At 35.8% G+C, this 115,343-nt stretch carries 100 protein-coding genes, 4 tRNA genes and 1 pseudogene (2 of these 105 only partly in view); 25 read left to right on the top strand and 80 right to left on the bottom strand.

Going from position 1 to position 115,343, the window contains the following annotated elements; genetic code table 11:
* Positions 1–982, top strand: the 3' portion of a protein-coding gene (hutU, locus tag F9B76_RS06770) for a urocanate hydratase (protein ID WP_159991428.1). It extends 677 nt beyond the left edge of the window; only the last 982 of its 1,659 coding nucleotides appear in the window; its start codon lies beyond the left edge, outside the window; the stop codon is at positions 980–982.
* Between the two features lie 74 nt (positions 983–1,056).
* Positions 1,057–2,361: a YjiH family protein gene (locus F9B76_RS06775; protein WP_159991429.1), complete on the top strand. Its 1,305-nt coding sequence runs from the start codon at positions 1,057–1,059 to the stop codon at positions 2,359–2,361.
* Between the two features lie 180 nt (positions 2,362–2,541).
* On the opposite strand, the gene F9B76_RS06780 is transcribed toward F9B76_RS06775, so the two are convergent.
* Both F9B76_RS06780 and gltS read right to left on the bottom strand, forming a co-directional pair.
* Positions 2,542–3,096 carry a DUF924 family protein gene (locus F9B76_RS06780; protein ID WP_159991430.1) on the bottom strand — a complete coding sequence of 185 codons (555 nt, stop codon included), beginning with the start codon at positions 3,094–3,096 and terminating at the stop codon, positions 2,542–2,544.
* Positions 3,097–3,312: 216 nt separating this feature from the next.
* Positions 3,313–4,548, bottom strand: a complete 1,236-nt coding sequence (gene gltS / locus F9B76_RS06785) for a sodium/glutamate symporter (protein WP_159991431.1) — start codon at positions 4,546–4,548, stop codon at positions 3,313–3,315.
* A gap of 363 nt (positions 4,549–4,911) precedes the next feature.
* Between gltS and fic the strand changes: the two genes are divergently transcribed.
* Complete coding sequence (gene fic / locus F9B76_RS06790) at positions 4,912–5,469, top strand: protein adenylyltransferase Fic (protein WP_159991432.1); 558 nt, start codon at positions 4,912–4,914, stop codon at positions 5,467–5,469.
* A 305-nt stretch (positions 5,470–5,774) separates the two neighbouring features.
* On the opposite strand, the gene F9B76_RS06795 is transcribed toward fic, so the two are convergent.
* Together F9B76_RS06795 and F9B76_RS06800 are read right to left on the bottom strand one after the other, a co-directional pair.
* Complete coding sequence (locus F9B76_RS06795; RefSeq protein ID WP_159991433.1) at positions 5,775–9,128, bottom strand: helicase-related protein; 3,354 nt, start codon at positions 9,126–9,128, stop codon at positions 5,775–5,777.
* Between the two features lie 19 nt (positions 9,129–9,147).
* Positions 9,148–9,747 (bottom strand): master DNA invertase Mpi family serine-type recombinase, encoded by a 600-nt coding sequence (locus F9B76_RS06800; protein ID WP_159991434.1) that lies wholly within the window; start codon positions 9,745–9,747, stop codon positions 9,148–9,150.
* A gap of 336 nt (positions 9,748–10,083) precedes the next feature.
* Between F9B76_RS06800 and F9B76_RS10365 the strand changes: the two genes are divergently transcribed.
* Entirely contained in the window at positions 10,084–10,659 is a 576-nt protein-coding gene (locus F9B76_RS10365; RefSeq protein ID WP_279268057.1) for a TaqI-like C-terminal specificity domain-containing protein, read from the top strand.
* Between the two features lie 20 nt (positions 10,660–10,679).
* On the opposite strand, the gene F9B76_RS06810 is transcribed toward F9B76_RS10365, so the two are convergent.
* A complete protein-coding gene (locus F9B76_RS06810) occupies positions 10,680–14,048 on the bottom strand; it encodes an Eco57I restriction-modification methylase domain-containing protein (protein WP_159991435.1) in 3,369 nt (1,122 codons plus the stop codon).
* A gap of 265 nt (positions 14,049–14,313) precedes the next feature.
* Between F9B76_RS06810 and F9B76_RS10275 the strand changes: the two genes are divergently transcribed.
* Positions 14,314–14,499, top strand: a complete 186-nt coding sequence (locus F9B76_RS10275) for a hypothetical protein (RefSeq protein ID WP_201289290.1) — start codon at positions 14,314–14,316, stop codon at positions 14,497–14,499.
* A 6-nt stretch (positions 14,500–14,505) separates the two neighbouring features.
* Complete coding sequence (locus F9B76_RS06815) at positions 14,506–15,045, top strand: Fic family protein (RefSeq protein WP_279268059.1); 540 nt, start codon at positions 14,506–14,508, stop codon at positions 15,043–15,045.
* A gap of 51 nt (positions 15,046–15,096) precedes the next feature.
* On the opposite strand, the gene F9B76_RS06820 is transcribed toward F9B76_RS06815, so the two are convergent.
* The 25 genes from F9B76_RS06820 to F9B76_RS06940 form a co-directional block, all read right to left on the bottom strand.
* The gene (locus F9B76_RS06820) at positions 15,097–15,747 is read right to left on the bottom strand and encodes an IS1595 family transposase (RefSeq protein WP_159991436.1); all 651 of its coding nucleotides are present in this window, start codon (positions 15,745–15,747) and stop codon (positions 15,097–15,099) included.
* Between the two features lie 159 nt (positions 15,748–15,906).
* Entirely contained in the window at positions 15,907–17,118 is a 1,212-nt protein-coding gene (locus F9B76_RS06825; protein WP_159991437.1) for a hypothetical protein, read from the bottom strand.
* A 237-nt stretch (positions 17,119–17,355) separates the two neighbouring features.
* Positions 17,356–17,628, bottom strand: a complete 273-nt coding sequence (rpsQ, locus tag F9B76_RS06830) for a 30S ribosomal protein S17 (RefSeq protein ID WP_159991438.1) — start codon at positions 17,626–17,628, stop codon at positions 17,356–17,358.
* A 1-nt stretch (position 17,629) separates the two neighbouring features.
* Positions 17,630–17,821, bottom strand: a complete 192-nt coding sequence (gene rpmC / locus F9B76_RS06835; protein ID WP_159991439.1) for a 50S ribosomal protein L29 — start codon at positions 17,819–17,821, stop codon at positions 17,630–17,632.
* Positions 17,822–17,831: 10 nt separating this feature from the next.
* Positions 17,832–18,248 (bottom strand): 50S ribosomal protein L16, encoded by a 417-nt coding sequence (rplP, locus tag F9B76_RS06840; protein WP_159991440.1) that lies wholly within the window; start codon positions 18,246–18,248, stop codon positions 17,832–17,834.
* Between the two features lie 2 nt (positions 18,249–18,250).
* Positions 18,251–19,024: a 30S ribosomal protein S3 gene (gene rpsC, locus F9B76_RS06845; RefSeq protein WP_159991441.1), complete on the bottom strand. Its 774-nt coding sequence runs from the start codon at positions 19,022–19,024 to the stop codon at positions 18,251–18,253.
* A gap of 9 nt (positions 19,025–19,033) precedes the next feature.
* Complete coding sequence (gene rplV / locus F9B76_RS06850; protein WP_159991442.1) at positions 19,034–19,363, bottom strand: 50S ribosomal protein L22; 330 nt, start codon at positions 19,361–19,363, stop codon at positions 19,034–19,036.
* A 3-nt stretch (positions 19,364–19,366) separates the two neighbouring features.
* Positions 19,367–19,642, bottom strand: coding sequence for a 30S ribosomal protein S19 (gene rpsS / locus F9B76_RS06855; RefSeq protein ID WP_159991443.1), 276 nt, complete (start codon positions 19,640–19,642; stop codon positions 19,367–19,369).
* A 16-nt stretch (positions 19,643–19,658) separates the two neighbouring features.
* Entirely contained in the window at positions 19,659–20,486 is an 828-nt protein-coding gene (gene rplB, locus F9B76_RS06860) for a 50S ribosomal protein L2 (protein ID WP_159991444.1), read from the bottom strand.
* A 1-nt stretch (position 20,487) separates the two neighbouring features.
* On the bottom strand, positions 20,488–20,790 hold the full coding sequence (gene rplW / locus F9B76_RS06865; RefSeq protein WP_159991445.1) for a 50S ribosomal protein L23: 303 nt from the start codon (positions 20,788–20,790) through the stop codon (positions 20,488–20,490).
* The gene (gene rplD, locus F9B76_RS06870; RefSeq protein WP_159991446.1) at positions 20,787–21,407 is read right to left on the bottom strand and encodes a 50S ribosomal protein L4; all 621 of its coding nucleotides are present in this window, start codon (positions 21,405–21,407) and stop codon (positions 20,787–20,789) included. Before rplD ends, rplW begins: the two co-directional genes overlap by 4 nt.
* Positions 21,407–22,096, bottom strand: a complete 690-nt coding sequence (gene rplC, locus F9B76_RS06875; protein ID WP_163764538.1) for a 50S ribosomal protein L3 — start codon at positions 22,094–22,096, stop codon at positions 21,407–21,409. Before rplC ends, rplD begins: the two co-directional genes overlap by 1 nt.
* 393 nt (positions 22,097–22,489) lie before the next feature.
* On the bottom strand, positions 22,490–24,019 hold the full coding sequence (locus tag F9B76_RS06880) for a DNA recombination protein RmuC (RefSeq protein ID WP_159991448.1): 1,530 nt from the start codon (positions 24,017–24,019) through the stop codon (positions 22,490–22,492).
* Positions 24,020–24,349: 330 nt separating this feature from the next.
* Positions 24,350–24,739, bottom strand: coding sequence for a VOC family protein (locus F9B76_RS06885; RefSeq protein ID WP_201289291.1), 390 nt, complete (start codon positions 24,737–24,739; stop codon positions 24,350–24,352).
* Positions 24,740–24,997: 258 nt separating this feature from the next.
* Positions 24,998–25,780, bottom strand: coding sequence for a MetQ/NlpA family ABC transporter substrate-binding protein (locus F9B76_RS06890; RefSeq protein WP_159991449.1), 783 nt, complete (start codon positions 25,778–25,780; stop codon positions 24,998–25,000).
* Positions 25,781–25,982: 202 nt separating this feature from the next.
* Positions 25,983–26,642: a methionine ABC transporter permease gene (locus tag F9B76_RS06895; RefSeq protein WP_159991450.1), complete on the bottom strand. Its 660-nt coding sequence runs from the start codon at positions 26,640–26,642 to the stop codon at positions 25,983–25,985.
* Entirely contained in the window at positions 26,639–27,664 is a 1,026-nt protein-coding gene (locus F9B76_RS06900) for a methionine ABC transporter ATP-binding protein (protein ID WP_159991451.1), read from the bottom strand. The genes F9B76_RS06895 and F9B76_RS06900 overlap by 4 nt, the downstream gene beginning before the upstream one ends.
* Before the next feature lie 212 nt (positions 27,665–27,876).
* The gene (gene rpsJ / locus F9B76_RS06905; protein WP_159991452.1) at positions 27,877–28,188 is read right to left on the bottom strand and encodes a 30S ribosomal protein S10; all 312 of its coding nucleotides are present in this window, start codon (positions 28,186–28,188) and stop codon (positions 27,877–27,879) included.
* A gap of 118 nt (positions 28,189–28,306) precedes the next feature.
* The gene (tuf, locus tag F9B76_RS06910) at positions 28,307–29,497 is read right to left on the bottom strand and encodes an elongation factor Tu (protein ID WP_159991453.1); all 1,191 of its coding nucleotides are present in this window, start codon (positions 29,495–29,497) and stop codon (positions 28,307–28,309) included.
* Between the two features lie 91 nt (positions 29,498–29,588).
* Complete coding sequence (gene fusA, locus F9B76_RS06915) at positions 29,589–31,694, bottom strand: elongation factor G (protein ID WP_159991454.1); 2,106 nt, start codon at positions 31,692–31,694, stop codon at positions 29,589–29,591.
* Between the two features lie 15 nt (positions 31,695–31,709).
* Positions 31,710–32,180, bottom strand: coding sequence for a 30S ribosomal protein S7 (rpsG, locus tag F9B76_RS06920; RefSeq protein ID WP_159991455.1), 471 nt, complete (start codon positions 32,178–32,180; stop codon positions 31,710–31,712).
* A gap of 160 nt (positions 32,181–32,340) precedes the next feature.
* Positions 32,341–32,715, bottom strand: coding sequence for a 30S ribosomal protein S12 (gene rpsL, locus F9B76_RS06925; protein WP_159991456.1), 375 nt, complete (start codon positions 32,713–32,715; stop codon positions 32,341–32,343).
* A gap of 495 nt (positions 32,716–33,210) precedes the next feature.
* The gene (locus F9B76_RS06930; RefSeq protein ID WP_159991457.1) at positions 33,211–34,032 is read right to left on the bottom strand and encodes an HpcH/HpaI aldolase/citrate lyase family protein; all 822 of its coding nucleotides are present in this window, start codon (positions 34,030–34,032) and stop codon (positions 33,211–33,213) included.
* Between the two features lie 204 nt (positions 34,033–34,236).
* The gene (locus F9B76_RS06935) at positions 34,237–35,211 is read right to left on the bottom strand and encodes an IS30 family transposase (protein WP_159991176.1); all 975 of its coding nucleotides are present in this window, start codon (positions 35,209–35,211) and stop codon (positions 34,237–34,239) included.
* A 77-nt stretch (positions 35,212–35,288) separates the two neighbouring features.
* Complete coding sequence (locus F9B76_RS06940) at positions 35,289–36,212, bottom strand: IS30 family transposase (RefSeq protein WP_159991458.1); 924 nt, start codon at positions 36,210–36,212, stop codon at positions 35,289–35,291.
* Positions 36,213–36,432: 220 nt separating this feature from the next.
* On the opposite strand from F9B76_RS06940, the gene F9B76_RS06945 reads away from it, so the two are divergent.
* Together F9B76_RS06945 and F9B76_RS06950 are read left to right on the top strand one after the other, a co-directional pair.
* On the top strand, positions 36,433–37,176 hold the full coding sequence (locus F9B76_RS06945) for an AzlC family ABC transporter permease (protein ID WP_159991459.1): 744 nt from the start codon (positions 36,433–36,435) through the stop codon (positions 37,174–37,176).
* Entirely contained in the window at positions 37,173–37,505 is a 333-nt protein-coding gene (locus F9B76_RS06950) for a branched-chain amino acid transporter permease (protein ID WP_201289292.1), read from the top strand. The genes F9B76_RS06945 and F9B76_RS06950 overlap by 4 nt, the downstream gene beginning before the upstream one ends.
* Positions 37,506–37,706: 201 nt before the next feature.
* On the opposite strand, the gene F9B76_RS06955 is transcribed toward F9B76_RS06950, so the two are convergent.
* The gene (locus F9B76_RS06955; protein ID WP_159991460.1) at positions 37,707–38,864 is read right to left on the bottom strand and encodes an NAD(P)H-dependent flavin oxidoreductase; all 1,158 of its coding nucleotides are present in this window, start codon (positions 38,862–38,864) and stop codon (positions 37,707–37,709) included.
* Between the two features lie 290 nt (positions 38,865–39,154).
* On the opposite strand from F9B76_RS06955, the gene F9B76_RS06960 reads away from it, so the two are divergent.
* Entirely contained in the window at positions 39,155–39,781 is a 627-nt protein-coding gene (locus tag F9B76_RS06960) for an FmdE family protein (RefSeq protein WP_159991461.1), read from the top strand.
* A gap of 233 nt (positions 39,782–40,014) precedes the next feature.
* Here the strand turns inward: F9B76_RS06960 and F9B76_RS06965 are convergent, their stop codons facing one another.
* From F9B76_RS06965 to F9B76_RS07000, 8 genes are all read right to left on the bottom strand, one after another.
* Positions 40,015–40,263: a DUF1289 domain-containing protein gene (locus F9B76_RS06965; protein WP_159991462.1), complete on the bottom strand. Its 249-nt coding sequence runs from the start codon at positions 40,261–40,263 to the stop codon at positions 40,015–40,017.
* An 11-nt stretch (positions 40,264–40,274) separates the two neighbouring features.
* Complete coding sequence (locus tag F9B76_RS06970) at positions 40,275–40,712, bottom strand: PACE efflux transporter (protein ID WP_159991463.1); 438 nt, start codon at positions 40,710–40,712, stop codon at positions 40,275–40,277.
* Between the two features lie 9 nt (positions 40,713–40,721).
* Positions 40,722–41,636, bottom strand: a complete 915-nt coding sequence (gene rocF / locus F9B76_RS06975; RefSeq protein ID WP_159991464.1) for an arginase — start codon at positions 41,634–41,636, stop codon at positions 40,722–40,724.
* Between the two features lie 600 nt (positions 41,637–42,236).
* Entirely contained in the window at positions 42,237–43,469 is a 1,233-nt protein-coding gene (serA, locus tag F9B76_RS06980) for a phosphoglycerate dehydrogenase (RefSeq protein ID WP_159991465.1), read from the bottom strand.
* A gap of 172 nt (positions 43,470–43,641) precedes the next feature.
* Entirely contained in the window at positions 43,642–44,403 is a 762-nt protein-coding gene (locus F9B76_RS06985; RefSeq protein ID WP_159991466.1) for an iron ABC transporter ATP-binding protein, read from the bottom strand.
* On the bottom strand, positions 44,400–45,344 hold the full coding sequence (locus F9B76_RS06990) for an iron chelate uptake ABC transporter family permease subunit (RefSeq protein ID WP_159991467.1): 945 nt from the start codon (positions 45,342–45,344) through the stop codon (positions 44,400–44,402). The genes F9B76_RS06985 and F9B76_RS06990 overlap by 4 nt, the downstream gene beginning before the upstream one ends.
* Positions 45,331–46,275 carry an ABC transporter permease gene (locus F9B76_RS06995; protein WP_235914903.1) on the bottom strand — a complete coding sequence of 315 codons (945 nt, stop codon included), beginning with the start codon at positions 46,273–46,275 and terminating at the stop codon, positions 45,331–45,333. The genes F9B76_RS06990 and F9B76_RS06995 overlap by 14 nt, the downstream gene beginning before the upstream one ends.
* Positions 46,276–46,293: 18 nt before the next feature.
* A complete protein-coding gene (locus F9B76_RS07000) occupies positions 46,294–47,187 on the bottom strand; it encodes a siderophore ABC transporter substrate-binding protein (protein WP_159991469.1) in 894 nt (297 codons plus the stop codon).
* Positions 47,188–47,732: 545 nt separating this feature from the next.
* Here F9B76_RS07000 and F9B76_RS07005 point away from each other — a divergent pair.
* Together F9B76_RS07005 and F9B76_RS07010 are read left to right on the top strand one after the other, a co-directional pair.
* A complete protein-coding gene (locus F9B76_RS07005; RefSeq protein ID WP_201289293.1) occupies positions 47,733–48,113 on the top strand; it encodes a rhodanese-like domain-containing protein in 381 nt (126 codons plus the stop codon).
* 58 nt (positions 48,114–48,171) lie between these two features.
* Positions 48,172–48,657: a DUF302 domain-containing protein gene (locus tag F9B76_RS07010; protein WP_159991470.1), complete on the top strand. Its 486-nt coding sequence runs from the start codon at positions 48,172–48,174 to the stop codon at positions 48,655–48,657.
* Positions 48,658–48,768: 111 nt separating this feature from the next.
* Here F9B76_RS07010 and rpoC read toward each other — a convergent pair whose 3' ends face one another.
* From rpoC to mnmG, 17 genes are all read right to left on the bottom strand, one after another.
* Positions 48,769–53,028 carry a DNA-directed RNA polymerase subunit beta' gene (gene rpoC, locus F9B76_RS07015; protein ID WP_159991471.1) on the bottom strand — a complete coding sequence of 1,420 codons (4,260 nt, stop codon included), beginning with the start codon at positions 53,026–53,028 and terminating at the stop codon, positions 48,769–48,771.
* Positions 53,028–57,143: a DNA-directed RNA polymerase subunit beta gene (gene rpoB, locus F9B76_RS07020; RefSeq protein ID WP_159991472.1), complete on the bottom strand. Its 4,116-nt coding sequence runs from the start codon at positions 57,141–57,143 to the stop codon at positions 53,028–53,030. Before rpoB ends, rpoC begins: the two co-directional genes overlap by 1 nt.
* A gap of 190 nt (positions 57,144–57,333) precedes the next feature.
* Positions 57,334–57,714, bottom strand: coding sequence for a 50S ribosomal protein L7/L12 (gene rplL / locus F9B76_RS07025; RefSeq protein ID WP_159991473.1), 381 nt, complete (start codon positions 57,712–57,714; stop codon positions 57,334–57,336).
* 82 nt (positions 57,715–57,796) lie between these two features.
* Entirely contained in the window at positions 57,797–58,321 is a 525-nt protein-coding gene (gene rplJ / locus F9B76_RS07030; RefSeq protein ID WP_159991474.1) for a 50S ribosomal protein L10, read from the bottom strand.
* Positions 58,322–58,547: 226 nt separating this feature from the next.
* Positions 58,548–59,243, bottom strand: coding sequence for a 50S ribosomal protein L1 (rplA, locus tag F9B76_RS07035; protein WP_159991475.1), 696 nt, complete (start codon positions 59,241–59,243; stop codon positions 58,548–58,550).
* A gap of 2 nt (positions 59,244–59,245) precedes the next feature.
* Positions 59,246–59,677: a 50S ribosomal protein L11 gene (rplK, locus tag F9B76_RS07040; protein WP_159991476.1), complete on the bottom strand. Its 432-nt coding sequence runs from the start codon at positions 59,675–59,677 to the stop codon at positions 59,246–59,248.
* Between the two features lie 65 nt (positions 59,678–59,742).
* Complete coding sequence (nusG, locus tag F9B76_RS07045; RefSeq protein WP_159991477.1) at positions 59,743–60,282, bottom strand: transcription termination/antitermination protein NusG; 540 nt, start codon at positions 60,280–60,282, stop codon at positions 59,743–59,745.
* Between the two features lie 10 nt (positions 60,283–60,292).
* Positions 60,293–60,676 carry a preprotein translocase subunit SecE gene (gene secE / locus F9B76_RS07050; protein WP_159991478.1) on the bottom strand — a complete coding sequence of 128 codons (384 nt, stop codon included), beginning with the start codon at positions 60,674–60,676 and terminating at the stop codon, positions 60,293–60,295.
* A 27-nt stretch (positions 60,677–60,703) separates the two neighbouring features.
* Positions 60,704–60,779 (bottom strand) — tRNA-Trp (locus F9B76_RS07055).
* Positions 60,780–60,853: 74 nt separating this feature from the next.
* Positions 60,854–62,044 carry an elongation factor Tu gene (gene tuf / locus F9B76_RS07060; RefSeq protein ID WP_159991453.1) on the bottom strand — a complete coding sequence of 397 codons (1,191 nt, stop codon included), beginning with the start codon at positions 62,042–62,044 and terminating at the stop codon, positions 60,854–60,856.
* A gap of 52 nt (positions 62,045–62,096) precedes the next feature.
* Positions 62,097–62,171, bottom strand: a tRNA-Thr gene (locus F9B76_RS07065).
* Positions 62,172–62,176: 5 nt separating this feature from the next.
* A tRNA-Gly gene (locus tag F9B76_RS07070) sits at positions 62,177–62,250 on the bottom strand.
* 83 nt (positions 62,251–62,333) lie between these two features.
* Positions 62,334–62,419 (bottom strand) — tRNA-Tyr (locus F9B76_RS07075).
* 239 nt (positions 62,420–62,658) lie between these two features.
* Positions 62,659–63,609 (bottom strand): ParB/RepB/Spo0J family partition protein, encoded by a 951-nt coding sequence (locus F9B76_RS07080; protein WP_159991479.1) that lies wholly within the window; start codon positions 63,607–63,609, stop codon positions 62,659–62,661.
* On the bottom strand, positions 63,609–64,388 hold the full coding sequence (locus F9B76_RS07085; RefSeq protein ID WP_159991480.1) for a ParA family protein: 780 nt from the start codon (positions 64,386–64,388) through the stop codon (positions 63,609–63,611). The genes F9B76_RS07080 and F9B76_RS07085 overlap by 1 nt, the downstream gene beginning before the upstream one ends.
* Position 64,389: 1 nt before the next feature.
* Entirely contained in the window at positions 64,390–65,049 is a 660-nt protein-coding gene (rsmG, locus tag F9B76_RS07090) for a 16S rRNA (guanine(527)-N(7))-methyltransferase RsmG (RefSeq protein WP_159991481.1), read from the bottom strand.
* Positions 65,050–65,060: 11 nt separating this feature from the next.
* Entirely contained in the window at positions 65,061–66,947 is a 1,887-nt protein-coding gene (mnmG, locus tag F9B76_RS07095) for a tRNA uridine-5-carboxymethylaminomethyl(34) synthesis enzyme MnmG (protein WP_159991482.1), read from the bottom strand.
* Positions 66,948–69,275: 2,328 nt separating this feature from the next.
* Between mnmG and F9B76_RS07100 the strand changes: the two genes are divergently transcribed.
* Positions 69,276–69,704 carry an HIT family protein gene (locus F9B76_RS07100; protein WP_159991483.1) on the top strand — a complete coding sequence of 143 codons (429 nt, stop codon included), beginning with the start codon at positions 69,276–69,278 and terminating at the stop codon, positions 69,702–69,704.
* Positions 69,705–69,823: 119 nt separating this feature from the next.
* Positions 69,824–70,822, top strand: coding sequence for a hypothetical protein (locus F9B76_RS07105; protein WP_159991484.1), 999 nt, complete (start codon positions 69,824–69,826; stop codon positions 70,820–70,822).
* Between the two features lie 423 nt (positions 70,823–71,245).
* Here the strand turns inward: F9B76_RS07105 and tehA are convergent, their stop codons facing one another.
* The 7 genes from tehA to F9B76_RS07140 form a co-directional block, all read right to left on the bottom strand.
* Positions 71,246–72,193, bottom strand: coding sequence for a dicarboxylate transporter/tellurite-resistance protein TehA (gene tehA / locus F9B76_RS07110; protein ID WP_159991485.1), 948 nt, complete (start codon positions 72,191–72,193; stop codon positions 71,246–71,248).
* Positions 72,194–72,656: 463 nt separating this feature from the next.
* Positions 72,657–73,919, bottom strand: coding sequence for a tetratricopeptide repeat protein (locus F9B76_RS07115; RefSeq protein ID WP_159991486.1), 1,263 nt, complete (start codon positions 73,917–73,919; stop codon positions 72,657–72,659).
* Positions 73,920–74,092: 173 nt separating this feature from the next.
* Complete coding sequence (locus F9B76_RS07120; RefSeq protein ID WP_159991487.1) at positions 74,093–74,965, bottom strand: GRP family sugar transporter; 873 nt, start codon at positions 74,963–74,965, stop codon at positions 74,093–74,095.
* 73 nt (positions 74,966–75,038) lie between these two features.
* Positions 75,039–75,821 carry a glucose-1-dehydrogenase gene (locus tag F9B76_RS07125; protein ID WP_159991488.1) on the bottom strand — a complete coding sequence of 261 codons (783 nt, stop codon included), beginning with the start codon at positions 75,819–75,821 and terminating at the stop codon, positions 75,039–75,041.
* 138 nt (positions 75,822–75,959) lie between these two features.
* Positions 75,960–76,634: a putative quinol monooxygenase gene (locus F9B76_RS07130; RefSeq protein WP_201289294.1), complete on the bottom strand. Its 675-nt coding sequence runs from the start codon at positions 76,632–76,634 to the stop codon at positions 75,960–75,962.
* 370 nt (positions 76,635–77,004) lie between these two features.
* Positions 77,005–77,583, bottom strand: a complete 579-nt coding sequence (locus F9B76_RS07135) for a uracil-DNA glycosylase family protein (RefSeq protein WP_159991490.1) — start codon at positions 77,581–77,583, stop codon at positions 77,005–77,007.
* Positions 77,584–77,657: 74 nt separating this feature from the next.
* Positions 77,658–78,191: a tetratricopeptide repeat protein gene (locus F9B76_RS07140; RefSeq protein ID WP_159991491.1), complete on the bottom strand. Its 534-nt coding sequence runs from the start codon at positions 78,189–78,191 to the stop codon at positions 77,658–77,660.
* A 423-nt stretch (positions 78,192–78,614) separates the two neighbouring features.
* Here F9B76_RS07140 and F9B76_RS07145 point away from each other — a divergent pair, with 423 nt between their 5' ends.
* The 4 genes from F9B76_RS07145 (at position 78,615) to F9B76_RS07160 (ending at position 87,308) form a co-directional block, all read left to right on the top strand.
* Complete coding sequence (locus F9B76_RS07145; protein ID WP_159991492.1) at positions 78,615–82,892, top strand: two-partner secretion domain-containing protein; 4,278 nt, start codon at positions 78,615–78,617, stop codon at positions 82,890–82,892.
* 163 nt (positions 82,893–83,055) lie between these two features.
* On the top strand, positions 83,056–84,708 hold the full coding sequence (locus F9B76_RS07150; RefSeq protein ID WP_159991493.1) for a ShlB/FhaC/HecB family hemolysin secretion/activation protein: 1,653 nt from the start codon (positions 83,056–83,058) through the stop codon (positions 84,706–84,708).
* Positions 84,709–84,801: 93 nt separating this feature from the next.
* Positions 84,802–85,533, top strand: a complete 732-nt coding sequence (locus F9B76_RS07155; protein WP_159991494.1) for a 1-acylglycerol-3-phosphate O-acyltransferase — start codon at positions 84,802–84,804, stop codon at positions 85,531–85,533.
* A gap of 467 nt (positions 85,534–86,000) precedes the next feature.
* The gene (locus tag F9B76_RS07160) at positions 86,001–87,308 is read left to right on the top strand and encodes a nucleobase:cation symporter-2 family protein (protein ID WP_159991495.1); all 1,308 of its coding nucleotides are present in this window, start codon (positions 86,001–86,003) and stop codon (positions 87,306–87,308) included.
* Between the two features lie 262 nt (positions 87,309–87,570).
* Here F9B76_RS07160 and F9B76_RS07165 read toward each other — a convergent pair whose 3' ends face one another.
* A complete protein-coding gene (locus F9B76_RS07165) occupies positions 87,571–88,455 on the bottom strand; it encodes a LysR family transcriptional regulator (protein WP_159991496.1) in 885 nt (294 codons plus the stop codon).
* A 132-nt stretch (positions 88,456–88,587) separates the two neighbouring features.
* Here F9B76_RS07165 and F9B76_RS07170 point away from each other — a divergent pair, with 132 nt between their 5' ends.
* From F9B76_RS07170 to F9B76_RS07185, 4 genes are all read left to right on the top strand, one after another.
* Positions 88,588–89,241, top strand: coding sequence for an NAD(P)-dependent oxidoreductase (locus F9B76_RS07170; RefSeq protein ID WP_159991497.1), 654 nt, complete (start codon positions 88,588–88,590; stop codon positions 89,239–89,241).
* 357 nt (positions 89,242–89,598) lie between these two features.
* The gene (locus F9B76_RS07175; protein ID WP_159991498.1) at positions 89,599–89,835 is read left to right on the top strand and encodes a hypothetical protein; all 237 of its coding nucleotides are present in this window, start codon (positions 89,599–89,601) and stop codon (positions 89,833–89,835) included.
* A gap of 35 nt (positions 89,836–89,870) precedes the next feature.
* Positions 89,871–90,497, top strand: coding sequence for a hypothetical protein (locus F9B76_RS07180; RefSeq protein WP_159991499.1), 627 nt, complete (start codon positions 89,871–89,873; stop codon positions 90,495–90,497).
* A gap of 668 nt (positions 90,498–91,165) precedes the next feature.
* Positions 91,166–93,061, top strand: coding sequence for a monovalent cation:proton antiporter-2 (CPA2) family protein (locus F9B76_RS07185; protein ID WP_159991500.1), 1,896 nt, complete (start codon positions 91,166–91,168; stop codon positions 93,059–93,061).
* A gap of 247 nt (positions 93,062–93,308) precedes the next feature.
* On the opposite strand, the gene F9B76_RS07190 is transcribed toward F9B76_RS07185, so the two are convergent.
* The 6 genes from F9B76_RS07190 to argS all read right to left on the bottom strand — a co-directional run bounded on the left by F9B76_RS07190 (position 93,309) and on the right by argS (position 101,778).
* Positions 93,309–95,969, bottom strand: coding sequence for a TRAP transporter permease (locus F9B76_RS07190; RefSeq protein ID WP_159991501.1), 2,661 nt, complete (start codon positions 95,967–95,969; stop codon positions 93,309–93,311).
* 109 nt (positions 95,970–96,078) lie between these two features.
* Entirely contained in the window at positions 96,079–97,041 is a 963-nt protein-coding gene (locus F9B76_RS07195) for a TAXI family TRAP transporter solute-binding subunit (protein WP_159991502.1), read from the bottom strand.
* A 284-nt stretch (positions 97,042–97,325) separates the two neighbouring features.
* A complete protein-coding gene (locus tag F9B76_RS07200) occupies positions 97,326–98,171 on the bottom strand; it encodes an OmpA family protein (protein ID WP_159991503.1) in 846 nt (281 codons plus the stop codon).
* A gap of 168 nt (positions 98,172–98,339) precedes the next feature.
* Complete coding sequence (locus F9B76_RS07205; protein WP_159991504.1) at positions 98,340–98,951, bottom strand: thiol:disulfide interchange protein DsbA/DsbL; 612 nt, start codon at positions 98,949–98,951, stop codon at positions 98,340–98,342.
* Positions 98,952–99,348: 397 nt separating this feature from the next.
* A complete protein-coding gene (locus F9B76_RS07210) occupies positions 99,349–100,089 on the bottom strand; it encodes an SPOR domain-containing protein (RefSeq protein ID WP_159991505.1) in 741 nt (246 codons plus the stop codon).
* A 6-nt stretch (positions 100,090–100,095) separates the two neighbouring features.
* On the bottom strand, positions 100,096–101,778 hold the full coding sequence (gene argS, locus F9B76_RS07215) for an arginine--tRNA ligase (protein WP_159991506.1): 1,683 nt from the start codon (positions 101,776–101,778) through the stop codon (positions 100,096–100,098).
* Between the two features lie 274 nt (positions 101,779–102,052).
* Here argS and F9B76_RS07220 point away from each other — a divergent pair, with 274 nt between their 5' ends.
* Positions 102,053–102,418: a DUF1840 domain-containing protein gene (locus F9B76_RS07220; protein ID WP_159991507.1), complete on the top strand. Its 366-nt coding sequence runs from the start codon at positions 102,053–102,055 to the stop codon at positions 102,416–102,418.
* Between the two features lie 133 nt (positions 102,419–102,551).
* Here the strand turns inward: F9B76_RS07220 and ubiT are convergent, their stop codons facing one another.
* The 7 genes and pseudogenes from ubiT to F9B76_RS07255 form a co-directional block, all read right to left on the bottom strand.
* The gene (gene ubiT / locus F9B76_RS07225; protein WP_159991508.1) at positions 102,552–102,989 is read right to left on the bottom strand and encodes a ubiquinone anaerobic biosynthesis accessory factor UbiT; all 438 of its coding nucleotides are present in this window, start codon (positions 102,987–102,989) and stop codon (positions 102,552–102,554) included.
* On the bottom strand, positions 102,976–103,896 hold the full coding sequence (locus tag F9B76_RS07230; RefSeq protein WP_159991509.1) for a U32 family peptidase: 921 nt from the start codon (positions 103,894–103,896) through the stop codon (positions 102,976–102,978). The genes ubiT and F9B76_RS07230 overlap by 14 nt, the downstream gene beginning before the upstream one ends.
* Positions 103,897–103,906: 10 nt before the next feature.
* On the bottom strand, positions 103,907–104,911 hold the full coding sequence (gene ubiU, locus F9B76_RS07235) for a ubiquinone anaerobic biosynthesis protein UbiU (RefSeq protein ID WP_159991510.1): 1,005 nt from the start codon (positions 104,909–104,911) through the stop codon (positions 103,907–103,909).
* Between the two features lie 285 nt (positions 104,912–105,196).
* A complete protein-coding gene (leuA, locus tag F9B76_RS07240; protein WP_159991511.1) occupies positions 105,197–106,876 on the bottom strand; it encodes a 2-isopropylmalate synthase in 1,680 nt (559 codons plus the stop codon).
* 483 nt (positions 106,877–107,359) lie between these two features.
* A pseudogene (locus F9B76_RS07245) lies at positions 107,360–108,013 on the bottom strand (IS1595 family transposase).
* 128 nt (positions 108,014–108,141) lie between these two features.
* The gene (locus tag F9B76_RS07250) at positions 108,142–109,116 is read right to left on the bottom strand and encodes an IS30 family transposase (RefSeq protein WP_159991512.1); all 975 of its coding nucleotides are present in this window, start codon (positions 109,114–109,116) and stop codon (positions 108,142–108,144) included.
* A gap of 188 nt (positions 109,117–109,304) precedes the next feature.
* On the bottom strand, positions 109,305–109,937 hold the full coding sequence (locus F9B76_RS07255) for a hypothetical protein (protein WP_159991513.1): 633 nt from the start codon (positions 109,935–109,937) through the stop codon (positions 109,305–109,307).
* On the opposite strand from F9B76_RS07255, the gene rpoN reads away from it, so the two are divergent.
* The 3 genes from rpoN (at position 109,936) to bfr (ending at position 112,401) form a co-directional block, all read left to right on the top strand.
* A complete protein-coding gene (gene rpoN, locus F9B76_RS07260; protein WP_159991514.1) occupies positions 109,936–111,339 on the top strand; it encodes an RNA polymerase factor sigma-54 in 1,404 nt (467 codons plus the stop codon). The genes F9B76_RS07255 and rpoN overlap by 2 nt on opposite strands.
* A gap of 214 nt (positions 111,340–111,553) precedes the next feature.
* Positions 111,554–111,769, top strand: a complete 216-nt coding sequence (locus F9B76_RS10370) for a (2Fe-2S)-binding protein (RefSeq protein ID WP_159991515.1) — start codon at positions 111,554–111,556, stop codon at positions 111,767–111,769.
* A 161-nt stretch (positions 111,770–111,930) separates the two neighbouring features.
* Positions 111,931–112,401 (top strand): bacterioferritin, encoded by a 471-nt coding sequence (gene bfr / locus F9B76_RS07270; RefSeq protein WP_159991516.1) that lies wholly within the window; start codon positions 111,931–111,933, stop codon positions 112,399–112,401.
* Between the two features lie 242 nt (positions 112,402–112,643).
* On the opposite strand, the gene F9B76_RS07275 is transcribed toward bfr, so the two are convergent.
* The 3 genes in view from F9B76_RS07275 to F9B76_RS07285 are tightly spaced (at most 12 nt apart) and all read right to left on the bottom strand, a layout consistent with a single transcriptional unit that may run on beyond the window.
* Positions 112,644–113,876, bottom strand: coding sequence for a cytochrome-c peroxidase (locus F9B76_RS07275; RefSeq protein WP_159991517.1), 1,233 nt, complete (start codon positions 113,874–113,876; stop codon positions 112,644–112,646).
* Complete coding sequence (locus tag F9B76_RS07280; RefSeq protein ID WP_159991518.1) at positions 113,876–114,808, bottom strand: sterol desaturase family protein; 933 nt, start codon at positions 114,806–114,808, stop codon at positions 113,876–113,878. The genes F9B76_RS07275 and F9B76_RS07280 overlap by 1 nt, the downstream gene beginning before the upstream one ends.
* A gap of 12 nt (positions 114,809–114,820) precedes the next feature.
* Positions 114,821–115,343, bottom strand: the 3' portion of a protein-coding gene (locus F9B76_RS07285) for an imelysin family protein (RefSeq protein WP_159991519.1). It continues 506 nt past the right edge of the window; 523 of the gene's 1,029 nt are visible here — the last part of the coding sequence; its start codon lies off the right edge, out of view; it ends in the stop codon at positions 114,821–114,823.

Genomic DNA, 115,343 nt, shown 5'->3' on the forward strand with positions numbered 1-115,343 from the left:
AAATACGGATAAACCTATCTCTGTCGGTTTACTAGGCAATGCCGCAGATATTTTTGCAGAACTTGTCGCAAGAGGAATTACACCTGATGTTGTAACAGATCAAACAAGTGCCCATGATCCTATTCACGGTTATTTACCTAGTGGATGGAGTTTAACACAATGGAAAGAAGCACAAAAAATAGCACCTGAAACAATTACATTACCAGCAAAACTCAGTATGGCAAAACAAGTCAAAGCCATGCTTACACTTCAAGAAAGAGGGGCAGCAACTCTAGATTATGGTAATAATATCCGACAAATGGCAAAAGAAATGGGGGTAGAAAATGCCTTTGATTTTCCCGGTTTTGTCCCTGCCTATATTCGTCCTCTATTCTGCGAAGGTATTGGCCCATTCCGCTGGGTAGCATTATCTGGCGATCCAGAAGATATTTATAAAACAGATCAAAAAGTAAAAGAATTAATCCCTAACGATCCTCATTTACATAACTGGCTTGATATGGCAAAAGAACGTATCGCATTCCAAGGTCTCCCTGCTCGTATTTGTTGGGTTGGATTAAAAGACCGAGCCAGATTAGGTCTAGCTTTTAATGAAATGGTTAAAAATGGCGAACTAAAAGCACCTATTGTTATCGGACGAGATCATCTTGATTCTGGTTCTGTTGCCAGCCCTAATCGAGAAACAGAAAGTATGCTAGATGGATCAGATGCGGTATCCGATTGGCCACTACTTAATGCTCTATTAAATACTGCTGGTGGGGCAACTTGGGTAAGTTTACATCACGGTGGTGGTGTTGGTATGGGATTTTCTCAACACGCAGGGGTTGTGATTGTATGCGATGGTACTGATGAGGCTTCTCAACGCATCGCCCGTGTATTACATAATGATCCTGCTACTGGTGTTATGCGTCATGCCGATGCTGGTTATGATATTGCTAAGCATTGTGCTAAAGAACAAGGATTAAACTTACCAATGGTCAAGTAATATTGTATAGGAGGTGAAAAACTCTCTTTTCACCTCTTTTTTAAAACACGGGGACAATTTATTATAAGGAGGCAATGATGAAAACATCTCGCCTAACGGTTCTGCTTCACCTGAGCCTATTAAGTAGTATCGGGATTTTCCTTTTCTTTATTCCTATTGAAATTCAAGGGAAATCAAGTATTCTGGTTGATCATATCTCACAATTCTTTATTCACGACTTACGCTCTTTTTCACTTACTTTTTTGCTATGTCTTATTATTTATAACCTTATTCATGAAGTCATCAAAGGAAGTTACAAAACCTCACTTACGCATCAAGTATTATTTTTCATTAAGATAATAGGATTCTTATTAAGTATTTTATACCTGACGAATACCGCGCCTCACTGGTTAATGGAAAAAGATATGTTACCTTTCTTATTTGAAAAACTAGCTTTTTCTGTTGGTATCTTAATTCCTATTGGCGCACTAGCACTCACTTTTCTTATTGGTTTCGGGCTAATGGAATTTGTAGGCGTTTTTTTAGAACCCTTTATGCGGCCACTTTTCCGTACACCTGGAGCCTCAGCAATTGATGCCGTTGCTTCCTTTGTAGGTAGTTACTCTATTGGTTTACTCATTACGGATCGTGTTTACCAAAAAGGACAATATTCTTTACGTGAAGCTACTATTATTGCAACAGGGTTTTCTACTGTCTCAGCAACCTTTATGATTATTGTCGCTAAGACATTAGATTTAATGAATCACTGGAACTTCTTTTTCTGGTCTTGCTTAGTGATTACATTTATCGTAACCTCTATTACAGCCTATCTCCCTCCTATTACGCAATTAGATAATCAGTCTAATAGAGAAGAAGATTTACTCTCTCAGCAAGGTAATTATTGGCAACGTGCTATTACTACCGCTAAAAATCACTATCAACAATCTCCTCGGTGGTATCAGATGGTTTATATCAATCTAAAAGATGGACTAGCAATGAGTGCAACCGTTGCTCCTGCTATTCTTGCTATTGGATTAATTGGACTTTTAATTTCAAAACATACCCCCCTTTTTGACTGGGTAGGTATTTTATTAAAACCAGCACTTTGGATAACAGGCTTTGATATTACCCAATATGCGGGAGAATTAGCGACAGGGTTAGCAGAAATGTTTTTACCTGCCTTACTCGTTAAGGATGGCGCGATGGAAATTCGCTATATTACCTCTATTGTCTCTATTAGTAGTATATTATTCTTATCAGGCAGTATTCCTTGCATATTAGCCACTAAAATTCCTATTTCATTTCTTCATCTTATTATGATTTGGTTTTGGCGCACCTTCTTTAGTATTATTCTCGCTTCTCTATCATTTAGATTAGGGGTTTATCTGGGTTGGATATAAAGTTCACTATCCACCATACTTAAAAAGCGTACTATTCTAATAACAGTACGCTTTTTTATTGTCTCTATACTATATAATTACTATCAGCTGAAAAAGTTAAAATAAACAATAACACTTTATTATAATAATTTGAATTTAAATAATTATTCTTTTTTCTCTAACCTAAAACATAACACATTATTAAAAAGATGAATTAGGTTCTTTTAGAAATGCCTCTTCTTCTGGTGTAGAAGTTCGCCCTAATATCGCATTACGATGAGGATAACGTCCAAAACGGTCAATAATAACTTTATGCTTATACTCAAAATCTAAGACATAATCATCACCCATTTGCTGGAATAATTTTACTGCCTCTTGGTGAATAAGGGCTGATTCTGAGTGCATATAGGGTAAAAGTAAGAATTGTTTTTCATTCATCGCTAATGTAGTATAGTCAGGTAATTCCACAGCCGTTTGTGACAATACCAATGCCATACTATCTTGAGCAAATGCTTGTGCCTGACCTCGGAAAATATTTCGAGAAAACTGATCCAACACAATAATCTCAGCCAAACGCCCCTTTATTGAAGAACGCCAAGTATAAAGTTCTCCTTTCATGGCTTGTTGTAAGGTTTCCGTAAATTGGGTACGAATTGTCTCATCAAACGCATCTGACTGAGCGAACCAAAACGCTCTATTTTCTTCTTTATACCAAAAATCCAAAACGATTTGTGCTTGAGGGTGAATAGTTGTCATCAATAATCCTTTAAAAAGTAAGTATCGCAACTTATTATATCGTTAAAATTTTATTGAGGATAATTACTTTGTAAGGGAATATTATTAAATCAATTGGCTTAAATATTTAGTAAATTTAAGGTTGAAGTACAACTTTGTATATCATATATTATCTATTTATTATTTAGAATGTTGTACTTCTATTTTGAATACTAGTTTTATTAAAGAATAAACTAATTATTTAGGTATTACAAATATTTTAATAAACCAAATTGTTGAAGGTTGATAGATAATATCTACTAAAAAAGCCCCTACTATAGGAACAATAATCATCGCTTTCCTTGACATACCGTATTTTTCATTTAAAGCTGTCATATTAACAATAGCAGATGGTGTCGCCCCTAACCCATGCCCACATAAACCAGCACACATAACTGCTGCATCATAATTTGAACCTAATATTCTGAACATAATGAAGTAAGCAATAATAATCATCAATATTACTTGACACACAACAACCAATAATACGCCCCCTATTAATCCCGATAGTTCCCAAAGTTTTAAGGTCATTAAGGCAAGCGAAAGGTATAAGCTCAACATAACATTACCTATACCATCAACTAATGAGAAATTAAAATTATATATATGCCATTTTTCATTTAAATTTCTAAAAATGACAGCAACAAACATAGCACCAACATAGGAAGGAAAACTCATATTAATAAATTTTCCAATTTGTGTAGAAAGTAAACTCCCAACTGCCATACATACTAATATAGCAGCAATATTTTTGATAGTGTCTATCTCAGATAACTTTTCTCCGTTATCACTATTGATAGTATTCACTGAACTATCAAACTCTTCAGATAAATCTGGCGTGAGATTATGTTTTTGTATTAATTTTCTACCAAGTGGACCACCAATTAAGACTGCTGTTATTAAGCCAAAGGTAGCTGCAGCAGCACCAACTAAAGGAGCTATTTCATACCCCATTTTAGCAAAACTACTACCATAAGCAAGAGCTGCTCCATGTCCCCCTATCATAGAAATAGCACTTGATAAAAGAGCATACGGTGTATCTAACCCTGTTATTTTTGAAATAGCGATACCTACTCCATTTTGGAAAATAGAAATAACACCGCAAGCTAGCCAATAGATAACTAATAACTTACCTCCTTTTTTCAATAATGTAAAACTAGCCCCTAATCCTACTGTCGTAAAGAATGCTAGCATAAAGAGTGACTGAAAATTATTTTCAAAACTAAACTTGAACAGGTGATAATAATGTCCTAGCCAAGTAATAAACATAAATAAAAAACCGCCAACAACTGGAGCAGGAATACAATATCTATCTAAAAAAGTAAATTGCTTTTGTATCCTATAGCCTAGAATTAGTAAAATAGCGGCAAGTGCTAAAGTCATTATAGAATCTAATTTTATCGTTAAAATACCTTCTATTATGTCAAAATGCATCAGTCCTCTCCTTAATATAAACTTTCATGATAAGTAGTAATTTAAGTCTATTATTTAGTATTACTAAAATCAATTAGTGGTTTTGCTAATAAATTTTGCATTTATTAAAATTTATTAACGAAAAGGCAATATTTAAGTACTTATACTCTATGCTTTATGAAAATTATATTAAATAAAGCGATTTACTATTAATGTATTTTTAACCTTAATAATTTCTTATTTATTCAATATATTATCTCAAAGTATATAACAAAATATAGGATACCCCTCTCAATAATCTTTTAAAATACTACTTATATACAATGATGATTTTATACTCTCTTATATAGGTAAACTTATTTTTACCTATACGGAGTGATACTGATGAAGAAAATAGAATATACCCAAGAAATTGACCAATTAAGCAAACAAAAAGCCTATGAATTATACGATTCAGGAACAATTCATCAGCTTGAGATAGGCACAACCAAAGGTTTACAAGCTATTCATCATTATTTATTTAATGGTCTTTATGATTTTGCAGGGGAGATACGAACATTAAATATTTCTAAGGGACATTTTCGTTTTACAAATGCTCTCTACCTCAAGGAAGCATTAAATGCCATTGAAAAAATGCCTGAAACAACTTTTGAGGAAATTATTAGTAAATATATTGAAATGAATATTGCTCATCCATTCCTAGAGGGCAATGGGCGATCAACACGTATCTGGTTAGATTTAATTTTTAAGAAAAATCTACAACGTGTCGTTAATTGGCAATTAGTCGATAAACGTCTTTATTTACAAGCGATGGAGAGAAGTCCTATTAATGATTTGGAGTTACGTTTCTTACTACAAAATGCCTTAACCGATCAAATTCATGACCGTGAAATTTTTCTAAAAGGAATTGAGCAATCTTATTATTATGAGCGACCAGAGTAAAGTATTATTAAACCTTAGTGATAAAATATCTAGATATACCCTAATCTGAAATAAGCGAAAGGTAGATTCAAATTTGAAGTACAAAAAATAAGTGAATAGGTAAAGGATATTTTACACTTCAATATTGAATCTAAGGTTTATTTTAGATAAAGCTATTTAGGAAGAACAAATGTTTTAATAAACCAAATCGTAGATGGTTGATAAATAATATTCACCAGAAATGCTCCTACGACGGGTACAATAATATTATAAGGGACTGTATTAGATTAGCCCTAAATTTTACACCATTTCTAATACAGCCCCTATTATAAAATAACACCTTGCTTAACATTCTCAACAGCAATAATCACTTCCTTCGTTCGATTTCCTAATTTTTGTCTAATTTCACTTAAAAAATTAGCACCTAATAATTTTTGTAATCTTTCAAGTTCCTCTACATAGAGCATAAAATTATCATCTCTACGTGTATTACTTATTTGAGCAATTTTCTTTAAACTATATTTAGGTAAAGTTTTATATTCTCGAAGGTCTATTTTTAAAGCATCTGCAAAAGAAACTAAATCAGGGCGGACTTCAAAAAGTTGTTTTCTAAAAAAATTGATAGTATCTAATGCCTTTACTTCACTAGATATATCTGAGGCACCTCTATTATTTCGGGTTTTTACCTTACCCTCTTTAAACTCTTCATATAATTCCCAGAAATTCATTGAAAACTTTACTCTAGGCTCATCTACTTCACATTCTAAATTATATAAAAACTCTTCTATAGAGACATCCTTTACTTCTGATTTATCTTCTTTTTTTGTAATAATTTGAGCAAAAAGGCTATCCCCTTTTTTTCTCAAAATATTTAAATTATGGCTAGTATGGCTCTTTGCTGTTTTTATTCTAGTAGGATACTGTTCTATCCTTTTAATAATTTTAGGATATTTTTTACTTATATCATAGTATAAATTTCGTATTTTTGTACTAAGATTAATTTCTCCTTCTTCTTCAGGATTAGCATTAATACGTTCTACAAAATTTGAGGGCGAAGGAGTTTCGTTTTCTGCAAAAATTTTCACATCTTCTCCTAACGCATTATGAATTAAAAACATTTTCTTACCTGCAATCTCCCTAGATTTAACAACACTAGCTCCTTTAATAGAAGGGAAAAAGTTAAATAAATAAAGCTCATCAAATACTTTAGATCCTATACGATTAATACGTCCTAATCGCTGAATAACTTTAGTAGGATTCCAAGGAATATCATAATTAATAACCACACCTGCACGATTTAAATTAAAACCTTCTGCTAGCTTATCTGAAGTAATTAAAATTTGAAATTGATTAGTTTGCTCTCCCTGAAATTGTGCATTAAAATCAGTTTGTAGCCATTTAGCTAAATCTTTTGGTACAAGTCCATCACAAATCAATACTTTATCGCCAAAAACTTTTTTAAACCCAGACTCAAGATATTTCACTGTATCTACATATTCAGAGAAAAGAATTATCTTTCTATCCGGTTCTTTTAAAAATAATTCTCTAACCTTTTCTATTATAGTTTCTTGCTTAGGATCATTAGCAATTAAGTTTAAGGTTTTTAATTGCTTTTGAATATCTTCAAACATTTGAATATCTGAGTCAATATTCTTCAAAAATCTATCCTTATCATTAAGGTCTTCAATCGTATAAATTTCTCCCCTTTCATTATTAATATTCTCAGCTAGATAATTTTCAAAAAAAGTTTCTATATCATCTAAATTATCATCCTTAATTTTTTCTAAATATTTTCTATCTAAAATAAATTTTCCTGTTTTATGGATAAAATTTCTTACCATTTTATGCGTATTTAAAAAACGCTCTATTGATTTTTCAAAAGAACCAAAAGAAGATTCAAAACGTTTAACTAATAAACGTCGCATAAACTCAAATAAGTTTGTTTGATGTTGATATTTTCTATTTTCTTCTTTATCTAAGTTATCCATATCAAGCTTTGTTTGATATAAGAACGGAGTATAGATAGCACCTGTAAATAATCCATTAAGACCAAAATATTTAGATAATACGGCATCATAAAAAGCATTTTGCTCTTCTGTTAGATAATAAAATATTTCTTCAGGATCCCTTACTTTTGATAACTCATCAATTTCTTTAGAGTAAATATAATCAGCCTGAAGATCCAAACGATTACGTCGAATAACAATAGGACTAATTAAATGTTTTATTTTTTCTGATAGTTGTTTAATTTCTTCCTGTACTTCTTTAATTTTTATAGGTAAAGGTAAACCTATACGTTGCTCATAAATTTTCTCTACTTTCTCTCTTTTCTTAAAATCATCAGATTGATAATCTTTTAGAATAGTAGATAGTTGGTCATAGATATAACCAAAACTTCGGAATTGACTTTCTAGGTCATCATCTAGTGATAAACTTGACTTACCAGGAATAATAAATAATTTTAATAATGCAAAAATATCAGCTGGTGAGTTATTAAATGGAGTTGCTGTTAATAAAATAACTTTTTTCCCTCTACAAATTGAGGATAAATACTCATAATCTTGCGTACTTTCATTTCTAAAATAATGTGCCTCATCAATAATAACAACCTCAAATCCTTTTCCTTCAATTTGGTTACTTATTTGTTCTAAAGCTCCTCTACTAAATACTTGCCAATTATATAAACCAAATTTTTCTAAATACTCCCACCAACCACTATCTCGACTATAACTACTTCCCATCAATCCTGGAGGACAAATAATCAAACCTCGCTGATTAAGTTGTTTAGCAATTAATGAAGCAATAACTGATTTACCTAAACCAACTACATCAGCAATAATACATCCATTATGCTCTTCAATAATTTTTAATGATTGCTGTACAGCATCTAATTGATAAGAAAATTTTTTAAATCCTAATTTTTCTAATAAATCACCTAAATTTAAATTACTATCTTTTTGATCATATAAATCTAAATAGGTTTTTAAAACCAAGCAATACGCCTCAAATGGAGAAACATTAGCCACCAAAGTATTAGTATGAATCAATTCTATTAACAATTCTTTATATTTAGGGTTATCTGTAATAGGTAAAGCATCTTCCCATAACTCATCAAAATAAGATTCTGCTGTTTCATACCCATAATCACGGATTTCAACATTAAACTCCTGCTGTCCCGATAGACCAGCTTTTGTTAAATTACTACTACCAGTAATAAATTCCCCTGATATTCCTTGAATATGTCTCTGCTCACTATTTAAGTGAAATAAATATAATTTTGCATGATTAGGAGACTCTGTTTTTCTAATTTCTAACCGATTATCTTCAATCATAGAAATAAAAAACTGAATCTGTTCATAAAATTCTTGTGTATCTAAAATATCCTGATTTAAGGCTATTTTAGTAGAGTTCAAAAAAGTATTAAACTGCTCATTTTGTGATGCTCCATCATGGTTTAATCCATACTCTACTACAGCTCCCATATGATTAAACGTATCTAATCCTACTAATATTTTAAGAACAACCTTATTATTATTTTGTAAACTCTCTGCTATCTCAGACCAACCTGAAAAATAAAAAAAACCAACGAGAAACTTTAACTCATCACTGATAGAAATCAATGTATTTACTCTTTTGGCTACTGATACAGCATTTCCATTATTTGTAATAAATTCAGACATATTAAAATTTACCCTTTAATCATTGTAATTTATGTTTTTTTACAAAACTTGATACAGTTAATCGGTGTACTCCTAGAATTCTTCCTATTGCAGAATAAGATACTTTTTTTTCTAATAACTCTATAATCTTTTTTTCTTGCCCTGTTAATTTGGTTTTTAATGAAATACTTCCTCTTGGTCTTCCTAGAATGACACCTTCTGCTCTTTTCCTTGCTAACGCTTCTTTTGTACGTTGTGAAATTAAATTTCTTTCTATCTCTGCAGATAATCCAAAAGCAAAAGCCAATACCTTTGAGTTAATATCACTACCTAATCGATAATTATCTTTTATTGTCCAAACCTGAATATCTCTATTCATACATTCATTTAATACAGCCATAATCATCAGGATATTACGTCCTAATCTTGATAACTCAGAGCAAATTAGAATATCTCCTTTTTTCATTTTTTTTAATAATACCCCAAGCTTTCTATCTTGTACATTTTTAGATCCAGAAATAGTTTCTTCTATCCATTTATTGACACATAAAGTTTGTTTTTCACAAAAAGCATTAATTTCAAATCGTTGATTTTCAACTGTTTGTTTATCTGTACTTACTCTAATATATCCATAAATCATCTAATAATTTCCTATAAATATTCAATTTTAGATGAAATTAAAGATTAACGTAAATTATAAAATATATATAAAAGTAGAAAATAAAATATCAGCGATTATTTTCAACAAAATGCTTTAGCTATACAATTTTACAATAATGAAAATTGGGTAATCCTTAATCCTATTGAGCAACAAATTAAAGCTAAAGTTGAAAAACATGGTATTCCTTTAAAAGAATGGAATATTTCTATTTATCGAGGTATTTTAACTGGCTTTAATGAGGCTTTTATTATTGACGGGAAGACAAAAGATAGACTCATTGCTGAGGATCCTAAATCTGCCGAAATTATTCGACCGATTTTACGTGGCAGAGATATTAAAAAGTATTCTTATGAATTTGCTGACCTATGGTTAATAAATACTCATAATGGAATTCAAGAGAGAGGTATTTTTCCTATAGATGTAAATAAATATCCTGCAATTAAAAAGCATTTAAATCAATACTATGATAAGTTAGAAAGTAGACAAGATAAGGGAGTTACTCCATACAATTTAAGAAACTGTAATTATATGGAGGATTTTTTTAAACCAAAACTTATTTATAGTGAAATAGTAAGAGATTCACAATTCTATTTTGATAAATCTGAAAATTTTTTCCCTGAAGCTACAGCCTTTATTATGGTAGGGGATTATATTGAGAAATTTCAATATATTTTAAATTCAAAATTTATGACATATATTTTTAAAACTTTTTATGCTGGTGGGGGACTAGGAGATGAGGGGCTTCGTTATAAAAAAATATTTCTAGAGAAACTACCAATTCCTTTATCTATGAAAGATATTATGCTGACAGAAGAAAATGTAGATGACATCCTTTTCAAAGAATATCATCTAAATTATCAAGAAGTAGTTTTTTTTAAAAATTTATTTTAGTTAAAATATAAATTCGATATTTAAAATTCAGAATTTATTTCTATATATTGAATTTCTTCTGTTGTTAATTGATAGTATTTATATAAAGTATTATCAATTTCTTGATATTGTTGTTTACGAAGATATTCTTCGAATTTCTTTAATTCACTGTCATTTGGAAAAGGTATTTTTAAATTTTTTATATTATCTGAATTACCTGCATTCCCTCCAACGGCATCTCCTATGGATAAATATAAGAAATACTGAAATAGTTTAGAGTTTAATATAGCAATTAAATAATTTAAATACTCTCCCGTAAAAAAATGCATACTATCTTGTATTAAAATATTTTCATTAACTAATGAAAATATTTTTTTACTTGCTATTCTATTCCAAACTATTTTTTGTTTAAAAAAATCCTCCCAATAACTTATACTATCTTGTGTTTCAAACCATTGATTATGTGTTTTCTTTCTAGCTGAAGATAGCATACTATCAGATACACTAATATTGTATTGTTTTGCATGATCTAAAATTTTGTTCTTATCCTTATTGCATAACTTTTCTCCTGTTTGATTTATCTTAGGTCTGAATCCAGATAGAAACTTTTGAATTGCAGGATACTTTTCTATATTATATTTTTTACTTGGGAATGTAGCAATAAGATACTTATCAGCAAACTCATAAGAATACTTTTTAATATCTCTGCCACGTAAAATCGGTCGAATAATTTCGGCAGATTTAGGATCCTCAGCAATGAGTCTATCTTTTGTCTTCCCGTCAATAATAAAAGCTTCATTAAAACCTGTTTTAATTCCATAGTTAATAGAAATATTCCATTCTTTTAAAGGAATACCATGCTTTTCAACTTTAGCTTTAATTTGTTGCTCAATAGGATTAAGGATTACCCAATTTTCATTATTGTAAAATTGTATAGCTAAAGCATTTTGTTGAAAATAATCGCTCAAATTATTTAACACTTCATATTTCATTACGACAGCTTTTAAATTATGTCTATTTTTATCCCGTATAAGTAATAAGATATTTGTATCTACAGTAGCAGACTCAAAAACCTTTTGTCCTGCAAAATCAATAAGCTGTAAAGGATTTGTATATTCAATAAAAAATTGTCTAGTTTTTTTACCATATTCCGCTCTCATCCATTTATTAGATGTAATAAAACAAAGAATCCCTTTTTCTTTTAAAAGAGAAACTCCTTTCTCATAAAAAAGAGAATATATATCGCCAGTTTTTGAAAAAGTTTTATACCCATACTTTTCATATTTCTTTGCAAGTATTCCTTTATTTTTTTGTAATTGAATGTATGGTGGATTTCCTATTACAATATCAAAACCATCTTTAATACCAAACATCCACTCTGCATCAAAAAAGGGAGAACTAGCATTTTGGTCATACGGATTCCATTGTGCAAATTGTTTAATATCTTCAGAAGTAAAGTCACTGTTTTCTTGTATTAATAAACTTAACTGTTCGCGTTTCTCTTCATCTTGCATACGAAGACTTTTCTTCTCTTTTTCTGTTTTTGCATAAAAATGATTTCTTCTAATAGTTAATAAATTATCTTTTAACTCTTCTATTACGGGGTCTTCAAATAAAGACAAATTTTGAGGTTTAGTCTGCTTACCTATCAAAGTATCAGCAATAACAAACTTTGTTTCTAAATTAGGAAGTGGTCTAATATTATAATTTTGCTCTTGATTTGATATATCTAATTTATCTTGTTCTACAATTAAAGAAATAAAGAATCGTAATTTTGTAATTTGTATAGCAATTGTTTGTAAATCAATACCATAAATACACTTTTCAATTAAATGCAATTTTAAATCATATAAATTACTATTTGATTTATTACTATCTGATTTTAATTTTTCCATAATATGAATCATTCGCTTTAATATTCCCATAGGGAAAGCACCTGATCCACAAGCAGGGTCAATAATTTTAATTTCTTCTAATTTTCGATAAACCTTATGTCGAAGTGTAGCATCAGTTTTTAAAATATCAGGAAGGTCTTCACCTTCTACTAAACCACGAACATCTTCCTCAGATAAGCTTAGATCCGATTTATTTAAATAAGCAATAATTGATTCATCCACCATATAGTGAACAATTTCTTTAGGTGTATAAAAACTACCTGACTGTTTACGTGCAGATTCTGTCGTTTCCTTATTATATGCACCTAATAAATTTTCAAATACATTCCCTAATAACTCAGGATCAAGTGCCACCTGAGTTTCACTTGGTTCATTTTCTTCTACTGTAAAATTATATCTTTCTAAAATAGAAAAAAGACCTCTTTCTTTATCAAAGAAAACAATATTTGGAATAAATGCAATTTCCTTATAACGCCCCTTTTCATCTTTTTCATAATTTCGACTAAAGCCGTCTAAATGATATTTAATTCCATGGGTTTCTTTTTCTTTATCTAAGCATTCAAAAAGCCCCCCATTTAGAAAAGGGACAGGTGAAAATAATTGAATAATATCTTCTTCCTTTTCAGCAATAAATTTATCTTTATAGCGATATTTTGTCTTAATATCCCTACTTCCTTCTACTGAAGCAAAACACCTTTCGTTTACTGTTCGATTAAGTGTTGCAAAGAATAGATTTTGTAAAATAGCATTATAATAATTCCCTTCTTTTAAACTAGTAGGATCAAAATTTTTTAAAATTCTATATAATTCTTCTTTTTTAAATAAATGTGCAGGAACTAGATTTTTTTGCCTAATAAACCATACAAATAACACTCGAGTAATCAGACGAATAATTTTCTCATCAAGATTATCTCTGTCGTCCTCATTATTACGTACATCATTTGGAAATGTCACACCAACTTCTTCACTTTTTATCCACTCATACCAGCAATATAGTTGACTATAAAAATCTTTTGTTAATTTCTCAACAGAAAAAGCTTCCTTAATATTATCTAGGGAATTAAAAGTACAGTTTTCTATCCTATCTTTAAATGTTCTATTTGTTTCTTTTTTTGATACAAAATAGGTATATCTCTTCCAGTCCGAGTATTTATTATTTGAGTTAGAAGAAATATTTCTCATAATATATGAAAATCTAAATTTCCCCTCACAATCATAAAAAACAAATATGGCTGCATCAGCCATTTCATATCTTAAAACTTTTTTTGTAATCTCAAATTGTTGTTTCTTTGATGAGCGTTCGCTTAATTGTCCTTCATATTGACAAGTAACAATTACTAGCCTACTATTATCGTCTAAATCAGCCTCACCTAACTTTTCGAGTAGACTAAACTTCTTATCAAAAGCATCTAATAAATCAGAGTAGTCTTGCAAATTTTTTGCTAAAGATGGCATTCTTCTTTGGAGATACTTTAATAAATAATCAGTTGAAAATTTTTCAATTAATTTTTCCATCTTTTGTGACTCTCTAGATAATATTAATACTATAAAATAATATCCTATTTTATACTCGAATCTATATTCCAAGTATCTCAACAACTGTTTTTTCTTAAAATCAAAGATACCTCCAAATTATCTCTTAAACACTAATTCAATTCAATCTAACCCTACAAATACTAATCAATATTGTCACCCAAAATTACTCAAAAATGAATAACAAGCCATTTTGTATCGCATAAATAGATAACAAAATTTATTAATATTTCCTTTGAAAATGACAATGCAACATATTGATTTATCATCTGCCGTACATTACCATGATAGTAAATTTCCTCCTTCTGCAATTGATTATCAACAAATTATCCCTGCTTTAACAGGTGCTGTTGAGGCTATTTCACGTTATGATCAAATGTTGAAGAATATGCATAATAGTGAAATTTTACTCACTCCTCTACGTAAGCAATAGGCTGTTATCTCTTCAAGAATAGAGGGTACGATTAGCACCATGGATGAAATTTTACAATATGAAGCTGACTATCCTGAAACAGATACCTCTAATGGATATGGAGTTAATATTAGACTAGATATTATTGAAACCGTCCTTTATCAACGTACTTTAAGAAATACCCAAAAAGCAATGCAAGATGGTTATCCTCTATCTAAGTCACTTATTAAAACTATGCATCAACAACTCTTATCATTAGAAAGAGGGGCAGATAAATCTCCTGGGGATTTTAAAAAAGAACAAAATTATCTTGCAGATACATTAAAACGTAATGTACTATTTGTTCCTATTGCACCTGAAAAATTAGAAAATGTCTTAGATAATTTATTTAACTATATTAATACCAATAAAGATCATATTTTAATTAAAACAGGCATTAACCATCTAGAATTTGAGGCACTACATCCCTTTAAAGATGGGAATGGTCGTATTGGTCGTATGCTTATTACACTAATGTTATGGAATGCTAAAGTTATTTCTGAACCTCATCTTTATATTAGTGGTTAATTTTGAAGACAATAAAGATACCTATATTAATTTAGGGGCTGTACTAGATAACTAGATTAAACTTCCTTTAACTAGTTGTTTTAAAATGGAAATTTTAGATTTTATATTACTGTGATTAAAACGCCATTCACATTCCTTTAAATAAAGCTCAAAATGTACTTTGGGAATACCATTAAATTTGCGTAAATGGCGTTTTGCTTGATTCCAGAAATTCTCAATTCCATTAATATGGTTATGATTTTCAGCAAAATGTGTACTATGATTGATGCGAAAATGGCTAAATTCACTGACATCAAGCATATCATAACTAGGATAGGTATCTGTGTAAACGATACTATCAGGTTTTACTTGCTCACGAATAATGGGTAATAAAGTTGTTGATTTGGTATTCGGAACAGCAATGGTATAGACCTTGCTATTGCACTTGAGAAGCCCGAATACCGCCACTTTACCAGCTGCACCTCGACCTCGTTTACCTTTGCGAGCACCACCAAAATAACTTTCATCTGCCTCGATTTCTCCGTCAAACATCTCTAAATAAGGGCTTGCTTGGTAAATTAGTAAACGTAAACGACGAAAATAATAAGTGGCTGTATTCTTATTTATATTAACTAATTCACTTGCTGTTCTCGCCGTTACACCGGCAATAAAGAGCTCGATAAGTTTATATTGTTTATGTTGACTTAAACGACTTTTTCTCATTGGAGTATTCTAACCTAAATAGGACTTTATGTCGTTATCTAGTACAGCTCCTTAATTAAAATGAATGTAAGTGGATTGCGAGTGATGTGGTCAGCGTTGGGTCTCTGGAGGTATTCAGAGGTCCTTCGACTTTCATAAAGGTTACTTATCCGCCTATACCTATTTTCTTTTAATATAACCAGGAATAGGTGTAAGTACACCATCAGGTACTTCTATACAAAATTTCTCTATATAGTCCTTATCAATTTCTGTTTTCTTCTCTTTTGGATAAGCACAAAATACTTTTATATCCCCTAAATTCCATACAAAAAAACCAAATAATGTATTGGGCTTTTCAGCATATTTTGTATCAATGGCAACTCTTGTAGCCAAATCACTTTGACTATTAGTCTCTTGAGTATTTTCTTGCTGAGTGATTTTATTGTTTTCTAAAAGATCGGGTGTTATTTTAAAAGGCTTTAATTTATCTTTATCCAATTGCCAATGATATTGATTAGCTTGAGTAATTAATTTTTCATCTAGGACAAAAGAGTACCAGCGAGATTCATATTGATTCTGAGTAAATCCAGATAAAATTAATACTTTATCTTTTAATTTAATAATAGGATACAATATCTCAATATATATAATGAAAATAACTACTATACCAGTTAAAGTAAATATTATTTTATTAGAAATTTCTCTTTTAAACTTTAATTCAACAAATGCAATAACAGCACTCAAAAAACTTAAAATTATAAAAAGGAAAAAAAAAGAAAAAGTTTTACTATTAAATATAGTAAAGAAATATAACAAAATAAAACTAAAAAACAAGAAGAAAAACATTATATAGATAAAGTAAAAATCTATATTATTTTTAAATGATAATTTTTTACTTTGGAATAATCTATAATAAAAACAAATTGTAATAAAGATAAAAATACAAACTACTATTACTAAGATAACAGAATATATTTTATTATCAATACTAATAACTATCATTAACCCAATACTCAAGAGCCACATTATTGTACTATAAATTAATAAATCCCTATAAAATAAAGACTTTGACTCTATTTCTAACTTATAAACCTCTTGTCCTAACTTCAAAAAACTTATAAATACAGTACCAAATAAAAATGTACAAAAAATGGTACCACTAACAACAATTGCAAGTAATACATAAACATCTGTCAGCAATCCTGGAAATAAATGCCTTAATCCTAAATCAGTTAAATGAAACCATACTACTAAAGCCGAAATGATAATACTAATAAAAAGATTATATTTTGAAAAAATGCTAGACAATAATTTTTCAGAAGAAGTATCTTCTACTTTCCCTTTAGAAGAAACATCTTTTTGTTTTTTAAATAAACGATTAAAATCTCTCATCTTCTCCTCCATCACCTTTACTTAAAACTTAAACTTTAACAACCAATTGTATCTTTATATTAACAAATTTTCCACGTCCCCCTAAAAATACCCATCAAATACTAAAATACTATCCTCCAAAATACTCACTAAACTACTCTTTAAAACACCACCACAAAAACAAAAAGCCACCTCTTTCAAGGTGGCTCTTTTTGTACGATAATGAGTACCCTAAAGATACTCATTGCACATTCGTTATTAGATAACGCGTACAGCTTCAATCAAACGTACAACACTCCAAGATTTAGAGCGAGAGATAGGACGACCTTCTGCAATTTCTACAGTATCGCCTTCATTGTATTGATTGTTTTCATCATGTGCTTTGTACTTGTTAGTACGGATAATGATTTTGCCATAAATAGGGTGTTTAACACGGCGTTCTACTTGAACAACCACTGTTTTATCCATTTTATTGCTAACCACTTTACCGATTAAAGTACGTTGGCGTTTTTCAGTTTGCGTTTGGCTCATATTACTTTCCTGCCTTTTCGGTCAATACGGTACGTACACGAGCGATATCGCGGCGTACTTTGCCTAACTGACTTGTGTTAGAAAGTTGTTGAGTAGCACGTTGCATACGCAAATTAAATTGTGCTTTCAACAAATCCTCGAGCTCTTTATTTAGCTCAGTTGCGTCTTTTGAACGTAGTTCACTCGCTTTCATAAAGATCTCCTTACGAACCTAAGTGACGAGTTACAAACGTCGTCGCAATAGGTAATTTGGCAGCAGCCAGACGGAATGCCTCACGGGCTAGCTCTTCGCTTACACCGTCCATTTCGTATAACACTTTGCCTGGTTGAATTTCAGCGACCCAGTATTCTGGATTACCCTTACCGTTACCCATACGAACCTCAGCAGGTTTTTGTGAAATAGGTTTGTCAGGGAAAATACGAATCCAAATACGGCCACCACGTTTAATATGGCGAGTCATGGCACGACGAGCCGCCTCAATTTGACGAGCTGTTAAACGACCACGACCAGTTGCTTTTAAACCGAAATCGCCAAAGTTGACGTTGGTACCGCGAGTAGCTAGACCAGTATTACGGCCTTTCTGCTCTTTACGGTATTTTCTACGTGCTGGTGATAACATATTTATTCTCCTTCTGCCGCAGGTGTTGCCTCAGCAGCTGGAGCTGCTTTACGAGCACGACGAGGACGGCGTTGTTCTGTACGTTCGCCACGAGGACGACGAGAACGGCGTTCTTCTTCACGAGGAGCTTCAGCAGGTGCTTCACCGTTTGGTAATAAATCACCTTTGTAAACCCATACTTTGATACCAATGATACCGTAAGTAGTTTGCGCTTCAGAAGTAGCATAATCGATAATCGCACGTAATGTATGTAGAGGTACACGACCTTCACGATACCATTCAGTACGAGCAATCTCAATACCGTTCAAACGACCAGATGCAGCCACTTTGATACCTTGTGCACCTAAACGCATTGCATTTTGCATCGCACGCTTCATCGCACGACGGAACATAATACGTTTTTCAAGCTGTTGAGCGATAGAGTCAGCGATTAATTGCGCATCTAACTCTGGTTTACGGATTTCTTCGATATTCACATGAACTGGCACACCCATTAGGCGTTGCAAGTCTGATTTTAGTGAATCAATATCGTCACCGCCTTTACCAATGATAACGCCTGGACGAGCTGAGAACACAGTAATACGTGCATTTTTAGCTGGACGCTCGATTAATACACGACCCACTGAAGCGGCTTTAAGTTTGCGCTTCAAGTACTCGCGTACACGAATGTCTTCTGCTAACATTGTGCCGAAGTCTTTATCTTCAGCAAACCAGCGAGAATTCCAGTTACGGTTTACAGCGAGACGGAACCCTGTAGGGTGAACTTTTTGACCCATTATGACTCCTTAAGCACCAACTTTAACCACAATGTGGCAAGTTTGCTTCTCAATACGGTTACCACGGCCTTTGGCACGTGCAGAGAATCGCTTCATTGATTGAGCTTTATCAACATAAATTGTTGTTACTCTTAATTCATCAATGTCAGCACCATCATTATGCTCAGCGTTTGCAATAGCAGACTCAAGCGCTTTTTTGATGATACCAGCGGCTTTTTTCTGTGTGAATGTTAAGATATTTAACGCTTGAGCAACTGACTTACCACGGATTAAATCCGCAACAAGGCGAGTTTTTTGCGCTGAAATATGAACACCACGGATAATAGCTGTTGTTTCCATCGCTTACCTCTTAGACTTTTTGTCCGCAGCATGACCTTTAAAAGTACGGGTATGTGCGAATTCGCCTAGTTTATGACCAACCATGTTTTCGTTAACATAAACCGGAACGTGTTGACGGCCGTTATGTACAGCGATTGTCAATCCGATAAAATCAGGAAGGATGGTTGAACGACGCGACCAAGTTTTGATCGGCTTTTTATCTTTACCTTCGATAGCAGCCTCTACCTTTTTGATAAGGTGAGCATCTACGAAAGGACCTTTTTTAATTGAACGTGACATAGTATATTACCGTCCCTTATTTACGCTTACGACGTGAGACAATCATATTGTCTGTACGTTTATTACGGCGAGTTTTGTAACCTTTAGTTGGAGTACCCCATGGGCTCACAGGTTCACGTGCCTCACCAGTACGACCTTCACCACCACCATGTGGGTGATCTACTGGGTTCATTGCCACACCGCGTACGGTTGGACGAATACCACGCCAACGTACAGCACCTGCTTTACCGATTTGACGTAAGCTATGTTCACCATTACTTACTTCACCGATAGTCGCACGGCAGTCGATATTGACTAAACGAACTTCGCCAGAACGTAAACGTACTTGAGCATAAACACCTTCACGAGCCATTAGTACAGCAGAAGCACCTGCAGAACGTACTAATTGTGCACCTTTACCAGGTTGTAACTCGATGCAGTGAATAGTTGTACCCACTGGAATGTTACGAATAGGCATTGTGTTACCTACACGGATAGGTACTTCTTTACCAGATTCGATAACGGCACCCGCTTCTAAGTTACGAGGAGCAATAATGTAACGGCGTTCACCGTCAGCATAGCAAACTAATGCAATGTGTGCTGTACGGTTAGGATCGTATTCGATACGCTCAACTTTTGCAGGGATACCATCTTTATTGCGACGGAAATCGACAATACGGTAGTGTGATTTATGACCACCACCACGATGACGTACAGTAATATGACCGTTGTTGTTACGGCCAGAACTACGTTTTTGTGACTCTAATAGCGCAGCAAATGGTACACCTTTGTGTAGATTAGGTGTAACCACCTTAATCATGCCACGGCGACCAGCTGACGTTGGTTTCATTTTAACTAATGCCATCTTAGTTCACCTCCGAAAAGTCAAGCTCTTGACCTTTTTTGAGCGAAACGTAAGCGATACGGTTGCTACGACGACGACCAGTATAACGGCCAGCACGTTTAACTTTACCTTTACGGTTCAGAACAGAGACAGACTCAACTTCTACTTTAAAAAGCATTTCAACAGCTGCTTTAATTTCTGGTTTAGTTGCATCAGGAACCACACGTAAAGCAATTTGTGGTTTCGCGCCAGATTCAGCAATAAAGGTTGCTTTTTCTGTGATGACTGGAGCCAGAATTACTTGCAATAAACGTTCTGCTTTCATCCTAAGATCTCCTCAAATTGAGCGATTGCTGCTTTAGTAATTAACACTTTTTTGTAGTGTACTAAAGATAGCGGATCAGCGTAACGTGGCTCAACAACAGCAACGTGTGGTAAGTTACGAGTAGCAAGATAAGTATTCTCATCTACTGCATCTGTAATAACAAGTACAGAATCTAAACCCATTGCTTTAAGTTTTGTTGCAGCCAATTTTGTTTTAGGGGTATCGAATGTGAAAGAATCCACAACAGCGATACGATCTTCACGAGCTAATTGTGACAAGATTGAACGGATACCAGCACGGTACATTTTCTTGTTCACTTTTTGAGTAAAGTTCTCGTCAGGAGAGTTAGGGAACGTACGACCACCTCCACGCCATAATGGTGAAGAAGACATACCAGCGCGCGCACGACCTGTGCCTTTTTGACGCCATGGTTTTTTAGTCGTGTGTTTAACTTCTGCACGATCTTTTTGAGCACGATTACCACTACGTGCATTTGCTTGATAAGCAACCACGATTTGGTGAATCAATGCTTCATTGAACTCGCGACCAAAAATTGTATCTGGTGCACTAACTGTTGCACTAGATTGACCTTGTTCATTTAGGAGCTTAAGATCCATTATTTGGCTCCTTTAGCTGACATTTTAATTGCAGGTAAAACAACGATATTTGCGTTCTTGTGGCCAGGAACTGCACCTTTAACCAACAATAAACCACGTTCAGCATCTACACGAACGATGTCAAGATTTTGAACAGTACGTGTAACGTCACCTAAGTGACCCGCCATCGTTTTACCAGGGAAAATACGACCAGGATCTTGTGCTTGACCGATAGAACCAGGAACACGGTGTGAACGAGAGTTACCGTGAGAAGCACGTTGAGAACCGAAGTTGTGACGTTTGATAGTACCAGCAAAACCTTTACCGATTGTTGTACCTTGAACATCTACTTTTTGACCAACTGCAAATACACTATCAACAGCCACAACAGCACCTGCTGTAAATTCAGCTGCTTTTGCAGGATCTAAACGGAACTCTTTAAGAATTGAACCAGCTTCAACGCCAGCTTTAGCATAGTGACCAGCTTGAGCTTTAGTCACACGAGTTGCACGGCGAGTACCGTAAGCAACTTGTACCGCTGCATAACCATCAGTTTCGATAGACTTAACTTGAGTAACACGGTTGTTAGAAACGTCTAGTACAGTTACTGGAATAGACTCGCCATCCTCAGTAAATACACGCATCATGCCAACCTTGCGACCCACAAGCCCTAACCGATGAGCGGCAGGTGTAGGTGTCGTATTCGACATCATTTTCTCCATACCTCACTACGATTGGTGAGACGCTAAAATATTAATCAATAGGTATAATACTTTTCTAACTGCCTACAACTCAAGGCATTACCTTATTACCTTTTAGGCAAAAGTATGACACCATTAAAGTAACCATAAGTATGGTTAGCCTGTTAATTTAACATTTTTCTTATTCTCTGACAAGGAAAATGCTTAAAATGTTGTAAAAAAATCCTTTTTTTCAATGGTTTATCGCTTTTTTACAAAAAATCCCTTAAAAACACTCCTTATCCCCACCCCAATATAGATAATACACCAGGAAAATAAGGGGTAAGTTTTACGATAAAGCATAGTTAAGAAGCTATCCTATCAATTCCTTCCTATCGCTCTTCTATAAAAATTACCTTGTACTTACTCCTTTAATGCCTGCTCATTGGTATCTGCTTTCTCTGGCAATACCTTATATAATGCCGTCATATCAACACTAGCATCTGTTATATCAAGCTCTGGCATCGTTTTAGCGGCTTTAGTGGATAGTGTTTTAAATCGCTCTATCTTTCCTATTAATCCTCGATTTCCTGCAAAACTCGTAATCGTATTATTATAGTGTTTACTGACCTGTGTAAATGCGATACCAAGTCGCTGTAGGTGTTCTGCAATCGTTACCACTTGATTATAAATATCAACTGCTTTATCACCAATTTCTAAGACTTGCTGGTTACTGTTCGCTATTTTCCAAAGATTATGTATCGTTCGTAATGTTGGCATTAATGTTGTTTGAGAAACCATCACCACTCCCTTATGATAAGCATACTGGAATAAGGCAGGATCTTGCTTTAATGCCTCAATATAAGCCGCCTCAATCGGCATAAACATCAACACAAACCCTAATGATTCTCCCGCCATTAAAGCACTATAATCTTTATGTGCAAGTTCATCAATATGATTTTTAACATCTCTAAGATGTATTTTTAGATAGTGTGCCACTTTCTCTGTATTCGCTTCTACCATAGCCGCTTGATACGCATTTAAAGAAACTTTACTATCTACTATAATGTGTTTATGATCAGGTAAAATTAACACGACATCAGGAATAAATGTCTTACCAGCCTCATCTTTATAATGTTGCTGTGTCAAATAATGTAAGTCTTTTTGTAAGCCTACTTGTTCCAAGGCATTTTCTAATTGTACTTCTCCCCAATTACCTAAAATTTTCTTATTCCCTTTTAACGCAGAGGCCAGATTCTGTGCTTCTTCACTCATTTTTAAGCCTAAGTCTTTCACAAATTTAATTTGTTCTGATAAGGCAGTTTGGTCTTTACTTGCTTCTGAGTGAATATCATTTACCCGTTTTTTAAAGCTTTCTATTTGTTCTTTAAACGGTTGAAGCAATTGTTCAATACTATTTTTATTTTGAAGTTCAAATTTTTCAGATTTTTTCTCTAAGATGCTATTCGCCAAATTTTCAAATTGTGTACTCAATTCTGCCTTGCTTTTATCAAACTGCATTTGTTGCTGTACTAAATTTTTCTCTTTTTGTTCTATCTCTATATGAAGACGTGCTAAAGCTTTCTCTGATTCATTATATTGATGATAGAGTTCACGTTGTTCGGCCTCTAATCGACTAATCTGTTCTTTTCTTTCAATTAACTGCTTATCTTTTTCTTCAATAGTACTCTCTCTACGAGCTAATTCTTGCTCTCGCTCATCTAATGTTTCTTCCAAGACATAATAATCATGACGCATTTGTTGTAAAGCATTTTCAGTCTTAGATAGCGAATCTATCAAACGCATATTATGTTCATCTAATTGGCTAATCTGATGGCTAACTTTTAATCGATTAAATCGCTTATAAATCAACTGTGCCACCATCACAATGACACAAAGGGCTATAATTCCCCACAATATTTCTACTTGAAAATACCACTCTACTTGGCTCACACTAAACCTCTTTTTGTATAAAAATGATGACTAATAGACTATCCATCCCAAAATTAGCTGTTTATTATGCCATATTTCCTATTTATTCATAAAACGACAAATTGGCAAAAAATAGAGATGCTTATTCTATTTATAATAGAAAAATCTTAATAACCTTAATATAAGAGTTATCTACCTATGATTAAAAATAAAAAGAGTAAATAACAAATTGTTCATAGGTAAAGAAAACGTAGCGATGACTACATACTTTAAATTTAAAGATAAGTATAAAAAATACTTAAAGTCTATGGATAGTGTATTTCCCCCTAGGTACATTATCCAAAATATACACTATGCTGTTATATATTGGCTTACTTCTATTAAATTACCATCAGGATCACGAAAATAAATAGATTGTATTTTACCTAATGCACCTGTACGGGGAACAATGCCCTCAATAATATCTACTTTTTTAGCCTGTAATTCCTGTAAAACGATTTGTAAATCTGTTTGTGTAATAAAACATAAATCCGCACTTCCACATACAGGATATTGTGCCTTTGGTTCTATCTCATGACCTTTTAAATGTAAATTAATTTTTTGCTGGCCAAAATGTAAAGCTATTCGTCCTTGAGCAAATGTCTCTGCCCGCATACCCATCACCTGAGTATAAAACTCAACTGTTCGCTCAATATCAGCTACTGTTAGCACAAAATGATCTAATCGCTCAATTTGCATCATCTATCCTTCTTTATATACATTCCCTATTCAGAAAATACACTATAACATGGATATTTACACATCATATTTGGTAGATTTAAAACTAAATGAGACATCTATAAAATAATACATATAGCAAGAGACTTATTATTTATGCTAATACAACCCCAATATTTTTAGAATACTTTACCAAATAAAAAGACTTCCACCATTGACTAAGCAATCATAGAAGTCTATAGAAAATAAATAGTTAATATTTAAACTAATATATCTATCAAATTAAAACGCAGGAACAACAGCACCTTTGTATTTATCCTCAATAAATTTTTTCACTTCAGCTGATTGAAGTGCTTTTACTAAGGCTTTAATTTCTGGTTTATCAACATTTTCTGGTAGTGTTGCCAAGAAGTTAGCATAAGGTGAGTTTGCATCTTCGATAAATAATGCTTGCTCAACAGGGTTTAGTCCTGCCTCAAGTGCATAGTTTGCATTAATGAGTGCAAAAGTTACATCATCTAATACACGGGGTAATGTTGCTACTTCTAGCTCAACAAATTTAAGTTTTTTAGGATTCTCGGTAATATCTGCTGCGGTTGCAAAAATATTATTAGGATCTTTTAGTTTGATTAAACCTTGTTTTTCAATTAATAGTAAAGCACGTGCATTATTTGATGGGTCATTAGGAATAGCTACTTTAGCACCCTCAGGAATTTCATCACCTTTCTTTAATTTATTAGAGTACGCACCAAAAGGCTCTACATGAACATTCCCTACAGAGACAATATTCATACCACGATCTTTATTAAAAGAATCTAGGTAAGGTTTATGTTGGAAAAAGTTAGCATCAATCGCTTTTTCATGTACCTGTATATTAGGTTGTACATAATCGGTAAAGACACGAATATCTAAATCCACACCCTCTTTTGCAAGCGTTGGTTTAATAGCTTCCAAAATTTCCGCATGAGGAACAGGTGTTGCTGCTACACTGACTTTAGCGGCTTGAGCACCTGTTACTGCAATACTAGCCAGTGCAAAAGCACCCAAAATTTGTTTTAATTTCATTTTATTTCTCCTAAAAATAGAATAATCAATTATTAAACAGTTACCTTTTCTCTTATAAAGATTAAGGTCACTTATACACCCCACGATAGGGATAGTCGTACTTATATTTCACCTGCAATATACAAGAAATACACAAGCAAAATTGCCTTTTATGGTGTGGATATATCCGTCTTATAAGAGGTCTATCCACACAAAAATCTACTTATTTACGTGTAAACCTAGCGACAAAATAATCACCAATCATCTGCATCAGTTGTACCATAATCACAATAATCACCACTGTTGCATACATCATTTCATATTGGAATCGTTGATACCCATAGCGTACGGCAATATCACCTAAGCCACCAGCACCCAACACACCTGCCATCGCCGAATATCCTACTAAAGCAATTGCCGTTACTGTAATCGCACTAATAATGCCTGTTAGCGATTCTGGTAATAAAGAATACACCACTGTTTGGAAAGGGGTTGCTCCCATCGCCTTACTGGCTTCAATAATACCCGGATCAAGCTCACGCAAGACATTTTCAACAAGACGCACAAAGAATGCTACCGCACCGATCACTAAAGGTGTAATCACCCCTGCTACCCCAATAGAAGTACCGACTATTAACTTACTTAATGGCATCACCGCCATAATCAGAATAATAAAAGGAATAGAGCGAAGAACATTCACGACAAATGATAATAAACGATAGGCTGTTTTATTTTCCAATAGTTGCCCTTCACTAATCAAGAATAAATACATTCCAATAGGAATACCAATAAAGACAATAAAAGGCATTGGAATAAGTACCATCAATAAAGTATCAATTGTCCCCTGACCAATTTGATCCCAATTAATCACTGACCAGTTCATGCTTGTAATACCTCCACATCTACATTTTTTTCTTTAAAAAATGTTTGCATTTTTTGCTGTGTTTCTTCAATCGATTTTCCTTCAGGGTAATTCACAACAATCACTAACTGCCCAAAAGGCGTATCTTTAATCTTACCCACTGCACCTTGGAAAATACTCAGGCTTAATCCTAATTCTTGACTAATTTGACTTAATAACGGTTCTGCGGCTGCCTGACCATGATACGTTAGGCGAATCACATCACCTTGAATATCATGCACAAACAACTTCCAACCATCTGCATCTACACCACTTTCACTCAATAATGCTAATGTTGTATCATGTTGCGGATGAAGAAATACCTCTACTACTTCACCTTGCTCAACAATCTTACCCCCATCAATTACGGCTACTTGATCACAAATATTGCGAATAACATCCATACTATGTGTAATCAATACAATCGTAATCCCAAGCGTACGATTAATCTCATTTAATAAAGCCAAGACCGATTGTGTCGTTTCAGGATCAAGTGCACTGGTTGCCTCATCACAGAGTAAAATTTTGGGATCCATGGTTAAGGCACGAGCAATACCTACCCTTTGCTTTTGTCCACCTGATAACTGGCGAGGATACTTATGGATATGATCTTCTAAACCAACCAGTTTTAATAACTCTAATGCCCTTGTTTTACGAGTCGCTTTATCAACGCCTGCAATACGCATAGGATAGATAACATTATCAAGTACTGTACGAGAATTCAATAAATTAAAGTGCTGAAAGACCATACCAATTTGCTGGCGTAGGTGACGTAACTCACCATCAGATAACTTGGTAATATCTGTTCCATCAATAATCACTTCACCCTCATCTGGGCGTTCTAATAGATTAATCATTCGGATAAGGGTTGATTTACCGGCTCCTGAACGACCAATAATACCAAAGACTTTTCCTGCTTCAATAGTAAGGTTAATCCCTTGCAAGGCATGGAGTACTTTTTCTTTAGTCCGAAAATATTTATGTATATTTTTTATTTGAATCAAGATATATCCCTATCCAAAATATTATCACTAAATCACTTATTTTTAATATAAGCGTAATATTATCACTTTTAGTAATATAATCAAGCATTATATTATTACTAAAAGAAATAAGAAAATGCCTTATCTTTACGTTATCTCATAAATAAAAAGCCGTGCTGATGGCACGGCCTCTTAAATAACTTATAAATAATAGGAGAATATTTATATGTTAATTACTGTAAAGCAATCTCTACGTCAACACCTGCTGGTAAGTCTAAACGCATTAAAGCATCAACTGTTTTATCTGTTGGATCAACAATATCCATCAAACGCTGGTGTGTACGGATTTCAAATTGGTCACGAGAAGTTTTATTCACGTGCGGAGAACGTAATACGTCATAACGTTTGATACGTGTTGGTAGTGGTACAGGACCATGCACAACAGCACCAGTACGTTTTGCTGTTTCAACAATTTCAGCAGCTGATTGATCGATTAATTTGTAGTCAAACGCTTTTAAACGAATACGAATTTTTTGGTTTTTCATTTGAATAATCCTAAAGAACAGATTTAAAGAACAATAATAAAAGAACGAATCTTATCATGAGAACACGACTACCCTAAACTAGAGTAGTCGTGCAAGAACTTATACCTAACGATATAAATTATTTAGTGATTTTAGAAACCACACCCGCACCTACTGTACGGCCACCTTCACGAATCGCAAAGCGTAAACCTTCTTCCATCGCAATCGGTGCAATTAACTCTACGTCCATCGCTACGTTATCACCCGGTAACACCATCTCTTTATCCGCTGGTAATGTGATGGTACCTGTTACGTCTGTCGTACGGAAGTAGAACTGTGGACGATATCCTTGGAAGAATGGGGTATGACGACCACCTTCTTCTTTTGAAAGAATATACACTTCTGCCGCAAAGTTTGTGTGTGGCTTAATAGTACCTGGTTTCGCTAATACTTGACCACGCTCAACATCTTCACGTTTTGTACCACGTAGTAATAAACCTACGTTATCACCCGCTTGACCTTCGTCAAGTAATTTACGGAACATTTCAACGCCTGTGCAAGTCGTTTTCGCCGTTTCACGGATACCTACGATTTCGATCTCTTCGCCTACTTTAATGATACCACGCTCAATACGCCCTGTTACCACGGTACCACGACCTGAAATAGAGAACACGTCCTCTACTGGCATTAGGAAAGTACCATCAACCGCACGCTCTGGTGTTGGGATGTATGAGTCTAGCGCTTCAGCTAACGCTAAAATGGCTTGCTCACCTAATGGACCTGTATCACCTTCTAGCGCTAATTTAGCAGAACCTTTAACGATTGGTGTATCGTCACCTGGGAAGTCGTATTTAGATAATAACTCACGCACTTCCATTTCTACTAACTCTAATAACTCTTCGTCATCCACCATATCCGCTTTGTTTAAGAATACCACGATGTATGGTACACCTACTTGGCGAGATAATAGAATATGCTCACGTGTTTGTGGCATTGGACCGTCAGCAGCTGAACATACTAAAATCGCACCGTCCATTTGTGCCGCACCTGTAATCATGTTTTTTACATAGTCAGCGTGTCCTGGGCAGTCTACGTGTGCATAGTGACGTGTTGCTGTTTCGTACTCAACGTGTGCTGTATTAATCGTAATACCACGTGCACGCTCTTCAGGAGCGGCATCAATTGCTGAGTAATCTTTCGCTTCACCACCGAATTTTTTTGCTAATACAGTAGTAATCGCTGCCGTTAATGTGGTTTTACCGTGGTCAACGTGACCAATTGTACCTACGTTTACGTGTGGTTTGGTACGTTCAAACTTTTCTTTTGCCATGATTTATATATCCCAATAAATGATGTATATAATGAATTAATTAAATGTGTATCTTTTAGATTATACCAAAAGATACACGCATATTTATGAATTATTTGCTACGAGCGCTAATCACTTCATCTGCTACGTTCTTAGGTGCTTCAGCATAGTGCTTGAATTCCATTGTATAAGTAGCACGACCTTGTGTTAATGAACGTAAGTTAGTTGCATAACCGAACATTGAAGCTAAAGGTACTTCAGCTTTAATGATCTTACCGCCACCAACCATATCGTCCATACCTTGAAGGATACCGCGACGTGAAGATAAATCACCCATTACGGTACCTGCGTACTCTTCAGGTGTTTCTACTTCAACAGCCATCATTGGTTCTAACAAGACAGGGTTTGCACGACGCATACCTTCTTTGAAAGCCATAGACGCGGCCATACGGAAAGCATTTTCGTTAGAGTCCACATCATGGTAAGAACCGAATGTTAATGTTACTTTAACGTCAACAACTGGATAACCTGCTACAACACCCGCAGAAAGTGTCTCTTGAACACCTTTGTCAACGGCAGGGATATATTCACGAGGAACAACACCCCCTTTAATTTCGTCAACGAACTCATAACCTGCACCACCTGGTTCTAGTGGTTCTAGTTTGAGTACCACGTGACCGTATTGACCACGACCACCTGATTGCTTAACGAATTTACCTTCAACATTTTCCACCATTTTGCGGATAGTTTCACGGTAAGCCACTTGAGGTTTACCAACGTTTGCTTCAACGTTGAATTCACGTTTCATACGATCAACAATAATCTCAAGGTGTAACTCACCCATACCAGAGATAATTGTTTGACCAGATTCTTCATCAGAACGTACACGGAATGAAGGGTCTTCTTGCGCTAAACGAGAAAGGGCAAGACCCATTTTCTCTTGGTCAGCTTTTGATTTTGGCTCAACCGCTTGAGAGATTACAGGCTCTGGGAATTCCATACGCTCAAGGATAATAGGCGCATCCATATCACAAAGCGTTTCACCTGTAGTCACTTCTTTAAGACCAACTACAGCAGCAATATCACCTGCCAATACTTCTTTAATTTCTTCGCGGTTATTCGCGTGCATTTGAAGAATACGACCGATACGCTCTTTTTTACCTTTTACAGAGTTAAGAACGGTTTCACCAGAATTCAGAATACCAGAATAAACACGGATAAAGGTCAATTGACCAACGAATGGGTCAGTCATTAATTTGAATGCTAAAGCAGAGAATTTTTCTTTGTCATCTGCTTTACGCTCAATCTTGTTACCGTCTTCATCTTCACCTTGTACAGGAGGAATATCAGTTGGTGCAGGTAAGAATTCAATCACAGCGTCTAACATACGTTGAACACCTTTGTTTTTGAACGCTGTACCACAAAGCATTGGTTGCACTTCACATGCAATCGTACGTTGACGTAATGCTTTGATAATTTCCTCTTCTGTTAATGTACCTTCTTCAAGGTATTTATTCATTAACTCTTCGCTTGCTTCAGCTGCTGTTTCTAGCATTTTTTCGCGCCATTCTTCAGCAGTAGCAACTAAGTCAGCAGGAATATCTTCGTAGTTAAATTTAGTACCTTGGCTCGCTTCATCCCAAATGATAGCTTTCATTTTGATAAGATCAACAACACCTAGGAAAGAGTCTTCTTGACCAATAGGAATAACGATAGGTACAGGATTTGCACGTAAACGAGTTTTTAACTGATCGTAAACTTTGAAAAAGTTAGCACCAGTACGGTCCATTTTATTAACGAACGCAAGACGAGGCACTTGGTATTTGTTTGCTTGGCGCCATACAGTTTCTGATTGAGGTTGAACACCACCCACCGCACAATACACCATGCAGGCACCGTCAAGTACACGCATAGAACGCTCTACTTCAATAGTAAAGTCCACGTGTCCTGGGGTGTCAATTACGTTAATACGATGTTCAGGATAGTTACCAGCCATACCACGCCAGAAAGCGGTAGTCGCTGCAGACGTAATAGTAATACCACGCTCTTGCTCTTGCTCCATCCAGTCCATGGTAGCAGCACCGTCATGTACCTCACCTAATTTGTGATTTACACCAGTGTAGAACAGAATACGTTCTGATGTGGTAGTTTTACCAGCATCAATGTGCGCAGAAATACCGATGTTACGGTAGCGACTAATTGGGGTTTTACGAGCCATTGTATTATCCTTTGATTACCAACGGAAATGAGAGAAGGCTTTGTTAGCTTCAGCCATTCTATGAGTATCTTCACGTTTTTTCATTGCTGCACCACGACCTTCTGATGCATCAATTAATTCACCTGCAAGACGTAAATCCATTGATTTTTCGCCACGTTTTTTAGCAGCTTCACGTACCCAACGCATCGCTAAAGCGAGACGGCGAACAGGACGTACTTCTACAGGAACTTGATAGTTAGCACCACCTACACGGCGGCTTTTAACTTCGACAATAGGTTTTACGTTATTGATTGCTAGAGTAAAAACTTCTAAAGGTTCTTTACCTGTTTTTTGTGCTATTTGCTCTAATGCACCATATACAATGCGTTCTGCAACAGCTTTTTTACCTGATAGCATAACAACGTTCATGAATTTAGCGAGTTCTACGCTACCGAATTTTGGATCAGGTAGAATCTCACGTTTGGGAACTTCGCGACGACGAGGCATCTTTACTTCCTTTTATGTGACTATTTCAGTTGAACCACTTTCGTGGCCACGGCTGCCTAATAACGAGAACAGCCCCTTACATACCGCAGTATAAAATTTTAACGCAGCTGCGGCTGCACGCTTACCACCCACGGGCAGGAAGCTGATGAAAAAATCTAACTTATTTTTTCGGACGTTTTGCACCGTATTTAGAACGGGCTTGTTTACGATCTTTAACACCTTGAAGGTCTAAAGAACCACGTACAATATGGTAACGTACACCAGGTAAGTCTTTTACACGACCACCACGAACGAGAACAACACTGTGCTCTTGTAAGTTGTGTCCTTCACCACCGATATATGAAATGACTTCAAAACCGTTGGTTAAACGTACTTTGGCAACCTTACGCATCGCTGAGTTAGGTTTTTTAGGTGTAGTAGTGTACACACGAGTACATACTCCACGGCGTTGTGGGCAGTTTTCTAGCGCTGGGCTCTTGCTGCTCACACGACTAGTTTCGCGCGGTTTACGCACGAGTTGACTAATGGTAGGCATAACCTTACTTATCCTATTACTTTGTTTATCTAATGTCTGTTTAACGTGCTGACTTTAATGCACGGGTGGCTTATCCCACCAGATACATAAATGGGTTAGGTTTATGTATAAAAAACTGCTAATTTTCACTAGCAGTCAGCTAGCTTATCACTTTTTTGGTAGCCAGTCAATAAATTCTGTGGTTTTTATCCATAAAAACAATGATTTGGCTCATTTTATTCAATATCAACGTAAACAATAATAAATGAGAAGGTATTTCTTGCATAATGCACCTTCTCTATGATTGAAAGCGATAGGATTAGGTATGTATTCTACGGTACTAATAAGTCATTATCATGACAATCTTAAAGCACTGTTTTAGGTACAGCATAATGTTAGTTTATAAAAATAGATAAACTGCACGATATAGGTCAAAGGAAAAAATAAATATTGGGAACTAAAGCGTAATAGTAAGTACCTACTATAAAACCTCTTCTAATTCTTACACCTAGTTAATTAGGATACATCCCCATTAAGCAACGCTTTTGCCAATGTTAGAACAGGTAAATCCACCATTTGCCCTTCATAGGCAAACGCCGCTAAACCTGTTCTTTCATATTCTGCCAATACTCCTTTTGCCCATTGGATTTGCTTCTCTTTGGGTTGTAAAGCACGTTGCACTGCAAAAACTTGCTGAGGATGAATACATAATGCACCTGCCATACCCATTTGTTTACTACGCTGTATATGCTGAAAAAAAGCCTTTATATTTTTAAAATCAGGATAAACAGCCTCTAACGGTGCTTGAATACCTGCCAAACGACTTTGTAAGATAAGCTGATACCGTAGCTGATTTAGGAAAACACCCCCACCCTCACTCTGTGGCTCAAAACCAAGATCCACTGCTAAATCCAATGCACCAAAAGATACCCCTATCACCGCTGGCGTATGCACGATTGCATTAAGATTCGCTATTCCTTTGGCACTTTCAATTAAGGGGAAAATCTTTTTTTGACTAAGTTGTGCTGCTTGCTGGATAACCTCGCTGCTCTCAGCCTTGGGTAACATCACTGTTTTAATTTGAGGAAATTCTGCACAAAAGGCTAAGTCTTTTTCAAAAAATGCACTCTTCTCACCATTTACTCGTACCCATAAAGCAATATCCTGATGCGTTTGTAGAAATTGACAAAACTGTGCTTGCGCCTTCTCTTTAGTCTCTATAGCAACCGCATCTTCAAAATCTACAATCACTACATCGACACCTGTCGCCATAGCTTTTTCTATACGATCAATACGAGTAGCCGGCACAAAAAGTGCAGACTGAATAACTGACTTCATATTATCCTCCTTATCTATAATCTTCCATTTTAAACTATATCTACCTATCTTTTGATAGCGTAAATATATCATCAAATCCTTCATTCCAAATATACACACTCATATACGGTATATATAGTAGTCAAAAAATTATTATCTCTATTCCAAATACACCCTACCTCTTTTCAAAAAAATAACGTAATATTTTTCATTTGTCAAATTAAGCTAGACATTTTTAGACATTGCTTTTTTAAGAGCCTCTTTTAAATAGATCAGAAAAACATGGTAAGGGGTTTTATAACCGAGAGATTTTCTAGGTATCATGTTTATTTTATTAGCAATACTGGACAAATATGATTGAGTCATTCCTATAAAATCAGTCTGTTTTGGTAGTCCATGTCGGCGTAATAATCCATTAGAATGTTCATTAAGTCCTCTCTGACTTGGACAGCCTGGATCGGCAAAGAAAATATCAATATCATGTGCATTGGCAATCGTTTTCCAGTCAGAGAACTCTTTGCCTCTATCAAAGGTGATGGATTTAAATAAATGAGGTAGAGTTGAAAAAGAAGACATCCAGCGACTGATTGCCTTTTGTATATCCTGTGCTTTTCGTCCATCTGTTTGTAAGGTAATAATAGCTTTAGACTTTCTCTCAACCAGTGTTATCACCGCACTTTGATGATTTTTCCCTACGATAGTATCACCTTCTAAATGCCCAAATTCTTCCTTAAACGCTGGATAATATTTGGCTCGTTCATGAATATCCCTTACAAAAGCTTGTTTACCCCGTGTTTCTTTTCGTCCATTGGCTCTACGCTTACCTTTCCAAGGTAAATCCTCTTTCTTAAAAACACCTCGTTCCACTAAGCGATACAGTGTTCTCATCGAGCAAGAAATTTTCTTGTGATAGACCCCTTTAATCACATCAAAGTTCCACCCCTTATCCAAATGGGCTTGTATTAACGCTCTCTCTTTTTTGGATAATTGGGTTTTACCCCGCCCACAATAGCGCTTATTCTTTTTATACTGTTCATAATACTCATAGGCAGAGTAACCCTTTTTTAACATCGCTATTACCCTATAGATCGTTTGCCTTGATCGATTTAATGCCTTAGCTATATCTATTACTTTTTTACCAATTTGGTAATATGCCTCTATCATAACCAATTCATTTGTGCTAAGATGAGTGTAAGTCATTTATGTTAGTTCCTTTTCAGTAAATGTGGTGTTTATCTGAATCTAATGTAAATGGCTTTTTTTGTCCAGTTTTTTGTCTAGCTTAATTTTACAAATTGGGAACCGAGAGATTTTCTAGGTATCATATTTATTTTATGAGCAATACTGGACAAATATGATTGAGTCATTCCTATAAAATCAGTCTGTTTCGGTAGTCCATGTCGGCGTAATAATCCATTAGAATGTTCATTAAGTCCTCTCTGACTTGGACAGCCTGGATCGGCAAAGAAAATATCAATATCATGTGCATTGGCAATCGTTTTCCAGTCAGAGAACTCTTTGCCTCTATCAAAGGTGATGGATTTAAATAAATGAGGTAGAGTTGAAAAAGAAGACATCCAGCGACTGATTGCCTTTTGTATATCCTGTGCTTTTCGTCCATCTGTTTGTAAGGTAATAATAGCTTTAGACTTTCTCTCAACCAGTGTTATCACCGCACTTTGATGATTTTTCCCTACGATAGTATCACCTTCTAAATGTCCAAATTCTTCCTTAAACGCTGGATAATATTTGGCTCGTTCATGAATATCCCTTACAAAAGCTTGTTTACCCCGTGTTTCTTTTCGTCCATTGGCTCTACGCTTACCTTTCCAAGGTAAATCCTCTTTCTTAAAAACACCTCGTTCCACTAAGCGATACAGTGTTCTCATTGAGCAAGAAATCTTCTTGCGATAGACCCCTTTAATCACATCAAAGTTCCACCCCTTATTCAAATGGGCTTGTATCAACGCTCTCTCTTTCTTGGATAATTGGGTTTTACCTCGCCCACAATAGCACTTATTTTTTTTATACTGCTCATAATACTCATAGGCAGAGCAACCCTTTTTTAACATCGCTATTACCCTATAGATCGTTTGCCTTGACCGATTCAGTGCCTTAGCTATATCTATTACTTTTTTACCAATTTGGTAATATGCCTCTATTATGACCAATTCATTTATGCTAAGATGTCTATAAGTCATTTATGTTAGTTCCTTTTCAGTAAATGTGGTGTTTATCTGAATCTAATGTAAATGGCTTTTTTTGTCTAGTCTTTTGTCTAGCTTAATTTTACAAATTGGGTCTTAAAATAATAGAGTAGAAGTTTATGCTCTATTTGTGTATGATTTCTCTACTGCCTACTATCTAGGTTCAATCTATTTTTTGTTATACACTACAAAATTTCCATTCATTATTTTCTCTATGTCTTATACTCGAAAACCAGCACTAGACGCATTTCGTGCCGCTTTTCCTTATACCATTCCTATGATGACAGGCTTTTTATTCCTAGGGGTGGCATATGGTATTTACATGAAATCACTTGGGTTTAATGCCCTATATCCTATTTTAATGGCAGCGACTATTTATGCAGGCTCCGTTGAGTTTATTGTCGCTGGCTTACTCATTACCGATTTTGATCCATGGAACACCTTTTTAATTGCTTTGATGGTGAGTGGACGACAATTTTTCTATAGTATCTCCATGCTAACCAAATATAGCAAAACGGGAAAGAAAAAAGGCTTATTAATTGCAACCCTTGTTGATGAATCCTTTTCTCTTAACTACCTTGCCAAAATTCCTCCCCATATTGATCGTGGCTGGTATATGCTGAGTGTCAGTCTTTTACTTTATACCTATTGGGTAACAGGTGCTGCATTAGGAGCGCTATTTGGCACGATGCTACCCTTTGATTTAAAAGGCGTAGAGTTTGCCATGACAGCACTATTTATTGTTATCTTCGCAGAACAATGGATAAAAGAAAAATCCCATGCTAGCTCATTACTAGGTATTGGTGTTACCGTTACTTGTTTATTAATTTTTGGTAAAAACCATTTCTTGCTACCAACATTATTTGGTATTTGGTTGATATTAACCCTTTTCCGTTCTCAGTTTGAAGCCATTCTTTCTCGTGAGTGCCACACTGAAACCCAAGGAGATAAAGTATGATGACATTCTCCCAACAGATTATCACTATTGGGCTTGCCGTATTTGCTGTACAGTTTTGTCGCTGGTTACCCTTTATTATTTTTCCAGATAACCGCCCCACCCCACCTTATATTCGCTATTTAGGCTCTATTTTGCCCGCTGCTATGTTTGGGATGTTGGTAGTGTATTGTTATAAAGATATTAGTTTATCTACCTCTCCCTACGGACTACCTGATTTTATTGCTGGCATACTTGTATTTGCCTTGCATCTCTGGAAACGTAATATGTTTCTTTCTATTATGGTGGGAACATTATTTTATATGTTTTTAATACAGCAGGTATTTGTTTAAATTTAAAAGGAATGATTTAAGAAATACTTTTATCATTCCTTTTTCATCGTTTGGTAGGCTCTATTAATAATAGTGTATATAACGATAAGTATCAAAATATAGCAAGAAACTATCTGGGTAATGCACAACGACTATTTAATGCGCTTATATAACCATTATTTAAAACTTACATTAAAAATATTGAGCTTAATACCTAAAAACTTATGCCTTTTTAACACCCGTCAATAAATAATCAATGGTTTCTTTCACCGAGCGAATAGCTGCACCAAACGGTAGGGGGTCTTTACCACGGAAAAATAATCCCTTATCTACCTCACCACGAAAGGCTTCTGCCAAGCGTAAATCAATACAAAACTGACCAATTTTACTAAGACCATCACGCAAACCACACGTTGTCAAACAATTAATTCCTTGCGTGCAACGGCGCTGATCGGCTTTCGCATTGGCTTGTAACTTGCTTTCTCGTTTAAGATAATTCGTTAAAAATTTCGTCTTCACACCACGGGCAGGCAAACCAGCGACTGACATAAACTCTACAATATGCTCTTTTTCTGCACCAGCTAGCGTATTTTTAAAATTAATATGTGCATCACCCTCACGCGTTACCGCAAATGCTGTACCAATCTGTACCGCACTCGCCCCCCAATTTTTCAAAGCAGTTGTGATTTTTTGAAAGTTCGCCATACCACCAGCCAAAATAAGGGGAATTTTTTCACTTTCCAGACCTAGGTTTTTAAATACCTCCATCGTTTCTTCTATGACACGCTTAAAGTCAAACTTCGCATCATTCACCCCCTCTATTGTCATTGCACCTAAATGCCCTGCTGCATGAGCAGGGTGTTCAATGACAATCGCATCAGGTAGAATACCTTTTTTCATCCAACGCTTTAGCACAATCGCAATGCCACGGGACTCTGAGAGGATAGGCAGTAAAGCCACATCTTTATTGCCCCCTGTTAATTCAGGCAAATCTAAAGGTAATCCCGCTCCCATCACAATGGCATCTGCACCCGATTCGCAGGCTTGACGTACTAAATGGGGATGATCTTTTACGGCTTTCATTACATTAACCGCAATCATGCCATTACCTTCACTTTGCTGCTTGGCTTTCTGAATTTCACGGTCTAGGGCAATTAAATTAAGTCGTCTGTATTTTTCTTCACTTGGGTTTTCTTTACTTTCAGCTAATAAATCTTCATGCAAATGACGCAAATCAACACTGGCAATCGTACCAATACCATTTTCACGAGCAACGGCACTTGATAGGCTAGATGCAGATATACACACTCCCATCCCTCCTTGCACAATGGGAATAAGCTCCTTTCCACGAATGACTAATGGTTTAAATGAATGGTCCATTATTTTTTCCTTATCGTATGTATGCGAATAAAGCCCTATACTTATTTACACCATTTAGTATAAATTCCTTATCTCACAAAATTAAAACAGTGTTTGAATATTCTTATTGTATGCCTTTTAATAGCAAAAATCTATTTAAGCATACTTTTTTGACAAGTTTTTTTAAAGTTTTATTAAAAATACCGTTTATACGATAAAACAACTACTCATAGATAGGTTATACATGACAAGTCATTATGTACTTGATACTATGAAATAGTTTTACCCAAATACAATCCAAAGGAGATATTATGCAAAGCAATCAATTTCCTACTTTTTTTCAACAAGCACCCAAATTAGTCATGTATGATGGGTTAGCCCAATTTTTAGGTGCAACACCAAATGGCTTATTAGCATATAGTTATGCCGATGCGGTTCGTTTATGTGGACATTCTTGCCCAACAGTCGCTGGTGCTTATTTGATGACGATCAAAGGATTAGCTGCTCTTTATGACAATGACATACCCGAACGAGGTAAAATTGATGTGGTTATTGCTGGAGAAAGAGATAGTGGTACAGCAGGTGTTGTTGCTTCTGTTGCAACATTACTTACCGGTGCAGCCACTGAATTAGGTTTTGGCGGTATTGGTATGCAATCCCTCTTTGGTCGCCGTAACTTATTAACTTTTTCTGCAGAACTACCTGCTGCCTTAACCCTACGCCGTCAAGATACTGGAAAAACCGTTGCTGTTCACTACCAACCCCATATTGTTCCATTCCCTAACGATATGCGTGAGCTAATGCCAAAAGCGGTCAGCGGTACAGCGACTGAAGCCGAACTTAAACGTTTTGGGGAATGCTGGCAAGAGCGTGTAGAGGCAATTTTGGTAAAAGAAGTGAATAATCCAGAATTGGTTTTTGTGGAAGAATTGAATTAAAAGTATTGTATTGATTTTATAACGCCCTATTAAGTAGTGATACTTGATAGGGTTTTCTCACTATATAACTTAGAGAATTAAAACAAAATCTTATTAGCAGTACTTATAATGTAAGATATTGCACTTTATTTCTTAATCTATTTAGCTTTTAATATCTCTATCCTTTCATTACTGGCTTTTCTTTTATACTTTATATTTGAACTAAAATCTTAATTAAAAATACAAAATATAGACTAAAACAACGTCAAATTCTCATTCACCACTTCAGGTGCTTTTTGTATTTTCGCTAATTTTTCTTTCACCGCACGCACTCGGCGGATACGACAGGCTTTAAGCACATCTCTTTTCTGGGAATCACTTAATTGTTGCCAATGAAACCGCTCATCTCGTGTACGGAAACAGCCCATACAATACCCTTTCTCATTAGATTGGCATACACTGATACAGGGGCTTGGAATTTCAAAAAACTCAAGCTGTTCCATACAATTTCTCTTTATACTTTAACAATTTTGCTACGAACAATATCATAGCAAAGGTTAAATAAATAGGTATAGGGAAGATAAAACAAAATAAAGACAATATCTAAAACAATCGCCTCCCAGATACTCACACCAAGATACCAAGCAATAAACGGAATTGTCATTAAAAATAAGGTAATCTCAAAACCAATTGCATGACATACTCGGATTTTTTTTGTTTTAGTATAACCCTTACGCAATAGATAAAAATCAAATACGGTGTTATAAAACATATTTAATAATAATGCCATCAACGCAATAACAACCGTAACAACCCCCATAGAAAACAAGCTATGATTAAATACCCAAGCACCTAAGGGGGCAGAAATCGTTATCCCTAGCACTTCAAATAAAAAAGCATAGAGAAAGCGTTCAGCAACACTCTTACGATAGACAGCATTAACACTACTCATACAGCGTACTCATACACGCACTAAGGTGTTCTTACCAAATAAACTTTGTACCATCTCAACTGCAATAGTCGCCGTCAAATTGCGTACATCTAATGCTGGGTTTAGCTCCACAATATCCAGTGATGCCATCAGACCCGTATCTGCAATCATTTCCATACAAAGCTGTGCTTCTCGATAATTAGGACCTCCACGAACAGTTGTCCCTACTCCGGGTGCAATCTCTGGATCTAAAAAATCCACATCAAAGCTAATGTGTAAATGTACATCTTTATGTAAACCCTCTAGGGCTTTTTCCATCGTATGTCGCATACCCACTTCATCAATATAACGCATATCATAGACTTGAATACCTGCTTGATGGATAAAGTGTTTTTCACCCTCATCTACACTACGGATACCCACTTGACGAATCATCTCCGCTTTAAGTGTCGGCACATGACCAGACATTTCTACGAGGGCTTTGGGCCCATGTCCAAATAAACATGCCACTGGCATACCATGCATATTACCTGATGGGGTAATCTCTGCGGTATTAAAGTCTGTATGTGCATCTAACCAGATAATACGAAGTTCTTTATTTTGTTCACGGCAATAACGAGCAACCGCACTGATAGAACCTGCACCTAAACAATGATCCCCCCCAAGCATAATAGGTATATGCCCTTGCTTTAATTCGGTATAAATCGCATCATGAGCAAGTTGATTCCATTCAATCACTTCATTCAAATGGCGATAACCCTCAACCGGTTTAGTAAACGGATTAGCTGGTCCATGCAAATTACCTCTATCATAAACTTCAACCCCCATACTCTCTAGCATTTGCGTAATACCTGCTACACGCAATGCCTCAGGCCCCATACTAGCACCACGATGCCCTGCTCCCACATCCGTAGGGACACCAATTAAACTGACTTTTCTTTTCATTGTCTATGCTCCTATCATCATTATCTTAAAATAGCCTTTCGCATCATATCGCATTGCTATCAGATATGCAAATGACTTCTTTTATCTTTCTTATTTTTAGGTAAAATCAACAAGGGTAAAAGCGAATAAATTATTTTGTATAAAAAGAAATTCTATTTATTGTATCTATTTAAAGGAAAAAGAACGGAGAAATAGTGATTAACCAAGCGAGTTTTCTGGAGCAACACGAAAGAACTGCTCAAGCGACTCAACACTATTTGCAGTGATTTTTCCGATATATGATGTATATAAACAGAAAATTTAGTTTTTAAAATATCAACATCATAGAGTATCTATTAAAGGAAAAAGAACGAAGAAATCGTGATTGACAAAGCGAGTTTTCTGGAGCAACGCGAAAGAACTGCCCGAGCGACTCAACACTATTTGCAGTGATTTTTCCGATATATGATATATATAAACAAAAAATTTAACTTTATATTCTCAGGTGTCAAAAATAAAAAAGCAAGCAACAATTGCCTGCTTTTTTATCATTTTATATCATCAAGAAAGGAAAATAACAAAACCTACCCTACTCCATGATATGCCACTATTTATACTCTCTTAGTACAATACACGCGCCTTAATCGTACCATCAATCGCTTTAAGCTGCTCTAAGAAGTCCTCTGTTTTACTATTCTTATCGACATCAATAACGACATAGCCAATCTGTGCATTCGTTTGCAAATATTGACCCACAATATTCACTCCATCACCCGTAAAGACTTTATTAAGGTTACTTAATACCCCGGGTTTATTGACATGGATATGCATATAACGGCTAGCATTTTTGTTTTCAGATAAAGAAACTTCTGGGAAATTAACCGCAGAAAGCGTTGAACCATGATCAGAATAACGCACAATCTTATCCGCTACTTCTATACCAATATTCGCCTGCGCTTCAATTGTAGAGCCACCAATATGAGGTGTAAGGATAACATTATCAAATTTACGCAATGGTGATTTAAACTCTTCTTGATTAGATTTAGGCTCTACAGGGAACACATCAATTGCCGCACCACTAATACGTTTTTCCTCTAATGCCAAGGCTAAAGCATCAATATCAACCACTGTTCCTCGTGAAGCATTAATCAAAATAGCATTCTGTTTCATTTGCGCAATACGCTCTGCACTCATGAGATTCTTTGTACTTTCATTCTCTGGAACGTGTAGTGTCACAATATCGCTTTCCGCCAGTAAATCACTCAGATTAGAAACCGCACGAGCATTACCTAATGGCAATTTAGCTTCAATATCATAGAACAGCACTTCCATACCCAAGGCTTCTGCCAGTACGCTAACTTGTGTACCGATATGACCATAGCCCACAATTCCTAGTTTTTTACCACGCACTTCATGACTACCTTCCGCTGATTTAATCCATTCCCCACGGTGTACTTGTGCATTTGCTTCAGGAATTCTACGCATCAGTAGAATCATTTCACCAAGCACTAGCTCAGCAACGGAACGAGTATTTGAGAAAGGCGCATTAAATACAGGAATACCACGCTTTGCCGCACTTTCTAAATCAACTTGATTTGTACCGATACAAAAACAAGCAATACCAATCAATTTTTTGGCATGAGATAATACTTCATCTGTTAAGCGTGTACGAGAACGAATACCAATAAAGTGTGCATCACTAATGGCATCAATCAAGGCTTGTCCTTCCAGTGCTTTTTTATGAAATTCAATATTGGTATAACCATGGGAACTCAGCACATCAAGCGCATTGGGGTGTACACCTTCTAGTAATAAAATTTTGATTTTACTTTTTTCAAGAGATAATTGTTCCATGTTTAACCTATCAAAATAATGCAAAAAATAACCGAAAAATGCCATTCACTTCTATCGTGGCAACTATAAACTTTACTGACCTTTTAGGTATTTGTCAATTTACATTAAAGATAGACTAAATCTCTTTTTAAATTAAATTTATAGTTAAACTATTTTTATTTCCCTATTCTTACTACAAATAATGCATCACCATTGGATACCCATTTATCATCACAATAGGTACATTGACCCCAAATAAACGCTCTAAATTATGCTCTGTCAGTACCGCCGTTGGTTTACCCTCTAAGATCACTTCACCACTTTTCATACCAATAATATAATCCGCATAAGCTGAAGCATAATTAATATCATGAAGCACCACAACAATTGTTCGCTGATATGTATCCGCAATATGACGAAGCTGTTGCATTAGCTGGCGAGAATGATACATATCTAAATTATTTAAGGGTTCATCTAATAATAAATAATCCGTTGATTGACAAAATACCATAGCAACCATTACTCTTTGACGCTGACCACCTGATAACTCTGTCATAAATCGTTCTCGTAAATCGATTAGTTGAAATTGTTCTAATGTAGCATTAACAATCTCAACATCTTCTGTACGGGGACGACCTTTATGATAAGGATAACGCCCAAACATCAACATACGCCCCACAGTGATACGACTATTCACCGTATTGTCTTGACGAAGAATGGCTATTTTCTTTGCCATTTCATCAATAGGTGTTTTACTCACATCAAGTTGATCAATCAGAATTTTTCCTTGTTGAATAGTTTGCAACCGAGCTATATGTGCAAATAAAGTAGATTTTCCTGCTCCATTAGGACCAACTAAAGCCGTAATTCCCCCTTTGGGGATATGGGTTGTAATATCCTTGAGAATAGGTGTTCCACCTGCCAATTGGTAATGAAGATGCTCTATTGTAATCATAAAGATTTTCGTCTAAGAAGGAGAAGAATAAAGGCTACACCACCGATAAATTCAATCACAACACTCAGCACGCCTTTCATTCCTAAAAAATGTTCAAAAATAACTTGTCCTAAGACCAGCGTAATCGCTCCAATTAAAAAAGCAGCAGGAATTAAAATACTATGTCGATCTGTTTTAAAATATTCGTATGTTAATCCAGAGACTAGTAAACCTAAAAAAGTAATAGGCCCTACTAATGCCGTTGAAACAGCCACTAATACCGCTATTAAAAAGAGAAAAAAGAGAATCCTTTTCTTAAAGTTAATTCCTAAATTAATCGCTTGATCACGTCCTAATGCAATCACATCTAATTCATGCCGACTGTGCCAAATCAAAAGACTCACTACCATAATAATCACTGCACTATAAGGTAATAAATCCGTTTTAATCAGATTAAATTGTGCAAAACTCACACTTTGCACCACTGAATATTCTTCTGGATCAATCATTCGCTGCAAAAAGGTATTAATACTACGGAATAAAATACCAAGAATCACACCCGTTAAAATCATACGGTACAAATCTTCATGGGCTTTAGAAAAAAGGGACGTAAATAACACCATAGATGCACCCAACATAAGCACTACTTCAATACTGAATTTAAACCCTATATTCAATGTTGAATAGGCTATTGCTCCTAAGATAAAAATAAGTAGTGTTTGAATCAATAAATATAAGGTATCAAACCCCATAATATAAGGTGTTAAAATCCGATTGGCTGTAATTGTCTGAAAAAGTAGCGTAGAAACAGAAACCGCATAAGCAACTATTAATAAAGCAAATAATTTGCCACCCCGAAAAGGTAAAACAAATGCCCATTGCCCATTTGCACCAAGGGTCATAAATAATACAATTGCACCTAGTAATACACCACTTAATAGAAAAAGTTTATTTTTTAGCATAGCGTGGTGCTCGACCATAAAGAAGATAAAGAAAAACGATTGTTCCTAAGATGCCGATAATCGTACCCACAGGAATTTCATAAGGGTAGTTGATTACACGGCTAAGAATATCGCAAAATAACACTAAGACGGCTCCTGATAGCATAATCCACGGGAGTGTTTCTTTCACATTATCCCCCATCAGACGGCTCACAATATTTGGGACAACCAAACCAATAAAAGGAATACCGCCTACTGTTACCACGACAATGGCAGAAATAAGGGCAACAATGACCAAGCCCATTCGCGTAATTTGTTGATGATTTAACCCTAAATTTAAACTCATTTCTTTACCCAAACCAGCAATGGTAAATTGATTAGAATAAAAGAAAGAAACCACACAAAGAATACCTGTTCCCCATAGCAACTCATAACGCCCTGTTAATACACTTGAAAAGTCCCCTATAATCCATGCCACCATACTCTGTAGCATATCCGTTTCATAGGCGATAAAAAGACTAATCGCACTAATAACACCCCCATAAAGAATACCGGTTAAAGGGATAAGTAATAAAGCAGTAGGCGGTAGTCGCCGAACAATCATCATAAAACCGCTTAAACCGATAATAGCAACAATAGCAGCCACCAGCATCTTAATACCAAGACTCGCACTTGGTATGAATATAGTAACCAGTAGTAATCCCAATGCAGCCGATTCAGTTGTCCCTGTCATAGAGGGATCAACAAAGCGGTTTCTCATCAGTATTTGCATAATTAAACCTGCATTTGCCACTGACATCCCTGTTAGGATAACTGCTAGTGTTCTTGGTATTCGACTATCTAAAAAAACAGTGAGTGCATTTGCATCAGAAAAAAGACTTGTTAATGAAACATGACTTACCCCTATAAAGAGGCTTACAATAAAAAGTAGGCATAAAATGCCTACCATCATTATCCGTCCTAGCATAACTTATTGACTAACCGCATCACGAAGTAGTTTTAGTTCACGCATCATTTGTTGATATCCACCAGAAGCAAGATAAGACGAACTATCTAAATAAATAATATGGTTATTTTTGAAGGCTTTAATATCTTTAAGCAGTGCATTATCTAAGACTGCTTTAGCACTTTCTCCCTTAGCACCAATAGCAGCATTACGATCCATCACAATAATCCAATCAGGATCCATATCACGAATAAATTCAAATGACACTGGACTGCCATGGCGAGCATCACTTTGATTATTATCAGCAGGTTCCCAACCAAAATCATTAAATAAATAACCAAAACGTGATTTCACCCCAAAAGAAGCCACTTTATTACCATTCACCATAATCATAAGGGCTTTACCTTGATTTTTGATAATATCTTGTGTTTGTTGTAGTGCTAGATCTAGTTTTTTACTTAATTCAGCAGCTTGCTCTTCTTTTCCGAATAATTTGCCATATTCCTTTAATAAGGTTTGTGCACGAGCAATATCTGTACCCGTATTAGTCATATCAAAAACAGGGGCAACCTTACTGATTTCAGCATATTTAGGCGACATACGTCCACCAATAATAATACCCTCGGGTTGTAAGGCGTTTAATTTTTCAAGATCAGGCTCAAATAATGTACCTACCGTTGTACCTGCTTCAAACACAGGTTTTAAATAATCTAATTCAACTACTTCAGGTGTTCCTTTAGGATATACCCCTAAAGCACTTAATGTATCTAAGGCAGATAACTCAAAAACTGCAACATTATTACTCAACGGTTGATTAATATTGACTTCACCCTTTGCCGTTTGAATGGTCATTGCTAAACTTTGACCTGCTATAGCCATGCTAACCATTACTAATAATATATTGAACCATTTTTTCATACTAAAATCCCTTTTAATCAACTGATATCTCTTAACATATATTTGCTATTAAGCATGATTTGGCTATAAATGATGTAATTTATAACCCCAACAGAAATAGAGCATTGCATATCCCCTAAAATGGGACTACTTATGGTGATTATGTTGTCTTTTCAAACATTCTTTTATCTTTTTCAGAATGAGAATGCTTATTATTATAATATAGATAAAAAATAATACGGTGCGATTAACTGAAATATTTCTGTAAGATTTTTTTGTTAATGAGAAGTATTATTTATTTCCTTTCCTATAGGTATCGTGTAAGATGTAAAGGTATTCATTCTATTCAAACATTGTTTTAGATAACTAAGACATACTATGGATGAATACTTTTCCTATTGGAAACGCTTGATAATTTTTCAAGTTATGCAAAATACGAAAAAAGATAATACTTCAAATAAAATAGGCAATACTATTTTAGTATGCTTTCTTTTACTGAAATAACGGTAAAAATATTATTATCTGTTTTTCCGTATTTTTAATCTGTTTTTATTAATTAGGAGTATATGATGAAAAAAACCACTATTTTATTAACTGCTATACTAGCAGCAACAACAGGCCTTACTGCTCATGCCTTAGGCTCTGCACCGACAACAGATAATGCAACAACTGTTAGTGCCGAAGCAAAACAAGAAATTATTTTTATTGATGTACGTACACCTGAAGAATTTGCTGCTGGTCATATTCAAGGGGCTGTTAATATTCCTTATGAACAAATTAAAGAGCGTATTGGTGAAGTAACAACAGACAAAAATGCCAATATTCATCTCTATTGTAAAAGTGGTCGCCGTGCAGGTATCGCCTTAGAATCATTAAAAGAAGAAGGTTTTACTAATTTAACCAATCGTGGTGGTTACGAAGACTTACGTAAAGAATTGGGTCAATAAACTCTTTTCAAATAAAAATTGGGCAAGACATGGTTTTTGCCCACTTAAAGGAATTTTTATGAAAAATCTACTCGTTGCTACGCTATTATTAGCTAGTACTCCCTTTGTTTATGCAAACCCATCTCTTCACCAACAAGCACACGAACATCCTATGAATCAAACCGTCACCCTAGACAGTAAATACTCTTTTGATGAAACCGTTAATAAACTTACCCATGCCGTTGAAAGTAAAGGGATGACTGTTTTTGCTGTTATTGATCACCAAGCCGCTGCTGCTAAAGATGGGCTTACCATGCAACCAGCTAAGGTCATTATTTTTGGAACACCAAAAGCAGGTACTCCCTTTATTCCCTTTATGGTAAAAGATCCTATTTTTGCCCTTCAATTACCCCTAAAAGTGCTTGTGACAGAAGTCGATGGCAAGGTTAAAGTCGCACACACTAGCACGCAAGCATTAATTGCAAGTAGCACTATTCAATATAATGAAGTTGAAAATAATCTAGCCAATGCTGAAAAACTAATCAAAAAAATTGTTACTGAATAAGGTTTTCATCTAGACCAAACTTTTCTGTATTCATTTATAGTGATTTAATAAAAAAATCCCTTAATAAAAACTTATTAAGGGATTTATTTTTGATAGTTAAATAACTATGCTTTACGCTTCTGATGACTCATCTGTTGTCACAGGTGTTGTAAAGAAGCTTGCCATCGCACTTTCCAATGAAACAGGTTCAGCTTGCTGTGTTTCAAATGGATTATCTTGTGCGCGTTGTGCAAGACGATCTTGCTGTTCAGCCGCCTCTTTTGCTCGACGAGCATTATGATAAGAGAGACCTGTACCAGCAGGAATCAATCGACCAACAATCACGTTTTCTTTAAGACCACGTAAATCATCACGTTTACCCATAATAGCAGCTTCTGTTAAGACACGTGTTGTCTCTTGGAAAGATGCTGCTGAAATAAATGAGTCTGTTGAAAGTGATGCTTTCGTAATACCCAATAACACGTTTTCATATGTCGCTTCACGTTTGTCTTCTGCACGAACACGATCGTTTTCATTTAGCATAGCAGAGCGTTCAACTTGCTCTCCAGGGATAAATGATGTATCACCAGCATCAACAATATTTACACGGCGGAGCATTTGACGAACGATAACCTCAATATGCTTATCATTAATCTTCACCCCTTGTAAACGATAAACATCCTGTACCTCATTAACGATATATTGCGCTAAGGCTTCAATACCTTTTAAGCGAAGAATATCGTGTGGATCAGATGGACCATCTACAATTAGCTCACCTTGGTTCACTACTTGACCATCATGCACTAAGACTTGTTTCTCTTTAGGAATCAATAACTCGTGCGTTGTACCATCTACTTTGGTAATCACTAGACGTTGTTTACCCTTAGTATCTTTACCGAAGGATACTGTACCCGTTACATCAGCCAAGATACCTGCATCTTTTGGAGAACGTGCTTCAAATAGCTCAACCACACGAGGTAAACCACCCGTAATATCACGTGTTTTTTGTGATTCTTGAGGGATACGAGCTAATACTTCACCCACATCCACATCTTGACCATCACGAACAGTAATCAATGCCCCAACAGGGAATGTGATATTAACAGAATGGTCAGAACCTACAATTTTCACTTCTTCGCCTTGCTCATTTAATAGCTTAATTTGTGGGCGAAGTGCTGATTTACCAGAGCGTGCTTTTGGTGTGATCACCACAAGGGTAGAAAGACCTGTTACTTCATCTACTTGTTTAGCAACGGTTACACCCTCTTCGATATTTTCAAAGCGAACTTTACCTTTATACTCAGAAACGATAGGACGTGTTAATGGATCCCATGTTGCTAGTTGAGCACCTGCTTTAACTTGCTCACCGTCACCAACCAATACTGTGGCACCATAAGGGATTTTATGACGTTCACGTTCACGGTTTTGATCATCATAAACAACAATCTCACCTGAACGAGAAATCGCAATACGCTCACCCTTAGCATTGGTCACATAACGCATACTACCTGTGAAACCAACATGACCAGCTGATTTTGTCTCAACGGCAGATGCTAATGAAGCACGAGAAGCCGCACCACCAATGTGGAATGTACGCATGGTTAGCTGTGTACCAGGTTCACCAATAGATTGGGCAGCAATAACACCCACGGCTTCACCCGTATTAACAAGATAACCACGACCAAGGTCACGACCATAACAATGTGCACATAGACCACGACGTGTTTCGCACGTTAATGGAGTACGGATTTTAACTTCATCAATACCTAATTTATCAATTAACTCAACTTTATCTTCATCTAATAAAGTACCTGCAAAGATAACAGTTTCTTGTGTATCAGGATTGACAATATCACTGGCTGCTACACGACCGAGTACACGCTCGCGTAATGGCTCAATAACTTCACCACCTTCTACTAAGGCTTTCATGACATAACCATTTGTTGTGCCACAATCTTGTTCAGTAATCACTAAATCTTGTGTTACATCAACAAGACGACGAGTTAAGTAACCTGAGTTCGCTGTTTTTAACGCAGTATCTGCTAGACCTTTACGCGCACCGTGTGTTGAAATAAAGTACTGTAATACATTTAAACCTTCACGGAAGTTAGCCGTAATCGGTGTTTCAATAATAGAGCCGTCTGGTTTTGCCATCAGACCACGCATACCTGCCAACTGACGAATTTGGGCAACAGAACCACGAGCACCTGAGTCTGCCATCATATAGATTGAGTTGAAAGACTCTTGACGGACTTCTTCACCAAAGCGGTCAATAACAGGTTCAGTCGATAATTGTTCCATCATCACTTTACCAACTTTATCACCTGCTTTACCCCAAATATCTACCACGTTGTTATAACGTTCTTGAGAGGTTACAAGACCTGATGCATACTGGTTATCAATCTCTTTTACTTCTGCACTCGCTTGTGCCAAGATTTCATCTTTAGCCGCAGGGATAAGCATATCACCCATAGCAATTGAAATACCTGCACGTGTCGCTAAACGGAAACCCGCTTGTAAGAGTTTATCAGCAAAAATAACGGTATCACGCAATCCACAACGGCGGAAAGATTGGTTAATCAAGCGTGAAATCTCTTTTTTCTTCAATGCTTTATTTAAAACACTGAATGGCAATCCTTTTGGCAGAATTTCAGATAATAATGCACGGCCAACCGTTGTTTCAAAACGGCGAAGAACCGCATGGTACTCACCATTCTCATCTTTCGTATATTCATTCAAACGTACAGTGATTCGGCTTTGTAAACCTACTTCACCACTATTGTACGCACGGAGCATCTCTTGAAGGTCGGCAAAGAACATACCTTCACCTTTACCATTAATACGCTCACGCGTTGTATAGTAAAGACCCAATACCGTATCTTGAGAAGGTACGATAGATGGCTCACCTGATGCGGGGAATAACACATTATTAGATGCTAACATCAATGTGCGAACTTCCATTTGTGCTTCAAGTGATAATGGTACGTGTACCGCCATTTGGTCACCGTCAAAGTCCGCATTGAACGCTGCACACACAAGAGGGTGCAATTGAATCGCTTTACCTTCGATAAGTTGTGGTTCAAAGGCTTGAATACCCAAACGGTGTAGCGTTGGTGCACGGTTTAGCATCACAGGATGTTCACGAATCACTTCTTCAAGAATATCCCATACCACCGCTTCTTGTGTTTCAACCATTTTCTTAGCCGCACGGAAAGTAGAAGCTAAGCCCATTGCTTTCAAGCGGTTAAAAATAAAGGGTTTAAACAACTCCAATGCCATCAATTTTGGTAAACCGCATTGATGTAGTTTAAGTTGAGGACCTACAGTAATCACTGAACGACCAGAGTAGTCCACACGTTTACCTAAAAGGTTTTGACGGAAACGACCGCCTTTACCTTTGATCATATCAGCCAATGACTTCAATTGACGTTTATTTGGACCCGTCATGGCTTTACCACGGCGACCATTATCTAATAATGAATCCACCGCTTCTTGTAACATACGTTTTTCGTTACGAAGGATAATCTCAGGGGCTTTTAGCTCAATTAAACGTTTTAGACGATTATTACGGTTAATGACACGACGGTATAAATCGTTTAAGTCAGAGGTTGCAAAACGACCACCATCAAGTGGTACTAATGGGCGTAAATCAGGCGGAAGCACTGGTAGCACTTCCATAATCATCCATTCGGGTTTTAAACCTGATTTTTGGAAACCTTCGATAACTTTCAGACGCTTAGAAATTTTCTTAACTTTAGCATCTGATTTGGTTGTATCAAGTGAAGAACGTAGTAATTCAGCCTCTTTATCAATATTGATCGTACGCAATAATTCACGTACGGCTTCTGCACCCATTAAGGCAACAAAATCATCACCATATTCTTCAATCTTAGCATAATACTCATCATCACTCATGATTTGACCACGTTTTAACGGTGTCATACCTGGGTCAATCACGCACCATGCCTCAAAATATAACACGCGTTCAATATCACGCAATGTCATATCTAGCACCATACCTAAGCGAGATGGTAAGCTTTTTAAGAACCAAATATGTGCAACAGGACTTGCTAATTCGATATGTCCCATACGCTCACGGCGTACTTTTGTAACAGTGACTTCAACACCACATTTTTCACAAATAACACCACGATGTTTTAAGCGTTTGTATTTACCGCACAGACATTCATAGTCTTTAATTGGACCGAAAATTTTGGCACAAAATAAACCATCACGTTCTGGTTTAAATGTACGGTAATTAATCGTTTCTGGCTTACGCACTTCACCATAAGACCATGAACGAATTTTATCAGGAGAAGCGATACCAATTTTGATGGCATCAAACTGTTCATCCGTTGAAATTTGTTTGTAGAGGTTAATCAATCCATTCATTATTTTTTACCCTCCAATTCAATATCCAATGCCAATGAGCGAATCTCTTTGACTAATACATTAAACGACTCAGGCATACCTGCATCAATCATATGGTCGCCCTCAACGATATTCTCGTACACTTTAGTACGTCCTGTTATATCGTCTGATTTCACTGTTAGCATCTCTTGTAAGGTGTAAGAAGCACCATAAGCCTCAAGTGCCCATACCTCCATCTCACCAAAACGTTGTCCACCAAACTGTGCTTTACCGCCTAGTGGTTGTTGTGTAACAAGAGAGTAAGGTCCTGTTGAACGAGCATGCATCTTATCATCCACTAAGTGATGAAGTTTCAAGTAATGCATATAACCAATTGTGACGGGACGCTCAAATGGCTCACCTGTACGACCATCAATGAGATAGGCTTGCGTACGAGAATCTGTTAGATTTAAACGTTCCTTAATTTCTGTTGGATACGCAATTTCTAACATTTGTGTAATTTCTTCCTCAGTCGCACCATCAAATACAGGTGTTGCAAAAGGGACACCTTTTTTAAGATTATGCGCCATCGCTAAAAGCTCTTCATCCGATAATTGATCCAAGGCTTCTTGCTTACCTGTTGTGTTATACACTTTATTGAGGAACTCACGCACTTCTGCAATTTGAACATGACGCTCATCTGCTAGCATATCGGCAATACGCTGACCAACACCTTTTGCTGCCCAACCTAGGTGAACTTCAAGTACCTGACCAACATTCATCCGTGAAGGTACGCCTAATGGATTCAATACAATATCCGCTGGTGTACCATCCGCCATATGTGGCATATCTTCAACAGGAAGAATACGAGAAACCACACCCTTATTACCGTGACGACCTGCCATCTTATCCCCTGGCTGTAAACGACGTTTAACGGCTAAGAATACTTTAACCATCTTACGAACACCTGGAGGTAGCTCATCACCTTGTGTTAATTTCTTACGTTTTTCTTCAAAATTGAGATCAAACTCATGACGTTTTTGCTCAATAGAGTCCTTAGCTTGTTCAAGAACAACCGCCACATCCTCATCGGCTACACGGATATCAAACCAATGCCATTGGCTAACTTTATCCAAGTATGCATCTGTAATTTCAGTACCTTTAGCCAATTGGTTTGGACCACCATTTGCTTTTTTACCAACTAAGACCTTACGAAGACGATCAAACATATCTTCTTCTACAATCGCTAATTGAGAGTTAAGATCTTGACGATAACGGCGTAGTTCTTCATCAATAATAGATTGCGCACGTTTATCACGTTCTACACCTTTACCTGTCAGCACTTGAACATCAATTACTGTACCTACCATACCTGATGGTACGCGTAAAGAGGTGTCTTTCACATCAGAAGCTTTTTCACCAAAGATGGCACGTAGTAGTTTTTCTTCAGGTGTTAATTGTGTTTCACCTTTTGGAGTTACTTTACCGACTAATACGTCATCTGCTTTAACTTCTGCACCAATATAAACAATACCAGATTCATCTAAACGGTTAAGTTGAATCTCTGGTAAGTTTGAAATATCGCGTGTGATTTCTTCATTACCTAGTTTAGTTTCACGAGCAACAACCGTTAATTCTTCAATATGGATAGAAGTATAACGATCATCAGCAACTACTTTTTCAGAGATAAGAATTGAGTCCTCAAAGTTATAACCATTCCATGGCATAAAGGCAATCAACATATTTTGACCAAGGGCTAACTCACCGAGATCAGTCGAAGCACCATCAGCCAATACATCACCACGAGCAACATGATCACCAATATTAACGATTGGACGTTGGTTAATATTCGTATTTTGGTTAGAACGCGTATATTTAGTGAGGTTATAAATATCTACACCCACTCCGCCAGAAGTGTTTTCATCATCATTAACACGGATAACGATTCGTTCTGCATCGACATAATCAACTACGCCACCACGAGTAGCTTGTACTGTTGTACCTGAGTCAACAGCTACTGTACGCTCAATACCTGTACCAACAAGTGGTTTTTCAGGACGTAAGCAAGGAACAGCTTGACGTTGCATGTTTGCACCCATCAATGCACGGTTCGCGTCATCATGCTCTAAGAATGGAATTAATGAAGCAGCAACAGAAACAATTTGTGAAGGCGCTACATCCATATATTGCACACGATCAGGTGACATAAGCATAGTCTCACCTGCTTCACGGCAAGCAATTAAATCATCGATTAAACGACCATCATCATCTAACTGTGCATTTGCCTGAGCAATAACGAACTTACTTTCTTCAATAGCTGATAAATACTCAATAATATCTGTCGCTTTACCATCAATCACTTTACGATAAGGTGTTTCTAAGAAACCATAATCATTTAAGCGAGAGAAAAGCGCCATTGAGTTAATCAAACCAATGTTTGGACCCTCTGGTGTTTCAATCGGACACACACGACCATAGTGTGTAGGATGTACGTCACGCACTTCAAAACCAGCTCGTTCACGTGTCAAACCACCTTGACCTAAGGCAGATACACGACGTTTATGGGTAATTTCAGACAATGGATTTGTCTGATCCATAAATTGAGATAATTGGTTAGAGCCAAAGAATTCTTTAATCGCAGCAGAAATAGGTTTTGAATTAATCAAATCATTGGGTAATAAATTATCAGATTCTGCCTGACCTAAACGATCTTTAACCGCACGTTCAACGCGTACTAAACCAGCACGGAATTGATTTTCAACTAACTCACCAACACAACGAACACGACGATTACCTAAATGGTCAATATCATCAATCTCACCTCGACCATTACGTAACTCTACAAGAACCTTAATCGTTTCAAGAATATCTTCATTGGTTAGTGTTAATGGACCTTCTGCTCCTTCACCCAAACCAAGACGGCTATTTACTTTCATTCGACCAACCGCAGAAAGGTCATAAGTCTCTTCACTGTAGAATAAGCGTTGGAATAAAGCCTCTACCGCTTCTTCAGTTGGTGGTTCACCTGGACGCATCATACGATAAATAGCAACACGAGCTGCCATTTGATCTGGTGTATCATCTGTGCTTAATGTCGCAGAGATATACGCACCATGCTCTAATTCATTGGTATAAATCGTATCAAATGTTTGAATACCCGAAGCACGCAATGTTGCTAATAACGCTTCAGTAATCTCTGCGTTTGCTTGTGCAAGCACTTCTCCTGTATCGGGATCAGTAATCGTTTTTGCAACCACTCGACCTAATAAATAATCATCAGGAACAGAGATTTTTTCTAATTTAGCATTCGCAATATCACGAATATGCTTCGCTGTAATACGTTTATCCTTTTCAACGATGACATTACCTTTTTTATCAGTAATATCAAAACGTGCTACTTCACCCTTCCAACGAGCAGGGATAAAGCTCAATACAGCACCATCTTCACGTAAATCAAAGTGATCAAACTCAAAGAAAGTAGCTAAGATTTGATCATTATTAAGACCAATCGCTTTAAGCAATGTAGTAACAGGCATCTTACGACGACGGTCAATACGGAAATACAGTAAATCTTTCGGATCAAACTCAAAATCCAACCATGAGCCACGGTAAGGAATAACACGAGCAGAGAATAATAATTTACTTGAACTATGATTTTTACCACGATCATGTTCAAAGAAGACACCTGGTGAACGATGTAACTGAGATACGATAACGCGTTCTGTACCATTGATAATGAAAGAACCCGTATCTGTCATCAAAGGCATATCGCCCATATACACTTCTTCTTCCTTAACTTCTTTGACTGTTGGCTTACTAGCCTCACGATCAAGTAGCTCTAAACGCACTTTAGCGTAAAGAGAAGAATGATACGTTAAACCGCGTAATTGACATTCTTTCACATCAAATACGGGATCACGCAAAGTGTAGCTAACAAACTCTAAGCGAGCTAAACCATTAGCACTTTCGATAGGGAAAATAGAATTAAAAGCAGCTTGTAAACCTTCATTCTTACGTTTTTGCGCACGAGTATCTTGTTGCAAGAAAGTACGATATGAATGTAACTGCGTTTCTAACAGGTATGGAACATCCTGGACTTCTTCGCGTTTAGCAAAGCTTTTACGAATACGTTTTATTTCTGTGTACGAGTAAGGCATGAGCACTCCGACTCGAGAGGGTTGTAGAGACTATGCAAAGCATAACTCTGTAGGGATTTACGACTTCAGAAAAAATCACTTTTTCTGACCCTGTTAAGGGGATTTGAACGACAATTAAAATGTTTTTTTCGAAAGACGCAAAAACCCGAAGAGGGCAAAAGCTCTCTTCGGGGAGGTTCTAAAGAAGAAATTATTTCAATTCAACTTTAGCGCCAGCTTCTTCTAGTTTTTTCTTAGCTTCTTCAGCTTCAGCTTTAGCTAGACCTTCTTTTAATGGTTTTGGAGCACCATCAACTAAGTCTTTAGCTTCTTTTAAGCCTAAACCAGTGATCTCACGTACAACTTTGATCACATTAACTTTAGAAGAACCTGCGTCAGCTAGAACAACAGTAAATTCTGTTTGTTCAGCAGCTGCACCACCAGCGTCACCACCAGCAGCAGGAGCAGCAACTGCAACAGCAGCAGCGGCAGCAGACACACCAAATTTTTCTTCCATTTCTTTGATTAATTCAGACAATTCTAACACAGTCATGTTAGCAATTGCGTCTAGGATTTCAGCTTTTGTAGCCATTTTAAGAACTCCAAATATAAATTTTTAAATAAATTCCAGGGTTTTGTATCGCTTAGTCATTAAAAAAGAACCAACAAATCGCTTACGCAGATTCTTTTTGATCACGTACAGCAGCAAGGCCACGTACGAATTTCGTTGGTACTTCGTTAAGCGTACGCACAAATGTAGCGACAGGTGCTTGCATTGTGCCCAATAATTTCGATAACAATTCTTCACGTGAAGGCATTGTTGCTAATGCTTTAATACCATTTACATCAAGAACTGAGCCGGGCAATGCACCAGCTTTAAGAACGATTTTATCATTCTCTTTAGCAAAATTAGAGAGTACTTTCGCCGCAGCTACAGGATCTTTACTGATACCATAGATTAATGGACCAGTTAATTGATCAGAAATACCGTCAAATGCAGTACCTTGAATAGCGCGGTTAACTAATGTGTTTTTAAGAACACGTAGATATACACCAGATTCGCGTGCTTTTTTGCGCAATACGGTGACAGAAGCGACGTCAATACCACGGTACTCAGCAACGACAACCGATTGTGCTTCTGCTAGTTGAGCAGAAACCTCTTCGATGACAACTGCTTTCTCATTACGATTGAGACTCACGGTTTGAACACTCCATCAAAAAACACGTAGGAAGGATTTCCCATTGTGTTACCATATGCGGCGTACCTCTGGTAGAGCTCGATTAAGAATTCTTCCATGGGACGCCATCTACGCCGGATCCAAATTTGCATTTGGGTTTAAGCTCTCATAGTATAAACTATTTTGCTCCTGCGGTCTTTGACAGCAGTACTCAGCTTACTACCGAGTACAGCCCAAAGTTCTGTGATTAAGCTGCTAAAGAAGCAACTTCAACTTTTGCACCACCACCCATTGTTGATGATACAGCTAATTTACGTAAATAAACGCCTTTTGCGGCAGCTGGACGTGCTTTATTTAGAGCATCAACTAAAGCTAATAAATTCTCTTGTAGTTGCTCAACATTAAAAGATGCACGACCAATAGTCGCATGAATAATACCTGCTTTATCTGTACGGTATTGTACTTGACCAGCTTTTGCATTTTTAACAGCTGTTGCTACATCTGGTGTCACAGTACCTACTTTAGGGTTAGGCATTAAACCACGAGGACCTAATACAGTACCTAAAGCACCAACCACACGCATTGTGTCAGGTGAGGCGATAACAATATCAAAATTAATATTACCTGCTTTAATTTCAGCAGCTAAGTCTTCCATACCGACAATATCAGCACCTGCAGCTTTAGCTTGTTCAGCTTTTTCACCTTGAGCAAATACTGCTACACGAACTGTTTTACCAGTACCAGCAGGTAGTACAACTGAACCACGAACTAATTGGTCTGATTTTTTAGGGTCGATACCTAATTGAACAGCTACATCAATTGATTCATCAAATTTAGCCGTTGCTGTTTCTTTGACTAAGCTAAGTGCTTCTGAAACTGAATATAATTTATTGCGATCAATTTTAGCCGCAATCGCTGCAGCACGTTTAGATAATTTCGCCATGATTATACACCCTCAACAGTGATACCCATACTACGAGCACTACCAGCAATAGTACGTACTGCAGCATCTAGGTCAGCCGCTGTTAAATCAGGGGCTTTAGTTTTTGCAATTTCTTCTGCTTGAGCACGAGTTAATTTACCTACTTTATCTAAGTGAGGACGTGCAGAGCCTGATTGAATACCAGCCGCTTTCTTAATAAGAATAGTTGCTGGAGGGGTTTTCATGATAAAAGTGAATGATTTATCTGCATAAGCAGTAATCACCACTGGGATAGGAAGACCTGGTTCCATGCCTTGAGTTTTAGCATTGAACGCTTTGCAGAATTCCATGATATTCAAACCACGTTGACCCAATGCAGGACCAATTGGTGGTGATGGATTTGCTTTACCTGCTGGCACTTGCAACTTGATAAAGCCGACGATTTTCTTCGCCATATTATTACTCCTTACGGGTATTCGCTTAAAAGCTCCCCGGGGTTAAAAGAATCAGGATAGAAAAATTATACGTTTTTCTCAACCTGGCTAAAATCTAACTCGACAGGTGTACTACGTCCAAAAATCATTACATTCACACGAACTTTGTTCTTCTCGTAATTGACTTCTTCTACTACACCGTTAAAATCTGCAAATGGGCCATCTTTAATACGTAAGGATTCACCCACTTCAAATAAAATTTTAGGACGTGGCTTCTCACCACCTTCCTGAATTTGTGACAATAAGCGTTCTACCTCATGTTTAGGAATTGGAGTTGGTCTTGCATTAGAACCACTTCCCAAGAATCCTGTTACACGATTAGTACTTTTGACTAGGTGCCATGCCTCATCAGAGAATTCCATCTCAACAAGTACATAGCCAGGAAAAATACGACGTTCACTTACCGCACGTGTACCACCACGACTTTCTACGACTTCTTCTGTTGGTACAAGAATACGTCCAAAAGAATTTTGTAAGCCGTGCTGTTCGATACGTTCTAATAAAGAACTATGAACCTTTTTCTCCATACCAGAGAAAACGTGCACTACATACCAACGCATACTCATAAGTAAGTCCTTAGTTCCAACCTAGAATTTGACCATAAACAGCCCATGTAATAAGCTTATCCACGATCCACAAGAAAATAGCCATAATTGCCACAAACACAAAGACAATACCCGTCATTTGGATAGTTTCTTTGCGAGTAGGCCATACCACGCGTTTCATCTCATTGTATGAACCTTTGGTAAAATCAAGCATTCTCTTGCCTGTTTGGCTAATACCAAGCATAACAACAGAAAGAATTAAACCACCAAGGAACATTCCTAAACGAGCATACAGACCAAAATCAGTAAAAAATGAATAAGCAAAAACTCCAGCAACTATAAAAACAATTGCTAGAGAGACTTTCAGTTTTTCACCTGAATCTGAAACGGTTTCAACTTGACTATTATTTGACATATTCTTTATGCGGAAAAACCGCCTTAATGGCAGGGGCAGTAGGAATCGAACCTACAACCTTCGGTTTTGGAGACCGACGCTCTGCCAATTGAGCTATACCCCTATTTAACACGCTCTTTTTTGAAGAGTCTGGGTAGTCTACACGACTACCCGATATTTTACAACAATAATCTTAAATTATTTAGTGATTTTAGAAACCACACCCGCACCTACTGTACGGCCACCTTCACGAATCGCAAAGCGTAAACCTTCTTCCATCGCAATCGGTGCAATTAACTCTACGTCCATCGCTACGTTATCACCCGGTAACACCATCTCTTTATCCGCTGGTAATGTGATCGTACCTGTTACGTCTGTCGTACGGAAGTAGAACTGTGGACGATATCCTTGGAAGAATGGCGTATGACGACCACCTTCTTCTTTTGAAAGAATATACACTTCTGCCGCAAAGTTTGTGTGTGGCTTAATCGTACCTGGTTTCGCTAACACTTGACCACGCTCAACATCTTCACGTTTTGTACCACGTAGTAATAAACCTACGTTATCACCCGCTTGACCTTCGTCAAGTAATTTACGGAACATTTCAACGCCTGTGCAAGTCGTTTTCGCTGTTTCACGGATACCTACGATTTCGATCTCTTCGCCTACTTTAATGATACCACGCTCAATACGCCCTGTTACCACGGTACCACGACCTGAAATAGAGAACACGTCCTCTACTGGCATTAGGAAAGTACCATCAACCGCACGCTCTGGTGTTGGGATATATGAGTCTAGCGCTTCAGCTAACGCTAAAATAGCTTGCTCACCTAATGGGCCTGTATCACCTTCTAGTGCTAATTTAGCAGAACCTTTAACGATTGGTGTATCGTCACCTGGGAAGTCGTATTTAGATAATAACTCACGCACTTCCATTTCTACTAACTCTAATAACTCTTCGTCATCCACCATATCCGCTTTGTTTAAGAATACCACGATGTATGGTACACCTACTTGGCGAGATAATAGAATGTGCTCACGTGTTTGTGGCATTGGACCGTCAGCAGCTGAACATACTAAAATCGCACCGTCCATTTGTGCCGCACCTGTAATCATGTTTTTTACATAGTCAGCGTGTCCTGGGCAGTCTACGTGTGCATAGTGACGTGTTGCTGTTTCGTACTCAACGTGTGCTGTATTAATCGTAATACCGCGTGCACGCTCTTCAGGAGCGGCGTCAATTGCTGAGTAATCTTTCGCTTCACCACCGAATTTTTTTGCTAATACAGTAGTAATCGCTGCCGTTAATGTGGTTTTACCGTGGTCAACGTGACCAATTGTACCTACGTTTACGTGTGGTTTGGTACGTTCAAACTTTTCTTTTGCCATGACCAAGACTCCTGAATATGTCTTTGAGGAAAATTAATAATAATAGATTACATGGTGCTCATGGCGGGAATCGGACCCGCGACCTCTCCCTTACCAAGGGAGTGCTCTACCACTGAGCCACATGAGCAAAACTGGAGCGGGCGAAGGGAATCGAACCCTCATCATCAGCTTGGAAGGCTGTTGCACTACCATTGTGCTACGCCCGCAAAACTCAAAACCAGCCTTTTATTTATTCTCTACTCTTCTCTTTGACTGATCGATGTAAGCTCGATAAAGAACACATAAAAAGTGGTGGTAGAGGTTGGATTCGAACCAACGTAGGCGCTAGCCAACAGATTTACAGTCTGCCCCCTTTAGCCACTCGGGCACTCTACCATAAGAATCTCGTATTATGAACGGTTTATCTAAGCTTGTCAAGACATTTTCTTAGAAATTTGCAATATACTGAAATATTATGTGCGAAATGTCGTAATTTCGCTGTGAAACAAGTATTTTACCAAAAGACGATATGAAATATCAACAAAAAGGGATGACTGTAAAAATATAATCATCCCTTTACTATTTTCTTATAATAAATTACTTTTAATAATTTCTCTTTTAAAACAATATGTTAGTTATTCAAAAACACCATCAAGTTTGAGTTTTTCTAGAATAGTATTAACATGTTCCGTATTATTAAAATCAATAATTAATTGCCCACTACCCTTTTTACCCATCTTAAAACTAACCGTTGTTGCTAAATAATCCGATAAATTATCCTGTAAGCGTACTAAATCACGATCCAGATTTTTTTCTTTTTTTGTTGTTTTTTTACCACTTTCTCCTGAAAGAATACTATTGACTAATTTTTCGGTTTCTCGCACAGACATTTGCTTAGCATGAACTTGATTAGCAACAATAATTTGTTGTGCATTATCTAATGCTAATAGCGCTCTAGCATGTCCCATATCAATATCACCTGCACTTAACATCGTTTGTACAGGCTCTGCCAAATTTAATAAACGGAGAAGATTCGTTGTAAAAGAACGAGAACGACCTATTGCTTGAGCAACTTCATCATGATTAAATTTAAATTCATTAATAAGACGCTTAATCCCTTTCGCTTCTTCTAAGGCATTTAAATCCTCTCTTTGCATATTTTCAATCAATGCCATAATAGCGGCATTTTGATCGCTAACCTCTTTAATAAGTACAGGTATTTCTTCTAAACCTGCTAATTTTGCTGCACGAAAACGGCGTTCACCAGCAATAATTTCATACAACCCTTCTTTTAATGGACGGACAAGAATAGGTTGCATCAGTCCTTGTGTTTTAATAGAGTCTGCTAATTCAAGCAATGCACTTTCATCCATATGTGAGCGAGGCTGATACTTTCCTGCTTTTAAAGAAGAAAGCGTTAACATACTCACACCCTCAGTCGTTTTCTTCTGCAATGCATCAAAAACATCTTTATCATCACCTAATAAACTATTTAGTCCTTTTCCAAGACCCTTTTGTGTTTTTTTAGGTGCTATTGTTTTCTTTGCTACTGTCTTACTACTTACCTTACTTACTTTTGTTGCCATTATGCTTTATCCAATTTTTTAACACGTTTAATTAACTCAGCACCAAACTGTGCATAAGCCTTAGCACCTCGAGAACTCTGGTCATAATTAATACCAGGAATTCCATGGCTAGGTGCTTCAGCTAACCTTACATTACGTGGGATAATCGTTTTATAAACATTATCCTTAAAATGCTCTACTAATTGATCAGAAACTTGTTGCTGTAAAGTAATACGAGCATCAAACATTACTCTTAGTATACCAATCTGTGTAAGATTAGCGTTAAGATTTTTATGAACTCGTTTAATTGTATTTACTAAATCAGCTAAACCTTCTAAAGCAAAGTATTCACACTGCATTGGAATAATAACACCATGTGCAGCACTTAACCCATTTAATGTTAATAAGGACAATGTTGGAGGACAATCAATTAGAATAAAATCATATTGATCATCAACAACTTCTAATGCTTTTTTAAGTTGATGTTCCCTATCTTCTAACTGAGCCAGATCTAAATCAGCCCCAGATAATTCCCTATTAGCAGGTAAAACATCATACCCACCTATTTCTGAGCGAATACGTACATCTTCTATAGTAGATTGATTAATAAGTACTTGATAACTTGTCAATTCAACAGCATTTTTATCAATACCACTACCCATGGTTGCATTACCTTGAGGATCAATATCAATCAATAAAACTCTTTTTTTGTGTACGACTAAACTTGCTGCTAGATTAATAGCTGTTGTTGTTTTACCAACACCACCTTTTTGATTTGCAACACAAAAAATTTTAGCCACTTTAAATTCCTTTTTGCTTTAAATAAATTAAACAACGTTCTGCCTCTAATTGAGGAACCTCTATCGGGAGATAACTAGCTACTTCCCATAAAGATTTAGCATGTAGCTCTTCAATTTCTTCCTCTAAATAATGCCCTTTCATAGCTACTAAAGAACCTGTATGAGCAACATGTTTACCTGCTAAATTAGCAAAATCTGCCAACGAAGCAAAGGCACGAGAAATAACCAAATCAACAGGCTCTACACTATAATTCTCTATTCGGATATGTTTGGATTTTAAATTTTTAAGTCCTAATATTCCTGCTACCTGCAAAATAAAACTTGTTTTTTTCTCAACAGCATCAATACATTCTACCTGCCATGTAGGATTCATAATAGCAAGTACAACACCGGGTAATCCCCCGCCTGACCCCACATCTAAAACACGAACAGATTCTCTATTAGAAAAAGATTTTCTTAACGGCAAAACAACCGAAAGGCTATCTAACAGATGATGAACAAGTATTTGTTCATCTGTTTTTAATGCTGTTAAATTATACGTTTTATTCCAGCGTTTTAATAAATTCATATAACTAAATAAACGCTGTTTCTCTTCCTGACTTAATACAAGACCTAAAGACTTAGCACCTTCATCCAAGCGTTGTTGAATTATAGTATCCATTATAAATCCCTTTATTGCATTCGTTTAATTTGAATTAACAATAATGAAATTGCCGCTGGTGTTACCCCTGAAATTCGACTTGCTTGCCCAATTGTTTCAGGCATATGCTCTTTTAATTTTTGACGCACCTCAAAAGATAAATTAGTCATTGCATCATAGTCTAAAGAAGTAGGAATTTTTTGATTTTCATAATGAATATGACGATTAACTTCTTCTTGCTGACGAGCAATATAGCCTGCATATTTTAATTGAATTTCAACCTGTTCAATTTCTGCCAAACTTAATTGTTCTGCTGGATAATAATTTTTTTCAGATGGTAAATTAAGTAAAGCATCATAGCTCACATTAGGGCGTTTTAAAAGATCAGATAAAAGATAATCTCTCTCTAATGGTTTACCAAATAAAGCAACAGCGTCATTCTCTTGATAAGTACGCGGACTAACACGAATACTTTTTAAACGTACTACTTCTTTTTCAATATTATCACGTTTACGACAAAAAGCCTCCCAACGGTCATCAGGTACTAAACCCATACTCCTACCTAATTCTGTTAAACGATAATCAGCATTATCTTCCCTTAAACTCAAACGATATTCTGCTCGAGAAGTAAACATACGATAAGGTTCAGTTACGCCTCTAGTAATTAAATCATCAACTAGGACACCTAAATAAGCTTGATCACGGCGAGGAGTCCAAGCCTCTAGCTCATTAACATATCGAGAAGCGTTTAAGCCTGCTAATAGACCTTGTGCAGCGGCTTCTTCATATCCTGTTGTTCCATTGATCTGCCCAGCAAAAAATAAACCTTTTATTACTTTTGTTTCAAGACTTGCTTTTAAGCCCCTAGGATCAAAATAATCATACTCAATAGCATAACCGGGTCTTAAAATATGAGCATTTTCTAAACCAGGTAAAGAATGAATAAGTTCTAATTGAACATCAAAAGGTAAACTTGTAGAAACACCATTAGGATAAATTTCATGTGTTAATAATCCTTCAGGTTCTAAGAAAATTTGATGAGAATCTTTATCGGCAAATCGCTTAATTTTATCTTCAATAGAAGGACAATAACGAGGGCCCACTCCATCAATAATACCAGTATATAAAGGTGAGCGATCTAAACTATTTAAAATAATATCATGTGTTTTTGCATTAGTATGCGTAATCCAACAAGACACTTGCCTTGGATGCATTTCTGCATTTCCCATATAAGAAAATACTGGTATAGGATTTGTATCACCCGGTTGTTCTATTAATTTAGAATAATCTATTGTTCTGGCATCAATTCTTGGAGGCGTTCCTGTTTTTAATCTGCCCTGAGGAAGATTCATTTCCTTTAATCGATGAGCAAGGCTAATAGAGGGGGGATCGCCTGCCCTACCTGCAGAATAATTATTTAGACCAATATGGATAAGTCCATTTAAAAAAGTACCTGCTGTTAATACAACTGCTCTTGATCTAAACTTAATACCTATTTGCGTAACAGCTCCAACAACCTTATCACCTTCAAGAATTAAATCATCAACAGATTGTTGAAAAATAAAAAGATTTTCTTGATTTTCTAATCGTCCACGAATAGCTTGTTTATAAAGTAAACGATCGGCTTGCACACGAGTAGCACGCACAGCAGGGCCCTTAGAAGAATTAAGCACTCTAAATTGAATGCCTCCCTCATCCGCAGCCAACGCCATTGCCCCACCTAGAGCATCAATTTCCTTAACCAAATGTCCTTTACCAATACCTCCAATAGAAGGATTACATGACATCTGACCTAAGGTTTCTATATTATGTGTTAATAATAAAGTTTTAGCACCCGTTCTTGCTGAGGCAAGTGCTGCTTCTGTACCAGCATGACCACCACCAACAACAATAATATCAAATTCTTTAGGATAATTCATTTTTAATTAAAAATAGTAGTATATTCCACGTGGAACAATTAAAACAGATCTATTTTAACATTTCAAAACATTGCTTAAATAGGTATGAATTTATTATTTAAATTTTCTTTAATAAAATACATTAAATAAAACCTCAAAGCATATTTATATATTATTACTAATAGAATATATAAATAAAGCAATAGTTATTTTAGTAAAACCATGTTCCACGTGGAACATTACTATATCAACAAAAGAGCTATATTAAATTAGTCATTATATTAATTTATAAATAAAAAGTAGATTAAAAGCAAAGTGCAACACAGCATATCTCCCCTCATTAACTCTGTTTTCAAATATTATGTTCTATCTTAAATTTAAGAGATAATTAATTGCAAATAAATATACAACAAAGTAGATAATTGTTTTTTATACTAAAAAAGTATCCATAAATACACTGATATTTCCCTAATTTAGCTATACATCTTGTTATCATAAGATTAGAGAATAATAATTTAGAGTTAATCTACCAAAACCATAAATTATTTTATAAATTAATATAGCAATTAATCTATTGTATTTCTATTATTATTAATATTTAAGTTATTATTCTAACTCTATTTAATAAAATGTTCCACGTGGAACATTTTTATATTTTATTAATACAAATAAGAATTCTATTATCAAAACTAACATAAGCATAAAAATACTATCTATTTTAGAATTAAGTTAATTAAAAATAATAGGTTTAATCAAAACAAAGCCTTTTATATAAATGATGTATAGCATTTTAAATATTAAAATATAGTCTAAATTTATATTTTATAGATCTATTTTTAAACACTAGTAGATTTAAGGATAAAGGCATACTAAATATCTTACTTCATTAATTTATTTTTTAAAATATTACACATCTATTTTAAAGTTAAGGTATAGCTTAAACTAAATATATAGAATGATGTTCCACGTGGAACAATTGTACTAAAATAGTTGTGGATAACTTTGTTAATATCTTTTGAAATAAACTTGTATATTATGTTTATAACCTAATTATTATTTTATATACTTAAATACATTGGCAATTAAAATTAATAATTATTGATTTATAAACTACTCTCTATACAAATGCTGTTTACTAATTGGTACTAGGTAATTTTTATAAATATATTTTCTTATATAAATGATTAAACAAGCTTTATTTCTTCTTTTACCTAATCATCTAAGGTGTTAATTTATCTGTGGATAAGTATAAATAATTACTAAAATATTAGTAAGATCAACTTGATGGGTTATATAGTATTAATTTCAAAATAGATATAAATAATTAGCAGATAATATAATTCTATCGTATTATAACTTTACTACATAATAGATAATTAAAAAGTAATCATATACTATAAGTAATAATTTTAACTTTGCACATAATAATATAAAAAATAGATAAATCTTACTATATGCTGATTAAGCTATATCTGACTATATTTAAAACAAGCTTATTATTTATTTTTATCGTATTCCTCAAATAAGACAGTTATATTTACTCATTTGATAAACCCTATTTCATAGTTAATCCAATCCTAAATACTATTTATAATGATGCTTTACTAATTTATAAACATATCCTTCTTTATCTTTTTTGCATTAGTTAAAATCTTTCTATATTAAGGCTATTAATATATATAAATAAGAAGAATAATAAGGCACTGTGGATAACTAGAATAATATATTAAATAACTTTATTTTCAATAAGTTAATATATTTTATATAGAAGAATAACTTAGATAAAATATGTGTATTAAATAGGATATCTAAGATAATAATTAAAAATATATTATTTTTCCCTCTTTTATAAAAGTAAAATACACATAAAATAATGGATAACTTTACTTATCTTATTTAATTAGGTAGTTTTTAAAAATAAAGTACAATACTATAGACATTTCTCATTAACTTATCCTTTAAAACATAGTACTTCTTATTTTGAATTAATCATTAAAATATCATTAGTAAAGTATATTTTTTAAAAGTATGGGTATAAGGATACTATTTCTTTTGAATAATCTTTTTTAAACTAAATATAGTTCTTTTATCCTATTTTCATTCAATAATTTTATGCCTATTTATTAAGCCTTTCTATAAAACCTAAGATAATGAAATAAAAGATAAAAACCTATTTATTCTAGTTATCCACAGTGCCTTATTATTCTTCTTATTTATATATAAAAATAGCTTTAATACCAATAAGTTCCTTAAATCAATTAGTTTCAAAAGAAATAACATACAATATAAAATATCTTTAAGTTATTTTGATACTATATATTTATTTAATTAATTGTTTTAGGAGATTGTATGCAATACGATAATAACAATGTATTTGCCAAAATTTTAAGAGGTGAATTACCTTCTTTTAATGTTTATGAAGATGATAAAACCTATGCTATGATGGATATTATGCCTCAGTCTAAAGGACATCTTTTAATTCTTACTAAAGAACCTGCCCCTACCTTTTTTGAACTTTCAGAAGAAGGTGCAAAAGCATGTATAGCAACGGCTAAAAAAATTGCGCCTGTTTTAATGAAAATAACTCAAGCGGATGGACTAATCCTAACGCAATTTAATCATGAATGTGCAGGTCAAACAGTTTTTCATGTTCATTACCACCTGATCCCTCGTTATGCAGGTCAACAAAATGTTCAAGCACACGCAAGAGTAGAAGGTGATAAAGAAGAAATAAAAGCACTTGCAGAAGCACTACGTCATGCTTTAGCCGAATCATAAATAAAAAAACCTTATTTATAAAAAGTCATTGATAGACAATATATTTTTATATAAAAGTAGATTTTTGAAGAGATATTTTATAAATAAGGTGAGTATCAATGGATTAATCCTAAGGAATTATGATGGAAAATACACTTGCTAGAATTTATAGAGTTAAAGATACTAGTCTTATCCCTAATACATGTGAAGTACTTAAAATAGGAAAATACTTAAATAGTGATAAAGGAGAAATCCAATTTCTTCAAAAAAATTTATTAAAAAATAGTCGTTTTTTGGTAGATCCCTCTTCTGGTTGCTGGTGGTTAGAGTTTTTTACTGAAAAAGTCACACAAGTTAAAAGACGTTCAGCTAATGATATAACTGAAAATTCAAATAACTATAAGCAAGTTTTTTGTATTGATTGGAATACGCTACCTGATATAACAATTAGCCGTGAAGAATGGGTAAAACGAACAGAAAATATGCTTAAAGAGCAACAATTAGATAATAATAAATTTGATTATGATATTGCTCGTTTAGCTTATATTGAAACAGTAGAATTTACCCCTGATATAGTTGATAAAGTTTCTTTCGCTATCCGAAAAACATCTACAATTACTCTCCATGATTATCATAAAGAAACAAATCATTTAGAGCATATTGATACAAAAGGTTTATCGTATCTTACTACATTTAATACCTTTGATCACTTTCAGCGTTATGTTATTTTACTCACTTTAGCTTATGCTTATTTAAGTGTGATGGATCAAATTGGTGGACATTTATCTATGGTAGCTGAACAATCTATTCAAAAAATGGAAAATGATCAGCTTGCTTATATTCATGAAAGAATAGCACGATTTAATGCAAGGTTTTTCTTTCAATATCCTGTAGAATATAAAAATGGAGGATTATCCCAAGCATGGAAAAGTATTAATCAACTATTAGAAATTGATAAACGTCATAATGAATTGCATAAAAAAATTACGCAATTACATCATATCGTTGATCTTCGCTATGAAAAAGAGGCTCACCAATATGAAAAGGAAACTCATAAATTAAATGAAAAACGTAATTTATACATTGCTGTATTAGGTATTATTTTGGCAGCATTACAAGTTGTACAGATTTTTACTTAATAATTGGTAAATTCAAAGTGCAATATTGTATATCATTAATTTATTATTTAAAATATTGTACTTCTATTTTTTGAATTTAAGGTTTATAAAATTAATTTAGATAAAATATTTATTTTAAATTTAAAATATTATATGATAAAACAATGCTAGTAATATTAATAATTTACTAGGCTATGTCCTCAATTTACTTTAGCTTCAAATATTAAGTAAAAAATGCAAGTATTAGCTTAAATTTTGATAGTAATCTTTATAAATGGGCTAATCTAACAAGCATATTTTTGGCTTATCATAGGAGCTTTTATAAATTGTGGATACACCTTAACATTTTTAGCATTTATCTATCAAATAAAAATACCGTGTATTTACTTTATTAATACACGGTATTTCATTTTAAATATGATACTTTATTCTCAATAAAATTATCTATTTTGCTTTTAGCCAAAATTGCCCCTTTATAAGTTTCCAAAGGGTCATTAATATTAGATAGCCTATAGCAATATTAGCAAAGCTAAAAGATATTACCGCTAATTCTGGTAATACGCCTGCACGATAATAAACAATAGCTGAGTTAGCTAAAGAAGCAAGACCAAATGAAAAAGCCCAAAATCCTATATTAATACCGTTTTCACTGATCCAGTATAGTAAACGCCATAAGAAAAATAGCTGTAAAAACCCATAACCCCATAAAAACTTAGCAAAAGTATCTACCTCACCACCATTCAGTGAAAAATAAGCAGATACTCCTACAAAAGCCGGTGCTAAAATAATCCCCATAGTAGGACGAAAAGGTGCTTCTATTGAAGAAATACGTAAGTGTTGTAGTAGTACAGGCTCAAAGATAATCCATGCGAAAAAACCTGCACCTAGAAATAAATACCCTAAATCATGATATCCTAGCATGGCTAAGGAACCTGCGCTAGTAAAATTTGCAGCGACTGCTGGTAAATAAAAAGGAGGACGAGTTGATTTTTGTTGGAATGTACCTCCTTTCCATAATTCACTGATGCGAATAGAAGAAAAAAGTAACTGCCCTATTGTTCCTATCCAAATAAGGCTTTCACCTAGAGTAGGAATCCAGCGGAATAAAATAGCCCCTGACAACATAGTAGTAATAGGAATCATTGAAATAAATGAGAATCGTATAGGGCAATGATATTCTTCCAATACTTCAGAACGATAGGCAAAAATTTTATAGATATACATTGCTATAAATAATACCCAAATAAGTATAGCGATACTACCAAGAATATTACTAATAAGATGAGAATAAGCGAATAACTCATCAACATGAGCCCATGTTAAAGATAATGCAGATAAACCTAGTGGAATACCAAAATAGCTTGTTGGTAAAGGAAATGGTTTATTATTCATAAAAATTCCTACTACATAAAAGTCCCAAAATATTAGTATAACGAACGTGTCAAGTACTTGAAATTGAAACTTTAATTTTGCTTAATATCTAGTCTTTTATTACTATAATAGGATTAAATATAGTCAATTTTTAAATAAGAATAATATTAGGGACTGTAGTAGATTAATTGTTATATTAGCTGTTAAAAATAAAGATAAATGATTGTAAACGAAAGAATCTACATAGAGAAAATAACTTGAATTTTTGTATATTAGAACTGACTATCCAATCAGTAGTAGATATACTGATACTTCCCTAATTTAACCATGCTCTCTTTTGTTATAAAACTAAAGAGGTAATGAATTTAGGGTTAATCTATTACACCCCCTAGTATTTTTACCCTCTAATTTTTTGTAGGTAATTTAGTTAAAGAATTTTATTATTACTTTATACTTAAAATAAAAAGATATTTTACTTAATTATTCACTCTATTTTTTCTATTTCAATACGTATCCATTGCCGATAATCCTCGCTGCCAAAACGTTTGGGAATAAAATCAGAAAATGCTCCATTTTTTATGATGGCTTCATAGGAACAAACTTGCCATTCTTTAGAAGAAAAAATAGGACTAAAATCAACTTGTATTAGAGGTTCAAGCTGACTGAATAATGTCCAGCGTACCTTTGTACCATCAGGATAATTTGTGGCGACATGAAGTTTTGATGAGGATTCATAGCTACCAATTTTTTGTTTAGGATTAAAAGGTAATGGTGGGAATGGGCGACCACTTGCAAAGCCAAATAAACGATCATGTGCATATAGACTTTGATGCATATAAGGCCATACATATTTACCAAGGAATTCCTGATCAGCAAAGTGTTTAATTTTATAACCTTGGGCAAGGAAAGTATTTATTTTTTCTTGTATATGCGGTATAGCTCCTCCTATTGCTCCCCACATCCCCGCTAGAATGAGATCAGTATGAGAGCCTGTATCACGCATATGATGAAAGAGTTTTCCACTTTTTATCCATTCTTGTACAGCGGCAGCTTCACGATAGCCAATAACAGAGTCTGCATCACGAAAAATAACACGAGCAACAGAAGGGTCATCAATAGCAAGAAAACGCCACATTGTTCCCGGCCAGTGTTGAAGTGCCTCATCTATTTCTTCAATATAAACTAATTCTGCACCATTCGCTTTTAAACGTTTAATAGCATGATGGGGTACACTATGATCAAGATAAAAACGACAAATCCATCCAGGGTAAATATGGTTTACGATTTGTGCATTAATAACAGCAGGTTCAAGATAACGAGCGGCAGTACCATAGAGAGAAAAGGCAATGATATTTTTGCCCTCTTTTGAGATTATTTGGGGTAATTCAGGTTTTTTAGGATGCTCACCATGCAAGTGTTGTTCGCGTAAATCAAGTGCATACCGTCCATAATAAGCGGCTTTTGCATCATCGTGTAAATCACCATATAAATGCGCCAAAATATCCCATGTAGGAATATCAGAGGCATCTTTTTCTAATGCTTTTAATGCCCATTCTACACCCTGTTGTGGTTTATTCCATTTTAAATAAATATAGGCTAAACGATAAAAATGGCTAGGTTCATTTGGCTGAATTTTTAATAAGTTTTGTACTTGTTGCTCTGCTTCTGCAAACTCATTTAGCCGTACATGATAACCGTAGTTTTTTATAAAAATATTAATAACTTGTTCAATAGTATATTCTGGCATATTAAGAAGTGCTTAGATATATTTTAGTGACTTGAATAAAGATAGTGCTATTTTAAACATAGATTATATAAAAACAAAGTATAAATATTCTTTACTATCCTATTTATACTTTGTTAATTATGCTTTCTAGTAATCTACGATTTAATTTTAATATATCTAGTTTAGCTATTATTTTAGTGATTTAATCCAATCATAATACCACCACTAACAACTAAAATTAAACCAATAGTGATAAACCGCATTTCAAGCGATGTTTTCTTTTCACCAAGCAAATAAATACTACCGAGTGTAGCAATAACAACATTCATTTGAGAGAGCGTGAAGCCTGTTGCTACACCGTTACGACTGGGTTCAATAGAGATTAGATATGTGAGTGCTGCACCAGAAAAAACTAAACCACCAATAAGGTTTTGTGCTATTTTACCGTCAAAAATACGGTTTTGATGTTCACCACGGCGAGTTAATAAAATAGCAGCTGTTGCCATACCAATAGCTTGTGGTAAAAATTTTTCTTGCCCACTAAGGTTTGTCGCAAAATTAGGGAAAAAAGAATACCCAATATAGCCTATTGTAGAAATAAGTAAGGTAATTAACCCTGCTTTTAAATTTCCTGCATTTTCTTGCGTAGGGTTTTCTTGTTTGGTTGTTAGCCAAATTCCAATAGTAATTAAGGTTAATGCGATAAAACCAATAATTTTTTGTGTACTACTTGCCCAATCTCCAAAGATAAGTACACCCATTAATGCTGTTCCAACAAGCTGTAAACCAGTAGAAATAGGCATTGTTTTAGAGACACCAATTTGTGTAAAGGCACGGTATTGATTCATTTGTCCAAATGCCCAGCTAGCACCTGATAGAAAGCACATTAAATATGCCCAAGCATCAAAATGAATGGGTAGAAAAAAAATACTGCTTATAATAGCAACGGCAAGAATTCCGAACGTTGTACCTAAAATTTGCTGAGCAGGTTTACCGCCAATACGGGCAACACAAAGGGGTAAAATTCCCCAAAAGAAAGCAGGTAATAAGCCGATTAAAATATTCATAACAATTCTTCTTAAATGTTAAGAGAAAAGGCCATCTTTTGATGACCTTTTATTAAAGTATTTAATAATTGAATTAGCCGTTATTCATAAAAGCAGGATAAAGTGTCATACCACCATCAACAAAAAGAGTAATCCCTGTAACATAGGAAGATTCATCACTTGCTAACCAAGCAGCGGCATTTGCAACGACTTCTGGCTCTCCTGCATAACCCATAGGAATAATGGCTTCAAGTGCAGCTTTTTGTTCAGGATCATTCATTTTTTCTTTATTAATAGGTGTATTAATAGCACCGGGGCCAATAGCATTAACCCGAATACCTTGGCGAGCATATTCCATTGCAATAGTTTCATTAAATAGTTTTACACCACCTTTACTGGCAGCATAGTGAGCAAAGCGAGGCCAAGGAATTTGCTCATGAACAGAAGACATATTGATAATATTGCCTTTAATATTATTATCAACAAAGTATTGTAATGCTGCTCGTGCACCTAAAAACACACCTGTTAAATTGACATCAATAACTTTTTGCCAATTTTCAAGGGTCATCTCATGCGTATGAGCAGGATGTTCCATACCTGCATTATTAACAAAAATATCTAAACGACCAAAGTTATCTAAAGCAGCTTTGATTAAGGTATCAGCAACACCTTCTTTAGAGACATCGCCTTGCACAGCAATAGCCCTGCCACCTTTTGCTGTAATTTGTGCAACAATATCATCTGCACCTTGTTTATCAGAATTATAATTTAAAACAATATTAATGCCTTCCTGTGCAAAACGTAGAGCAATTGAAGCACCAATACCTTTAGATGAACCAGTAATAATAGCTGTTTTACCATTGAGATCAGGATACATATTATTTTCTCCTAGTTAATTTAAAAAAGAAGTTATTTATTACAAATATAAAATAACTATCAAATAAATACTAAGGGTTTACCCTAAATAGTGTTTGTCATATTTTTTTCAATACTTTTTTTGTATCTTTCTGTATCACTAATGTATAGGTGATAAATAATCTAATCCTCCTTTATTGCCTAGTAAAGTAGGATGAATTTCTGTGTAACGTTTATCTTGTAGCATTTCTGTTGTTTGTGCTAGGTATGCTTGAAAATGCGGTGTTGTACGATGATACTCATAAGCTGTATCATCTGCATAAATTTCAAAGAATAACCATTTATGAGGTTCTTCTTTTAAGGTGGCTGCATACATGGCAATTACCCCCTTTTCAGCCTTTAGTGATTCAGCCATTTCTGCTGTTACGATCTCACTAAAACGTTGATTAAATTCAGGCTTAACATCAACAAAAACAAGATTAGTACGTGTAGTGGCTGTTTGTGTTACTTTCTTATCACCCAGAAAACGAGGTGTTAGGGCAATACGTTTTTTATGCTCTGTCAGAATATCTGGAGAAGCTTTTAAAAAGGCTTGATATTGAGGAGATTTAAGGTGAGTCTGGTAGGCTGTTTCATCTGCATAAATTTCTACCATATAGGCTAAATGCGAATTCTCTTTATTTTTGAGTGAATACATTGCTAATGTACCTTGCTCATTATCAATAGAGGTTTGGATATTTTGTTCCCCTACTTGATCATACAAAGATATTTTTCCTTGTTGAATACCTAATTCAAAAAGATTAAAAATGGGGGCAGCTTGTAGATGAAATGACATAGATAGTCCTAAAAGGATACTAAAAAATTTTGATACATTAAACATAAACAATCCTACTGAAATGGTTTAGGTTCTATGATGTAGAAAGGATTAACTAATGATAATTTACTTTTTAAGTTAATGAAAATATTGTGTAAATAATTAGTTATTGATAAGTAATAACTAATGGATAATTTTCTTCCCTCAACTATAAAAAAGCAAGTTTTTTTATATAACTTTTCTACTGCTTACTAATACTTGTATAAGCGTAACAAAATTTGATAAAAAGGGATAGGATAATTTTTATTAAATTAATTTATATTTAAAATAATAATGATTTAAAACTTTAAGTTCCCTTTTTCTTGATACCTTATTTAGGTTTTAAAATAATCTAAGAAAGAATAGTTTTTATTTGTGCTTGTAATGCAGGGATAACCATTTGTTCAAACCAAGGGTTTTTAGATAGCCAAATCTGATTACGAGGAGAAGGGTGTACAAGTGGTAAAAAATGAGGGAGATAGTCTTGATAATGTGCAACAGTTTCTGTGACACTGAGTGAATGATGAGGCAAATAATACTGTTGTGCATATTGCCCAATCAAAATAGTAAGCTGTAGATTGGGTAAGTTTTCTAAAATAAGGGGATGCCATTTTTCAGCAAACCCTTTACGAGGAGGTAAATCGCCTGATTTGCTTTTGCCGGGATAATAAAAATCCATTGGAATAACAGCGAATAGACCAGAGTGGTAGAAAGTTTCACGATCTACACCTAACCATTGGCGTAGGCGATCACCACTTTTATCATTCCAATAAAGGCGTGATTGCTCTGCTTTTAAACCTGGAGCTTGTCCTACGATATTGATACGTGCCGTAGTTGGTGCAGCAAATAATGGTTCAATTCCCCTTTCTGTATAGTATTGATTTTGAGGGTCTGCCATAATGGCTTGAGTAATTTGTAGAATATTAGGCATGATTATTTCCTTATAATAAGTAAAACTAGGGGAGTTTATCAATACTTTTTAAGGTAAGGGATAATGAATATAGATTATGCTTTATCCTTTTTTGTTAAGAGAGTCAAACTATATTGTGCTGGCTCATACCCTTGCTCGGCTGCTGCTTGAAACCATTTAATCGCTAATGCATCATCTTGTACAACACCTCGCCCTTTTTCATATAACCATGCTAGACTGAATTGAGCTTTTGCATAACCTTGTTCAGCAGCGATTTTAAACCATCTAAAGGCTTCTGTATAATCTCGTGCTACCCCTCGACCTGTTTGATACATAACAGCCAGATTAAATTGTGCAGGGGCATAACTTTGTTCTGCGGCAATGCTATACCATCTTATTGCTTCTGTATCTTCTTGAGAAATCCCCTTTCCCTTTTCATACATCCAAGCAACATAATATTGTGCTTCTGTATGACCTTGTTTCGCTAATAATAAAAAAAGAGGAAAGGCTTTATCATAGTTTTCTTGTGCCATATAGTGTATTGCTTCATCAATACTAAGTGGTGAGCAACCTTTTTCGTCTTGTGCAGAAAGTGCTGTACGAGTAGTTGGTGATAATTGGTCAGGCATTGTTTTCCTCCTTATTGCCTAAGTAGTGATTAATGTTTTCTATTGTAAACCTTATTGTGGATTGATAGGTATGATAAATGTTAATACTTAAACTATTTTTGATATAGATTATGTATTGAATGGATAAGTGTTATATACCTTTTAGCAAGAAATAATAAGTAAATAGGATTTATAAAGATACTTTATGCGTTATTTTTGATTAATAAAATATTATTTTATAAAGATAGGTATTATTTCCAAATAAAAATAATAATCAATAATTTTGTAACATACCAATATATTAATTGAAGAATTTTATTAAATATTTAATAATAGATACATATTTAATTAATAAGATACAATTTTATTTGTTAATGACACTGGCCACTTGCACATCAATAAGGCTTGTCAGTCAGATTTTGCTTATTATTTTGGATCTTGACCATGCAAAAAATTTCTCTCTCTAAAATGACAATTGCATTATCGCTTTGTTATGTACCCTATATTAGTTATGCTGATATTCAAACAGCTAATACCCATACTCAAGTGATGCATCAAGCGGGTGTAGAAGTTGTTAATATTGCAACACCTAGCCAATCTGGTTTATCACATAACCAATACAATCAATATAATGTTAATAAAGCAGGTGCTGTACTTAATAATGGCTTACAAACTAGTCATACGCAGTTAGCAGGTGATATTGCCAGAAACCCAAATTTACAAACACATGCAGCAAAAATTATCCTAAATGAAGTAGTAAGCCGTAATCCTTCACATATTGCGGGTAAACAAGAAATTGCAGGACAGGCTGCCGATTATATCTTAGCTAATCCTAATGGTATTAGTGTTGATGGAGGTGGTTTTATTAATACACCTAGAGCCTCTCTTGTTGTGGGCAAACCAACGGTAGAAAGTGGTCAATTAATAGGCTATCATGTAGATGGTGAAAAGAGCCTTACAACAAAAGGGGTAATTTCTGGCGTATCAAATCTTGATCTTATTGCACCTACGGTTAATATTTCTGGTCAAATTCAGGCTGATGGTGGTAATGTTAATATTCTACAAGGACAAAATAAGATTGAACGTGCAGATGATGGACAGCTCACTATTAATGTTCTGCCTCAACAAACACAAGTATTAGATGGTAAAGTTGCTGGTAGTATCCAAGCTGGTCGCATCCGTATTCACTCAACTAATGAACAGGCTAATTTAGCGATTACAAGTAGTGATTTAACGGCAAAAGAAGTTATTATTACTGCGGGTAATGCCAGATTAGATGGTACGGTTTCAAGAAAGAATCTCGGTACAGTAAAAGAGATTAAAGAACCGAATAATATTGTTGGTAGTGGCGATAAAAATCATGATAAAGAATCCTTTGTCACAACAAATATTCAAGCAGACTCTGTTATTGTTATTGCATCAAATCAATTAGATCTAATTGGTACACATATTCAAGCGAAAGATGCGGTATTAATTGGTGGAAAAACACATCTTGGCGCTCAAAAAACAAAAGAAAGAACATCCGTTACCGAGCACCGTTTTGACACTAAAAAAAGATCTAAAGTAGCTGAGCGTTCATTAACCGTGGTAGAAAAAGCACAGCGTACAGTGATCAATGCCGATAAACTTAAACTAGGGGCAATCAAAGATAAACTTACTACTGATGCTGCTCAAGTTAATGTACAGCAATTAACCTTACATGGTGAAAAGGGTATTACGCTTCAAGGGGTAAAAGAACATAGTCATTATGATGATAATGTTCAATTTAAAAATCTTGGTAAAAAACGTAAAACAGGTAGTAGTCATCAAACCGCTAATGCCCAAAATTATGTCGCCACTGAACTTAATGTAAAAGGTGATTTAATTACATCAAGTAATGCTGATGTCATATTTGCAGGTGCGGTGGGGCGAATTGATGGTGATTTAGTTGTTGAAAATATCGGTAATGTCCAGTTTCAGGCTGAAAAAGTCAAAAATAGTCATGTTGTTGATGATAGAGAAAAATATTGGGGTGGTTTAGCTGGTTCAAAAACCTTGGGCTCTACTCGTAATGATGCAGAAAAGCATGGTGCGGATTTCACTGTTAATGGTGCTGTTTTAATAGATGCTAAGAAAGGTGTTAGCGTTTCAGGCAGTCGAGTGATTTCTGGGAAAGATGCTTTAGTGAAAGCCAATAAGGGTGATTTAGTTGTAGATGCTGTATCCAATGTCAGTGTCTTTGAAGAAAAAGGGCGTAAAGGAACTATTTTTGATATTACGAAAGAACGTACACAAGGTTATAAACTCGTCTATACCAAAAAAGAGGCTGAGCTTGCTTCTAAATCAAATCTACAGTTAATTACCGATAATAATGTCAATATCACAGGAAGTCGTGTAAAAGCAGGTGGTTTACTTGATATTACAGCAGGTAAAAATATTAATATTGATAGTAGTCAGGATTATCTATCGCAAAGTTATAAACAATCTGGTATTGGTTTTACGACTAAGGTTGAAAAACCTATGGTATCACTGGATAAAGAAGGACTTGCCAAATCATCTATTGATTTATTAGGTGATGTTATTATTGGTAAAGTGAAACGTGATGAATTGGTCAAAAACCTAGCAGATAATGTTAAAAATAACTTTAAATTTAAAGGTGAAGCAAGTGCTACATTCGGTTTTTATAACCACTATAAAGTAACAGAAGAGCATACCTATAATCCATCATTAGTCAGTGGTGGTAGTGCTAACCTTACAGCAAAAAATATTAATGTAATCGGTAGTAAAGTAGAGGCAACAAAGGGTGATTTATCTATTAATGCAGAAAATAAGGTAAATACAAAAGCCTCTCATGATTATGTATATGATTCAACGGTTAATACAGACTTTGGTATTACTAAAACAGTAACAGTAACAGAAAATAGCCTGACCAATAAAATCTCACTAGGTCTTCAGCACGTTGATAAAGATAAAACCAGTACAAAGGCAAAAGGTAGTCAATTATCTGCGGCTAATGACCTGACGATTAATGCTAATGAGATGATCAAACATAAGGGCACACAACTTAATGCAGGTCATGATCTCACTGAAAATGCTAAAGCTATTTATCATAGCCCAGAATATAATACCGATAGTGATAAAAAGAAAAACTTTGATTTAGGCTTGAGTTTAACAACGACTATTAATAAGGATAAATCAGCAAGTGGTAGTTTAGTATTAGGTATCTCTGGTGGTCGTGAAAGTAATACTGCTGAAAATGCACAGAGTGCAACAATTACGGCAGGAAATGATATTAATATGAATGCTGAGTATCTTCATGATATGGGTACACAATACCAAGGAGGAGGTAATGTTAACCTTAACTCCAATAAACAGATTATACAATCAGCACATAATACAAAATCACATGATAAATTGACTGCTGGTATCACTATCGGTGTGAGTGCAAGTACAAAAGACTTTACAACAACCAATGTTGGTGTGAATGCTGGTGTTCATTTCCAAAAAGACCAGAGCCACTCAAGCACAGCTCATAAGGCTAATGTACAAGGTGATAATGTTAATATCGTTACAGGTACATTAAATAGTCAAGCTGATATTGTTGCTAAAAACGATGTCAATATTCATGCGGATAAAGCGAATTTTACGCAATCGCAAAATACTAGTTCTCATAAAGGAGGTGGCTTTACCCTTAATGTTGGCGTAGGTAGCATTGTAATCCCTGCGGCTGGGGCAGCAATACCATCTGTTGATGTAAAATTTACAGCCAATGCACATCAAGGTAGCCGTACAGATGCTGTATTACATACGGTACAAGGTGGTAATGATGTTGATATTCATGGGAATGGGGGTGTCAGCTTACAAGGAACAAATGTTGCAGCAGGTAATAATGTTTACATTACAGGCAATACGGTTGAAGTAAAACCCGGCAATAGCCGAGTGCAAGACCTTAAAGTTAATGTCGGTGGTGGTGTGAGTGTAGGGGCTAATACATCTAGCCTTGGTATTACGGGTAATGTAAATGTTCAGCATGAAAATAGTACCACTCATTCTGCTGTTTCTATTGATGGTAAAAATGTCAATATTCAAGGTGAAAACGGAGTAACACTAACTGGTGTGACATCCAATAGTACAAACCTAAACATTGATGGTGGTAAAGGTGATATTACCTTAAATGCTGCTAAAAATAATGTTAATAAAACAGGTGTTGATGTTGGTCTATCATTAAGTGGTGGTCTAAGTAATGATAAATGGACACCATCAAAAGGTTCGGGCAAAGTAAATGTTGATGTTGTGCGTAATGAAACACATACAACAACTGATCTAAATGCACAAAATGCTACTATTTCAGGTAATAATGCTCACTTTAATGGCAGTAGTATTAATGCTGCTAATGTGATGAATAATCTGACAGGTAGTGTTACGACAACCCCTGTAACAAATAAAGTAAATGAAACCAGTGTACATCTTTCAGCCAGCGGTAGTGGTAAATTTACCCCTTATCCTGATGGTAAATGGGCAGAGAGTGCTAAAAAAGATTGGGATAACGGTACAATTGCAGGTGTTAAGGCAGATGTCAATGTTAAGGTGGACTCAACTAAAACAGAAGTAGTGAAACAAGGTGGTATTAATCCACCAAAACCACAGGTGGTTAAAAACCAAGTGGTTAAAACAAATATTAATGTCACAACAAATCAAAAAGAGCGCCTTGTAAAAATGATTAAACAACGTAGACGCCGTTAATTCGTTTAAATACTTACTAAAATACCGAAATTACTATTTACGAATAGTGGTTTCGGTTGATGTTTTTAAAGTTATATTAACCGTACCAAAGCAGTACGGCATAGTTGTTTGTTAAGGGGTGATTATGCGGGTATGATGTCGTGCGGAAAATTAGGATATATTTATGAAATACTCCCTGATATGGATTGCTTGTGTACCTGCTTTTGTTTGGGCAAATAATACAAATAATACATCACTACTTTCTTTGCAAAATGAATTTAATCGTTTTCAGCAAGAAACTAAGTATCAAAATGAACAACTTCAACAGACTCAGCAACAACGTTGGATAGAGCAACATCAATACCAAGCTAAACCATCTGTATCATCTCAAACAGATTTATCACAAGTATGCTTACCCTATAATACGATACAGTTTAAAGGGTTTACTTTAATCGATCCAATCCCTTTTGCACCTAAGGCAAATGAGTGCTTAAATGAGGCACGACTGAATCAGCTAAGTCAAGATATTACAGCAGCTTATTTGGCGTTAGGCTATGTGCATAATCCTTTTCATTTTGAAGTAGGTTCTACTGGTCAGCTGATTATGCGTGTTACAGAGGGGAAGATTAGTCAATTCTCCAGTAATAGTCAGCGATTAAATTTCTCAATGTTATTACCTCAACGGTTAGGTAAACCTTTAAATATTAAAGATCTTGATCAAGCATTAGATCAAGCAAATAAAATGGCTGGTAGTAAAGTGAGTGTCGATGTTTTACCTGCCAAAAATGGGAAAATTGAACTGGCTTTTCTTAATGAAGAAAAAGCACGAATAACAGGGCATTTAGGTTTAGATAATACGGCTTCAAAAAGAACAGGACGTTGGCAAGTAAAGGGAGGATTGAATATAGATAGTCCTTTAGGTCTTTCTGATAGCCTTTATCTTAATGCAAGTCATACATTAAAATCTTATCGTCAGAATGTTAACCGTTCTTTCTCTTTCTTTCATACTATCCCTTATGGTTATTGGACATTTAGTACATTTGGCTCATATTCAGCCTTTAAATCAACTATTCCATTACGGTATTTTTCAGTTGATCAAAGAGGATATACATGGCAGGCAGCGATACGAAGTGATTATACGTTTAGACGAAATTCAAATGCAGTTTCTACACTTTATACCCAGTTAGAACGGATAAAAAGTAAAAGTTATTTATTAGATAGTTTAATTACTTTACAAAGTCCTACCTTAACAACCGCTCAGATAGGGATTAATCATTTACAATTATTCCCTAATGGTTCATTGATTGCTGATATAAGCTATGAATGGGGTCTCAAATGGTGGAATGCCATGCGTAATCAAGGGCGAGATCAACCACAAGGGCAATTTAATCGTTGGCGAACAGAGTGGCAATTGACGTATTTTTATCGTATAAACGCACAGCTTTTTCGACAATCGAGCCGTTTAATTGGACAATATAGTCGCCATTATTTACCTGCTATTAAACAAGCGGATTTAATGGGGCGTTATGCTGTACGGGGATTTAATGATTTTGCTATATCAGCGGAAAAGAGTGTTGTATTACAGAATAATATTGCATGGTTATATCCGTATAAACAGGGGCAAATTGAGCCGTATATCGGTATAGATATTGGGATACAAAAAACAACGGCAAAGCAGGCGAAGAGCCAAAAAGCACTTGCCTATGTTTTAGGTGTAAAAATGATACAACCACATTGGCAAATACAGGTAGAATGGGGAACAGGACGATTATTCTTACCCAACCACCCTATTATTCAAGAGAGAAGCGTAACAGCGCATTTAAATCTAACATTCTAGGGTTTTATATGATGGGAAGACTATAAATGATGTACTACAAAAGGTATGTTATTTATTATCGTTAAGTATTATCAGGGAAGATAGGATTAAATTATGTTGAAATATATACGAATTACTATAGTGATAGTGTGTGCTATTCTTATTTGTATAGTGGGTACTGTTTATGCATTGCTACGATTACGTCACCCCAGTAGTGTAGGTGTCGTGGCGGGTTTATTTGGTGCTATGCATAAATTAGTGGGTCTAAAAGTAATTACTCGTAAAAGACCAACATTTACACAGCCAGCTATTTATATTGCTAACCATCAGAATAATTATGATATGCTGACTTTAGCGGCAATGGTACCACCAAAAACCGTTAGTATTGGTAAAAGTAGTTTGATATGGGTTCCATTTTTTGGTTTGGTTTTCTGGGCAACAGGTAATATTTTTATTCAGCGTAAAAAACGAAGTAGTGCGATTAGTACAATGAATCGAGTGGCTGAGATTATTCGTCAAAAACAAATTTCAATTTGGATGTTTCCTGAAGGGACGCGTAGTCGAGGAAGAGGTTTACTACCTTTTAAAACAGGTGCTTTTCATGCCGCCATTGATGCGGGTGTTCCTATTGTGCCAGTTGTTTGTTCTTCGTTGCATAATAAAGTGGATTTAAACCGCTGGAATAATGGGGTAGTTATTTGTGAAATACTTGATCCTATTGATACAACGGGTTATCACCGTGAAAATTTAAAAGAATTAATCGATAAATGCCATGCAGTAATGCAAGCAAAAATTGAAGCTTTAGATCAGGAAGTGGCAATATTAGAAAGTCAAACAGCAGAATAAACAATGTAATACACTTTTAAGGATAATTATTATTAGAAAGTATGTTTAGATAATTATCCTTAAATCACAAAATACTTTTAATATAAAGCATTGTTTATAAAAGTTTAAATATAAACTATATAGTAAAAACTATAATTACTAAAAATGGCTAATACCCTAGGAAATGATATAAATACTTTTGTTTATACCCTTCCCAGAAAAGGGTAAAAGTTTTTCTCTTCCTTTTTCTTTCGTAAGTCTTTTAATAACGGTTATTTGTTAAGAAATAAGAGTAATTTTTACCATAGTATAAAAATCTCTATTAATATAGTTCAAATTTAATGCTTTTAAGAAATTAAAGCGTTATACACTACTTCATCATCTTAATAATTCTACTGGCAAATTTACGTTAAAAAGCACTGATATAATCGCTTATCTTTTTAGCTATTTCGCGTATAATTCGCACTTTCTTTACATAAGGGATCAATATGAATAAGCAACTCCTTTACTCGGTTGAGGATAAACCGCCTTTTGGATTGAGTTTATTACTTGCTGCACAGCATTTATTAGCAGCACTCGGTGGCATTATTGCTGTGCCATTGGTGATTGGCAATGTATTAAAACTATCTACTGAAGATACGATTACTTTAGTTAATGCTGCTTTATTAATTTCTGGTGTGGTAACTGTAATTCAGTGTCGTGGGTTGGGCCCGATTGGTATCCGTTTACCTAGTGTGATGGGAACTAGTTTTACTTTTGTTGCGGCAGCATTGGCAATTGGGTTTAGTGATTATGGCGTAGCAGGTATTTTGGGTGCATCGTTGGTTGGCTCTTTTGTGATGATTATTGGTAGCTTTTTTATGCCCTATATTCGTAAACTTTTTCCTCCAATTGTGACGGGTACGGTTGTGATGATGATTGGATTAAGTTTAATTCCTGTTGCGGTGGATTGGTTTGCTGGTGGTCAACGAGGTGATGCCAATTATGCCACCCCAGAAAATTTAATGATGGCTACTTTTGTGTTGGTTATTGTGGTTGTTTTGGTTCAATGGGGCAAAGGAATCTTTTCTGCGGCGGCTATCGTTATTGGCATGATGACAGGTTATGTTCTCTGCTTAGCTCTTGGTTGGGTTAATTTTGAAGGGGTTGCGAATGCTCAAGCTTTTGCGGTTCCTCAACCACTTCACTTTGGACTTGCGTTTCCTCTTTCTGGCATTATCGGTATGTCTATTGCTTATTTAGTCACTATTGTCGAATCTAGTGGTAACTTCCTTGCCTTGGGTAATGCGACAAACACTGAAATTACGGGTAAGCATTTGCGAGGTGGTGTATTGGCTGATGGTTTAGGTTCTGCTTTGGCTGCGATTATGTCCACCACACCGTTTTCTTCTTTCTCACAAAATATTGGGGTGATTTCATTAACGGGTGTGGCAAGTCGTCATGTCGTTGCATTAACGGGTGTATTACTCGCATTAGCGGGGCTATTTCCTGTATTTGGGGCATTAATCGTATCAATTCCGCTACCCGTATTGGGTGGTGCAGGGTTAATGATGTTTGCAATGATTATTGCAGCAGGCATTCAAATGTTAGATAAGGTTGAACGTAGTAAACGTAATGGTTTAATTATCGCTATTTCAATCGGTTGTGGCTTAGCGGTTACTACCCGTCCAGAACTTCTTGATAAACTACCGCATTTTTTCAAAGAAGTATTAGGTTCAGGGATTACCGTTGGTTCATTACTGGCATTAATTTTAAATGTTATTTTGCCAGAAGATAAAGAAAGTGTAAAAGAATAACGTTATGGAAAACACGCAATATGTCTCGTACTAATGCGTGTTTTTATTTTGTATCAAAGGTTTTTACTAATAAAAATTGAGTCTTGATAAGCATAAGAAGCAATGTATCCAAAATAAAGGTGCTATTAAGTAATAAGCGGATTATTTTTCTAATGCATGATAGGGATGAATTTATATAATTTCTGCATAATACTAAGTCAATAGTGATTTTATACTTTGCTTAAAAACGTATTTTATCAGTGATATTTTGCAATATCACACACTAATAGTAATGAGCAAAATTCTCTTTTAATAGGTTCAATACAACGCTGACTTTTGCAGATTGTACGCGATGAGGGGTAACAGCATATAATTCTACCCCTCCCATAATTCGCCATTCGGGTAAAACAACGTGTATTTCTTGTCGCATACGTTCTTGTTGGAAATCTGTTTCTAGCACTAATCCTAATCCAATTCCTTGTTGTAGTAATTTTTGTTGGGCTAATAGTTGTGAGCAGTAAATAGGGTGTTCTATATGTAATACAAAATTATCTTTCCCCTTTTGCATAAGAAAATGTATAGGCTGATAGGCTAACCATGTTTGTGTTAGTAAATCAGTAGGGGTTTTGATAGGATACTTTGCTAAATAATCAGTCGTTGCCAAAATTTGCCACTGCGTACTGATTAAATGGTGAGCAACGATATTAGGATCATCTAAAGCATGTTTACCCCCACGAATGGCGATATCAATTTTACCTTGCTGTAAATCTTGTAAATCATCGCTAAAATGTAGATGGGGCTGAATGGCAGGGTATTGTTCAATGAGTTGTTGTAGTGTTGCAATAAATGCACGGTTATTCGCTAAACCAGATGCAAGTGCAATATGAATATCCCCTTGTGCTTCGGTTTTAGCATTTTCAAGTGCGGCAAATGTATCATTCACGTCTTGTAGTAGCTTATGACAATATTCACCTAATACCCTACCTACTTCCGTTGGTACAAGACGGCGTGTACTGCGATTAATCAATTTTACTTGATACTGTTGTTCTAAACGGGAAATATGTTGGCTAACAGCAGATGGGGTAATACCCAGTATATCAGCGGTTGCTTGCATCGTACCTTGTTGGAGCAGATGAGCAAAAACAAGTAAGGGTTTAATTTCTTGCATTTTTAAGTTTAACTTAATAATAAAATAAGATTTTACCCTATTATCATTAATTTTATTTTGAAATACAATAAATTATATAGCGTTGCTTAATAAACAACGAAATGAGTTTAACCCTTTTTGGAGGAATCAAAAATGAAATTTGCTGTTATTGGTGCTACGGGTTTAGTGGGTAATGCCGTTGTTCAAGAATTGGCTGCACGAGGTCATGAGGTAACGGCTTTTGCCCGTCATGTGGATAAAGTTTTTAAAGCGGATAATGTGAAAGCTGTTGTGGCAGATGTTAATGCCCCTGATTTTGCAGACAAACTTAAAGGTTTTGATGGAGTGGTGAGTGCGTTTAACCCTGGTTGGACAAATCCGAATTTAGCTGAAGATTTTACAAAAGGGGCTAATGCTATTGTTGAAGCAGCTAAAACAGCACAAGTAGCTTATTTATTGGTCGTTGGTGGAGCAGGTAGTCTATATGTTGCTCCAGATTTACAATTGGTGGATACACCTGATTTTCCAGCTGATGTTTACCCTGGTGCGAATGCTGCTCGTGTGTTATTAAATATGCTTAAACCTCGCCGTGATGTGAATTGGGCATTTTTATCCCCTGCAGCAATGTTTGCTGTGGCTGAATTAGATTTCAATAAAACAGGGAAATACCGTGAGGGTAAAGATGATGTGTTGCTTGATGCCAATGGCGCACCAGCTAATATTGCCGTACCTGATTTAGCTGTTGCGATTGCAGATGATGTAGAGAAGAAAGGACATTTATTTACTCGCTTTACTGTTGCGGCATAGTATTTGTGTATTTTATCAAGGTAAAAAGAGTGGAGAGTTATTTCCACTCTTTTTGTTTGAGTAAAAGAAGGGACAGTTATATTATCAATCCTTAAAAAATAGATAATAGGATAAAGAATTTAAAAATAATAAAAATTGATATAACTCATTGAATTTTCAAAGTTTTTTAAAAAAATAACTATTGTACAATAGTTATGCTTTCTCTTGCAGAGAAAGCACACCCTCCTTATAAAGCATGCATATAGAAATAATATATCTAGATGTTGTTCTTTTATAAAAGAGGATGTTATTAAATAAACTCGTTTTCTCTTTCAGAGAAAACGAGTTAGAAATGTTAATTAATTTGGAGATAATATAATGAATGACAATGACGTTAAAAAGCTTTTCTCAACTACAATAATGGGAATGAATGGTAAAGAGTTAGGTGATTTAGTAACATGGTTTAGTAGAACCCCGTTCGATAGATGTTTAGCCATCTTTAATTATGATAAAAAAAAATTAAAGATATTAGAAAATATTATTTCTATACCTACTGAAATAGATATTAAGTCATATCAGGAAAAATTAGAGTCTTTAAGAGAATATATTGTATGATGGTATGAACAGGTTTGAAAATAAGGAAGAGTAAAATGTTAAAAAAACTCTTAATAAGTACCTTTTTATTTGCTAGTATTCCTGTTTTTGCTCAAACAGCGGATGAGTTAGTTAATCAAGCGGATAATATGGTTGATAAAGCTGAAGCTATTTGGGAAAGTAATAATAGCTACATGATAGACTCAGATAATTTTAAAGAAGTAATTGCTTTATATGAAAAGGCTTTTACCTTATATCAAAGGGCTAATAAGCAGCTTCATCTCAATTATCCCAAAGTGAAAGAAAAAGAATTATCAGCAAAGGCTAGGTTATATCATTTAGTATGGAGTGGGAGTGCAAAAAATTGCTCTTTGGCTCTTTCGTTGCGTAATGAAATTATAGAAGAGCAAGATATAAATGCGTATCCACATATAAAAGCGGCTGCTTTAAACGAAGATGGCGGTCGTTATTATACGGGGATTTGTGCTAGGCAAGATGATTATAAATCATTAGAAGCTTATGGAGAAGCTTGTGATTTAGGACATAATCAAGCTTGTGTATGGTATAACATGACAAAAAATGATATAAGGAACGCGGAGATATATCTTGAAAAATGTAAAAGAGGTGATACTTTTGCTTGCTCATCTCCATTTTTGCCACAGAATAGATATAGGGTATATTAGGAATAGATTTTCTATTTCTAAACAAGGACTTATAAAATGATGTTTATTTAATACTATTGGATAAAATACATTTTAATATTGTCTAATCTAATAGCAGAGATAGTGGGTAAATTATAAAATCTAGGTAACGTTTAGTATCTTTTCCATTAGGAATACTAGGATCTTGATCTTTCTATTTTAAGATTAATTTTAGGTTAGTTTTTTCTGGTTTGCTAAAAGTTACCTTCTTACTCTATATAAAAACTCGCCGATTTGTGCATTATTCTCAATTAGAAAATAAGAGGCATGGCGAGTATGTTATCTAAAATTCTACCGTCATTTATTATTATTTGCAACTTACTATACTTATTTAACAATAATTATTCTATTTTATATATTTTCTTCCGTCTCTATTGGCTTAATCTGTTTAGTAACATACGAAAGACTATGCTTTAGCATTCTCCAAAATCAATATTTCTCTTAATAAAAAGGAAATTTAAAATTTCTTATAGTTTATTCCTTCCCCCATAAACCAATAAAATTTTTATTAATTTGAAATACCCCGTATCCCTTATTCACAAACTTCCCTTCCTCTGTAAAATCACTAAAAATCCTCAACAAAATCAAGTAGAAACCGAGTAGAATAGTACACTTTTAAATTTTTTTAGTTTAGTCATTAAGGAATTTCTATGTCGGCAGAAATAGTTGAAACGGCACAGAGTGCTGGTGATTTGATACGCGCCGTAGCATTATTAGGCGCAGCAGTAATTGCCGTACCCTTATTTAAACGTATAGGGCTAGGTTCTGTACTGGGTTACTTAGCAGCAGGCTTGGCAATTGGACCTTTTGGTTTAAAAATTGTCAGTGATTATAATGCGATCATCCACCTTGCTGAATTTGGTGTGGTTATGTTCTTATTCGTGATCGGTTTAGAGATGAATCCATCACACCTCTGGGGTTTACGCCGTCAAATTTTTGGGTTGGGTAGTTTACAAATCATTATTGCCTCCATTTTTATGACTATTGTGGGTCATCTTTTTGGGGTTTCTTGGCAAGTTGCTTTTGTCTCTTCGACAGGATTTGTATTAACCTCTACTGCTATTGTGATGCAGGTATTAGGTGAACGTAAAGAACTTACTACTAAGCGTGGGCAGCAAATTGTCTCTATCTTACTATTTGAAGATTTACTGATTGTCCCTCTATTAGCCATTGTTGCTTTTTTATCCCCTATTGAGAAAGCAGAGACGGTTTCTTGGTGGCAAACAGCCTTAATAGGTATAGGTTCATTAGTTGCATTAATATTGATTGGTCGTTTTGCACTTAATCCTATATTTAGGATCTTAGCCAATTCTAAAGCTCGTGAAGTAATGACAGCTGCTGCTTTATTTGTTGTATTAGGTGCAGCATTACTAATGGAAGAGGCGGGGCTTTCTATGGCAATGGGAGCATTTGTGGCTGGTGTTTTACTATCAGAATCCTCTTTCCGTCACCAATTAGAAGCTGATATTGAGCCATTCCGTGGTCTATTACTAGGACTATTCTTTTTAGGCGTAGGGATGTCACTCAATCTAACCGTTGTTGCGAATAATTTATGGCTCATTCTATCGGGTGTCATTGCTCTAATGCTAACGAAGGGTATTTGTATTTATCTTGTCGCACGTGCAGCTAAAAGTACACATAAAGTGGCTCTTGAACGTGCTTTATTAATGGCACAAGGTGGTGAGTTTGCCTTTGTATTATTTACGGATGCACTATCACAAGGTGTTATTGATGAAACAGTTAATGCTAATATGACGGCAATTATCGTACTCTCAATGGTATTTACACCATTAGTCCTTGTTCTTTATGAAAAATTTGCCCCTAAAGAGAAAACAGAAGCTACCCAAGATGATGAAATTGATGAACAACATTCTATCTTAATTATTGGTATGGGTCGTTTTGGACAAATCGTTAATGATATGTTGCGTCACAGCGGTTATCATACAACAGTTGTTGATTTTAATGCGGCTATGATTAAGGGTTTCCAAGAATATGGTATTAAATCCTATTTTGGTGATGCTTCTCGCCATGAATTTTTAATCGCTGCTGGTTTAGAAAAAGCAGAATTACTTGTTGTTGCCATTGATAATAAAGAACAAGCCGTTAATATTGTCGAATTTGCACGTAAAATTAATCCTAATATCAAAATTGTTGCACGTGCCTTCGATCGTTTTAGTACATTCCACCTACATCGGGCAGGTGCAGATGAAGTGATACGAGAAACCTTTGATTCAGCAGTACGTGCAGGCAAGCGTGCACTTGAAGCAGTAGGAATGGAAACAAGCACTGTTAAAGAAATTGCCAATTACTTTTTTGATGCTAGTCGTCGTGAGGTTGCCCTAATGGCACAAGTATATGACCCTAATATCAAAATGTTCCAAAACACCGCTATGCGAGATATTGCACTTGAATATGATCAACGTATGGCTGAACGTATTCAAGAAATTATTCTTCGTGCACAGCAAGAAAAGGAAGAGAAAGAAGAACAGGATAGCGATACCACTGAACAAACCCTAGAAGGGGTTAGTGAAATAGTAGAGCGTTAAGTTAGTTTTTCTATATATGGAATAATACTATTATTATTCACTTTATAAAAACCACAAAAAGATGCCCCTTGAAATCGAAACTTTAAGGGGTAAGGTTTTGTGAGAAATTCTTTATCAATATAAAAATCTGCACCTTAACATTAGAAAAAATTCTATTTTAAGGTGCAGATAATTTAATAAAAATTACTACTGATAAGTACCTTTCAGGCTGATAAAAATCATTTATTAAAGGTACTGATACCGTATATTAACTTTTCTTTAAGGTAAGCAATTGTTTACGTCTGCGTTGATTCCATGCAATGAAACCAATAAGGAATAAAGCAGGAATCATGGTGATTTCCTTAGGAAGTGCTTTTTGAGGCAGCACTACATCAAGTAATACTTGATCCCAATTTAATCCAGTATCCGCAGCAGGAGAATCAATTTCTACATTATCAATTATTATCTTATTGCTTGATTGATTATTGATGTCTATCATTTCTCCAGTATCTAACAATGTTAGACCAAGGGCTTTTATGCGATCATCACCCGTATTGCCTTCAGGTACTTTTAATTCTGCGTAGAAAATGACTTCTTTACCGTAAGGATTTAAACCAGATACTTTAACCTTAAACTTATCACCAACAGCGATTTTTTCAATTTCTTGGGTAAGCTGAACAGGTAAAATATGACGTTCACTAGGTGAGATTTTTTCCATAAAGAATCCGGGATTAAAGAGCATAAAGGCTACAATAATCAATACAAGTGTTTCCCATGGTCTATTACGGGTAAAGAAATAACCCATTGTCGCCGCTGTAAATGCTAGGATACCAATTGTAGCGGTAATAAAGACGACTGTTCCTTTGATCCAATCTACATCAATCAGTAATAAATCCGTATTAAAGATAAATAGGAATGGTAAGATAGCCGTTCGTAGGCTATAGAAGAATGCTTCAATCCCTGTTTTAATAGGACTACCACCAGAGATAGCAGCTGCAGCAAAGGAGGCAAGCCCTACAGGAGGGGTAACATCCGCCATAATACCAAAATAAAATACGAATAAATGCACAGCAATCAGCGGTACAATTAAGCCGTTTTGTCTACCTACTTCCACAATAACAAGTGCCATCAGTGAAGAGACGACAATATAGTTGGCGGTGGTTGGTAATCCCATGCCTAAGATTAAGCTAAAGATAGCCACAAGAATTAGCATGAGAAGAATATTACCCATAGATAACATTTCAATAATGCCAGATAACTGCACACCAAAGCCAGTAAGTGATACAACACCAACAATAATCCCAGCTGTGGCAGTGGCAATGCCAATACCAATCATATTCATTGCACCGGCTTCTAAACCGTTAAGTAATTCTTGAAAGCCTTGTTTAAAGAGGGGTATTTTGCACCCTTTTTCACCGCGGAAGAAGCTTAATAGTGGTCGTTGAGTCAATAATATAGCGGTTAATGTTACGGTTCCCCAGAAGGCAGATAGTCCGGGAGACATACGTTCAATCATTAAGCACCACATTAATACAACAACGGGTAATAAGAAATGTAATCCTGCATTAACTGTTGGTTTCGCTGATGGTAATTTAACAATTTGTGCATTTGGATCATCAGGCTCTAAGTCTGGGAATGTAGCGACACGGCGAATAAGTGCTAAATAGACAATAGCTAATAAAGCTAACACGATTAAAAAAGCAAAATCAGGTGTTGCCGTTTTTAACCACCCTAATCCAAATTCTAAACCAAAATATACAGCACAAATAATTAAGAAATTCGCTAATATTTTGATTAGGCTAAGTAAGAGTGGGCTTGGTGGATCAGTACGTTCTAAACCTTTTAATCCCATCTTTTGAGCTTCAAGATGCACAATATAGACTAAAGCAATATAAGAAATTAGTGCAGGTAAAAAAGCATGGGTAATTAACTGACTATACGGCATATTGACGTATTCAATCATTAAAAAAGCAGCTGCACCCATCACCGGTGGCATAATTTGCCCATTTACCGAAGAGGCTACTTCAACTGCCCCTGCCTTTTCTTGTGTGAAGCCAACACGTTTCATCATAGGAATAGTAAAAGTGCCTGTGGTAACAACATTGGCAATAGAAGAACCAGATACTAAACCTGTTAAAGCGGAAGAAACAACGGCTGCCTTGGCAGGCCCCCCACTAAAATGCCCCAGATAAGCAAAAGCAACTTTAATGAAATAATTGCCTGCTCCTGCCTTATCTAATAAAGCACCAAATAAAACAAATAAGAACACGTATTTAGTGGATACACCAAGTGCAACACCAAAAACACCTTCAGTGGTAATCCACTGTTGGTTGATAATTTGAGAGAAAGATCCCGAACGATGGCTAATAATCCAATCGGTTGGTAAAAATTGCCCAAAATAGTTATAGAGTAAAAATATACCTGCAATAATAACTAATGGTAAGCCTAAGCTACGGCGACAAGCTTCTAATAAGATAAGGATACCAAAGCAACCGACAATAATATCTTGGGTATTAGGTGCGCCAAAACGTGTAACTAAACCCTCATAAAAGAAAATGTAATATGCCGCTAAGAAAGCACCTAAGCAAGCAAATATCCAGTCAGGGAGAGGAATTCTATGTTTGGGAGAACCAGCAAAGGCAGGGAAAGAAAGATAGGCTAAAAAAAGAGCAAACGCTAAATGTACAGAGCGTGCTTTTGTGTCATCGATGACAACATTAAAGTCAAGTCCCCATGATCGAATAACTTCTTGTAGCCAAAAGGGAAGTGGTGAGGTGTAATAGAGTTGAAAAAGTGACCATAAGATGGCGACAGCGACAATGAGTTTTTTAGCAGGGCCGGCTAGGTTACGTCCTCCAGTATCACTGGAAGCAACCATATCTTGTAGATGATCATAATCAATGGTTTGGGTTTGAGTATTATTTACCATGACAATAGACACTCGATAAAAAATAACAACAAAACGGCGAGATCGGCTGATTAATAAATCTGACCGATAGCCTCGCCGCTAACTTATCAAGAATGATAGTAAAACGGGATTATTTTATCCAACCACGTTCTTTATAATAACGCACGGCTCCGTCATGTAAAGGCGCTGATAATGCGTTTGTAATCATCTCTTCTTCTTTGAGGTGTGCAAAAGCAGGGTGAAGTCGTTTAAAGCGATCAAAATTATCAAATACCGCTTTAACAACAGCATATACTTTATCGTCTGCTACATCTGTTGATGTAACGAGCGTAGCATATACACCAAATGTTTCTACAGGATTATCACTGCCTTTGTATAGCCCACCAGGGATAACGGCTTTGGCATAATAAGTGTGATCAGCGACAAGTTTATCGATTGTTTCACCAGTAACAGGTACAAGGTGAGCATCGCAAGAGGCAGCGGCTTCTTTTAAAGCCCCATTAGGATGACCAACGTTATAGGTAATGGCATCTAAGTTGTTATCACACATTGCTGATGCCATTTCAGCAGGTTTTAATTCAGAGGCTACTTTGAATACTTTATCTGTCCAACCTTTCGCATTTAAAATAACATTAAAAGTCGCACGTGTACCAGATCCGGGGTCACCTACATTGACGCGTTTCGCTTTTAAATCATCAAACTGTTTAATCCCTGAATCATCACGCGCCATGATAGTGAATGGTTCGGGATGGATAGAGAAGATGGCACGTAATTTTTCATTTTTCTTGCCTTCAAAAGAGCTTGATCCATTATAGGCATGATATTGCCAATCAGATTGGGCAATTCCCATATCCATTTGGCGATCTGCAATCGCATTAAGATTAGCAACGGAAGCACCAGTAGATGGTGCGTTACATTTAATCTGTGTTTTAGCAGTATCACGATTAACTAATTGGCAGATAGATTGTCCAACAACATAATATACACCTGTTTGACCGCCTGTCCCTATCGTAATAAATTGTTCTTCAGCGTGAGCAGATAATGATCCCAATGCAAAAGCGGTTGCAAGTGAGAAACTTAATAATTTTTTCATTTAAATATCCTCTAATTAAAAAGAAGATAGGTAATATCTTCAAAAGTAGTTATATGACAAAATGAGTTATAGCATTATTTTTGTTACTTAAACAATCAGTAAAAGCCCTAATGGTCATGTAAAACTACATTTAGATACGCTTTATGAATAAGGCAAGATAGTAGAAGATAAGTATTTTTATAGCGTCTATATCGACTATTTATATATTTTATGCACATTAAAAAGCCGTAAGGTGGTAAAACCCTACGGCTGAAAAAGCATACTAACTACCTGTTTGGGGCAAATTAGTATTGATATTGTGGAGCAGGTGGGTAGCTCTTATCGTATAGTGCTGAAGGGCCGTTTGGACCTGCTTCTGATGAAGAGGTTGGTGTAAAACCATCTGCTTTAATTTCAACACGACGGTTAGGTTTGAGGCAGTCACGTAAAGCTTGACCTTTTTCATTTGAGCATGCTTTAACTTGTTGCTCTTTACCGCGACCAATCGCCTCGATAGGTGCTGTTACACCATGTGCTTGTAATAAGGCACGTACAGTGTTTGCACGACGTTGTGATAAGTCTAAGTTATATTCTACTGAACCTAAACGATCAGTAAAGCCTGTTACGCGGACTTGTTTTGGATTCGCTTGTTTAAGCTCACCAGCAACACGTGCCACAATATCTTTACCTTCTGCTGTTAATTGGTCTTTGTCAAAGTCAAATAATGTATCGCCACTTAGTGTGTAGTGAGCATTACCATTACATCCATTTGGATACCAGAAGAAACTCTGTGCATCATAGTTTTTGTCAAATAGGATTTTGTATTGGCATACTTTGTGTTCACCATTTTCACGATAGTGGAAAACATAATCCCATTCTCTTACGCCATAAAGCCCTTCTGCGAAGTGTGGACGACCAATTAAATTGTACAATTGATCTTTGTTCATACCACGTTCGATAAGACGAACATTGTCCCAGTTAGGCCATGAGCCTTCTTGCGTACCGCTGTGGTTAAAACCTGCACGATCAATCTTTGGCCATACTAAATCGTCAAGTTCTGCTGTTCCTTCAGATGATACTTTGCTTAAATTACCGCAAGCTACTAAGGTAAGACCTAAAGCAGCAGCGCATGCAACTTGAGTTAGTTTCATAGTTAATTCCTTTACAATAAGGTGTTGATATGTCTTAATAAACATTTCATTTTAGCATACCTTTTTAGAAAAACACTATTCTTTATAGAGGGTGTTGGGGATAAACAAATAAAAAAACCCTTCTTGGTCGGAAGGGTTTTATTTTTTTAAATTAAAGTGCCACGGTTATTACTTATTTTGGGCTAAGAGTTCTTTGATTAAATCAATCGTACCTTCATAAGTACCTACCATACCGGGAGAGGTGAGGTACTTACCCGCAATAGCAAAAGAAGGAGTAGCATTTATTTGATATTGATTAGTGAGGTCTGTAGCTTGTTTAACTTTAGTAACGACACCAAAAGAATCATAAGTAGATTCAAATGTTTGCTTATCAATGCCTTGTTTACTAGCCCATTCAACAATTGCATCACGAGTGAATAATCGTTGCTTTTCTTGATGGATAGCTTGGAATACTTTAGGGTGTAAATCAGTACGCTCTAAGGCAACAAGACTGTAATACAGGTGTTGCATAGGTGTCATAGAGGCATTAAAACCAACGGGAACAGGTAAAAAGGCAACGTTTTCAGGCAGTTCTTTTTTTAGTTGCTCTACCATTGGTTCGATAGCGGCACAATGGCTACACGCATAAGAGAAGAACTCTAATACTTCGGTCTTATTGGGCGTTTGTGAATCAAAAGTAGGGTTAAAAGTGGTGTAGCGTTCTTGTGCTTGCACGGTAAATGAAGCGGCAACTAATCCTAAAATAGGGATAAATTGCTTGAATAATTTAACTATTGACATAAGAAATCCTTGGAAAATAAACGTTTATCTTGAATAAATATACTAGGAAAAGGGGACGCTTTATTTTTACCGATGAGACCAAACTGTTTGTCGTTAAGGCTGGAGCAGTTATGTTTAATCATTCTAAACAAGTTACTTTTAATACGGTAAAAATGTGTTGCGTCCTTTCGGGGTGTTGTAGAAATATCCACAGACCCTATTGTCCTAAGCGTTCCTCATTGTAACAAACTCATACGACAAATCAATATCTAAGAAAGGTGTTTGTATAAGAAATATGTCTATCTATTTCGATAAAAGATGGATATGACCATGCTGATGGGAGGATATGGCTCGGGGAGAGAGAGTAGTGCTTAGGATAGTAATCTAAAGCGATATGCTATCCTAAGAAATGGTGTATTTATCGAATGACTGTCGCGTGGATATTATTGGATTTTAATTTGGTTTGTGCCTCTTTTAGGGCGTTATCATTGGTAAAAGGACCTACACGGACACGATAGTAATCGGTATTATTAACTGTTACTTTTAATACGGTTGTATTAGAAAAACCTTGCATAAGTAAGGAAGCTCTTTTGGCTTCGGCTTCGTCAAGATTTTTAAATGCACCAACTTGGAGATAATGTGTTGCTTGCCCTTTTGGTGTAGCAGGAGTAGGTTGCATATTTTGGATAAAGCGTCCTAAATCATCAGGGTTCTTATCTACTGCTTTGTCTGGGCTTGGTTTATTGGGTGGAGCGGATACAGATGGTTTATTGACCACTGTGGGTGCTACTTTAGGTGGTGTAACAGGTTGTACGACCGTTGGCGTAGGTTTTGTTGTGACCACTTGAGAGGGTTTGGGGGTAACCGTTATAGCAGGTGGAGTAGGTACTTTCTCATGAGTAGCTGCTGGCATAACGGGTGAAGAGGGGGAGGTAACAACAACATGTTGAGATTGACCATTAATCGTTTTTTCTTGAATAATAGGTACAGTACGTTGTTGAGTAATAATTTGCGAGACACACGCATTTGAATGACTACGCATATAATAGGCAACCCCTGTGGCTATCCCGATACCGATAATCACACCAAAAAAGAAATAGCCAAAGGGAGACGAATGACTTTTACTACTTGTACGAGTGGTTGTTCGTTTTGTTGCCATAATATCCTACATTTTTTCTGGTGCTGATACACCCAATAAATCGAGCGCGTTAGCAATAACTTGGCGAGTACTGTCTGCTAAAGCTAAGCGAGCGAGCTTGAGTGCTTGATCGTCAATCATAATGCGTTCAGCGTTATACCATGAATGAAAATCAGCAGCTAAATCTAATAACCAGAAAGCGATTAAATGTGGTGAAAGTTCTTTGGCGGCAAGTTGAATCATATTGGGTAATTCAGCAAGCCGTTTTAATAAAGTCATCTCTGTTGGTGCAATAAGTAGGCTAATATCTGCCTGATGAACTTGTTGAGCCAACTCTTCGCTATCGCGTAGAATTTTACAGATACGTGCGTGGGCGTATTGAATGTAATAAACCGGGTTTTCTTCGCCTTTTGAAAGTGCTAAGTCAATATCAAAGGTAAATTCAGTATCGGCTTTACGTTGGATAAGGAAGAAACGGACAGCATCTTGACCTACCCATTCAATTAAGTCTCGCATGGTCACATAAGAGCCTGCACGTTTAGAAATTTTAACCTCTTCACCACCACGCATAACCCGTACCATTTTGTGAAGTACATAGGCAGGGAAATCTTTTGGAATATCAAGATGTAATCCTTGTAAACCTGCTCGTACACGGGCAATTGTGCCGTGGTGATCACTTCCTTGAATATCAATGGCATGATGATAGCCACGATTCCATTTACTGAGATGGTAGGCAACATCAGGCACAAAGTAGGTATAAGAACCATCTGATTTGCGCATGACGCGATCTTTATCATCACCTGTGCCTAAGTCAGTGGTGCGTAACCATAACGCACCGTCTTGTTCGTAGGTATAGCCATTTTTAGTGAGTATATCGACTGCCTCTGCAACTTTACCATCGGTATAAAGTGAGCTTTCTAGGTAGTATTGATCAAAGACAAGGTTGAAGGCTTTTAGATCAAGGTCTTGTTCATGGCGAAGATAGGCAACAGCAAAACGACGAATATCCGTTAAATTATCCAAATCACCTGTTGCGGTTACATCTTTTCCATCTGCATGGACTGTTTTCTTGGCAATAAAATCATTGGCAATATCCACAATATAATCACCACGGTAACCATCGCTTGGATAGTTGGGGTGATCAGGGTCAATTCCTTTGGCTCTGGCTTGAACACTAATGGCAAGATTATTAATCTGATTACCTGCATCATTGTAATAAAACTCACGATGGACTTGATAGCCAGCGGCAGAAAAAAGACGACAAATACAATCACCTAAAGCCGCTTGACGAGCATGTCCAACGTGTAGTGGGCCAGTAGGGTTAGCCGATACAAACTCAACCATCAGTGATGTACCATTAGCAGGTGCTTTGGCAAAATGAGCCCCTTGTTCTTGAATGACGTTAATCACTTCTTGATGAACAGCAGGTGTACAACGTAGATTAATAAATCCTGGACCAGCCACTTCAGCAGAAGCCAGTGTTTCTTTGGCAAGAGGATTGCTCATTAGCGTATCAACAATATCTTGTGCTAACTCACGAGGGTTGCGTCCTGCAGGTTTTGCCAGTTGCATGGCAACATTAGTGGCGACATCACCGTGTTCTGCTTGTTTGGGACGCTCTAATTTAATCGTTGGGTTGTGTTCAGGAAGAAGCGTGTGAACAGCTTCAGATAATAATTGAATTAATGTATTTTGAAGCTCAGGGAGCATAGTATTCGTAACCAGTAAAAACACCCAAAAGCGAGGTGTATGTTGAAAGATAAATAAGCATAATCATAGCATATTTACACTTTTTTCTCTCTGAAAAGGGGTAGATGCTTGGGCTGTTTTTAAGGAGAATAGGGTTAAAGCTAATAGGGTATTTTTATAAATTGGGAAAGTATCCTTTGTATAAGGATGAAAACAAGATAAAAAAAGAATAGGGTGCTTGAAGGTATGGTGGGCATTTTTTATAATGGGGAAGTTCATTCGTTAGGAGTTATTTATGTTGATTATTTTTTCTTCTCAATCTAGTGGTGATATTTTGATGTTAGATAAACATGCTTTACCACTCTTACAAGCGATGGGCCGTGATTATGAGACAATGCCTGCTGAGGGGGTAATTACACATAATCAGTTAGCTAGTAGTATTGCGGCACTTGAAAGAGCAATTGCCCATGACAAAGAGGAAAACCCACAAGAAGGGTACAAAGAAGAAGATGAGCGAGAAGAAAAAGAAGAAGAGAAACCCCACCCAGTTCTGGAAAATGTTAATCTTGCACGCCGTGCATTCCCTCTACTGGAAATGATGAAAGAAGCCCTTAAACAAGAAAAAGATGAGGTAGTTTGGCATCAGCAAAATGCATGGTAAGCGGTTTGTTTCATCCTTCTATCCTACTCAAATACATTAAAAGTATTAAATTATTTTGAGTTTTAACTAAATAAAATGTTAAAAATAGTCTGAGAGGAATACCCTTTCAGACTATTTTGATTTAATTGAAAAATTAAGATATTTTATGGTTTAAAAACCAATGACTGAATGGCCAGTCCACACTATCAAGTAGGTTTTTTGTTATTAATCCTAATTCAGTATCCCCTTCGATTTGTAGTTTACGATTGAAAAAAAGCGTATCAGGGTCTTCTTCACGAATGATCATTCGCATAAAATCAACACCGTTAGCGGCTAAGCGTAGGTCGGGTTGTCCTATAAAGTTTTCATCAATAAATCTTTCAGTATTGGCACTAAAGCGTACCTTAATACCAGCATCTAATACATCAATTTCAAACTTACGACCATTAAATAGCTGCATATCAGCGGGTAGTAACCCTTTTTTTAGCATGATATTTAAGACGGTGACGAGTAAAAAGCGTGGTGGTTTACTGGGTAGTTTCTCCCCAATTTTACCTATCCAAGTGGGTAATATAATTTCAGGCAGCGACATTATATAGCTCCTTTTTAACGGCTTCGATACCGGGACGGTTAAGCCAGTAGCCATCTACAAGTGTACCCGTTGCTAAACGAGTTAATTCAGGTAGTGCTTCTGCTAATAGTGTTTTTCCATCTATCACATTGCGGTGTAAACGAATGATTTCGGGCATACCGTGCAGTTGTGGTGATAAGCGTAGTACATTGACACCAATAGAGGCTAATTCCGTATGATGAGGTAATAGGTTTTGACAGCCATAGGACATGGTTTGAATGCCATTGATGGTTAGAAATGGCTTGCCTTCTCGGGTGTTCATATCCATACCATATTCGTAGTCAAGACAACGAAACTCACAGCTATCTTTATTCAGATTATAATGACGTGCGGTGAAACATCGTGATGAATAGGCTAAAGGCATTTTTCCCCAAGCAAAAACTTCGGTTTCAATCGCTTCTGAATCAGCAATAATAGAGGCTATTTTGCTACCACTTAATTCAGATGGTGTAACCCAACGATATGCACCTAGTTTTTTGAATAAAGCCAGTGTGGTTTCGTTATAAATATTGAGGCTAGCTCCCGCCACAAAAGGAATATTATGTTCCCGAGCGAGCTTAACTGCTCCCATATCATTTGCTTCAACCTTAAACTTATTTTGTTCGGTAATTTTACGCAGGCGTTTTAAGTCAGACTCACTTTCTAGCAGAACTTGTGAGGATAAGATAATCTCTTTACCGCTTTCAGCCAAGTCTTCTGCTAAGCTAAACCAGTCGGCAAAACGCATTTTCTGACGGCGAGAACATACGGTTTCCCCTAGATATATAGTATCCAAAGGCATATCCAGCATAGAGGCATAAAATTCTAATAAGGCTTCTTTTTGCCAGAAAAATTGAATAGGGCCGAGTGATAATTTTAATGAATGCATCTCCTTCTCCTCATTTCCACGGACGGTTATATGCCCCTAATGTGGTTTGATGGCCTTCAGATACCTTACTTAAAGCGGTATTCCATGCAGGGGCTACTTTAAATGTGTCGGGGTTTTTGACAGCGGCATCTAATGCCTGACGTAATGCTTTAGTAACTTGAGCCGTGTACATTGGGCTACGCTGACGACCTTCAACTTTAATGGCAGATACCCCGATTTTGATGATTTCGGGTAGCATTTCCAATATATTTAGACTGGTTGGTTCTTCTAAGGCGTAATAAATTTCGTTATTCACTTCAAAACGACCTTTACAGAGTGTTGGATAACCAGCTGGCTCATTGGGTTTAAACTGATCGATAAGCACATTATTAAGATGTACATCCATACGGTCAGGGTGTGGCATCCAGCGTACTGCCTTGGCAGGGGAGCATACCCCTTGCATATTGGGTGATTCACCCGTAGCATAACTGGATAAAATACAGCGACCCTCTACCATCACACATAAACTACCGAAACCAAATACTTCGATTTCAACATCAGTATTATCAATAACGTGCTTTACTTGGTCAATCGTCAATACGCGTGGTAATACGGCACGGCGAATACCAAAGAGTTCTTTCATCAGATTAATAGCTTCGTAATTGGTAGCGGAACTCTGTACAGACATATGTAACTGTAATTCAGGATATTTATCGCTAGCATAAGCCATAATCGCAGGGTCTGCGACAATAATGGCATCTGCACCTAATTTAACAGCAGTATCAACGGCTACTTGCCATTGTTTGATTTGCCCTGCCTGTGCAAAGGTATTAATCGCCATTAAAATCTTGCGTCCGCGAGCATGAGCATAGGCTACACCCTCTTCGGCTGATTTCATATCAAAATTGAGACCAGGAAAATTGCGAGCATTTGTCGCATCTTTTAGCCCCATGTAAACCATATCAGCACCATTATCGACTGCTGTTTTAAGTGCAGGTAAATTACCTGCGGGACATTCTAACTCGGGTATTTTCATTTTTTTGTCCTCCTTGCCAATTAAAATACTGAGTATTTAAAATATTATTAGTATTGTGTTCTCATTTTAAGATGAAAAAACACAAATATATTGGTTCAAATTTAAATGTTAATTTAACTTTTTATAATAGATTTTCTGCTTAGTTAAGTTTAACACTAATTAACAAAGATTACTTTATAAGTTTTATATTTAAAGTAATTATCAATAAGTGTCTTTTCATAAAAAGGGTGTAGTCATTTCATACATACGCCCCCTTTACCGTATCACTATAAAAATCGCTATGGCTTAGATGGTGATACCTGCATGAATATGACGATTAATAGCACTTAGTACCGCATGGAATGAAGCAGTCACAATATCTTTATGAATACCAACCCCAAAACCTGTGCCTGATTCCCCTAGACGGAGTTCAACATAACATACAGCATTCGTTTTTTCACCAGAACCAATAGCATGTTCGTGATAATCCATAAAACGAATAGGTAAATTTAATGCATCAATAAAGGCAGAAATAGAGCCATCGCCATGTCCTTTTACCTTACGGACTTCTTCCCCGTAGCCTAATTCAGCTTCTAAGGTGAAGAGACTACCGCCCTGTCCATTATCGGAAGAGGTGATACGGTGGCTGATAAGATGCCATGGTTTATTTTGTTGAAGATATTCTTTATTGAAAATATCAAATACCGCATTACCATTGACTTCTGTACCTGTTTCGTCTGTAACACGTTGGATAGCACGGCTGAATTCAATTTGAAGACGGCGAGGTAGGTTAAGCCCATGTTCATTTTCAAGTAAGTAAGCAATACCACCTTTGCCTGATTGGCTATTTACTCGAATAACGGCATCATAACTTCGTCCTAAATCGGCTGGGTCAATCGGTAAATACGGTACTTCCCAAGGTTGGTCAGCTTTTTGTTGTGCAAAACCTTTCTTAATGGCATCTTGATGAGAGCCTGAGAAAGCGGTAAAGACAAGATCGCCGACATATGGATGACGAGGGTGGACGGGTAATTGATTACAATATTCTGCGGTTAAGCGGACAGCATCAATATCCGAAAAATCTAAACCGGGATGGATGCCTTGTGTATAGAGGTTTAAGGCAAGGGTGACTAAGTCCACATTACCCGTACGCTCACCACTACCAAATAAACAACCTTCAATACGATCAGCACCTGCCATTACGGCTAATTCAGCGGCAGCAACAGCTGTGCCACGGTCATTATGAGGGTGCACACTGACAATAACATTTTCTCTATCGTTAATATATCGGCAGAAGTATTCGATCTGATCGGCGTAAAGATTGGGGGTGGTCGCTTCAATAGTAGCGGGTAAGTTAAAAATAATCTTACGTTCAGCAGAGGTTCCCCATTCTGCACTAACAGCATTACAGACGGAAATAGCAAAATCAGGTTCGGTTGTACTAAAGACTTCTGGTGAGTATTCAAAAGACCATTTGACCTCAGGATATTTTGCCATGGCTGCTTTGACCATGCGTGTGCCAGCAACGGCAAAGTCGCGCACCTCATCTTGCGTCATTTTAAAGACAATCTTACGGAAAGCAGGAGCGGTTGCATTGTACATATGGATCATGGCATTTTTTGCGCCAGCACAAGCTTCTGCGGTACGATTAATAAGGTCTTCTCGTGCTTGTGTTAACACAATAATAGTGACATCATCAGGAATAAGATTATCTTCAATTAAGGTGCGAACAAAATCAAAATCTGTTTGTGAGGCAGAAGGAAAGCCAACCTCAATTTCTTTAAAACCAATTTGAAGTAAATGTTTAAAAAAGCGTAGTTTACGCTCAACACTCATGGGTTCAATTAAAGACTGATTGCCATCACGTAAGTCGGTACTCATCCAAATGGGTGGTTTAGTAATGGTTTTGCTGGGCCATGTTCTATCGGAAAAATCCTGTGTAAATGGCTTAAAAGGAATATATTTTGACGCGGGGTTTGAAAGCATAATGCACCTATTTATTTTATAGAGTTCCCAGTGCATTTTAAGGCTTTGCCTAGCAAGTCACTGGGATGATAATGAATAATCCAAAGTGGCTAAAAAAGGCTGCGGAGCACCACTAAAGCTCTAGGCTCGGCAACCGATCGCTAGGTCTAGCAGTAAGAAATACGCACGAACAGAAACACCGCTTGCGAGGAAGCGGTTAGAAGAATAAAGAGAATGGGTGTTCGTTTGTGTGTTCATGGGTTTATTATTAGTTTAAACTATCAAAAAAATCAAGTCCTAATCTAAAAATTTTTTAAAAAAATAAGTATATGTTGAAAAATATACACGAAGTGAGACGGTAGTAAATAGATAAATAGTAGCGATTTTTGTGGTTAATAGTAGGGTTATAAATATCTTATCTGGGATAGTTTTACTGATATGTAGATAAATAAAATATTTACAAATTCTAGTGAGAATAAATTATGGGGCTGTATTAGATTAGCCCTAAATTTTACACCATTTTCTCAGCATTTTTAACTGCTCTTTTGGTGTTCCAAAGTTAAACCGAAACTCACATTCTTTCAAGAATAAAGCAAAGTATTTTCGGTCTATTCCATTATACTTACGAAGCACTCTTTTTGCTTGACTCCAGAAGTTTTCTATACCATTAATATGGTTTTGTCTTATAGCAAACTGCTTAGTATGATTAATCCGTTGATGATGAAATCCATTCACATCAAGGGTATTATAACTGGGGTATGTATCGGTATAAACCCAGCTATCTGGTTTGATTTTCCTTTTAATAACAGGTAGTAAGGTCTTACTTTTCGTGTCCTGTACGATAAGCGTAAAAACCTTACCTTGCCTTTTCAATATCCCAAATACCGCTACTTTACCTGCTGCCCCTCGCCCTCGTTTCCCCTTTCGTTTACCACCAAAATAACTCTCATCAAGTTCTATTGCACCTTCAAAAATTTCATCCGCTTCTAAGGTTAAATAATAATTAATGACCTCTCTAATTTTACGATAAAAGAGTGCAGCTGAATTAGGATTAATACCTAGTATATCGGCTGCTGATCGAGCAGTTACTTCTAGTACAAAAAACTCAAGTCATTTTCTTTGTACAGATTTCTTTAATTTACAATGACTTATCTTCATTTTTATAGACTAACACAACTGCTAATCTAATACAGCCCCTAAATTATTATTTGGGGGGCAACAGATTGTTATCGCATCGGTTTAATCTAAAAGAACAATATAATTCAATTTTCATTTGTCAAATTAAGTTAGACATTTTTAGACATTGCTTTTTTAAGAGCCTCTTTTAAATAAATCAGAAAAACATGGTAAGGGGTTTTATAACCGAGAGATTTTCTAGGTATCATGTTTATTTTATGAGCAATACTGGACAAATATGATTGAGTCATTCCTATAAAATCAGTCTGTTTCGGTAGTCCATGTCGGCGTAATAATCCATTAGAATGTTCATTAAGTCCTCTCTGACTTGGACAGCCTGGATCGGCAAAGAAAATATCAATATCATGTGCATTGGCAATCGTTTTCCAGTCAGAGAACTCTTTGCCTCTATCAAAGGTGATGGATTTAAATAAATGAGGTAGAGTTGAAAAAGAAGACATCCAGCGATTGATTGCCTTTTGTATATCCTGTGCTTTTCGTCCATCTGTTTGTAAGGTAATAATAGCTTTAGACTTTCTCTCAACCAGTGTTATCACCGCACTTTGATGATTTTTCCCTACGATAGTATCACCTTCTAAATGCCCAAATTCTTCCTTAAACGCTGGATAATATTTGGCTCGTTCATGAATATCCCTTACAAAAGCTTGTTTACCCCGTGTTTCTTTTCGTCCATTGGCTCTACGCTTACCTTTCCAAGGTAAATCCTCTTTCTTAAAAACACCTCGTTCCACTAAGCGATATAGTGTTCTCATCGAGCAAGAAATTTTCTTGTGATAGACCCCTTTAATCACATCAAAGTTCCACCCCTTATCCAAATGGGCTTGTATTAACGCTCTCTCTTTTTTGGATAATTGGGTTTTACCCCGCCCACAATAGCACTTATTCTTTTTATACTGTTCATAATACTCATAGGCAGAGTAACCCTTTTTTAACATCGCTATTACCCTATAGATCGTTTGCCTTGATCGATTTAATGCCTTAGCTATATCTATTACTTTTTTACCAATTTGGTAATATGCCTCTATCATAACCAATTCATTTGTGCTAAGATGAGTGTAAGTCATTTATGTTAGTTCCTTTTCAGTAAATGTGGTGTTTATCTGAATCTAATGTAAATGGCTTTTTTTGTCCAGTTTTTTGTCTAGCTTAATTTTACAAATTGGGAATATATAACCCAGAAAAAGAACGAGATGATCATAAAAAAACCGCCCTTTAAGGGCGGTAAAATAAATAATAACCATTTAAGCGCTATTTATTCTTTATGTAGAGAATGTGGCGTATCATCATTATTTAAATCTAAATTAATATGATGAAGCAAATGATCGACTTTTTCTCTTTCCTCTGCCATATTAGGTTCATTATTGTCTGTAGGGATTAGTCCTAATAGCTCGCGATGTCGATGGATTTGGGCTAATCGGTTAATACGACCACTCCTAAGTTGTGTACGTGTATCGTATAGATTTTTAAGGGTAATGGGTTCTCGTTGATCTTGCCATACCCAAATAAGTACGTTTTTAGCATGTTGGGAAAGCTGTGGAAGTAGCTTTTCCATGACATCTGCCTTAGGGATAATACTACCTGCTTTTTCAATGCTATGGCTAACCCAGCCATATAAAACAAAATAAAGAATGATTGTTCCGATTAAAATAAGCCCCCACCAAATATAATTGTTTATACTATTGAGGTATTCCATGACTTGGGTACTATACGTTGCTAAAAAGGCATAGTTTTGTTGCTCACCAAAGGCGAGTATTTGCTTGGCTAGCCAGTACCATACAACTAAACAGACCAGTATAATAATGGTGCGTTGTATAAGACGGGGTACAGCCAATTGGAATAGGGTTTTATTTAAAAGTGAAATATCTGAGTTAGTGATTGGTGTCATGTCAGTTAGTATGCATCAAGAAATAAAATTAACGGCTCGCCAGCAAATGGTGATGACCCTGCAACAACAGCAATCATTGAGGTTATTGCAGTACTCTACTATGGAGTTTGAAGCTGAATTATATAAAATGCTTCAAGAAAATCCAATGTTAGAGTTGGTATCTTTACCAAATGAAGCGAATCAAGAAGAAGATTCTATCCAGTCGATTGATAATACCGATATATCAGATGACTATTCTAACGCATACCGCGTAGATAGTGCAGATTATTTACAAGAGATAAATGCAACGAAAAGTTTGCAAGACTATCTGTTGGAACAATTAAGTACAAGCGCTATTGATTATCGACAAAAAACAATTATCAGCTATTTGATTGGTGATATTGATGACAATGGTTATTTAACAACAGATTTATCGGTACTTACGCAAATATTATCGACTACCTTACAAGAACAAGTCCCTCTGGTAGAAGTAGAACAAGCATTAACAACGCTTCAGCGATTTGATCCTATTGGTATTGCGGCACGTTCCCTCTCTGAGTGTCTTTTATTACAATTAGATAGGCAATATTTAACACAAAAGGTCTCTGATGATGTATTGATAATCGCTAGACAGATTTGTCAATATGGTCTGGAAGCATTAGCACGAGCGGATATAGCCACATTAGAGCAATTAGTTCACGCGGATATTACCCATATTCGTCAAGCGACACAACTGATTCAACAATTAAATCCTAAACCCGGAAAAGCGTATAGTGTTGGAGAGGCAAACTATATTGTGCCTGATTTGTTATGTCAGTTTAAAGAGGGACAATGGGCTATTTACCTTAATCCACAGATATTACCTAAGGTTCGGGTACATAAAGAGTATGAAAGGTTAATTAAAATTACCCATAAAAAAGAAGTGATTAGCCCAGAAATTGCATCACAGTTAAAGCAGGCAAGAGCTTTTTTGGGACAGATGAATCAACGATTTGCAACGATTCTTTTGGTGGCTCAAACTATTATGCAAGAACAATATGATTTTTTTACTCATGGTATGCAAGCGATAAAACCATTAACCTTAAAACAAATTGCGGAACAATTATCCTTACATGAATCAACGATTTCCCGTACGGTTAATCAAAAATATATTGATACCCCTCATGGTATTTTTGAGTTAAAACGCTTTTTTAGTAGTGGACTTAATACACAAGAAGGTAGTCAAACATCTGCAACAGCTATTCAACTCAAGATTAAAGCCTTTATTGAGGCAGAATCAAAAGCAAAACCATTATCAGATAATCAATTAATGGATAAGTTACATCAAGAAGGGATTGAAATTGCTCGCCGTACGGTAGCAAAATACCGAGAAGCGGTTGGTTTTCCTGCGGCATCTATTAGAAAAGCGAAAGCCTTACTTTAATGGCTATCTATCCTAGGCTAGCGATTAGATATTGTCTATCAAGGGATAGATAAAGAAGAGGTTTAAAAACAAATTGTCGTTGTAAAACAACATATTAGCCGTAACATTTAGAAAAAAGCTATTTTGTAATCATAAATGATAATAATTATTAATTGACAAAATAGAAAAAACATATGATAATAGTTCTCAATTAATCAAATTTTATAGGTGAACCATGTACGTTTGTATTTGTAATGCAATTAGCGATAAAAAAGTCAAAGAAGCTGTTGCTAACGGTGCACGCACATTGGCTGATTTACAAGCTCAGCTTGGTGTTGCTACCTGTTGTGGTTGCTGTGCAGGTTGTGCAGAATCTTATCTTGAACCACAAGCAGATGCGTCAGCACTTCAAGTAACAGAGGTTATGCCTTCTTGGAAAGAAGCACTTTAGTCTTCTCATCACTTAGGTTTTTCTTTAAAAAATCTAAATTAAAACCATTCTTATTAGCTTAACAGCCTTTATTTAAGCCATTCTTCTATAAAAGGAATGGCTTGAATGGCTGGGTTTTGCTATGTTAAAATGCAAGCATTCATCATTAAATGGAGCATTAAATGCAAGCACCAGATAAGGTTAATAGTTTCTTAAATAAAATCCTTAAAACAGAATTAACCGCCATTAACCAGTATTTCTTACATGCACGTATGTTGAAAAACTGGGGGTTAGAAGGATTAGGTAAAGCAGAATACAAAAAATCTATTGAAGAGATGAAGCACTCGGATAAAATTATCGAACGTGTGTTTATGTTAGAAGGGCTTCCTAATCTTCAAGACCTAGGTAAAATCCGTATCGGTGAAGATGTGGCTGATATTATTGCGTGTGATTTAGCCTTAGAGCGTGAATTCCATACCGATCTAAAAGAAGCCATTGAGCATATGGAAAAAGTACAAGATTACGTTACTCGCCGTTTATTGGTCGATATTTTAGACGATAATGAAGAACAAATTGATTGGTTAGAAACACAACAAGACTTAATCGAATCACTTGGTTTAGAAAATTATCTTCAATCGCAAATAGAAGATTAATATTAGGGTGATGAGTATTTCTTTATGGTAGGTACTCATCTATCAAATGGATATAAAGGCAAAATAGAAAAGACTATTTTGCCTTTTTTATTGAGTTAAACATAAAGTAGCTATCCTGTCGTACTTACTCTTTGGGTAAAGAGTATAGGTAATTATAAAAGGTAAGTTTTGTAAGTAAGCATACAATAGAAATCCTGATTACCTACTATCCCTTTATAAACCCATTTAGTAGAAGAAAAGTCTTATTTTTTCTCTTCTAATAGATGTTCATAACGAGCATCTGTTAGTGTTTTTAAGAATGCAACCAAGGCATCTACTTTGCGATCATTGAGTACATTGGCTTTTAAATCGGTGTAATTTACTGTATCAGGGACTTCAGGTTCTCCCCATGGTTTCCCTGTTTCTGGGTTAATTTTACGCATGGGGTGATTAAAGTGATCATAGAATAAGATGACAGTACGTAAATCTTTAAAAACCCCATTATGCATATAAGGCCCTGTAACCGCAATATTACGCAGTGTTGGGGTTTTGTATTTTCCTTTTTGCTTAATATCTCCATTAACTTTAGGATTATCTAATAAGCCATTGTCTTTATAATCAGCCCCTAATTGATTTAATGCAATTAATTCTAGGTTGGCTGGAACACCAATATTATGGTATTCAAAATTAGTAAAAATCTCGCCTTCACTGTCTTCTGGTTTAAGTGAATGACAGGTTTTACAATTGACATTATTATTCGAGAAAAATAGGGTTCTTCCTAAATCCTCTAGAGGTGTTAATTCATATTCTCCGCGTAAATAGCGGTCGTATTTAGAGTCAAAAGGGGCAAATTCAGGTGTATGTTCATATGCCATAATGGCATCACCCATGGCATCATAGGCTTTATCGGTATTTGTCCAAATATCATCCCCATATATTTTTTTGAATTGTGCTTGATAGTATTCATTTTCGGCAAGACGGTTGATGATACTGGCTTTATCAGGCATTTGCATCTCAACAGGGTTAAGAGGTGGTTGCCCTGCTTGCTCTGCCATATCTTTTGCCCGACCGTCCCAGAAAGTCCCCCCTTTATAGGTTTGACGATTTTCATCATATGAGAACGGTATATTCCATGCACCATACATAGCAGTAGGGGCATTACGGTTGCCAAATGATTTTCCATCTGCTCCTTCTGATACCATACCATGACGAGTATTAGGGCGATTATCCACAAAAGCATGATTAGGGTTATGGCAACTTGAGCAACTTTGTGTTTGTGGATAAGAAAGACGGGCATCAAAAAAGAGTGCCTTACCAAGCTCAATCTTATCTTTTTGATGCTGATGAGAAGAGGCATGATGTTTGTGTGGATTTGAGGCTGTCTTTTTACCGTCATATTGGTGAGGTGTATGCGTTACTTTTTCTGCATAAACAGGTTGAATACATTGAAGCCCAAGGGTAATGGCGGTTGCCGTCAATAAACGAAAAGTAAACATTATGAAGTCCTTTTTAGACGAATTAAAGCACGAAAAGGCTGAAATAAAAGTTGAGAGACACTTTGGTATTTTTGCATTTCTTGCTGTGGCATACCAAAGGATGGTTTTGTTGAAATTGCCTTGGAAGGTAGCCAGCTATGAAAAAGCTTATCCCATATTGCTAGATAGCCACCATAGTTATAGCGACCATAGCCTTTATAATGATGAATTTGGTGCATAGCAGGAGAGATAAAAAAACGCTCAAGCCACTTGGGGTAAGTAACAAATAAATGAGAATGTCTAAGGTGTGTGCCTAAGAGTGAAAAAATAAAAACAAAACCATTTGCCCCTAATACTGTCCACATATTAATACGAGGACCAAATAAGCTAAGAAATACACCTGTCATAATGCCCACACTGATAGCATAGCGTAAACCAAATAGAAGATTTTCAATGGGGTGAACACGATAAAAAGTGAGTGGATTCAGCAGGGGAGCACTATGATGAACTTTATGAAATTGCCATAGGTATTTATTTTTGTGCATCCAGCGGTGTAGGATATATCGGCTAAAATCACTGACAACAAATAAACAAAGCGTATAAAGAATAGCAATGGCTTCGTAGGATAATGCGGTAATAGGTGTCCCTATATAAGGTGCTAAACCTTTAAAAACCCAAATAGCAATTGTTTTGACAGAGATAATAAGGGGAGCAACTAATCCTACTTTGATTAATGTTCCTATAAAGAAATACCGATAATCCAATAAAGCACTGGGATGCAGTAAATAGGCTTTAAGCTGTTGCCCTAGCGTTTTATCCTGTGATGAAAGGGGGTGTCTATACATTTGATACAGTGTATAGATAAGAGCAATAAGTGCAGAGCTTAGGATATATAACCAGAAAATACGTTGAGCAGGATTGGCTAATGAGCCTTCCCAAAGTTCAGCTAACATAGTACCCTCCGTCTAGTCACCATCTGCATCCAAGACTTTTGCCACTACAGGTAAAGCAGCAATCATACTAATATAGTATTGTTGATAAAGTTGATTGCTAATATCGTATAGTTTATTTGCCTGTGTAAAAAGGGAAGCATCATCTTTAGCCGTTTTAAGAATAGATAAGATATTCTCTAAATTATGATCAATATCTTGCCCTAGTTTGGCTTCATCATATGCGGTTAGAATACTTTGTAAACCATTTTTTTGGGGGTATGCAAATACCTGTTGTTGTGTTGCAAAAATACTGGTTAAGGCAGCACCACTATAACCACTTAGGGCATATTCGGCACGGCGTAAATCAGGTTTATTTTTGTATTTACGGGTTAAACCAGCTACATCACCAATACGCCAATCTTTTGTCGAAAAAATACTACTTGATAAGCTATGTACAATATTGGCTAATGATTTATCAGGCTCGTTAAAAAAGACAGGACGAGCATCTTGATAGGCTTGTGCTATCTCTTTATATTGGGTACATAAAGACTGAGTG

This window comes from Pelistega ratti, assembly GCF_009833965.1.
GTDB lineage: Bacteria > Pseudomonadota > Gammaproteobacteria > Burkholderiales > Burkholderiaceae_B > Taylorella > Taylorella ratti.

What these genes read in the sequence shown, in the direction of transcription:
- F9B76_RS06950 (WP_201289292.1), top strand. Translation starts at nt 37,173, where the DNA reads ATGATGACATTCTCCCAACAGATTATCACTATTGGGCTTGCCGTATTT.
- F9B76_RS07280 (WP_159991518.1), bottom strand. Translation starts at nt 114,808, where the DNA reads ATGTTAGCTGAACTTTGGGAAGGCTCATTAGCCAATCCTGCTCAACGT.
- rpsC (WP_159991441.1), bottom strand. Translation starts at nt 19,024, where the DNA reads ATGGGTCAAAAAGTTCACCCTACAGGGTTCCGTCTCGCTGTAAACCGT.
- F9B76_RS07155 (WP_159991494.1), top strand. Translation starts at nt 84,802, where the DNA reads ATGTTGAAATATATACGAATTACTATAGTGATAGTGTGTGCTATTCTT.
- secE (WP_159991478.1), bottom strand. Translation starts at nt 60,676, where the DNA reads ATGTCAAATAATAGTCAAGTTGAAACCGTTTCAGATTCAGGTGAAAAA.
- F9B76_RS07165 (WP_159991496.1), bottom strand. Translation starts at nt 88,455, where the DNA reads ATGCAAGAAATTAAACCCTTACTTGTTTTTGCTCATCTGCTCCAACAA.
- F9B76_RS07140 (WP_159991491.1), bottom strand. Translation starts at nt 78,191, where the DNA reads ATGCCTGACCAATTATCACCAACTACTCGTACAGCACTTTCTGCACAA.
- rplW (WP_159991445.1), bottom strand. Translation starts at nt 20,790, where the DNA reads ATGAAAGCAGAACGTTTATTGCAAGTAATTCTGGCTCCAGTCATCACA.
- nusG (WP_159991477.1), bottom strand. Translation starts at nt 60,282, where the DNA reads ATGAGTATGCGTTGGTATGTAGTGCACGTTTTCTCTGGTATGGAGAAA.
- rplP (WP_159991440.1), bottom strand. Translation starts at nt 18,248, where the DNA reads ATGTTATCACCAGCACGTAGAAAATACCGTAAAGAGCAGAAAGGCCGT.
- F9B76_RS07190 (WP_159991501.1), bottom strand. Translation starts at nt 95,969, where the DNA reads ATGGTAAATAATACTCAAACCCAAACCATTGATTATGATCATCTACAA.
- F9B76_RS06895 (WP_159991450.1), bottom strand. Translation starts at nt 26,642, where the DNA reads ATGAACTGGTCAGTGATTAATTGGGATCAAATTGGTCAGGGGACAATT.
- F9B76_RS07150 (WP_159991493.1), top strand. Translation starts at nt 83,056, where the DNA reads ATGAAATACTCCCTGATATGGATTGCTTGTGTACCTGCTTTTGTTTGG.
- mnmG (WP_159991482.1), bottom strand. Translation starts at nt 66,947, where the DNA reads ATGAATTATCCTAAAGAATTTGATATTATTGTTGTTGGTGGTGGTCAT.
- rpoN (WP_159991514.1), top strand. Translation starts at nt 109,936, where the DNA reads ATGTCAGTTAGTATGCATCAAGAAATAAAATTAACGGCTCGCCAGCAA.
- F9B76_RS06985 (WP_159991466.1), bottom strand. Translation starts at nt 44,403, where the DNA reads ATGATTACAATAGAGCATCTTCATTACCAATTGGCAGGTGGAACACCT.
- F9B76_RS06930 (WP_159991457.1), bottom strand. Translation starts at nt 34,032, where the DNA reads ATGAAGTCAGTTATTCAGTCTGCACTTTTTGTGCCGGCTACTCGTATT.
- F9B76_RS07005 (WP_201289293.1), top strand. Translation starts at nt 47,733, where the DNA reads ATGATGAAAAAAACCACTATTTTATTAACTGCTATACTAGCAGCAACA.
- F9B76_RS07145 (WP_159991492.1), top strand. Translation starts at nt 78,615, where the DNA reads ATGCAAAAAATTTCTCTCTCTAAAATGACAATTGCATTATCGCTTTGT.
- F9B76_RS07170 (WP_159991497.1), top strand. Translation starts at nt 88,588, where the DNA reads ATGAAATTTGCTGTTATTGGTGCTACGGGTTTAGTGGGTAATGCCGTT.
- F9B76_RS06945 (WP_159991459.1), top strand. Translation starts at nt 36,433, where the DNA reads ATGTCTTATACTCGAAAACCAGCACTAGACGCATTTCGTGCCGCTTTT.
- F9B76_RS07080 (WP_159991479.1), bottom strand. Translation starts at nt 63,609, where the DNA reads ATGGCAACAAAAGTAAGTAAGGTAAGTAGTAAGACAGTAGCAAAGAAA.
- rpsQ (WP_159991438.1), bottom strand. Translation starts at nt 17,628, where the DNA reads ATGAGCCAAACGCAAACTGAAAAACGCCAACGTACTTTAATCGGTAAA.
- gltS (WP_159991431.1), bottom strand. Translation starts at nt 4,548, where the DNA reads ATGCATTTTGACATAATAGAAGGTATTTTAACGATAAAATTAGATTCT.
- rplB (WP_159991444.1), bottom strand. Translation starts at nt 20,486, where the DNA reads ATGGCATTAGTTAAAATGAAACCAACGTCAGCTGGTCGCCGTGGCATG.
- F9B76_RS06970 (WP_159991463.1), bottom strand. Translation starts at nt 40,712, where the DNA reads ATGAGTAGTGTTAATGCTGTCTATCGTAAGAGTGTTGCTGAACGCTTT.
- F9B76_RS07230 (WP_159991509.1), bottom strand. Translation starts at nt 103,896, where the DNA reads ATGCATTCATTAAAATTATCACTCGGCCCTATTCAATTTTTCTGGCAA.
- tuf (WP_159991453.1), bottom strand. Translation starts at nt 62,044, where the DNA reads ATGGCAAAAGAAAAGTTTGAACGTACCAAACCACACGTAAACGTAGGT.
- F9B76_RS06825 (WP_159991437.1), bottom strand. Translation starts at nt 17,118, where the DNA reads ATGAGAGATTTTAATCGTTTATTTAAAAAACAAAAAGATGTTTCTTCT.
- F9B76_RS07255 (WP_159991513.1), bottom strand. Translation starts at nt 109,937, where the DNA reads ATGACACCAATCACTAACTCAGATATTTCACTTTTAAATAAAACCCTA.
- F9B76_RS07100 (WP_159991483.1), top strand. Translation starts at nt 69,276, where the DNA reads ATGCAATACGATAATAACAATGTATTTGCCAAAATTTTAAGAGGTGAA.
- rpsG (WP_159991455.1), bottom strand. Translation starts at nt 32,180, where the DNA reads ATGCCTCGTCGTCGCGAAGTTCCCAAACGTGAGATTCTACCTGATCCA.
- rpsJ (WP_159991452.1), bottom strand. Translation starts at nt 28,188, where the DNA reads ATGAAAAACCAAAAAATTCGTATTCGTTTAAAAGCGTTTGACTACAAA.
- rocF (WP_159991464.1), bottom strand. Translation starts at nt 41,636, where the DNA reads ATGAAAAGAAAAGTCAGTTTAATTGGTGTCCCTACGGATGTGGGAGCA.
- F9B76_RS06800 (WP_159991434.1), bottom strand. Translation starts at nt 9,747, where the DNA reads ATGATTTATGGATATATTAGAGTAAGTACAGATAAACAAACAGTTGAA.
- ubiT (WP_159991508.1), bottom strand. Translation starts at nt 102,989, where the DNA reads ATGTCGCTGCCTGAAATTATATTACCCACTTGGATAGGTAAAATTGGG.
- leuA (WP_159991511.1), bottom strand. Translation starts at nt 106,876, where the DNA reads ATGCTTTCAAACCCCGCGTCAAAATATATTCCTTTTAAGCCATTTACA.
- F9B76_RS06885 (WP_201289291.1), bottom strand. Translation starts at nt 24,739, where the DNA reads ATGATGCAAATTGAGCGATTAGATCATTTTGTGCTAACAGTAGCTGAT.
- F9B76_RS07205 (WP_159991504.1), bottom strand. Translation starts at nt 98,951, where the DNA reads ATGTCAATAGTTAAATTATTCAAGCAATTTATCCCTATTTTAGGATTA.
- F9B76_RS07175 (WP_159991498.1), top strand. Translation starts at nt 89,599, where the DNA reads ATGAATGACAATGACGTTAAAAAGCTTTTCTCAACTACAATAATGGGA.
- rpsS (WP_159991443.1), bottom strand. Translation starts at nt 19,642, where the DNA reads ATGTCACGTTCAATTAAAAAAGGTCCTTTCGTAGATGCTCACCTTATC.
- F9B76_RS07250 (WP_159991512.1), bottom strand. Translation starts at nt 109,116, where the DNA reads ATGACTTACACTCATCTTAGCACAAATGAATTGGTTATGATAGAGGCA.
- rpoC (WP_159991471.1), bottom strand. Translation starts at nt 53,028, where the DNA reads ATGAATGGATTGATTAACCTCTACAAACAAATTTCAACGGATGAACAG.
- F9B76_RS07125 (WP_159991488.1), bottom strand. Translation starts at nt 75,821, where the DNA reads ATGTATCCTGATCTCAATGGTAAAACAGCTATTATTACTGGTTCATCT.
- rpsL (WP_159991456.1), bottom strand. Translation starts at nt 32,715, where the DNA reads ATGCCTACCATTAGTCAACTCGTGCGTAAACCGCGCGAAACTAGTCGT.
- F9B76_RS10275 (WP_201289290.1), top strand. Translation starts at nt 14,314, where the DNA reads ATGCAACATATTGATTTATCATCTGCCGTACATTACCATGATAGTAAA.
- ubiU (WP_159991510.1), bottom strand. Translation starts at nt 104,911, where the DNA reads ATGAAAATACCCGAGTTAGAATGTCCCGCAGGTAATTTACCTGCACTT.
- rplV (WP_159991442.1), bottom strand. Translation starts at nt 19,363, where the DNA reads ATGGAAACAACAGCTATTATCCGTGGTGTTCATATTTCAGCGCAAAAA.
- F9B76_RS06940 (WP_159991458.1), bottom strand. Translation starts at nt 36,212, where the DNA reads ATGACTTATAGACATCTTAGCATAAATGAATTGGTCATAATAGAGGCA.
- rsmG (WP_159991481.1), bottom strand. Translation starts at nt 65,049, where the DNA reads ATGGATACTATAATTCAACAACGCTTGGATGAAGGTGCTAAGTCTTTA.
- F9B76_RS07115 (WP_159991486.1), bottom strand. Translation starts at nt 73,919, where the DNA reads ATGCCAGAATATACTATTGAACAAGTTATTAATATTTTTATAAAAAAC.
- F9B76_RS07010 (WP_159991470.1), top strand. Translation starts at nt 48,172, where the DNA reads ATGAAAAATCTACTCGTTGCTACGCTATTATTAGCTAGTACTCCCTTT.
- rpmC (WP_159991439.1), bottom strand. Translation starts at nt 17,821, where the DNA reads ATGAAAGCGAGTGAACTACGTTCAAAAGACGCAACTGAGCTAAATAAA.
- F9B76_RS07130 (WP_201289294.1), bottom strand. Translation starts at nt 76,634, where the DNA reads ATGTCATTTCATCTACAAGCTGCCCCCATTTTTAATCTTTTTGAATTA.
- F9B76_RS06795 (WP_159991433.1), bottom strand. Translation starts at nt 9,128, where the DNA reads ATGTCTGAATTTATTACAAATAATGGAAATGCTGTATCAGTAGCCAAA.
- serA (WP_159991465.1), bottom strand. Translation starts at nt 43,469, where the DNA reads ATGGAACAATTATCTCTTGAAAAAAGTAAAATCAAAATTTTATTACTA.
- F9B76_RS06820 (WP_159991436.1), bottom strand. Translation starts at nt 15,747, where the DNA reads ATGAGAAAAAGTCGTTTAAGTCAACATAAACAATATAAACTTATCGAG.
- F9B76_RS07210 (WP_159991505.1), bottom strand. Translation starts at nt 100,089, where the DNA reads ATGGCAACAAAACGAACAACCACTCGTACAAGTAGTAAAAGTCATTCG.
- F9B76_RS06935 (WP_159991176.1), bottom strand. Translation starts at nt 35,211, where the DNA reads ATGACTTACACTCATCTTAGCACAAATGAATTGGTTATGATAGAGGCA.
- rplL (WP_159991473.1), bottom strand. Translation starts at nt 57,714, where the DNA reads ATGGCTACAAAAGCTGAAATCCTAGACGCAATTGCTAACATGACTGTG.
- F9B76_RS06990 (WP_159991467.1), bottom strand. Translation starts at nt 45,344, where the DNA reads ATGCTAAAAAATAAACTTTTTCTATTAAGTGGTGTATTACTAGGTGCA.
- F9B76_RS06780 (WP_159991430.1), bottom strand. Translation starts at nt 3,096, where the DNA reads ATGACAACTATTCACCCTCAAGCACAAATCGTTTTGGATTTTTGGTAT.
- fusA (WP_159991454.1), bottom strand. Translation starts at nt 31,694, where the DNA reads ATGGCTCGTAAAACCCCAATTAGTCGCTACCGTAACATCGGTATTTCT.
- rplK (WP_159991476.1), bottom strand. Translation starts at nt 59,677, where the DNA reads ATGGCGAAGAAAATCGTCGGCTTTATCAAGTTGCAAGTGCCAGCAGGT.
- argS (WP_159991506.1), bottom strand. Translation starts at nt 101,778, where the DNA reads ATGCTCCCTGAGCTTCAAAATACATTAATTCAATTATTATCTGAAGCT.
- F9B76_RS07120 (WP_159991487.1), bottom strand. Translation starts at nt 74,965, where the DNA reads ATGAATATTTTAATCGGCTTATTACCTGCTTTCTTTTGGGGAATTTTA.
- rplA (WP_159991475.1), bottom strand. Translation starts at nt 59,243, where the DNA reads ATGGCGAAATTATCTAAACGTGCTGCAGCGATTGCGGCTAAAATTGAT.
- rplD (WP_159991446.1), bottom strand. Translation starts at nt 21,407, where the DNA reads ATGGATCTTAAGCTCCTAAATGAACAAGGTCAATCTAGTGCAACAGTT.
- tuf (WP_159991453.1), bottom strand. Translation starts at nt 29,497, where the DNA reads ATGGCAAAAGAAAAGTTTGAACGTACCAAACCACACGTAAACGTAGGT.
- F9B76_RS07220 (WP_159991507.1), top strand. Translation starts at nt 102,053, where the DNA reads ATGTTGATTATTTTTTCTTCTCAATCTAGTGGTGATATTTTGATGTTA.
- F9B76_RS06965 (WP_159991462.1), bottom strand. Translation starts at nt 40,263, where the DNA reads ATGGAACAGCTTGAGTTTTTTGAAATTCCAAGCCCCTGTATCAGTGTA.
- F9B76_RS06995 (WP_235914903.1), bottom strand. Translation starts at nt 46,275, where the DNA reads ATGATGGTAGGCATTTTATGCCTACTTTTTATTGTAAGCCTCTTTATA.
- F9B76_RS06890 (WP_159991449.1), bottom strand. Translation starts at nt 25,780, where the DNA reads ATGAAATTAAAACAAATTTTGGGTGCTTTTGCACTGGCTAGTATTGCA.
- tehA (WP_159991485.1), bottom strand. Translation starts at nt 72,193, where the DNA reads ATGAATAATAAACCATTTCCTTTACCAACAAGCTATTTTGGTATTCCA.
- F9B76_RS06955 (WP_159991460.1), bottom strand. Translation starts at nt 38,864, where the DNA reads ATGGACCATTCATTTAAACCATTAGTCATTCGTGGAAAGGAGCTTATT.
- F9B76_RS10370 (WP_159991515.1), top strand. Translation starts at nt 111,554, where the DNA reads ATGTACGTTTGTATTTGTAATGCAATTAGCGATAAAAAAGTCAAAGAA.
- F9B76_RS07160 (WP_159991495.1), top strand. Translation starts at nt 86,001, where the DNA reads ATGAATAAGCAACTCCTTTACTCGGTTGAGGATAAACCGCCTTTTGGA.
- F9B76_RS07180 (WP_159991499.1), top strand. Translation starts at nt 89,871, where the DNA reads ATGTTAAAAAAACTCTTAATAAGTACCTTTTTATTTGCTAGTATTCCT.
- F9B76_RS07135 (WP_159991490.1), bottom strand. Translation starts at nt 77,583, where the DNA reads ATGCCTAATATTCTACAAATTACTCAAGCCATTATGGCAGACCCTCAA.
- F9B76_RS07275 (WP_159991517.1), bottom strand. Translation starts at nt 113,876, where the DNA reads ATGTTTACTTTTCGTTTATTGACGGCAACCGCCATTACCCTTGGGCTT.
- F9B76_RS07185 (WP_159991500.1), top strand. Translation starts at nt 91,166, where the DNA reads ATGTCGGCAGAAATAGTTGAAACGGCACAGAGTGCTGGTGATTTGATA.
- F9B76_RS06775 (WP_159991429.1), top strand. Translation starts at nt 1,057, where the DNA reads ATGATGAAAACATCTCGCCTAACGGTTCTGCTTCACCTGAGCCTATTA.
- F9B76_RS07000 (WP_159991469.1), bottom strand. Translation starts at nt 47,187, where the DNA reads ATGAAAAAATGGTTCAATATATTATTAGTAATGGTTAGCATGGCTATA.
- fic (WP_159991432.1), top strand. Translation starts at nt 4,912, where the DNA reads ATGAAGAAAATAGAATATACCCAAGAAATTGACCAATTAAGCAAACAA.
- rpoB (WP_159991472.1), bottom strand. Translation starts at nt 57,143, where the DNA reads ATGCCTTACTCGTACACAGAAATAAAACGTATTCGTAAAAGCTTTGCT.
- bfr (WP_159991516.1), top strand. Translation starts at nt 111,931, where the DNA reads ATGCAAGCACCAGATAAGGTTAATAGTTTCTTAAATAAAATCCTTAAA.
- F9B76_RS06960 (WP_159991461.1), top strand. Translation starts at nt 39,155, where the DNA reads ATGCAAAGCAATCAATTTCCTACTTTTTTTCAACAAGCACCCAAATTA.
- F9B76_RS07105 (WP_159991484.1), top strand. Translation starts at nt 69,824, where the DNA reads ATGATGGAAAATACACTTGCTAGAATTTATAGAGTTAAAGATACTAGT.
- F9B76_RS06810 (WP_159991435.1), bottom strand. Translation starts at nt 14,048, where the DNA reads ATGGAAAAATTAATTGAAAAATTTTCAACTGATTATTTATTAAAGTAT.
- F9B76_RS07200 (WP_159991503.1), bottom strand. Translation starts at nt 98,171, where the DNA reads ATGAAACTAACTCAAGTTGCATGCGCTGCTGCTTTAGGTCTTACCTTA.
- F9B76_RS07195 (WP_159991502.1), bottom strand. Translation starts at nt 97,041, where the DNA reads ATGAAAAAATTATTAAGTTTCTCACTTGCAACCGCTTTTGCATTGGGA.
- rplC (WP_163764538.1), bottom strand. Translation starts at nt 22,096, where the DNA reads ATGTCGAATACGACACCTACACCTGCCGCTCATCGGTTAGGGCTTGTG.